General features: G+C 63.9%; 100 protein-coding genes and 1 tRNA gene (2 of these 101 running past the window's edge). 49 read left to right on the top strand and 52 right to left on the bottom strand.

The annotated features are described in order from the left end of the window. A protein-coding gene (locus M2427_RS20005) for a S9 family peptidase (RefSeq protein WP_280708283.1) crosses the window boundary here: on the bottom strand, positions 1–1,147 show its 5' portion. It extends 929 nt beyond the left edge of the window; 1,147 of the gene's 2,076 nt are visible here — the first part of the coding sequence; its start codon is at positions 1,145–1,147; the stop codon falls past the left edge of the window. A gap of 176 nt (positions 1,148–1,323) precedes the next feature. Between M2427_RS20005 and M2427_RS20000 the strand changes: the two genes are divergently transcribed. Both M2427_RS20000 and M2427_RS19995 read left to right on the top strand, forming a co-directional pair. Then, complete coding sequence (locus tag M2427_RS20000) at positions 1,324–2,760, top strand: MBOAT family protein (RefSeq protein ID WP_280708281.1); 1,437 nt, start codon at positions 1,324–1,326, stop codon at positions 2,758–2,760. A gap of 54 nt (positions 2,761–2,814) precedes the next feature. Beyond that, positions 2,815–3,870: a hypothetical protein gene (locus tag M2427_RS19995; protein ID WP_280708279.1), complete on the top strand. Its 1,056-nt coding sequence runs from the start codon at positions 2,815–2,817 to the stop codon at positions 3,868–3,870. Between the two features lie 50 nt (positions 3,871–3,920). Here M2427_RS19995 and M2427_RS19990 read toward each other — a convergent pair whose 3' ends face one another. From M2427_RS19990 to M2427_RS19980, 3 genes are all read right to left on the bottom strand, one after another. Continuing rightward, complete coding sequence (locus tag M2427_RS19990) at positions 3,921–5,108, bottom strand: aminotransferase class V-fold PLP-dependent enzyme (protein WP_280708278.1); 1,188 nt, start codon at positions 5,106–5,108, stop codon at positions 3,921–3,923. A 106-nt stretch (positions 5,109–5,214) separates the two neighbouring features. Beyond that, positions 5,215–5,940, bottom strand: a complete 726-nt coding sequence (locus tag M2427_RS19985) for a thermonuclease family protein (RefSeq protein WP_280708277.1) — start codon at positions 5,938–5,940, stop codon at positions 5,215–5,217. Between the two features lie 304 nt (positions 5,941–6,244). Beyond that, the gene (locus M2427_RS19980; RefSeq protein ID WP_280708276.1) at positions 6,245–7,972 is read right to left on the bottom strand and encodes a hypothetical protein; all 1,728 of its coding nucleotides are present in this window, start codon (positions 7,970–7,972) and stop codon (positions 6,245–6,247) included. A 410-nt stretch (positions 7,973–8,382) separates the two neighbouring features. On the opposite strand from M2427_RS19980, the gene M2427_RS19975 reads away from it, so the two are divergent. Then, positions 8,383–9,231, top strand: coding sequence for a caspase family protein (locus M2427_RS19975; RefSeq protein ID WP_280708275.1), 849 nt, complete (start codon positions 8,383–8,385; stop codon positions 9,229–9,231). A gap of 168 nt (positions 9,232–9,399) precedes the next feature. On the opposite strand, the gene M2427_RS19970 is transcribed toward M2427_RS19975, so the two are convergent. The 4 genes from M2427_RS19970 to M2427_RS19955 all read right to left on the bottom strand — a co-directional run bounded on the left by M2427_RS19970 (position 9,400) and on the right by M2427_RS19955 (position 12,245). Continuing rightward, the gene (locus M2427_RS19970; RefSeq protein ID WP_280708274.1) at positions 9,400–10,290 is read right to left on the bottom strand and encodes an HlyD family efflux transporter periplasmic adaptor subunit; all 891 of its coding nucleotides are present in this window, start codon (positions 10,288–10,290) and stop codon (positions 9,400–9,402) included. A gap of 328 nt (positions 10,291–10,618) precedes the next feature. Beyond that, positions 10,619–11,770 carry a beta-propeller fold lactonase family protein gene (locus M2427_RS19965; protein ID WP_280708273.1) on the bottom strand — a complete coding sequence of 384 codons (1,152 nt, stop codon included), beginning with the start codon at positions 11,768–11,770 and terminating at the stop codon, positions 10,619–10,621. A 134-nt stretch (positions 11,771–11,904) separates the two neighbouring features. Further along, on the bottom strand, positions 11,905–12,042 hold the full coding sequence (locus tag M2427_RS19960; protein WP_280708272.1) for a hypothetical protein: 138 nt from the start codon (positions 12,040–12,042) through the stop codon (positions 11,905–11,907). After that, positions 12,039–12,245, bottom strand: a complete 207-nt coding sequence (locus M2427_RS19955) for a hypothetical protein (protein ID WP_280708271.1) — start codon at positions 12,243–12,245, stop codon at positions 12,039–12,041. Before M2427_RS19955 ends, M2427_RS19960 begins: the two co-directional genes overlap by 4 nt. A 392-nt stretch (positions 12,246–12,637) precedes the next feature. Here M2427_RS19955 and M2427_RS19950 point away from each other — a divergent pair, with 392 nt between their 5' ends. Beyond that, positions 12,638–12,760 (top strand): hypothetical protein, encoded by a 123-nt coding sequence (locus M2427_RS19950; protein WP_280708270.1) that lies wholly within the window; start codon positions 12,638–12,640, stop codon positions 12,758–12,760. Positions 12,761–12,938: 178 nt separating this feature from the next. Continuing rightward, the gene (locus tag M2427_RS19945; RefSeq protein WP_280708269.1) at positions 12,939–15,038 is read left to right on the top strand and encodes a HAMP domain-containing methyl-accepting chemotaxis protein; all 2,100 of its coding nucleotides are present in this window, start codon (positions 12,939–12,941) and stop codon (positions 15,036–15,038) included. Between the two features lie 211 nt (positions 15,039–15,249). On the opposite strand, the gene M2427_RS19940 is transcribed toward M2427_RS19945, so the two are convergent. Next, on the bottom strand, positions 15,250–15,510 hold the full coding sequence (locus M2427_RS19940) for a hypothetical protein (protein ID WP_280708268.1): 261 nt from the start codon (positions 15,508–15,510) through the stop codon (positions 15,250–15,252). 477 nt (positions 15,511–15,987) lie between these two features. Here M2427_RS19940 and M2427_RS19935 point away from each other — a divergent pair, with 477 nt between their 5' ends. Then, entirely contained in the window at positions 15,988–16,974 is a 987-nt protein-coding gene (locus M2427_RS19935) for an ABC transporter substrate-binding protein (protein WP_280708267.1), read from the top strand. 36 nt (positions 16,975–17,010) lie between these two features. Here the strand turns inward: M2427_RS19935 and M2427_RS19930 are convergent, their stop codons facing one another. Together M2427_RS19930 and M2427_RS19925 are read right to left on the bottom strand one after the other, a co-directional pair. Continuing rightward, entirely contained in the window at positions 17,011–19,674 is a 2,664-nt protein-coding gene (locus tag M2427_RS19930; protein WP_280708266.1) for an EAL domain-containing protein, read from the bottom strand. Positions 19,675–19,822: 148 nt separating this feature from the next. Beyond that, positions 19,823–20,524 carry a hypothetical protein gene (locus tag M2427_RS19925; RefSeq protein ID WP_280708265.1) on the bottom strand — a complete coding sequence of 234 codons (702 nt, stop codon included), beginning with the start codon at positions 20,522–20,524 and terminating at the stop codon, positions 19,823–19,825. Positions 20,525–20,702: 178 nt separating this feature from the next. Between M2427_RS19925 and M2427_RS19920 the strand changes: the two genes are divergently transcribed. Together M2427_RS19920 and M2427_RS19915 are read left to right on the top strand one after the other, a co-directional pair. Next, positions 20,703–21,731, top strand: coding sequence for a LysM peptidoglycan-binding domain-containing protein (locus M2427_RS19920; protein ID WP_280708264.1), 1,029 nt, complete (start codon positions 20,703–20,705; stop codon positions 21,729–21,731). A gap of 272 nt (positions 21,732–22,003) precedes the next feature. Beyond that, the gene (locus M2427_RS19915; protein ID WP_280708263.1) at positions 22,004–23,272 is read left to right on the top strand and encodes a Spy/CpxP family protein refolding chaperone; all 1,269 of its coding nucleotides are present in this window, start codon (positions 22,004–22,006) and stop codon (positions 23,270–23,272) included. Here M2427_RS19915 and M2427_RS19910 read toward each other — a convergent pair whose 3' ends face one another. The 3 genes from M2427_RS19910 to M2427_RS19900 form a co-directional block, all read right to left on the bottom strand. Then, positions 23,273–24,100: a hypothetical protein gene (locus tag M2427_RS19910; RefSeq protein WP_280708262.1), complete on the bottom strand. Its 828-nt coding sequence runs from the start codon at positions 24,098–24,100 to the stop codon at positions 23,273–23,275. A 331-nt stretch (positions 24,101–24,431) separates the two neighbouring features. Continuing rightward, positions 24,432–26,879, bottom strand: coding sequence for an adenylate/guanylate cyclase domain-containing protein (locus M2427_RS19905; protein WP_280708260.1), 2,448 nt, complete (start codon positions 26,877–26,879; stop codon positions 24,432–24,434). A 177-nt stretch (positions 26,880–27,056) separates the two neighbouring features. After that, the gene (locus tag M2427_RS19900) at positions 27,057–29,168 is read right to left on the bottom strand and encodes an AsmA family protein (protein ID WP_280708259.1); all 2,112 of its coding nucleotides are present in this window, start codon (positions 29,166–29,168) and stop codon (positions 27,057–27,059) included. 235 nt (positions 29,169–29,403) lie between these two features. On the opposite strand from M2427_RS19900, the gene M2427_RS19895 reads away from it, so the two are divergent. Next, positions 29,404–30,078, top strand: coding sequence for a Crp/Fnr family transcriptional regulator (locus tag M2427_RS19895; RefSeq protein ID WP_280708258.1), 675 nt, complete (start codon positions 29,404–29,406; stop codon positions 30,076–30,078). Between the two features lie 59 nt (positions 30,079–30,137). Here the strand turns inward: M2427_RS19895 and M2427_RS19890 are convergent, their stop codons facing one another. The 4 genes from M2427_RS19890 to M2427_RS19875 form a co-directional block, all read right to left on the bottom strand. Next, the gene (locus M2427_RS19890) at positions 30,138–33,281 is read right to left on the bottom strand and encodes an efflux RND transporter permease subunit (RefSeq protein WP_280708257.1); all 3,144 of its coding nucleotides are present in this window, start codon (positions 33,279–33,281) and stop codon (positions 30,138–30,140) included. Continuing rightward, complete coding sequence (locus M2427_RS19885) at positions 33,281–34,210, bottom strand: efflux RND transporter periplasmic adaptor subunit (protein ID WP_280708256.1); 930 nt, start codon at positions 34,208–34,210, stop codon at positions 33,281–33,283. Before M2427_RS19885 ends, M2427_RS19890 begins: the two co-directional genes overlap by 1 nt. Before the next feature lie 142 nt (positions 34,211–34,352). Then, positions 34,353–35,024 (bottom strand): OmpA family protein, encoded by a 672-nt coding sequence (locus tag M2427_RS19880; protein WP_280708255.1) that lies wholly within the window; start codon positions 35,022–35,024, stop codon positions 34,353–34,355. Between the two features lie 144 nt (positions 35,025–35,168). After that, positions 35,169–36,695, bottom strand: a complete 1,527-nt coding sequence (locus M2427_RS19875) for a caspase family protein (protein WP_280708254.1) — start codon at positions 36,693–36,695, stop codon at positions 35,169–35,171. Positions 36,696–37,076: 381 nt separating this feature from the next. Here M2427_RS19875 and M2427_RS19870 point away from each other — a divergent pair, with 381 nt between their 5' ends. After that, positions 37,077–37,883 carry an N-acyl homoserine lactonase family protein gene (locus M2427_RS19870; protein ID WP_280708253.1) on the top strand — a complete coding sequence of 269 codons (807 nt, stop codon included), beginning with the start codon at positions 37,077–37,079 and terminating at the stop codon, positions 37,881–37,883. Between the two features lie 702 nt (positions 37,884–38,585). Here M2427_RS19870 and M2427_RS19865 read toward each other — a convergent pair. Then, positions 38,586–39,329 carry a methyltransferase domain-containing protein gene (locus tag M2427_RS19865; RefSeq protein WP_280708252.1) on the bottom strand — a complete coding sequence of 248 codons (744 nt, stop codon included), beginning with the start codon at positions 39,327–39,329 and terminating at the stop codon, positions 38,586–38,588. Positions 39,330–39,385: 56 nt separating this feature from the next. After that, the gene (locus M2427_RS19860) at positions 39,386–39,928 is read right to left on the bottom strand and encodes a MarR family transcriptional regulator (RefSeq protein WP_280708250.1); all 543 of its coding nucleotides are present in this window, start codon (positions 39,926–39,928) and stop codon (positions 39,386–39,388) included. 111 nt (positions 39,929–40,039) lie between these two features. Between M2427_RS19860 and M2427_RS19855 the strand changes: the two genes are divergently transcribed. From M2427_RS19855 to fahA, 5 genes are all read left to right on the top strand, one after another. Further along, a complete protein-coding gene (locus M2427_RS19855) occupies positions 40,040–41,656 on the top strand; it encodes an FAD-dependent oxidoreductase (protein ID WP_280708249.1) in 1,617 nt (538 codons plus the stop codon). Between the two features lie 8 nt (positions 41,657–41,664). Then, positions 41,665–41,889 carry a DUF2783 domain-containing protein gene (locus M2427_RS19850; RefSeq protein ID WP_280708248.1) on the top strand — a complete coding sequence of 75 codons (225 nt, stop codon included), beginning with the start codon at positions 41,665–41,667 and terminating at the stop codon, positions 41,887–41,889. A 35-nt stretch (positions 41,890–41,924) separates the two neighbouring features. Beyond that, complete coding sequence (locus M2427_RS19845; RefSeq protein WP_280708247.1) at positions 41,925–42,881, top strand: MBL fold metallo-hydrolase; 957 nt, start codon at positions 41,925–41,927, stop codon at positions 42,879–42,881. A gap of 2 nt (positions 42,882–42,883) precedes the next feature. Beyond that, positions 42,884–44,230 (top strand): homogentisate 1,2-dioxygenase, encoded by a 1,347-nt coding sequence (gene hmgA / locus M2427_RS19840; RefSeq protein WP_280708246.1) that lies wholly within the window; start codon positions 42,884–42,886, stop codon positions 44,228–44,230. A 147-nt stretch (positions 44,231–44,377) separates the two neighbouring features. Further along, positions 44,378–45,649, top strand: a complete 1,272-nt coding sequence (gene fahA, locus M2427_RS19835; protein WP_280708245.1) for a fumarylacetoacetase — start codon at positions 44,378–44,380, stop codon at positions 45,647–45,649. A 2-nt stretch (positions 45,650–45,651) separates the two neighbouring features. Here fahA and M2427_RS19830 read toward each other — a convergent pair whose 3' ends face one another. Further along, complete coding sequence (locus tag M2427_RS19830) at positions 45,652–45,963, bottom strand: DUF1272 domain-containing protein (protein WP_280708244.1); 312 nt, start codon at positions 45,961–45,963, stop codon at positions 45,652–45,654. 72 nt (positions 45,964–46,035) lie between these two features. Continuing rightward, a complete protein-coding gene (locus tag M2427_RS19825; RefSeq protein ID WP_280708243.1) occupies positions 46,036–46,515 on the bottom strand; it encodes an Lrp/AsnC family transcriptional regulator in 480 nt (159 codons plus the stop codon). A gap of 123 nt (positions 46,516–46,638) precedes the next feature. Between M2427_RS19825 and hppD the strand changes: the two genes are divergently transcribed. Continuing rightward, positions 46,639–47,757: a 4-hydroxyphenylpyruvate dioxygenase gene (gene hppD, locus M2427_RS19820; protein ID WP_280708242.1), complete on the top strand. Its 1,119-nt coding sequence runs from the start codon at positions 46,639–46,641 to the stop codon at positions 47,755–47,757. Between the two features lie 197 nt (positions 47,758–47,954). Here hppD and M2427_RS19815 read toward each other — a convergent pair whose 3' ends face one another. The 4 genes from M2427_RS19815 to M2427_RS19800 all read right to left on the bottom strand — a co-directional run bounded on the left by M2427_RS19815 (position 47,955) and on the right by M2427_RS19800 (position 52,997). Continuing rightward, entirely contained in the window at positions 47,955–49,064 is a 1,110-nt protein-coding gene (locus tag M2427_RS19815) for a CaiB/BaiF CoA-transferase family protein (protein ID WP_280708241.1), read from the bottom strand. A 205-nt stretch (positions 49,065–49,269) separates the two neighbouring features. Continuing rightward, positions 49,270–50,070 (bottom strand): xanthine dehydrogenase family protein subunit M, encoded by an 801-nt coding sequence (locus M2427_RS19810; RefSeq protein ID WP_280708240.1) that lies wholly within the window; start codon positions 50,068–50,070, stop codon positions 49,270–49,272. Positions 50,071–50,085: 15 nt separating this feature from the next. Next, complete coding sequence (locus tag M2427_RS19805) at positions 50,086–52,428, bottom strand: xanthine dehydrogenase family protein molybdopterin-binding subunit (protein ID WP_280708239.1); 2,343 nt, start codon at positions 52,426–52,428, stop codon at positions 50,086–50,088. An 83-nt stretch (positions 52,429–52,511) separates the two neighbouring features. Further along, on the bottom strand, positions 52,512–52,997 hold the full coding sequence (locus M2427_RS19800; protein ID WP_280708238.1) for a 2Fe-2S iron-sulfur cluster-binding protein: 486 nt from the start codon (positions 52,995–52,997) through the stop codon (positions 52,512–52,514). A gap of 579 nt (positions 52,998–53,576) precedes the next feature. Here M2427_RS19800 and M2427_RS19795 point away from each other — a divergent pair. The 5 genes from M2427_RS19795 to M2427_RS19775 all read left to right on the top strand — a co-directional run bounded on the left by M2427_RS19795 (position 53,577) and on the right by M2427_RS19775 (position 58,901). Continuing rightward, positions 53,577–54,026, top strand: coding sequence for a carbon monoxide dehydrogenase subunit G (locus M2427_RS19795; RefSeq protein WP_280708237.1), 450 nt, complete (start codon positions 53,577–53,579; stop codon positions 54,024–54,026). A gap of 246 nt (positions 54,027–54,272) precedes the next feature. Next, positions 54,273–55,988, top strand: coding sequence for a PQQ-dependent methanol/ethanol family dehydrogenase (locus tag M2427_RS19790; RefSeq protein ID WP_280708236.1), 1,716 nt, complete (start codon positions 54,273–54,275; stop codon positions 55,986–55,988). Positions 55,989–56,125: 137 nt separating this feature from the next. After that, complete coding sequence (locus M2427_RS19785; protein ID WP_280708235.1) at positions 56,126–57,310, top strand: transporter substrate-binding domain-containing protein; 1,185 nt, start codon at positions 56,126–56,128, stop codon at positions 57,308–57,310. A 123-nt stretch (positions 57,311–57,433) separates the two neighbouring features. Further along, a complete protein-coding gene (locus M2427_RS19780) occupies positions 57,434–58,120 on the top strand; it encodes a response regulator transcription factor (protein ID WP_280708234.1) in 687 nt (228 codons plus the stop codon). An 88-nt stretch (positions 58,121–58,208) separates the two neighbouring features. Further along, positions 58,209–58,901: a response regulator transcription factor gene (locus tag M2427_RS19775; RefSeq protein WP_280708233.1), complete on the top strand. Its 693-nt coding sequence runs from the start codon at positions 58,209–58,211 to the stop codon at positions 58,899–58,901. Positions 58,902–59,037: 136 nt separating this feature from the next. On the opposite strand, the gene M2427_RS19770 is transcribed toward M2427_RS19775, so the two are convergent. Then, positions 59,038–60,396 (bottom strand): hybrid sensor histidine kinase/response regulator, encoded by a 1,359-nt coding sequence (locus tag M2427_RS19770; RefSeq protein WP_280708232.1) that lies wholly within the window; start codon positions 60,394–60,396, stop codon positions 59,038–59,040. Next, positions 60,393–61,562, bottom strand: coding sequence for an FIST N-terminal domain-containing protein (locus M2427_RS19765; RefSeq protein WP_280708231.1), 1,170 nt, complete (start codon positions 61,560–61,562; stop codon positions 60,393–60,395). The genes M2427_RS19770 and M2427_RS19765 overlap by 4 nt, the downstream gene beginning before the upstream one ends. 248 nt (positions 61,563–61,810) lie before the next feature. On the opposite strand from M2427_RS19765, the gene M2427_RS19760 reads away from it, so the two are divergent. Continuing rightward, positions 61,811–63,850 (top strand): HAMP domain-containing methyl-accepting chemotaxis protein, encoded by a 2,040-nt coding sequence (locus M2427_RS19760; RefSeq protein WP_280708229.1) that lies wholly within the window; start codon positions 61,811–61,813, stop codon positions 63,848–63,850. Between the two features lie 145 nt (positions 63,851–63,995). Continuing rightward, entirely contained in the window at positions 63,996–66,029 is a 2,034-nt protein-coding gene (locus tag M2427_RS19755; RefSeq protein ID WP_280708226.1) for a HAMP domain-containing methyl-accepting chemotaxis protein, read from the top strand. Between the two features lie 3 nt (positions 66,030–66,032). On the opposite strand, the gene M2427_RS19750 is transcribed toward M2427_RS19755, so the two are convergent. Beyond that, positions 66,033–66,404 carry a DUF3175 domain-containing protein gene (locus tag M2427_RS19750; protein WP_280708224.1) on the bottom strand — a complete coding sequence of 124 codons (372 nt, stop codon included), beginning with the start codon at positions 66,402–66,404 and terminating at the stop codon, positions 66,033–66,035. Positions 66,405–66,535: 131 nt separating this feature from the next. Here M2427_RS19750 and M2427_RS19745 point away from each other — a divergent pair, with 131 nt between their 5' ends. From M2427_RS19745 to M2427_RS19735, 3 genes are all read left to right on the top strand, one after another. Further along, positions 66,536–68,023 (top strand): MFS transporter, encoded by a 1,488-nt coding sequence (locus tag M2427_RS19745; RefSeq protein ID WP_280708306.1) that lies wholly within the window; start codon positions 66,536–66,538, stop codon positions 68,021–68,023. Positions 68,024–68,026: 3 nt separating this feature from the next. Then, positions 68,027–68,848: a trehalose-phosphatase gene (gene otsB, locus M2427_RS19740; RefSeq protein WP_280708223.1), complete on the top strand. Its 822-nt coding sequence runs from the start codon at positions 68,027–68,029 to the stop codon at positions 68,846–68,848. Between the two features lie 236 nt (positions 68,849–69,084). Beyond that, positions 69,085–70,548, top strand: coding sequence for a trehalose-6-phosphate synthase (locus tag M2427_RS19735; protein ID WP_280708221.1), 1,464 nt, complete (start codon positions 69,085–69,087; stop codon positions 70,546–70,548). 32 nt (positions 70,549–70,580) lie between these two features. Here M2427_RS19735 and M2427_RS19730 read toward each other — a convergent pair whose 3' ends face one another. Then, positions 70,581–70,922 carry a hypothetical protein gene (locus M2427_RS19730; RefSeq protein ID WP_280708305.1) on the bottom strand — a complete coding sequence of 114 codons (342 nt, stop codon included), beginning with the start codon at positions 70,920–70,922 and terminating at the stop codon, positions 70,581–70,583. A 196-nt stretch (positions 70,923–71,118) separates the two neighbouring features. Between M2427_RS19730 and M2427_RS19725 the strand changes: the two genes are divergently transcribed. Further along, positions 71,119–71,208, top strand: a tRNA-Ser gene (locus M2427_RS19725). 39 nt (positions 71,209–71,247) lie between these two features. On the opposite strand, the gene M2427_RS19720 is transcribed toward M2427_RS19725, so the two are convergent. Continuing rightward, entirely contained in the window at positions 71,248–72,699 is a 1,452-nt protein-coding gene (locus tag M2427_RS19720; protein WP_280708303.1) for a M14 family metallocarboxypeptidase, read from the bottom strand. Positions 72,700–73,022: 323 nt separating this feature from the next. Further along, a complete protein-coding gene (locus M2427_RS19715) occupies positions 73,023–73,988 on the bottom strand; it encodes an SGNH/GDSL hydrolase family protein (protein WP_280708219.1) in 966 nt (321 codons plus the stop codon). Between the two features lie 293 nt (positions 73,989–74,281). Here M2427_RS19715 and M2427_RS19710 point away from each other — a divergent pair, with 293 nt between their 5' ends. The 8 genes from M2427_RS19710 to recQ all read left to right on the top strand — a co-directional run bounded on the left by M2427_RS19710 (position 74,282) and on the right by recQ (position 83,911). Beyond that, on the top strand, positions 74,282–74,701 hold the full coding sequence (locus M2427_RS19710; protein ID WP_280708218.1) for an SxtJ family membrane protein: 420 nt from the start codon (positions 74,282–74,284) through the stop codon (positions 74,699–74,701). 9 nt (positions 74,702–74,710) lie between these two features. Next, entirely contained in the window at positions 74,711–74,860 is a 150-nt protein-coding gene (locus M2427_RS19705) for a DUF5989 family protein (RefSeq protein ID WP_280708216.1), read from the top strand. Positions 74,861–74,869: 9 nt separating this feature from the next. Further along, positions 74,870–76,702, top strand: coding sequence for a carbamoyltransferase (locus M2427_RS19700; RefSeq protein WP_280708215.1), 1,833 nt, complete (start codon positions 74,870–74,872; stop codon positions 76,700–76,702). 226 nt (positions 76,703–76,928) lie between these two features. Then, a complete protein-coding gene (locus tag M2427_RS19695) occupies positions 76,929–78,485 on the top strand; it encodes an amidase (RefSeq protein WP_280708214.1) in 1,557 nt (518 codons plus the stop codon). A 277-nt stretch (positions 78,486–78,762) separates the two neighbouring features. Further along, positions 78,763–80,064, top strand: a complete 1,302-nt coding sequence (locus M2427_RS19690) for an O-acetylhomoserine aminocarboxypropyltransferase/cysteine synthase (protein WP_280708212.1) — start codon at positions 78,763–78,765, stop codon at positions 80,062–80,064. Between the two features lie 12 nt (positions 80,065–80,076). Next, the gene (locus tag M2427_RS19685; RefSeq protein ID WP_280708211.1) at positions 80,077–81,078 is read left to right on the top strand and encodes a homoserine O-succinyltransferase; all 1,002 of its coding nucleotides are present in this window, start codon (positions 80,077–80,079) and stop codon (positions 81,076–81,078) included. A gap of 104 nt (positions 81,079–81,182) precedes the next feature. Next, positions 81,183–81,926 (top strand): polysaccharide deacetylase family protein, encoded by a 744-nt coding sequence (locus M2427_RS19680; RefSeq protein WP_280708210.1) that lies wholly within the window; start codon positions 81,183–81,185, stop codon positions 81,924–81,926. A gap of 122 nt (positions 81,927–82,048) precedes the next feature. Continuing rightward, positions 82,049–83,911, top strand: coding sequence for a DNA helicase RecQ (gene recQ, locus M2427_RS19675; RefSeq protein ID WP_280708209.1), 1,863 nt, complete (start codon positions 82,049–82,051; stop codon positions 83,909–83,911). Between the two features lie 204 nt (positions 83,912–84,115). Here recQ and M2427_RS19670 read toward each other — a convergent pair whose 3' ends face one another. Further along, positions 84,116–85,132: a 1-aminocyclopropane-1-carboxylate deaminase gene (locus M2427_RS19670; RefSeq protein WP_280708208.1), complete on the bottom strand. Its 1,017-nt coding sequence runs from the start codon at positions 85,130–85,132 to the stop codon at positions 84,116–84,118. Between the two features lie 159 nt (positions 85,133–85,291). Here M2427_RS19670 and M2427_RS19665 point away from each other — a divergent pair, with 159 nt between their 5' ends. Further along, positions 85,292–85,756: an Lrp/AsnC ligand binding domain-containing protein gene (locus tag M2427_RS19665; RefSeq protein ID WP_148755822.1), complete on the top strand. Its 465-nt coding sequence runs from the start codon at positions 85,292–85,294 to the stop codon at positions 85,754–85,756. A 140-nt stretch (positions 85,757–85,896) separates the two neighbouring features. Beyond that, positions 85,897–86,457 carry a carboxymuconolactone decarboxylase family protein gene (locus M2427_RS19660; protein WP_280708205.1) on the top strand — a complete coding sequence of 187 codons (561 nt, stop codon included), beginning with the start codon at positions 85,897–85,899 and terminating at the stop codon, positions 86,455–86,457. Between the two features lie 6 nt (positions 86,458–86,463). Here M2427_RS19660 and M2427_RS19655 read toward each other — a convergent pair whose 3' ends face one another. Further along, positions 86,464–87,336: a hypothetical protein gene (locus M2427_RS19655; RefSeq protein ID WP_280708302.1), complete on the bottom strand. Its 873-nt coding sequence runs from the start codon at positions 87,334–87,336 to the stop codon at positions 86,464–86,466. 208 nt (positions 87,337–87,544) lie between these two features. On the opposite strand from M2427_RS19655, the gene M2427_RS19650 reads away from it, so the two are divergent. After that, the gene (locus tag M2427_RS19650) at positions 87,545–87,793 is read left to right on the top strand and encodes a hypothetical protein (protein ID WP_280708203.1); all 249 of its coding nucleotides are present in this window, start codon (positions 87,545–87,547) and stop codon (positions 87,791–87,793) included. Between the two features lie 9 nt (positions 87,794–87,802). Here M2427_RS19650 and M2427_RS19645 read toward each other — a convergent pair whose 3' ends face one another. Next, positions 87,803–88,738 (bottom strand): alpha/beta hydrolase, encoded by a 936-nt coding sequence (locus M2427_RS19645; protein WP_280708202.1) that lies wholly within the window; start codon positions 88,736–88,738, stop codon positions 87,803–87,805. 146 nt (positions 88,739–88,884) lie between these two features. On the opposite strand from M2427_RS19645, the gene M2427_RS19640 reads away from it, so the two are divergent. Further along, positions 88,885–89,772 (top strand): branched-chain amino acid aminotransferase, encoded by an 888-nt coding sequence (locus M2427_RS19640; protein WP_280708201.1) that lies wholly within the window; start codon positions 88,885–88,887, stop codon positions 89,770–89,772. A 16-nt stretch (positions 89,773–89,788) separates the two neighbouring features. Here the strand turns inward: M2427_RS19640 and M2427_RS19635 are convergent, their stop codons facing one another. Next, positions 89,789–90,409, bottom strand: a complete 621-nt coding sequence (locus M2427_RS19635) for a class I SAM-dependent methyltransferase (RefSeq protein ID WP_280708199.1) — start codon at positions 90,407–90,409, stop codon at positions 89,789–89,791. A gap of 64 nt (positions 90,410–90,473) precedes the next feature. After that, the gene (gene phaR / locus M2427_RS19630; RefSeq protein ID WP_280708198.1) at positions 90,474–91,070 is read right to left on the bottom strand and encodes a polyhydroxyalkanoate synthesis repressor PhaR; all 597 of its coding nucleotides are present in this window, start codon (positions 91,068–91,070) and stop codon (positions 90,474–90,476) included. Between the two features lie 292 nt (positions 91,071–91,362). Between phaR and M2427_RS19625 the strand changes: the two genes are divergently transcribed. The 3 genes from M2427_RS19625 to M2427_RS19615 all read left to right on the top strand — a co-directional run bounded on the left by M2427_RS19625 (position 91,363) and on the right by M2427_RS19615 (position 94,486). Then, on the top strand, positions 91,363–92,541 hold the full coding sequence (locus tag M2427_RS19625; RefSeq protein ID WP_280708197.1) for an acetyl-CoA C-acetyltransferase: 1,179 nt from the start codon (positions 91,363–91,365) through the stop codon (positions 92,539–92,541). A 248-nt stretch (positions 92,542–92,789) separates the two neighbouring features. Then, positions 92,790–93,515, top strand: coding sequence for an acetoacetyl-CoA reductase (gene phbB, locus M2427_RS19620; protein WP_280708196.1), 726 nt, complete (start codon positions 92,790–92,792; stop codon positions 93,513–93,515). Positions 93,516–93,616: 101 nt separating this feature from the next. Continuing rightward, a complete protein-coding gene (locus tag M2427_RS19615; protein WP_280708195.1) occupies positions 93,617–94,486 on the top strand; it encodes an EamA family transporter in 870 nt (289 codons plus the stop codon). A gap of 7 nt (positions 94,487–94,493) precedes the next feature. Here the strand turns inward: M2427_RS19615 and M2427_RS19610 are convergent, their stop codons facing one another. The 3 genes from M2427_RS19610 to gloB all read right to left on the bottom strand — a co-directional run bounded on the left by M2427_RS19610 (position 94,494) and on the right by gloB (position 96,555). Then, positions 94,494–95,177 carry a flavin reductase family protein gene (locus tag M2427_RS19610; protein WP_280708193.1) on the bottom strand — a complete coding sequence of 228 codons (684 nt, stop codon included), beginning with the start codon at positions 95,175–95,177 and terminating at the stop codon, positions 94,494–94,496. Between the two features lie 136 nt (positions 95,178–95,313). Next, on the bottom strand, positions 95,314–95,736 hold the full coding sequence (locus M2427_RS19605; protein WP_280708192.1) for a cupin domain-containing protein: 423 nt from the start codon (positions 95,734–95,736) through the stop codon (positions 95,314–95,316). Between the two features lie 51 nt (positions 95,737–95,787). Continuing rightward, a complete protein-coding gene (gene gloB / locus M2427_RS19600; RefSeq protein ID WP_280708191.1) occupies positions 95,788–96,555 on the bottom strand; it encodes a hydroxyacylglutathione hydrolase in 768 nt (255 codons plus the stop codon). A 108-nt stretch (positions 96,556–96,663) separates the two neighbouring features. Between gloB and M2427_RS19595 the strand changes: the two genes are divergently transcribed. Then, positions 96,664–97,410, top strand: a complete 747-nt coding sequence (locus M2427_RS19595; protein WP_280708190.1) for a methyltransferase domain-containing protein — start codon at positions 96,664–96,666, stop codon at positions 97,408–97,410. 61 nt (positions 97,411–97,471) lie between these two features. Here M2427_RS19595 and M2427_RS19590 read toward each other — a convergent pair whose 3' ends face one another. From M2427_RS19590 to M2427_RS19570, 5 genes are all read right to left on the bottom strand, one after another. Then, the gene (locus M2427_RS19590; RefSeq protein ID WP_280708189.1) at positions 97,472–98,263 is read right to left on the bottom strand and encodes a DUF4167 domain-containing protein; all 792 of its coding nucleotides are present in this window, start codon (positions 98,261–98,263) and stop codon (positions 97,472–97,474) included. A gap of 462 nt (positions 98,264–98,725) precedes the next feature. After that, a complete protein-coding gene (prmC, locus tag M2427_RS19585) occupies positions 98,726–99,607 on the bottom strand; it encodes a peptide chain release factor N(5)-glutamine methyltransferase (RefSeq protein ID WP_280708188.1) in 882 nt (293 codons plus the stop codon). Positions 99,608–99,614: 7 nt separating this feature from the next. Continuing rightward, on the bottom strand, positions 99,615–100,700 hold the full coding sequence (gene prfA, locus M2427_RS19580) for a peptide chain release factor 1 (protein WP_280708187.1): 1,086 nt from the start codon (positions 100,698–100,700) through the stop codon (positions 99,615–99,617). Positions 100,701–100,757: 57 nt separating this feature from the next. Further along, a complete protein-coding gene (ptsP, locus tag M2427_RS19575) occupies positions 100,758–103,025 on the bottom strand; it encodes a phosphoenolpyruvate--protein phosphotransferase (RefSeq protein WP_280708186.1) in 2,268 nt (755 codons plus the stop codon). A 268-nt stretch (positions 103,026–103,293) separates the two neighbouring features. Beyond that, positions 103,294–104,550 carry an aspartate kinase gene (locus M2427_RS19570; protein ID WP_280708185.1) on the bottom strand — a complete coding sequence of 419 codons (1,257 nt, stop codon included), beginning with the start codon at positions 104,548–104,550 and terminating at the stop codon, positions 103,294–103,296. A 162-nt stretch (positions 104,551–104,712) separates the two neighbouring features. Here M2427_RS19570 and M2427_RS19565 point away from each other — a divergent pair, with 162 nt between their 5' ends. From M2427_RS19565 to M2427_RS19550, 4 genes are all read left to right on the top strand, one after another. Then, positions 104,713–105,180, top strand: coding sequence for a PH domain-containing protein (locus M2427_RS19565; protein ID WP_280708184.1), 468 nt, complete (start codon positions 104,713–104,715; stop codon positions 105,178–105,180). A gap of 14 nt (positions 105,181–105,194) precedes the next feature. After that, a complete protein-coding gene (gene ubiG / locus M2427_RS19560; protein ID WP_280708182.1) occupies positions 105,195–105,968 on the top strand; it encodes a bifunctional 2-polyprenyl-6-hydroxyphenol methylase/3-demethylubiquinol 3-O-methyltransferase UbiG in 774 nt (257 codons plus the stop codon). 110 nt (positions 105,969–106,078) lie between these two features. Continuing rightward, positions 106,079–106,360 carry a GIY-YIG nuclease family protein gene (locus M2427_RS19555; RefSeq protein ID WP_280708181.1) on the top strand — a complete coding sequence of 94 codons (282 nt, stop codon included), beginning with the start codon at positions 106,079–106,081 and terminating at the stop codon, positions 106,358–106,360. A gap of 282 nt (positions 106,361–106,642) precedes the next feature. After that, on the top strand, positions 106,643–107,542 hold the full coding sequence (locus tag M2427_RS19550) for an EamA family transporter (protein WP_280708180.1): 900 nt from the start codon (positions 106,643–106,645) through the stop codon (positions 107,540–107,542). 13 nt (positions 107,543–107,555) lie between these two features. Here the strand turns inward: M2427_RS19550 and M2427_RS19545 are convergent, their stop codons facing one another. From M2427_RS19545 to M2427_RS19525, 5 genes are read right to left on the bottom strand one after another with little or no spacing between them, the layout of a single operon-like run. Continuing rightward, entirely contained in the window at positions 107,556–108,038 is a 483-nt protein-coding gene (locus M2427_RS19545) for a DUF1178 family protein (RefSeq protein ID WP_280708179.1), read from the bottom strand. After that, positions 108,035–108,925, bottom strand: a complete 891-nt coding sequence (locus tag M2427_RS19540; RefSeq protein ID WP_280708178.1) for a carbon-nitrogen hydrolase family protein — start codon at positions 108,923–108,925, stop codon at positions 108,035–108,037. Before M2427_RS19540 ends, M2427_RS19545 begins: the two co-directional genes overlap by 4 nt. Then, the gene (gene grxC, locus M2427_RS19535) at positions 108,922–109,197 is read right to left on the bottom strand and encodes a glutaredoxin 3 (protein ID WP_280708177.1); all 276 of its coding nucleotides are present in this window, start codon (positions 109,195–109,197) and stop codon (positions 108,922–108,924) included. The genes M2427_RS19540 and grxC overlap by 4 nt, the downstream gene beginning before the upstream one ends. A 47-nt stretch (positions 109,198–109,244) precedes the next feature. Then, positions 109,245–110,042, bottom strand: a complete 798-nt coding sequence (locus M2427_RS19530) for a ComF family protein (RefSeq protein ID WP_280708176.1) — start codon at positions 110,040–110,042, stop codon at positions 109,245–109,247. Positions 110,043–110,091: 49 nt separating this feature from the next. After that, positions 110,092–110,679: a macro domain-containing protein gene (locus M2427_RS19525; protein ID WP_280708175.1), complete on the bottom strand. Its 588-nt coding sequence runs from the start codon at positions 110,677–110,679 to the stop codon at positions 110,092–110,094. A 108-nt stretch (positions 110,680–110,787) separates the two neighbouring features. Here M2427_RS19525 and M2427_RS19520 point away from each other — a divergent pair, with 108 nt between their 5' ends. Further along, a complete protein-coding gene (locus M2427_RS19520; protein WP_280708174.1) occupies positions 110,788–111,624 on the top strand; it encodes a methyltransferase domain-containing protein in 837 nt (278 codons plus the stop codon). 165 nt (positions 111,625–111,789) lie between these two features. On the opposite strand, the gene M2427_RS19515 is transcribed toward M2427_RS19520, so the two are convergent. Further along, positions 111,790–112,200: a (deoxy)nucleoside triphosphate pyrophosphohydrolase gene (locus tag M2427_RS19515; protein WP_280708173.1), complete on the bottom strand. Its 411-nt coding sequence runs from the start codon at positions 112,198–112,200 to the stop codon at positions 111,790–111,792. 121 nt (positions 112,201–112,321) lie between these two features. Between M2427_RS19515 and M2427_RS19510 the strand changes: the two genes are divergently transcribed. Continuing rightward, positions 112,322–113,653 carry a pilus assembly protein gene (locus M2427_RS19510; RefSeq protein ID WP_280708172.1) on the top strand — a complete coding sequence of 444 codons (1,332 nt, stop codon included), beginning with the start codon at positions 112,322–112,324 and terminating at the stop codon, positions 113,651–113,653. Between the two features lie 3 nt (positions 113,654–113,656). On the opposite strand, the gene argJ is transcribed toward M2427_RS19510, so the two are convergent. Then, positions 113,657–114,029, bottom strand: partial view of a bifunctional glutamate N-acetyltransferase/amino-acid acetyltransferase ArgJ gene (gene argJ / locus M2427_RS19505; RefSeq protein WP_280708171.1) — the 3' end only. Its footprint extends 869 nt past the window's final position; 373 of the gene's 1,242 nt are visible here — the last part of the coding sequence; its start codon lies beyond the right edge, outside the window; its stop codon occupies positions 113,657–113,659.

Genomic DNA, 114,029 nt, shown 5'->3' with positions numbered 1-114,029 from the left:
AATTCGTGGTGTCGAATTCGTAGGAACCCATCGTGTCGAGCGAGTAGGCGGCCTCGTCGAAGGCGATCGCATGCTCCTCCCTGGTGGCCAGATCGCGGATCACGATCGACGGCAGCGCGTTGGCGCGCTCCAACCGCACCAGATGGCCGGCATAGAGATCGAGGTCGATGATGTAGATACCCGGGCGATAGGGAATCAGGTCGCGCCAGTTCTTCCGCTCGGGCGCGGCAAGTGGTGTGGTCACGATCTTGAAGTCGATGGCGTCGTCGGCATTGGTGAGGATGAATAGCTCGTCGCCGCGATCGGCGAGCGAATACTGCACGCCCTCTTCGCGAGCTGCGACGAGGCGCGGTGGAGCCTCGGGATTGGAAAGGTCGATCAGCCGCTGCTCTGACGTCTCGTGGTCGCCGCCGGCGATCACGCAGAAGCGGCCGCTGGTGCTTTCGTGCAGATGGGTGAACCAGCCTGAATCCTGCTCCTCATAGACCAGCGTATCGTCGGCCTGCCTGGTGCCGAGCCTGTGTCGCCACACCTGCATGGGGCGGTGATTGTCGTCGAGCTTCACATAGAAGAAGCTTTTGCAGTCCGCGGCCCAGACCACGCCGCCATCGGTCTCCTCGACGATATCGTCGAGATCCTGACCGCTCGCCCAGTCGCGGACGCGGATCGTGAAATATTCCGATCCCTTGGTGTCCGCGCTCCAGGCCTGCAGCTTGTGATCGTCCGAGTGGCGGCTGCCGCCGAACTTGAAATATTTGTGGTCTTTTGCCAGCGCGTCGCCGTCGAGCACGATATGCTCGACGCCGCCATCGCGCGGCATGCGGCCGAACAGTTCGTGCTGCCCGCCCTCCCGAAATCTGCGGAAATAGGCGAACGGCCCGTCCGGCGACGGCACGCTGGAATCGTCCTCCTTGATGCGTCCGCGCATCTCGCGCACCAGCGTCTTCTGCAAGGCGGCGGTGTGGCCGAGCAGGCTCTCGGTGTAGCCGTTCTCCTCATCCAGATATTTGCGGATGTCGGGGTCGAGCACTTTTGGGTCGCGCAGCACCTCCTGCCATTTTGCGTCCTTCAGCCAGGCATAGTCGTCGGTCACGGTGATGCCGTGGTGGGTGAAGGTGTGCGGCCGCCGCGGGGCCGTTGGAGCCAAAGAAAGTCTCTTTGTCGGTAACTCTGTCACGCGGTCCTCGTTCGGTCTGCAGTCCTATTTGCGGTCCTTTATATCGGTTTGTACATGTGGATTGCCAAGGTGCGGCAGGCAGTCGTCTCCCGCAGGGGTTGTCGAAATCCGCCTTGTGTGGTTAGGGTGCGCCCCGGAAAATATAAATGCTCTTCAACTCCTATCTGTTCATTTTCTTGTTTCTGCCCGTCGTCCTGCTCGGCTATTTTGCGCTCGGCCGGCGTGGCAGTGTCGCGCCCGTGGTGTGGCTGGCGCTCTGCTCGCTCGCCTTCTATTCTTTCAGCAACTGGCAGTTCGTTCCGCTTCTCGTCGCCTCGATCGCGTTCAATTATGTTGTCGGCCTGTTTCTAATTGTCCGAAAACTCGGTCCGCGCGCCCGCCGAGTGATACTGACTATCGGTGTCGTTGGCGATCTCGTTGTGCTCGGCATATTCAAATATGCAGGTTTCATCGTCGTAAACCTGAACGCAATCTTCGCCACCGGCATCTCGATCGCTATCCTCCTGCCGGTTGGTATCTCCTTCTACACGTTCACGCAGATCGCCTTCCTGGTCGATGCCTATCGCGGCAGTGTCGCGCGTTATGCGCTGCCGCATTATGCGCTGTTCGTGACATATTTTCCGCACCTGATCGCGGGTCCTATTCTGCACCACAAGGACATGCTTCCGCAGTTCGAACGGAGCGAGACCAAGCGCGCCAATCCGCACCTGATCCTCTGCGGCCTGATCATCTTCTCGATTGGCCTGTTCAAGAAAACCTGTCTCGCCGACGGAATACAGCCGCTGGTATCGCTCGCCTTCGACCCATCGACGCCGTCGTTCGATCAGGCCTGGATCGGTGCCCTTGCCTATACTTTCCAGCTCTATTTCGACTTCTCCGGCTATTCCGATATGGCGGTCGGAATTTCGCTGATGTTTGGCATCTTTCTACCGATCAATTTCAACTCTCCCTACAAGGCAAGAAGCATCATCGATTTCTGGCGTCGCTGGCACATGACGTTGTCGCAATTCCTGCGTGACTATCTCTATGTCCCGCTCGGCGGCAACCGTCGTGGGCCACTGCTTCGCTATGTCAATCTGATGGTCACCATGCTGCTTGGCGGCCTCTGGCACGGTGCAGCCTGGACGTTCGTCGCGTGGGGCGCGTTGCACGGCGCCTATCTCTGCATCAATCATGCGTGGAACCGTTTCGGCCCGAACATTTCGCCACGGCTTGCCCCGTTGGGCGATATTGTCGCGTTGCTCCTGACCTTTGTCGCAGTCGTTGTCGCCTGGGTGTTTTTCCGCGCCGATACCGTCGACTCAGCGCTGACTATCCTGACGAGGATGGCCGATCCCTCCCGCATCGTGTTCGGTCGCGGCGAGATCGCCGATTCGGGCATTATCGTGCTTTATGCGGCGCTGGCCTGGTTTGCGCCGAACACTCAGGAGATCATGGGCTACGACCACGCCCATCGCCGCGTGGGTGGGAGGTTGACGGTATGGCGGTTGCGGCCGCTGTTTCTCTATGCAACCGCTGCCGTGCTGGCATTCGGGATTCTGGGAATCCAGTCGCACAGCGAATTCATCTATTTCAGGTTCTGATCGTCCATGTCGGTCAGAAATCTCGTTCAATTTGTCTGCGCTGCCGTGGCCGTCATGCTGATGTCCGTAGGATGCAATTTCGTCGTCGATCCCCTGCAATTGTTCCGACCGGCGAATTTCTACAAGCCGATGTATTCCAACGACAGCCGCATGCAGAACGCTGGCCTGATCCGCAGCCAGACGTTCGACACGGTGTTCATGGGTACGTCGCTCGCGATCCATTTCCGGCAGAGCGACATCGATCGCATCGTCGGCGGGCGTTCGCTGAAATTGTCCATGACGGGGTCGACGTCGCACGAGCAGAGCTTTGTGCTTGCCGCGGCCCTGGCGCGGCATCCGAAGCGTGTTATCTGGGAGGTCGACGACTGGATCTTCCGCGACGCGCCGGAAGTTGATGCGGACATTTATCTGCCGGTCAATCTCTATCGTCGGAATCCGAGGGGTATTGCGGAGTACCTTTTCAACGGCGTCATAGCGCGGGAGTCGGCGTGGATGCTGGTGCGATCGACCCCGCTGCTAGCGCCGGTCGCGACGAGGGTCCCGACAGGCATTGTGTTCAAGTTCCCGATCCCGGATGTGGACGACATCAATGTGCTCGCGCCGACCTTTGACCTCGGGTCCTTCTACAACGCCACGCGCGCGATGGCCGCATTCGCGTCGATCACGAGTCCGGCCCGCCGCGTCCATCTCGCGGACGGTTATAATTTCGATGCGATGATGAAGAACTTTGAGCGCGACGCCATCGGCCTGATCCAGGCCAATCCGGAGGTACAGTTCGATATCTACCTCCCGCCCTATTCGATCTTGCAATTCGTCGCCATGCGCGATGCCTCCCCGGCGACGCTGAAGATCGTCTATGACTTCACGGCTTTCGTCACGCAGCGCCTGACGCAGCTACCCAATGTGCGTCTGCACGATTTCCGAGCGATCAAGGAAGTGACGCACGACTTAAGCAATTACGGCGACGTCATCCATCATTCGCCGGTGGTGGATGCGAAGGTGCTGGAGTGGCTCGCGAGCGGGGAATATCGGGTTGATCCGAACAAGCCGCTCGCCTCGCTGGATGCGCTGAAGGCGCAGGTCGAAGCGTATCGCGTGCCGCAACCGTAGCCAAACACTCCGCCGTCGTCCCGGCTTTCGCCGGGACGACAACTGAGAATTTACGCCCCGACCTGCTCGCCGAGATACGACACCGCCGCTTCGAGCCCGCCTTTGCCGTGCGGGATCTTCAGCGCGTTGAGGCCGACCTCGATGACGCCAAGCGTGCCAAGCAGCATCGGTGCGTTGACATGGCCCATATGGGCGATGCGGAAGGCCTGGCCCGAGAGATCGCCGATGCCGGTGCCGAGCACGACCCCGCACTTCTCCTTGCAGTAGCGTTGCAGCACCGCTGGATCGTGGCCGGTGGTCATGGTCACCGTGGTCACGGTGTTGGAGCGTTCATGCGGCTCGGCGACGTTGAAGCCGAGCACCTGGCCTTCCGTCCATGCACCGACGGCGCGGCGCGTGGCCTCGCCGAGCAGCGCGTGGCGGCGGAAGGCGTTCTCCAGCCCTTCCTCGTGAATGAGGTCGATCGCCTTGCGCAGCGCGAACAACAGATGCACCGGCGCGGTCCCGGCATATTTGCGATAATTCTCGGTGCCCTCGCGCTCGCTCCAGCTCCAATAGGGCGTCGACATGTTCGCCTTCTTGTGCACCTCCTGCGCGCGGGCGCTGGCGGCCACGAAGCCGAGACCGGGCGGTGTCATCAGGCCCTTCTGCGAGCCGCACATCGCGACGTCGACACCCCATTTGTCCATCTGGAACGGCATGCAGCCGAGCGAAGCGACAGTGTCGACCATGTACAGCGCGGGATGGCCGGCCGCCTTGATCGCCTTGCCGATCGCCTCGATGTCGTTCTGAACGCCCGAGGCGGTGTCGATCTGCACGACGACGACGGCCTTGATCTTGTGCTCGGTGTCGCGGCGCAGGCGCTCCTCGACCTCATGCGGCCGCACCGCGCGGCGCCAGTCGCCCTTGAGAACCTCGACCTCGGCGCCCATCAAGGCTGCCGCATTGCCCCAGCCGATCGCGAAGCGTCCGCTCTCCAGCACCAGCACCTTGTCACCGCGCGACAGCACGTTGCTCAGCGCCGCTTCCCAGGCGCCGTGGCCGTTGGCGATGTAGATGTAGGATTTGCCCTTGGTCGCAAACAGGCTCGAAATGTCGCGGAGCAGGCTTTCGGTGAGGTCGAGCATCTCCTTGGAGTAGATGTCGATCGCCGGACGATGCATCGCCTGCAGCACGGCGTCGGGCATCGTGGTGGGCCCGGGGATGGCCAGAAATTCCCGGCCCGCGCGAACGGTCATTGCTATCTTCCTTGTGTCGTGAAGACTGTCTGGTGGGTGACTGATTTGCTCTTCTACGCGGCCGGAGGCCTTGAGAAAAGCACGTAAAATGCAGGTCTGAGCGCCCCTAGCGTTTGGTCTCCCGGCAGCCGGCGGCCTCCGCCTCCTCGACCGAGCAGAACCAGCGGGTGCCCTTGCTGATCTTCATCTTGATCTGGGCGTACCAGCGGCTGGTTGGCTGGTGGTAGATGCACTCGCCGGATGAGTTGACGTTGCCCTTGATGGTGCAGTCCGGCGAGGGCGCGACCGGCCCCGAGGCCGAGGCGAGCAGCACCGAATGGGCGCCTTCCGGCGGCTTGGTGGCGCCCAGGATCGCGGTCTTCTTGTTGCGCACGCGCCAGTCCCAGGGCGCGATGAAGGCGCCCTGCCACATCCCGGCCTTGGCCTCGCGCGCGGCAGCTTCGTCCGCCTCGTAGTCCTTCGAGAGGCGAACATAGGCCAGCGCCCAGCCGCTGCGCACCAGCCATTTCTGGATGTCCTCGCCGCCGACCTCGCAGCGCGCCACGGTGCGGCCGCGCCGGTCGATCGAACGAGCATGGCAGAGCCAGGTCTTGCCCTCGGTGTATTTGGCGAGCTCGTCGCGCGCGGCGGCGCCGCAGGTCCAGCGCTCGCTCTTGGTGTTGAGGCAGAGCTGGTCGGCCGACGGCGCGTCGATGCCGCCGAGCCGGATCCGCGTGGTACCGATCACGACGGAATCACCATCGCGGACCTTCGCGGTGCCGGTGATATCGGCCGCCTGCGCCAGCGAGGGGATGGCGAGCAAAGACAGCGCAATCAGGAATTTTCGCAACATGCCGGTCCGCATTGTCTGGGAACACCTTGATAAGCCGCGCAATTGTGGTCGCCTTTGGGCCTTGCGGCCAGCCTATGCCTCACAGAGGACTTTCAACTTCCCGTCATTGGTCGAACACCGCTCGTGTCCCGGACGCGCTGCAGCGTGAAACGCTGCTGCGCAGAGTCGGGACCCAGAAAGCGACACGGAGCGCCCGGCGACATGGGCCCCGGCTCTGCAGCGCACCGCTGAAGAAGCGCTGCCATAGCGCGTCAAAGACGCGCGTAGACGCGCTGATGGCGTCCGGGGCACGCGTGCGACCATCTCACCCCCGCACCATCGCGCGCTTCGCCAGCGCCAGTCCCATCAGCACGAACGCCGACGTCACCTCCGGTCCGCCGACCAGAATCCGCGTCGGGGTCTTCATCTTGTTCCATTCATAGGCGCGGAACGGTCCGCGGCGGCCGCCTTCACCGACCGCGGCGACGATCACGTTCAGCGCCGGTGCGAAGGCGCGCGGATCGGCACCGAGATGGCCGAGCGCGATCAGGGCCAGCGCCGCATCGAACACGTTCATCTCCGCGGCCATCAGCTCGCCCTTGACATAGGAGAGCACGCGATGGCGGATGAAATCGAAATCGCCGTCGGGATCGATGGCGGCCTGCGCCGCCAGCGGCAGCGCCAGGAAGGCCGCGTAGCAGCGGCCGAAATAGGCGCTGTAGAGCTCCGGCAGATAATAGATGTGCGAGCGGGGATTGGCGAAGGCACCGCTCGCCGCCAGCCGCTTCTGGAAGCCGATGATCCGATGCACGGTGGCAAGCCGCGACGGCGTCTCCAGAATCTTCCAGCGCGCCAGATTGCGAAAGCTCACCTCGAGAATGTCGAGATTGAGCGTCGGATCGAGATCGTTGCCGTAGGGCCGCTCGCCCTTGAGGTTGTCGATCCAGGTCGCGACGCCGCCCTCGTAGTCGATATTGTCGTTCAGCGGCACCGTCACCCGCAGCTCGTTGACGCCGGCTTGCACCTGGTAGCCGGAATAGAAATCCAGGAGCGGCTGGTCGATGATCGGATCGGTGCAGCCGGCCTGCGTCGCAGCCGAGATCGAGCATGCGGTGGTGTCGCAGTCGGGCACGTAGACGCCGAAGCCGAGGTCCTGCTTGATCTGGGCGAAATAGCGCGAAAAGCGCGGATGCGGCGCGGGCGCGAGCGCGGTGATGACATTGAAGCGCGCACCGCCCGCGCCCTCGACTTCCTCGCGGCTGATGTTGACGCAGAAATCGACCATGTCGGCGATGGCGCGTTCGGCCGAGGTCTTGTCTGCAGGCGAAGCCAGCCCGGTCTCGACATAGCTGAGCAGCGCCTCGATGAAGAACGCATCGTAATAGGCCGAGCGATGGCGGATCTGCACCGGCTCCCACATCGGCTCGGCAATCCCGCGCCAGGGCGGATTGACCACGGCGCGCGCGGGCGAACGCGCGATGAAGACGCGGGCGAGATTGAACAGCAATGACGAGTTCTTGTAGCCGCGTGCATTCAGCCCCGTGAGCGCCATGATCAACTCGCGCCCGCGAAAATCGGGGTCGCCGATCAGGTTGAAGGCGGCGTAGGTCGGCAGGAAACCGTTTCTGTTGTAGGAGCCGAGCAGATGCTGCGCGCAGTCGCGGATCACGCCGTCGATCTGCGCCTGCGGCGGAGCCGAGCCGGTGAACATCGCCGGTGGCGGCTTGGGGTGGTCGAGTGCGATGGTGTCAACGAGATCGGCGACGGGCCCGCCGATCGCGGCCCAGTCGGGCTCGGCGTCGTCGCGGGCGCGCAACAGGGCCGCGCGCAGCCGGTTCAGCTTGGCTTCGTCCCGCAACTCGCTCAGGCCGGCACGTCGCAGCAGCATCCGCAGCGCGGGATTGCCGAGTGCGGTCTTGTAGAATTTCGCCAGATGCGGATCGCCGCTGGCAGGGCCCGACAAAACGGGGTCGCAGACGTCATAAAGGGAAGGGCCGTCTTTCTGGGCCGTCAGCGCCCGGCACGCGGCACCTGCGAAATAATGAAAGCTCATGAAATACCTGGTGGCGGGGGACTTTTGCGGAGGCCTGGCTGGGGACCCGCCCCCGCAAGTCTTTGAAAAAGCTACCCGGATTCGCGAGAAATACAAATGTGATGGACATCACAAAAAATCCCGGCATGAGGGCTGCGTGATCGACCCCCGGAAGGTTACGGAGTTGTGAAAAACCGGGGACTTAAGGCGGGCTAATTAACTAATATGTTCAGTAACTTAGATCAAATTTTGGTCGATCTATTGCGGGGCAGGCGATCTCGGGTTAAGGGTTTGTTTGGTGCGGTGCCGCAAATAACGCGCAATTCGGGGGCACTCCCCGGCCAATCCCTCAAACCTAAAGACGCCATCGCGCTACTCAACCAGTGTGCGCACGCTTGGCAGGTCTTTGGCACTGACAGGAATGAAGCGAGATGGATTTAAGGCAGCTCGACATGTCCCGACGTTCGATCGCGCTCGCCGCAGCCCTCATCGGCACGGTGTCGCTGGCGATTGGCGCCCATGCTGCGCTCAACATGCGTGCGCTCGACGCTGCCAAGGCCGTTTCGACCGACCAGGTCACGGGCTCGGTGAGCCAGACCTCGCGTCTCGCGCTCGTCATCGGCAATGGTCATTATCCCGACGCCAGCGCGCCGCTGACGCAGTCGATCAACGATGCGCGCGCGCTGTCGTCGTCGCTGCGCAAGAACGGTTTTGACGTCGACATGGTGGAGGACGCCAGCAAGGACGACATGGTCCGCGCCGTCAACCGCCTGAAGTCCCGCATCAAGCGCGACAGCGTCGTCATGCTGTTCTTCGGTGGCTATGGTGTGCAGGCCGGCCGCGAGAGCTACATGCTTCCGGTCGATGCCGTGATCTGGAAGGAAAGCGACGTCCGCCGTCAGGGCGTCTCGATCGAAGGCGTGCTCGAGATGATGAAGGAGCAGGGCGCCAAGGCCAAGCTCGTCGTCGTCGATGCGTCGCGCCGTAACCCTTACGAGCGCCGCTTCCGCTCCTATTCACACGGTCTCGCGCCGATCGGTACGCCCGACAACGCGCTGATCCTCTCCTCGGCTTCGCCTGGCAAGGTCGTTGACGACGGCAAGGGCGAGCATTCCACGCTGGTCGGCGAGCTCCTCAACCATCTCAATGCGCAGGGCACCGCCGAGAGCGTCTTCAACAAGACCCGCGTCGCCATCTCCCGCGCCAGCGAAGGCGACCAGGTCCCGACGGTGTCCTCGTCGCTGCTCGAGGATGTCAATTTCAGCGAAGCCGGCGGTTAGTTTTTCTTAGATCTTGCGAAGTCTCGTGCCCCGGACGCGGCGCATCATGCAATGATGCGACGCTGAGCCGGGGCCCATTCTTTTGAGCCTCTCGTTCGGTGAGAGATGGGTCCCGGCTCTGCGCAGCAGCGTTTCACGCTGCGGCGCGTCCGGGACACAGGTGGCCTGCTACTTCGCAGCTTCCGCGGCCATCACCGGGCGCACCGGATCGCCTTCGCGCAAGAGCGCGCCGGCGCGGGCGACGACGATATCGCCCTCGTTGAGGCCGTCGCGGACCTCGATATTGCCGCCCGACATCAACCCGATCTCGACACGCTTGGTCTCGACGCGATTGCGCCGGATCACCTGCACCACCGTTCCGGCGGATGAATATTGAACCGCGGTCAGCGGCACCGCGACGTTGCAGCTCTGCCCGGTCTTGATCAGTGCGCGACCGCTCGCGTTGATCAGCAGGCGCTTCTGCGAGGTCATGCCGATATAGACGAAGCCCTGCTGAATGTTCGCCTCGACGGTCGGACCGATGCGGCGCACCTTGGCGTCGATATCGCCGGCGCCGGGAATGCGGACCGTGACGGGCTGATTGACCGCGAGCTTTCGCACATCGTTGGTCGCGACCAGGCCGACGAGGTCATATTCGCTGCGCGCCACGATCGTGAACAGTGCCTCGCCCTTGGCTGAAGCGAAGTTGCCGATCTGCGCGGTCGATGTGGCGATGACGCCGGCGACGGGCGCGGTGACCTGCAGCGTGCCGCCTTCCGGTAGGGCCAGTCGCGCCATCACTTGGCCGGCCGTCGTGGTGTCACCGGCTTCGGCCAGCACTTCCGTGACCTTCAGCCCCGGGCGTTCGGGCCGCACCGAGGTCTCCTCGCGCGCGATGATGTTGCCGGTGGCTTCGACGATGTCCGAGAAGCAGGATTTTGCCGCCTTCAGCACCGTGACTGCCGGCCCCTTGGGCGCGGCGTCGTCATCGGCCGCGCGCAACGGCTGGGCGGAGAGCAGCGCCAGGCCCGCGAGGGCAATGAAGGTCTGGGAAAGGGAACGCGCAGGCAATGAACGCATCGGATATTCCGGTTGGCCGCAGGGATCCACGAGCCGTTTATCGATAGCAGAAGCGCTGGCGGCGGGCCATGGGCTGACCGGACGAGAAATGCCGCAGCAACGCCGGCGGCACAATGCCACCTGTTGGATTGGTCGCTGCAAGGGCGAAGAGGTTCGCGCTTACCCTCCCCTGGAGGGGGAGGGTCGGCTCACATGGAGCGCAGCGAAATGTGAGACGGGGTGGGGTGACGGTCCCTCCACATCCAACAGTGCCCGTGCGGAGAGATCACCCCACCCCGCTCGCGCTGCGCGCGATCGACCCTCCCCCTCCAGGGGAGGGTAAGAGGACTCAATTCAGCGTCAAGAACTCCACCCAGTTCGGCTTCTTGCCGGTGGGATAGGATTTCAGCTTGCTGAGCGCGCCGCTCGACTGGTCGATGGCGTAGACCGTCATGCCGTCGGACAGCTCGCCCACGGCCGCAAGATAACGGCCGGTCGGATCGATGTTGAAGCCGCGCGGCTGCTTTTCGGTCGGCACGCTGCCGATCGTGGTCAGCATGCCGCTCGACGCATCGACCTTGTAGCCGGTGAGCGTGTTGGTGGTGCGCTCGGAGGCGTAGAGGAAGCGGCCGTCCGGGGTGATGTGGATGTCGGCGGCCCAAGGCTTCTGGCTAGGCTCCTGTCCGTTAAAACCTTCCGGCAGCGCCGTGGTGCGCTGGATCTCGCTCCAGGCTCCGCTCCTGGCTTCGTAGCTGTACGCTGCGATTTCGGCGTTCAGTTCGTGGATGAGATAGACGAACTTGCCGTTGGGATGGAACACGAAGTGCCGCGGCCCGGATTTCTCCGGCGTCTTGAGAGGGGGATCGCTCGGCGTCAGCGAGCCGGCAGCGGCATCGAACGCAAAGCTCAGCACCTGGTCGGAACCGAGATTGGTCGCGAACACGTAGCGATTGTCGGGCGAGGGCAGGAAGGCGTGCGCGTTCAGCCCGGTCGGGATCACTTGCTTGGGCTCGCCGACGACGCCGTTCGCAGAAAGCGGATTCAGCGCGACCTTGTTGCCGCCATAGGAGGCGCTGAACAGCACCTTGCCATCGCGGTCGGTCGCGATATTCGCCATGCTGTCGGCAAGCGGTCCGTTGCCGATATGGCTGAGGAGGCCCGTCTTGGGATCGATCGCAAAGCTCACCGCCTGGAACGGCTGCGAGCGGACGCCGGCGATCAGCACTCGGTGGTCCGGCGTGATCGCGAGCGGTGTCGAGGAGCCGGGCTTGTCGACGCCGGTGAAGGCAGCGGTCTGCAGCGGCGTCATCTCGCCGTTGTCCGCGATCTTGAACACGCTGATGTCGTTGGAGTCGGCATTGCCGACATAGGCGAAGGTTTCGGCCATGCCGGCGCGGGCTCCCAGGACGAGGGCAAGAGTGGTGACAAGAGTGGTGAAGAGAGCGGTGGCGATCGCGGCGCGCGGCGATTTCGAGGTGATTTGGCGTGGCGGTCTGATCAAGGGCGTCCTCCTGCGGATGTGGCGTTTGTCGTTTTGCGGCAGAGGATAACGGCTCGCGTTCCCCGGCACCAAATTCCAGATGGGATTGATCGATGCCGAAATCGTATCGGTGACCGCGATCCGGCGGCGTGCCTCTAGCGCGAGGCGGTGCGGTCGCGCGACGACAGGCGGGGGCCGCCCGAATGATCGGGCGGTCCGAGCAGGGTCCAGACCGCAACCGCGACCAGGATGGAGGTCAGGATGGTCCGGGCGACGAGACGTCTGTGTCTCATGGCAGTGGCATCCCGGCCATGATGGCAAAGTCGCCGTCGCTCATGCCGGGGCCTGTGCCGGCGAAATAGATCGCGACACACGCGATGACGGCAAAGGCGAGATAGCCTGCAACAATCCAGCCGTCGTAATTGCGGACGGCCGATTGGGGCGAAAGCACATGCCCAGAAAGCATCTGCCGATGTCCATGTTCTGCAATATCCATGGTCCAAATCCGTCTGTTTGAAAATTGATGCGCCAAACCGCGCGGACGGGATTCTGCGCTGCAAAAAGGCGACTGCCGTATGAAGCCGTTCACAGCCGGGACACGATCACGGAGTTGCGAACGAGTGTCCCCGTCGTGGCAAAGCGCCACACCGGTTAAACCGATCGCAAGGTCTTTCCGACAAACTATGAGCGGCGCTGCGCTTCGCCTGCTCTCTCGCCGCGCCTGACCGTGGCCGGGAATCGTCAGAGGGATCGCCAGGGAAGGGATCGCCAGGGAACGGCAGTCTCCTCCCGCCGTTACCCCCCGGTCTCGCGGGCGGAGGACGCCAGAACGAAGGCTTGCAAACCGAAGGCTTGCAAACCGAGGCTGGCAAAATCGGAGGCTAGAAAGTGTTTTGGATTTATTGGGACACCGCCTGGTCGCTGGTCATCAGCGGCATCATGTTCGCCACCATTGTCACCCATCCCGACGCCGAGTTCGTCGAGATCCAGGCCACAAGACGGGTGAAATGAGACCGGCGAGATAACGCGGGACTCGAGGTCGCCACCCTTCATAGGTGCAAATGAGGCCTGATAGGTGCAAATGAGGCTTGGCTCGCGCGCGGCGCGGGCCAAATGCGTTTGGTGAACCAAATCTTAGGGTCGGCCCGGTATTTTTCGGCATCTTTTTCGAAAGGCCCGGCGCTCTCCTATGGCATTGTTCGGCAATCCTTCCATTCGTTCCGTTCTCGGCGCCATCATTGGCGTCCTCGGCCTGTTCCTTGTCGGGCAGCTCGCGACCGGGCTGTTTGGAGCGATCGAGCGCAGCAACTCCGCGCAAAAGGTCGAGCGCTACGCCGGCACCGACCAGCAACTCTTCACGGCTCTTCTCGGCTTCCGGATCGAGCGCGGCACCTTCCTGTCGGCGCTGGTTGCGGAAGAGCCGGCCAATGCGGCTGCCGACGACCGGATCGCCAGCAACCGGCAGTCGTCGGAAGCGGCCTACAAGATCGTGCTCGAACGCCTCGACGGCGTGTCCGATTCCCGCCTTGCCGGCCTGCTGGGCAAGTTCGTGGCACTCCATGATGCGCTGATGCCGCTGCGGACCAAGGCCGAAGGCCTGATCCATCAGCCGAAGGCGGCACGCGACACCAAGGCGGCCGACGACTTCCGGAAATCAGCGCAGGACTATCTCGACTCCATCCTCGCGCTGACCATCGAGCTCGAGAATGCGCTCAAGCTCACAGATCCCGTGGTCGATCATCTCCTCGGCGTGAAGCAGTCGGCCTGGGCCGCGCGCAATTTCGGCGGCCTCATCGCGATCCGTCTCGAGGCCGCGGCCGCCGCTGCCAAGCCCTGGAGCGCCCAAGACATTGTCGGGGCAGCCGAGGACGGCGGCCGCGCCAAGCAGGCCTGGAGCCAGGTGCAGGATGCGGCAAGCCGCGCTGACGCCCCGGCGAGCCTCACGGACGTGATCTCGCGGTCGAAGCAGGGCGACGCCGTCGCCATGGTCGAGCGTCAGCAGGGCCTCATCAAGGCGCTCAGCAACAACCAGACCATCGACATCAAGGGCGTCGAGCTTGCCAAGCTCAACACCGCCATCCTCAATTTCTACGTCGAGGCCGGCCAGGCCGCGCTGGCTGAAATGGTCTCCCGCGCCGGTCAGCAGATGACGGCCGCAAAATGGAGCCTGGTGTTCAACGGCGCGATGATGCTGGTCGCGCTCGCCATCACCGTGTTCGGTTTCGTTCTTGTTCAAAGCCGTGTCAGCACGCCGATCCGCAAGCTGACCCAGGCGATGCAGAAGCTCGCCGAGCACGATTATGCGATCGAGCTTGCAGGCATCGAGCGTGGCGACGAAATCGGCGACATGTCGCGTGCGGTATCCGTGTTCAAGGACAACATGATCGCGGGCGACCGTCTCGGCGAAGAAAAGGCCGCCGAACAGGCGAAGAAGGAGCGGCGCCAGTCTGCCGTCGACCGCCTGATCGGTGAGTTCGAAAAGACCGTCACGGAATCGCTGCACACGCTGGCTTCGGCCTCCGGCGAGCTCAACGCCACCGCGCAGTCGATGTCGTCGACCGCCGAGCAGGGCTCGTCACAGGCGGCCTCGGTTGCGAGCCTGTCGGGCGATGCCTCCTCCAACGTGCAGACGGTGGCGGCGGCGACGGAAGAGCTGTCGGCCTCGATCAGCGAGATCAGCCGCCAGGTCGCCGAATCCTCCAGCATCGCCGGCGCTGCCGCCAGCGAAGCCGATCGCACCAATACCGAGGTGCAGGCGCTGGCCGATGCGGCCCAGCGCATCGGCGATGTCGTGGCGCTGATCACGGGGATTGCCGAGCAGACCAATTTGCTCGCGCTCAACGCCACCATCGAGGCCGCGCGCGCCGGCGAAGCCGGTCGCGGCTTTGCGGTGGTTGCGTCTGAGGTCAAGAACCTCGCCACGCAGACCGCGAAGGCAACCGAAGAAATCACCGGCCAGGTCGCCGCGATCCAGGGCGCAACCAAGTCGTCGGTATCAGCAATCCAGTCGATCGGCACCACCATCCAGCGCGTCAACGAGATCGCAGCCGCGATCGCGGCGGCCGTCGAGGAGCAGGGCGCGGCGACGCGCGAGATCGCGCGCAACGTGCAGCAGGCTTCCCAGGGCACCAACGAAGTCTCGCGGCACATCAGCGGCGTGTCGCAGGCCGCCGGGCAGACCGGTGCCGCCGCCGGCGAGGTGCTGGACTCGGCGAAAATGCTGGCGCGCCTGTCGGACGATCTCAAGCGCGACGTCGACCGCTTCGTCGGCGATCTCCGCGCAGCGTAGTCAACGCTCCGGTCGCGTGCCCCGGACGCTGCGCAGCACCACAAGCGCGTTCACGCGCGTCTAGACGCGCTATGGTGATGCGCTGCAGGGCCGGGGCCCATGCCGAGGCATTCTGGATCCCGGTTCAGCAGCGCAGCGTTGCACGCTGCACTGCGCCCGGGACACGAGAGCCGCTCACCCCACCATCGCCGCGGCGATCTTCTGCAGAAGCTTATTGCAAGACCTTGGGCATCACGACGACGACATCGACCTGCTTGTTCAGCACCCGCGATGCAACGGCCGCGATGAGGGGCGAGTAGCTGTCCTCGATATCGGAGGCGACGTCCTCGTTCCTGGCGAAAGCGTAGAGCATCGTGCCCTCGATTTCGTCGAAGCGGATACCCGCGAAGACGTGATCGAACGTCTCGGCGCCGACAATGCCGGCCATCAGCGCCTGGATGGCGTGGTCCTGAACGCGTGTGAGCTTCATCATGCCGATGAGATATGGAAGCGCGGCGCAAATGCAAGGTGGCGGAGGGGCGATGTCAGCCGCTCGCGTTGATCAATTTCAGCGTAGCCAGCCCGTCGCGGAGCCGTATTCACCAGGGGACGGCGCATCGAGACACGCCAAACATTGCCCCTCCGGAGCGCGGAGAGCAGTTCACAAATGGCCTCGCGGACGGTAGGCTCCGCGCACTATTCTTTGAGGCGCCGCAAGCGGTGCCGCCGTTTTGGCTACGGACATTGCCGCGTGGCAGTATTGGAGCACAGATTCATTGCGGACCAGCTGCAGCGAACGCGCGCCGGCATCAGGACATATCGACGACATGGCGCGCTGCGCATATTGGTGGCAGCTGCCGCCGAAGATGTTTCGGCCCGGCTGGCTGCAAACCGCACCGTCCTCGAGCCCCGATCCCGCCGTCGCTGCTTGCGCTGTGCGACGACGTGATCGAGTGAGCCGGAGACATCGATGAAGCGACGAACATTCATCTCGCTCCTGGGTGTTGCCTTTGGCACTGCGCTGGTGCGGCCTGTTGCGACGCTCGCGCAGCAGACCAGGCCTGTTGTCGGTTATCTCGGCAGCGGCTCTGCGGAGGACCAGAAGAACCTGGTGGCAGCGGCCCTGCAGGGCCTGAAAGAGGCAGGCTTCGCGGCGGGTCAGAATGTCACGGTCGAGTTTCGCTGGGCCGACGGCCAATATGAGCGCCTGCCCGCACTTGCGGAGGAGTTGGTCAAGCTCCCGGTGTCGCTGATCATCGCCGCCGGCGGCAGTGATCCAGGTCGCGCCGCCAAGGCCGCGACGTCGACCATCCCGATCGTCTTCATTACTGCCGCCGACCCGGTCAAGGCCGGGCTCGTCACCAATCTCAATCGGGGCCAGGGCAATGTCACTGGCATCAGCATGATTGGTGCTTCGCTGGAAGCGAAGCGGCTCGAGCTGCTGCATGAAATGCTGCCCGAGGCCTCGATCGGCGTAATGATCAATCCGGGCTATCCCGCTGCCAGGGCGCAGGCCGAGGAGGTCGAGGAGGCCGTCAAGCGCCTCGGCCTCAAGGTCAGCGTGATCAACGCCAGCACGCCTGTCGAAGTGGATGCGGCCTTCGCCAAATTCGACGCGCAGAAGGTCGGCGCCGTGCTCGCCTGCAACGATCCGTTCTTTGGCTCCGACCGCCTGCAGATTGCCGCGCTCGCCTCGCATTACAAGCTGCCCGCGATGTCGTTCCGTCGCGAGTTCGCCGAAGCCGGAGGCCTCGTCAGCTACGGCGCGCAATTTGCCGAGGGCTACCGCCAGACCGGCATCTACGCCGGCAAGGTCCTTGCGGGCGCGAGGCCAGCCGATCTGCCGGTGATGCAACCGACCAAGTTTGAATTGGTGATCAACCTGAAGACGGCAAGGGCGATCGGGCTTGCCATCTCGGAGGCGTTTCTGCTGCGCGCCGACGAGATCATCGAATGACTTGCTGCGGTCTTCCAGGAGATGACGCTCGAACAATCAAGCCGCAGCCGCCTGCTTCGACAGCAATTGCTTCAGCTTCGCCGCCGGCACCGCCGGGCTGAACAGCCAGCCCTGCATCTGGCTGCAGCCGAGCTCGCGCAGCACTTCGCGCTGGGCTTCTGTCTCGACGCCTTCGGCCGTCGTCGCCATGTGACGGGCGGCGGCCATATGCACCACGGCCTGGACGATCGGCGAGGAATCCTCGGGTTCGCCGATGCCGCTGATGAAGCTGCGGTCGATCTTGATCTTGTCGAACGGGAAGCGGTGCAGGTAGCTCAGCGACGAATAGCCGGTGCCGAAATCGTCGAGCGCGATGCGCACGCCAAGCTCGCGCAGCTGCCGGAGGATGGTCAGCGCCTCCTCGTCGTCGCGGATCAGCACGGTTTCGGTGATCTCGAGCTCGAGCCTTTCTGGCGCGAGGCCGGACTCGGCGAGCGCCGCGGCGACCTTCAATGCCAGCGTCCTGGAGCGGAATTGCACCGGCGAGACGTTGACCGCGATATGGATATCGCCAGGCCACGAGGCGGCTTCCGTGCAGGCTTGCTTGAGCACCCATTCGCCGATCTCGCCGATCAGGCCGGTGTCTTCCGCGACCGGAATGAAGTCGGCGGGCGAGACCATGCCGCGCTCCGGATGACGCCACCTCAGCAGCGCCTCGCAGCCGGTGACGACATTGGCGGAGAGATCGACCAGCGGCTGGTAGTGCACCTCGAACTCGCCGCGGGCGAGCGCCTGGCGCAGATCGAGCTCGAGCTGGCGGCGCTGCCGCGCCTTGGCGTCGTAGTCGCTCACGAAGATGCGGAAGGTGCCGCGCCCCTCGGCCTTCGCCGCATACATCGCGAGATCGGCGCGCTTGAGCAAATCGTCGATGATGTCGCCGTGGTCGGGCGCGATCGCGATGCCGATGCTGGCATCGGTCGTGATCTCCTGGCCCTTGCAGTCGACCGGCATGCGCAGCGTCGTCAGGATCTGTTCGGCCAGCGCCGACAGCTCGGCCTGGTCTTGAGTGCCGGCCTTGACGATCGCGAATTCGTCGCCGCCGAGCCGCGCCACGAGATCGTTACCGCTGACGCAGGCGCGCAGGCGATTGGCGACCTGGCGCAGCAATTCGTCGCCGACCTCGTGGCCGAGCGAATCGTTGACGCCCTTGAACTCGTCGACGTCGATATAGAGGATCGCAAACGGCTTGCCGTGGCTGAGCTCCGCGACGCGGCGCTCCAGATGGCCGCGCATCAGCACGCGATTGGGCAGGTCGGTCAGCGCGTCGTAATGCGCCATATGCGCGATGCGCTCGTCGGCGCGGATGCGCTCGGTGACGTCGTCATGGGTGGCGAGCCAGCCGCCGGCCGCGCTGGGCTGGTTCTTGATCTCGATCAGGCGGCCATCGGACGTCTCGACGATCCTGCTCTGCGTCTGCCCGACCTGGCTCAGGACCTTGTCGCAATAGGCATCGACGTCGCCGTCGAACGAGCCGGTATCGGCGCGATGCTGGATCACGTCGCGGAAATAGGCGCCGGGTTTCACCACCGCGCTCGAGAGCCCGTACATGTCGATATAGCGGCGGTTGCAGACGATGAGCCGCTCGTCCTGGTCGAACATGAGAAGGCCCTGCGTCATCGTGTTCATCGCGGTGTCCAGCCGCTGCTTCTCCAGCGAGACGCGGTGGGTCACCTGGCGGAAGATCAGGAACAGCGTCAGCACGAGCAGGCCGATCGACAGCACGGCCACGGTGACGAAGAATTTTGTCTGTGTACGCCAGGTCGCGAGCGTCGCGTCCAGCGATTTGGTGGCGACCACGACCAGCGGTTCGCCGGTCAGCATGCGCGAGGCGACGATGCGGTCGTTGCCGTCCATCGGGCTCGCGAGCTGCGTCGTCACGAAGGGGCGCTCGAACACGGCCCTCTGCGCGGGCGAGCCGGCGCGATAGTTCTGCCCGATCATCGCCTCGACATGGGGAACGCGCGCGAGCAGCTGGCCGTTCTGGTGGTGCATCGCGATCGAGGATTCCTCGCCGAGCCCGACTGATACGAAGAAGGATTCGAGCTGCTCGGGCGTAATGGCCCGTGACACCACGCCGAGGAATTCGCCGTGCGCGCCGGACACGCGCCGGCTGAACACGATGGCTGGACCCTTGCCGAACCGGCCGGGCACGACCTCGATCTCTTCCTGCAACGCCGGATCGTTCTTGAGGCGGTTGAAATAGCCGCGATCGGACACCGAGATGTCGGCGACCGGCCACTGCCGGGACGAATTGATCAGGGTACCATTGGCATCGAAGACATTGGCGCCGGCGATGTCGGACCAGCCGCTCGCCTTGCTGCGCAGCACCTCGTGCATAGCGAGCGTGCCCATCTCGCTGCGGAACGCATCGGGGGAGTCGATTCCGTGGCTTTCGAGCTCGGCGATGATGCTCTTCTGCAGCACCGCGAAATCCTCGAACTCGCGGTCGAAATGGCGGGCAAGCAGGCGGACGGAGCTTTCCAGGCTTTCGCGGCCGCTCTCGATGGCGTTCTGCCGGAAGCGGTCGACGGTAAGTCCGGTGCCGATGGCGGTTGCGGCCATCAGCACGAAGCCGCCGACGATCAGCCACGTCAGCGGTGCGCCCCGCCACTGGCGAAGCAGCACGCGCAAGCGCGCGGTCCATCGGATTGATGCGCCCATCCCAGTCCTCCCTTGGGATGCAAGATGCCCCAAAACCGACAAGAGCCCGTTACCATTAAAGGTTAGGGAACTATGAATCGGAACAAAATCAGGGGGTTGGCGCGGCGTTGTGCGAGCGTGGAAAGTGATGCGGTTCGGGAGCCTGCTTTCACTCCCGCTTCACTTCCCATTTCAGCGCTTCGGCATTCCTCTTGGCCCACTCCGCCGGCACGTCGAATTTGCCGGTCTTCAGATCGTAACGGACTTGCCAGCCGCCCAGTCCCTTCATCACGGTGTTCTTCGGATGCTTGTCGAATTCGCCGCCGAGCAGGATCACGAGGTAACGGTTGTTGGGCCAGCCCATGCCGAGCGAGCGGTAGGCGTCTTCCGTGCCCTCCAGCAGATTGGCGGAGATGTGGAAGTCGAGCTTGGGAAACGTCTTGGTCTCCGGCCGGCCGTAGAAATAATTCCAGGCGAGATCGCTGAGCGATTTCTTCCCGGTGGCGCTGACGAAGGTGCCGTTCTCGGCGTGGTAGAGAAACAGGTCCTGCTCGCCGGACCCGGTCTTCTGCATCCGCACCAGCCATTGCGAGTCGGCGGTGAAACGGAAACCGGCGCCATAGCCCTGCTCCGGCTTCAGCTCGGTCATCTGGTCGCCGCGCCGCGCCCAGACCTGCCACTTGACGTCCCAATCGCCGGCATCCTTCATGTACTGCTCGAGCCTGGTGGCGCCGTCGGGCGAGGTGAAGGCGAGATCGGCATTGTCGGTGAGGACGAACCCGGGCGGCGGGCCGGAGGCGGCCAGCGCGGGGGCGGCGGCAAACATCAGGGCGAGCGCCAGCCATGGCGCGGCGCGGCAAAATCCGGTCATCGAGGAAATTCCCTGAAATATAGCTGCAAGGCGGCGTCGGTGATTGGACGCCGGAGGGGCCGCGCCGGTTCACCCTGTCGGGCGGTCATCCCATCGACCGTCTTGCTGCCGCAGCCAAAACGGCGCAGTTTGCCGGGGCTGATTTGCGACCCGAAATTCCGATCAAGGTTGAGGACTGATGATCACCGCAACCAAGGCCTTCATCGCGTTCTGTCTGCTTGCCGTGGTCGGCACCGTGCTGGTGATCGGCCCGAGCGAGCTGCGTCGCCTGCTGCCGGGCGGGGCGGGCACCGAGGTTGCAGTCGCCGCCAAGCCTGCTAGCCCCACAGCCAAGGCCGAACCCAAGGCCGAGCCCAAAGCAGAGCCGAAGCTCGCTGCGGTCGTGCCCTCACCGGCACCGGCCGAGGCATCAAAGCCGGGTGCGCTGGCCGAGACCCAGAAGCAAATCGCGGCGCTGGCCGATGTCGCGCCGGCCAAGCCGCAGCCTTCAGTTGCGGACACCGGCCCTCGCTTCGATGTTGCCCGCGTCGACGACCATGGCGAGGCCGCCGTGATCGCGGGGCAGGCCGCACCAGGTGCCAAGGTCGAGCTGCTGCGCGACGGCCAGCCGCTCGACAGCGTGGTCGCCGATGCGTCGGGCCAGTTCGTGATGACCCCACCCAAGCTTCCCGCCGGCAGCTATGAGCTGGCGCTGCGCGCCAAGGCGCCCGACGGAACCATCATGCAATCCAGCCGCACCATGCCGGTCACGGTCGCCGAGGCTGCGCCGCCGCCGGCGCGTGTCGCGGCGGTCGCCAAGCCTGACGTAAAGCCTGAAGCAAAGCCGCAAGAAACCAAACAAGAAACAAAACCCGACGACAAATCGGATGTCGTTGCGTCGTTGCCGCCGCGCCTCGCCGCGAACCCGGAGCGGTCGGCGGTTCGGCCCCGCATGATGGGCGCACCGAAACCCAAATCCATGGCGAGGGTTCCGACCGCCGCGACCGTCGCCGCTGCGTCGCCCGCGGACGTGCTCAACGCGACCACCCCGGCGGAAGCCGGCAGCCGCGTGGTCTCCCGCGGCGACAGCCTTTGGGCGCTGAGCCGTCTCGCCTATGGCGACGGCGCCCGCTACGCGGTGATCTTCAACGCCAACCGCGAGAAGATCAAAAATCCCAATCTGATCTATCCCGGCCAGACCGTTCTGGTGCCGCAAAACGCGCAGTGAGGTGGTCGTCATTCCGGGGCGTCGCGTAGCGACGAACTATGGTGCGCAGTTGCGCACCTGAGAATCCATCGTGCCACCATTGTCGCTGCCCTATGGATTCTCAGGTGCGCGATTGCGCACCATAGTTCGCGCCAAGGGCGCGCCCCGGAATGACGAGGGAGAGTGCGGAACATTTGGTTCCCTGGCGAGTCTTCTCCCTGCGACGTGATGCGCGCTTGGCGCTGGAGGAGGGCCAAGGAGTGGTCAGCTCGGTTGCCATATCGAGATCGCGGTTGGGACTAGCGCTCGTCGGCGCGATCCTTGTCGTTCTGGCAGTGCTACCGCCGAACCGGGCGGAAGCGCAGTTCGGAATACGCGGCGGGCCGCTCGGGGTTGCCCGTTTCGCCGTCGGCCACGTCATCGGGCTGGCGCGATTGCGTCACGGCCGCATGGCCGTGCGCGGAGGCCGCACCCGTGACGCCGCATTGAGGTCGCAGGATCCGCGCAGCAGCGAGCGCGGCCAACCCGCCAATCCCTACATCCTGCGTGCCGCGATGACGGCGCAGGCTGCGCTGTCGGGCTGGCATGGCGGTCGCCGTCCGCAGGGTTGGTGGCGTCATCCTGACGGCAGCTATGGCTGGATCGGTCCGGTGTTCTGGCCGTTCGCGCATGACGATCTCACCACGGCGATCATCTTCGGCGACACGACCAGCCTCTCGCTCTACGGCTATGGCGACATCTATGCCGCGATCTTCGCGCCCTATGCGGCGCCGGAGCTCGCCGCCTACACCGCGCCGCAAGGCCGAGCTCGAAGTCGAGTTGGACGACGGGTCCCGTCGGTGGAAGCGGTCTGCGACAGCAGTGACACCGGCGGCCTGCCGGTCGACCGCATCGCGGCCGCCGTGCAGCCGAATGAGATGCAGCGCACCGCGCTCGACGAACTCGGCGCCCCATGGACCGCGGCGCGCGACACCATCCGCGCCGCCTGCCCGGCGCAGGCTCCGATGACCGCCGCCGAGCGCCTCGGCGTGATGCAGGCAAGACTGGATGCGATGATCAAGGCCACGGACACGATCGCGCCGGCGCTCGCCAAATTCACAGGCCTTCTCGAGGACGAACAGAAAGCAAAGCTCGAGTCGCTGGCGAGGGAACGTCGTGCCGCACTTGCCTCAAGCCAGCACAAGGACGCGCAGGCGGCCTCCGCCTGCGATCCCAATGACGACCCCCGCTACGATTTGCAGGCCCAGCGTCAGTACGAGCAGCTCGTGCAGCAGCAATGGCCCGCCGCTGACATCGCCGCCACCCTCAAGCTCGACGACACCGGCCGCGCCCGTCTCGACGTGCTTCAGGACACCACGCTGCGCACCATGGAGACGCTGAGCCCGTGTGCGATCAAGCCAGAAGCAACCCCACAAGCCCGCCTCACCGCCGTGAAGACGCGGCTCGAGAGGATGCAGCAGGCGGTGGGTGGCGTCAGCGATGCGCTCGATGATTTCGAAGCGGATCTGAGCGACGCGCAGAAGGCGGGGTTCGAGGCGATGGGGCCGAAGCGGGCGATGTGATCACCCACACGCCCAATCAAACTTCATGTCCCTGAAGTCCAGCTGCGCATTGCCGCCACCAAAATTGTAGCCGCCGAAATATTCCTCGAACTCGATGTAGAACGGGCTCATCTCCGGCACGGCCTGGCAGGGCCGCATGGTGCCGCCGAGATGGTTGGGCGCGTGGTCCTTGGCCCAATCATGCAGGCGGAAATTGTCGCGGCCCGGCACGTCGCCGACATAGTAGTAATAGGGCTGATACCCGGTCGGCGCCCCGCGCTTCACATGCGCATCCTGCGGGCCCTTGCCGGCATTGGGATCATCAGCGCGGGCCGTCAGCACGATGGTACGGTTTTCAGTGAGATCGGCGCGCGGCGTGCTCTGCAGCAGCTTCTTCGCATAACCCGGCGCGGATTCATGGAACGCGCTGGCGCCGCCGACATCGAGCCAGCGCGGCCGCTCCGCGGTCGCAAGCGCAAGTGGCTCGGGCGGCGTCGCGAACGCGCCGTCATATTCGGCCTTGGTCAGAAGCAGCGCGGCATATTCGTAATCGAGAATGTCGGTCATGCGCGAGAGCCGCGGATGCGAGGCGCGCGCCGCCACGGCCTCGCGGATTTCGGGATCATCAGGCGCGCCGCCGTCATTGTGGTCGGGCGCGGTCGCAAAGAACGACACCGCGACGATGTCCTCGCCATGCACGCGATAATCGTCCGGAAGCAAAAGTGTGAATCCATGCATCAGCGGATAACCGGTGACGGGATCGAGCGGCCATTGCTCGCTCGCAATGCCCGGCGGCAGGCCAAACACCCAGCCATGGTCGCGCGCACGCTCGGCGGGACGGTCCAGCATCTGCAGATCATACGCACGCGATGGCAAGGCAAAAACCACAGGCCGTCTCCCATCCGAACTTCCCGCCTCGTCGTTGAGGCCTGGGGTTAGTCGCAGGGAGCAGTGATGTGGTTCGGGGCGACAGGACAGCCATCGGATCGACCGATCCGACAGGCAAAGACATCAGAGCTTGGTGAGAGATCAGGCACAAACGCCCGATGATGCCACCATACCAGTGTTTTGCCCGACGCCTCAAGGAGAATTTCGAAAAATCCGTATCGTCGCGAATCCCACTGCTGGTTCAGTGCCTTGGCTACTGTGCATGGGGTTGTTTTCGCGCTTCGGTTCGCGGCTACCCTCGCCGTCGCGCCGCCGCCGCATCCACCACGTTGTCCACCTCCTCGCGCCAGCTCAGAATCTCCATCGCCAGCACCGGGTGATTGAACCCCTTGAGCTGGAGATCGTCGAGCGCGCGGGCTTCGACCCATGGTTCGACCATGCCGTAGACGCGGCGGCTGACCACGATCTGGTTGGCGTGGGCCTCGCTGCAGAGGCGGGAGGCGAGGTTGGTGACGCTGCCGATCGCGGCATATTCCAGCCGCTGCTCGAAGCCGACCTGGCCGAGCGTGGCATAGCCGAGCGCGATGCCGATGCCGAAGCCGAGTGAGTGCCCGCGGTTGCGCCAGCGCTCGGTCAGGGGGCCGATCGTGTCGCGCATCTCCACCGCCATCTTCACGGCGCGCTTGGTGTGGTCCTCGAACTGGATCGGCGCGTTGAACAGGATCATCACGCCGTCGCCGGCATATTTGTCGAGCGTGCCCTCGTATTTGAAGATCAGCTTGCCGAGTGCGGCGTGATATTCGCGCAGCACGTTCATCGCCTCTTCCGGTTCGGTCGCCTCGGTGAAGGCGGTGAAGCCGCGCAGGTCGCAGAACACGACGGTGACCTCGCGGCGCTGGCTGGTCAGCAGCCCCTCGGGGCTGTCGGACGAGGCGATCAGCTGCGCCACCTGCGGCGCCAGGAAGCGCTCGAGCTTGCGGATGCGCTCGAGCTCGCCGAGCTGGGTCTCGACGCGCTCCTCCAGCGACTTGTTCCAGTCCTTCAGCTGCTCGGTCTGTTGCTGGAGCTTGTCGGCCTGGGCGCGCACGGTCTCGTTGGCCGTCTCCAGCGCGTGGCTCTTCTGGTCGACCTCGGTGAACAGGCGCGCATTGCGCATCGCCAGCACCGCCTGGTTGGCGAAGGTGCGCATCAATCCGATGAGGCTGTCCTCGAACGCGCCGCTGGCCCGGCGCAGCACCACCAGCGCGCCGAGCGTGCCTTGTTGGTCGACCAGCGGCACCACCAGCACCGCATGGAAGCCAGCCGCGATCGCGACGTCGCGCAGCGGCCACTCGGCGGCCTGGTCGAGATCGGCAACTGCGATCGGCTCGCCGCTGCTGGCGGCATGGCCCAGCACGGTCTCGCCCTCATTGATCGTGAGGTGAGGGCCGTCAGCCGATCTGTCGATGCCGTTGGCCTCGACCAGGTCGAAGCGGTGGTGTTCGACATCATAGCCATAGATCAAGACCGCATCGGCATGGCTGATCTCCAGCGCGCGCGCCGCGATCGTCGGCAGCACCGCGTTGAGGTCGAGCGATGAGGCGACCGCGCGGCCGACCTCTTCCAGCACCTTCAGCTCGTTGATCGACTGCGCGAGGTCGCGGGTGCGCTCCTCGACCTTGGTCTCGAGATCGGTGTAGGTCTCCTGCAGCTGGCCGGCCATGCGGTTGAACTGGTCGGCGAGCTCTTCCAGCTCGTCCGAGGTGTGCACGTCGATGCGGTGGCTGAAGTCGCCCTCGCCGAGCTTGTGGGCGCCGTTACGGAGTGCCGTGATCGGGATGATCATGCGGCGCGCCAGCAGCGTGCCGGCGAGAATCGCCACCATCAGGCCGACGCCGATCAGCAGCGCGACGCGCACCAGCTGGTCGCGGATCGGCGTCAAGGCCTGCGCGGTCGGCTGCTCGAACAGCACGCTCCAGCCGAGTTTTGGCACCGTGCTCTCGGCCGTCAGCACCGCATGGCCATTGAAGTCGGTGCCTGAGGTGTCGCCCTCGCCGCCGGGGGCGATGGCGGCTGCGACCTGCGGCAGCTTCGACAGATCCGTGCCGACGTCAGGACCCTTGGACGAGCTCGCGAGCACGCGGCCGCGCCCGTCGACCACATAGGCGAAGGCGGCCTTGCCGAGCTGGGAATCCGACAAATAGTCGGACAGGAAGCTGAGATCGATCTCGGCCACGGTGACCCCGGCATTGAAGCCGGAATGCGCCACCGAGATCGACATATACGGCGTCCGGTCGACGAACCAGGCCGGTGCATAGCTGACCCCGCGCGCGACCGCTTCGGTGAAGCGGATGTCACGGGCAAGGTCACTGTTGCTGCCTGTTGTGGTCGACTGGCGCGAGACGCGCAGCACCTCGCGGCCATCGCCGTTGAGCTGGTACAGCTGGGAGATGACCGCGACCTGCTGCAACAGCTGGCTGTAGTCGGCGCGACGCTTGTCGAGCGTGTCCCGGCTTGCCGTCGTCACCCAGCTGATCTGGCGCTCGAGCTCGGAGACGGATTGCTCGATCCGCCGGGCCGCGCCTTGCGCCTTGTCTCCGAGCCCGTCGGTCAGCTGGGTCTTGGTGGAGCGATAGGAGATCCAGGTCTCCATCGCGCCGTTGACGGCGAGCACGAACACGACGAGGCCGACGAGGGAGACGACGTATTTGGCGAACAGGCCCTCGCGCAGACTCCAGGTCTTGTCTTTCGCTCCTGCCATCCGGATCCTCTCGCGCCGCGACCGACGCCGGCGCTAAGGGGCCGCAGGGCCCCATGGCCCTTCTACCACATTTTGGGTCTTTGGACCGGCAAGGGAGGTGTCGAGGGACCGGTTTGGTAACCCGTCAGGGGACGCCGGGATGGCTGGCGGGGCGGTGAATTGTCGCGGGTGCACGCATCACCGGTTGAAGAGCTGCCGCATGACATCGTTCATCGGCTGGCTGTCCTGCTGCGCCTGAGGCGGGGCTTGAGGCGATTGATCCTGGGTCGGCGGGGCCGGCGATGCCTGCGGCGCGGGGGTGGTCGGCGCGCCGGGCAGGCTGCGGCTCCGGCCGGCGCTGTTTCCCGCGCCGCTCGACAGCCCCTGCTGGATCAGATTGCCGATGGCCTCGCCGAGCTGGCCACCGGGCATCGGCATGGTGTTCGGCAGCTGGATCTGCGGATTGGTGTTGCCCGCGGTGGTGTTGTTGCCGGCCGCGTTGTTGCCCTGAGTGGGGCTGCCGAGGCCAAAGCTGCCCAGGATGTCGCCGAGCTTGGCGCCGTCAGGACCGAACAGGCCCTTGCCCATCTCGCGCAGCTTGGCATAGGCGGCATCGGGATTGTCCATCATGCCGGCCATGTCAGGGTAGATCTGCGGCTGCGACCACGAGCCAGAGATCATCACGGGAATGCCGAAGCCGACCGGCTCGGAGGTGCGGCCCTGGCCTTCGGTGGTCATGACCAGCTTGGGCTCGACCCTGAAACCCATCATCTTGGTGTCGAGTGCGATGGTGCCGGCGCCGGTGATGCGCACCAGCGGTCCGATCAGATTGAAGTCGGTCGTCACCGCCTGGCCCTTGTCGATGCGGAACGAGGCGGAGAGCTGCGTCAGGTCGGTGGTTTGCTCCTTGTTCTGATCCTGGCTGGCGTTCTGGTTGGAGTTTTGGTTGGCGTTCTGGTTATCCTGCCAGCCCGACAGCTTGCTCGTCGTCAGCGAGCGGAGCATCTGCGCGATATTGATGCCGCGGATGGCGCCGTCCTGGAAGCTGACGAAGGCCGTGCCCTGCATGTTCGCCATCAGCGCGCGCTGGCTGCGTCCGGCGCTGCGCAGCGCGAGCTTGGCCTGCAGCTTGCCGTCGATCCGGTCGAAATCCGCAAGACCCTGCAACAGCGGCAGCGCGCGCACGCCGACGATGTCGGAATGCATCGCAAAGCTCGGCGCGCCAGATGTCGCATCCAGGATCACCTCGCCGGAGACCTGGCCGCCATAGGCGCCGAGATTGGCGGTGCCCGCCTTCAACACGCCGCCGGCGAGCTTGGCATCGATCGCCAGTGGCGCCAGGCGGGCCTGGCCGAAGATCGCTTCGGTCGCCGAGATCCGCACCTGCGCGTCGACATAATTGAGCCCGGAGACGTCGATCGGCGCATCGCTCCAGGGCTGCCCGGACGCATCTTGCGAGGATTGCGACTGGGGGATCGTCAGCCGCTGGAAGTCGAGATCGAGCTTGACCAAGGGCTTGCTGGCGATGTCGACCGAGGCCCAGCCATTGAAATTGCCATCGCCGAGCGTGCCGTTGATGCCGTTGATCATCACGACATCGCCGTTGAGGCGCATGTCGGCACGCCCGGTCAGCTGCGACTTCAGCACGTCAGGCATGTCGATGGCAAAATCCACCGGGGTTGCCTGCCGCTCGCTAGATGCCGGCGTCGTCGCCTTGATGTCGAATTTGGTCGGATGATCATAGACCCGCGCCGAGCCTGTCACCTTGACCGTGCGGTCGCGGCCGATGACGGCATCGGCATCGATGGCGCTGATGCGGCCTTCGATGCGGTCGCGGATGCGGGCGAAGGCGACTTCGCCATTGCTGATCTTGAAGCGGTCGATGGTCACGCCGTCCATGTCGGCCGCAAGCGGCTTCGACGTTGCAGACCCATCGGCATTGGGCAGGCGATCGCGCAGCAGCGGCTGGTACAGCACCGGATGGGTGACGACGATCTCGCGGATCTCGGGCCGGCCCGACCACGCGCTCGCCAGCGTCATGTCGATCTGCACGCGCTCGATCGTCACCTTGGTGATGCCGCTCCGATCCCTGGGGTTCTGCAGCGTGAGGTCGCTCAAGGTGATGTTCAGCGTCGGCCACAGGCTGATCTTCGCCGCGCCGTCGATGGTGAGGCGATAGCCGGTCGCGCTCTCCACGCGCGCGGCGATCTTCGACGTCAGGAAGCCCGAGGGGATCCCGATCACCAGCAGGAGCGCGACCACGATGATGACGGCCACCACCGCCGCGCCGGCGAATTTAACTGCTCTCATCTCGACTTTCCAACGACGGACGAGCGGTGCCGCACCCGGCAGATCGCCCGTCCCTTGGGCCTAAGTTTATCCCGGGACGGGAAGCCGCTCCAAGCCGCTAAAAATAGTCGGAGGGTGCTGCAAAATTATGTGACTTATGACACACTTCCCCGGCGCGGTTTTACGCGATGCTGACGTTCATGCTTCCAAACGATTTGCCCAGGAAATTCTCGAGTAGCTTCACAAGGACGTAGAAATGAGCAAGCAGGCCGAATTTGCGGTCATTCTGAAAATGAATGCCATGTTCGCCGATCTCGGGTCGGACGAACTCCAGCGGCTGTCCAACCTCTGCCACACCCAGCATCTGGCGAATGGCGAGCTGCTGTTCCAGAAGGGCGACCCTGGCGATGCGCTGTTCGGCGTGCGTCGGGGCCAGGTCCGGATCGAGACCGGCGCCTCCGACGGCAGCCGGCTGACCCTGAATTTCATGGGCCCAGGCGACCTGTTCGGCGAGGTTGCGGTGCTGGATGGCCAGAACCGCACCGCGGACGCGACCGCCGGCGAGGCCAGTGAATTATTCGTGCTGCGCCGCGAAGATTTCCTGGCTTTCCTCGAGCGCGAGCCGAAGGTTGCGATCAAGATCATCGCGCTGCTGTGCCAGCGTATCCGCTGGCAAAGCGAGCGCATGGAAGAGTCGATGCTGCAGCCGCTGCCGGTGCGGCTGGCAAGGCGCCTCTGCGCGCTTGCCGCCGATTTCGGTTCCGAGGTTCACATCTCGCAGGAACAGCTCGGCGTCTTCGTCGGCGCCGCTCGCGAGAGTGTCAACCGCCAGCTTCAGGCCTGGCGCAAGGAGGCGATCCTCGACCTCCAGCGCGGGCGCATCCTGCTCAGGAACATGACCAAGCTGACGGCAATCGCGCGGAACGAGTAGGATCCTGCTAACGCGGCGAGGAATTTCGCGCCGCTCGCGTCAGTCGGGTCGGCGGCGATTTACTCCGCCGCGGGATGCACGATGCTCTTCGGTGGCGGTAGCGCTTCAGTGGCCTCGTGATGGTCGCCCGTCTCTGCATCCGCGCTGTGCACGATCAGCCGCTTGCCGAAGCGCCAGATCAGTGCGCCGAGATCGTCCATCACCATGAACATCGCGGGCACGAACACCAGCGACAGGACGGTCGAGAAGATCAGGCCGCCGATCACCGCGAGCGCCATTGGCGAGCGGAATTCGCCGCCGGCGCCGACCGCGAGTGCGCTCGGCATCATGCCGGCGGCCATCGCGATCGTGGTCATCACGATCGGGCGGGCGCGTTTCATGCCGGCGTCGATCATCGCCTCGTCGCGCGGCTTTCCGGCGTTGATCGATTCGATGGCGAACTCCACCAGCATGATCGCGTTCTTGGTGACGATGCCCATCAGCATCAGGATGCCGATCCATACCGGCGTGGTGAGCTGCTTGCCGGTGACGAGCAGAGCCGCGATGGCGCCGCCGATCGACAGCGGCAGCGAGAACAGGATGGTAATCGGCTGCAGGAAGGTGCCGAACAGCAGTACCAGCACCGCATAGACCATCAACAGCCCTGCCTTCATCGCGGTTGCGAAGCCGTCGGACAATTCGTTCAGGCTCTCGGCGTCGCCCGACGGTGAGACCTTCACACCCTTCGGCAGGCTCTTCATGACCGGGAGTTCGTTGATCAGCTTGGTGGCATCACCGAGCGCGGTGGTGCCGACGGTGTCCGCGGCAACGGTCGCCTGCCGGTCGCGGTCGTAGCGGTTGATGCTTGTCGGGCCCTGATCGAGCTTGACGTCGGCGATGACGGACAGCGGAACGCCGCCCTTCTCGCCGTGTTCGCCCAGCGGCACCCGCAATTGCTCGAGCGTCTTCAGATTGCCGCGCGCGGCGTCCTCGAGCTGCACCCGGATCGGGACCAGCCGATCGCCGACGTCGAATTTGGCGAGCGCAGGTCCGACGTCGCCAATGGTGGCGACGCGGATGGTTTGCGACAGGCTTTCGGTCGAGACGCCGAGCCGCGCCGCGAGATCGGCGCGCGGTTCGATGCGCAGTTCGGGCCGCTCCAGCGACGTTTCCGAGATCACGTTGGCGATGGTCGGAATCCGCTTCATCTGCGTCGCAAGCTCGCTTGCGACGTTGTTGACGATATTGGCGTCGACGCCAGTCACAACAAGCGAAATGGGGCGCAGACCGTTCTCGTCCAGGAACCAGAAGCGCAGGTCGGGGATGTTCTCCAGCTCCTGGCTGATGGAGAATTCGAGTTCGCGCTGGGTGATCTTGCGATCGACCTTCGGCACGTAGTTGATGATCAGCGATGCGCGCCGGACTTCCTGGGTGCCGGGCGGAACACGGCCGCCGTCGACGAAGATACTCTTCACCTCCGACCGCTTGCGCAGCTGCGCCACGATGTCCTCGGTGACCTTTTCGGTGTAGGCGAGCTGGGTCCCGGGCGGCAGTTCGAGGGCGATCAGCGATCGTGCACTGTCCTGCGTCGGCAGGAAGCCCTGCGACAGCAGCGTGATGCTCCAGATCGAGGCCGCAAAGATCCCGAAGCCGATCAGCACCGTGAAGAAATAGTGCTTCACCGACCAGGCGACGACGCTGTGATAGCCCCGCAAGATGCGGCCCGGCGGCGGTTCTTCATGGGTGTGGTGCTTGAGGAAGTAGGCCGCCAGCACCGGTGTGACGAAACGTGCCGCCAGCAGCGAGAAGAACACCTGCACCGACACCGTGATGCCGAACTGCTTGAAGAACTGCCCGGCGATTCCGGACATGAAGCTCGCGGGCGCGAAGATCGCGATGATGGTCAGCGAGATCGCGATCACCGCGAGGCCGATTTCGTCGGCGGCTTCGAGGGCGGCACGGTAGGGCGATTTGCCCATGTTCATGTGCCGCACGATATTCTCGATCTCGACGATGGCATCGTCGACCAGGATACCTGTCGACAGCGTGATGGCGAGGAAGCTGACGAGGTTGAGCGAGAAGCCGAGGATGTCCATCGCCCAGAACGCCGGGAAGATCGAGAGCGGCAGCGAGATCGCGGCGATGATGGTGGCGCGCAGGTCGCGCAGGAACAACAGCACGATCACGACGGCGAGGATGGCGCCCTCGAACAAGGTCGATATCGCGGCCTCGTAGTTGCCCTTGGTGTACTCGACCGACGTGTCGATCAGCTTCAGGTCGACGTCGGGATAAGCCGCCTTGAGCGCATCGATGCGCTTCTGCACGGCGGCCGCGACGACGACGTCGCTGGCGCCCTTGGAGCGCTTGATGCCGAGCGCGACCACCGGCTCGCCGTTGAAGCGGGCGAAGGTGCGGCGGTCGGCGATGGTGTCGGTGACGGTGCCGAGATCGTCGAGCCGCACTTCACCACCTGCGAACAGCGGAATCATGGTGCCGGCGAGGTCGCTCAGCGTCTTGGCGCCCGCCAGCGTGCGGATCGCCTGGTCGTTCTTGCCGATCTCGGCGCGGCCGCCGGCGACGTCGACATTGGTGCCGCGCAGGCTCTGGCTGACATTGACAGTGGTCAATCCCATCGCCTGGAGACGGTCGGGATCGAGCGAGACCAGGATCTCGCGCTCGACACCGCCGATGCGCTCGACCTGGGCAACGCCGCGAACGCCTTGCATGGCGCGCTTGACCACATCGTCGACGAAATAGGACAGCTGCTCCGGCGTCTTGCCGGGCGAGATCGCGGCATAGGTGACGATCGGCAGGCCGATGACGTCGACACGCTGGATCAGCGGCTCGGTGACGTTCTGCGGCAGGTTCGAGCGCACGCGCGTCACCGCGTCCTTGACGTCGTTGAGGGCGCGGTCGGTGTTGGTCGACAGCGCGAACTGGATCGTGGTCATCGACAGGCCGTCGGTGATCGACGAGGTGATGTGCCACACGCCTTCGACGCCGGACACGGCGTCTTCGATCGTCTTGGTGACCTGGGATTCAAGCTCGGCCGGCGCCGCGCCGAACTGCGACACCGCGACCGAGATCACGGGAATGTCGGCCGAGGGCAGCCGCGTGACGGCGAGCTTGGTGAAGGAAGCCCAGCCGAGCAGCAGCAGGATGAACGAAAAGACGACAGACGGCAGCGGATGACGGATCGACCATGCTGAGATATTGAGTGCCATCAGCGTCCCCGCTTGCGATCGAGTTCATCGGCGAACATGGTTTTGATCTGGTCGCCGTCATGCAACGACGAGCCGGCGTCGGCGACAACGATTTCGCCGACATCGACGCCTTCCAGAATTTCCGTCTGGCTGTCGGAGGTCAGGCCGACGCGCACCCTGCGTGTCTCGACGGTGTTGCCTTTGACCACCTGCACGGTGAGATGGTCGATTGCGGTCTTGGGAACCGCGACGCCGCAGCTTCGCTTGGCGTCGATGGACGCGCGGGCGAACATGCCTGATTTCAATGAGGGATTGTTGGTGACGCTGATGCGGACGCGGCCGAGCTGCGTGGCGCGGTCGATCTCGGGCGACACCAGGCGGACCCGGCCGATCAAATCGGCGGCGTCATCCCGGCTGATCCGCACCGTCGCGCCGGGGCTGAGCTTCGGCATGTGCACGCCGGGAACCTGCGCGTCCAGCTCGATCTCATTGTTGACGGCGATGCGGAACATCGGCCCTGCCTGCGGCGAGGCCGGCGCGCCGACGATGGTGCGGACTTCCGTAATGAGACCCGCCGCGGGTGCCTTCAGCGAGATCGGACCCTGCGGGCCCGGCCGTTGCGGCTGGCCCGGCATCTGCGGCGGCGCCGACAGGCGCGCCAGCTCCTGGTTGTCGGTGACGAGGGCGCCCTCGGTGGCGAAGAGATCGGTGACCTTCGATCCTTCCTGGTCGGCCACGACCACGGCCTCGCGCCGCGGCACGAAGAAGCCGGTCACGCGCACCAGGTCGGAGAAGCAGGCATTGGTCGACTTCGCCACGATGACGAGCGCCTCGCCCGGCGTCTCTTTCTCTTCGGGATGGCTCCGATGCTCGAACCAGTAATAGCCGACGCCGAGCACCAGGATGAACGCCACGGTTCCTGCAGGCTTGATATATTCGGAGATGTTCATCGCCGGATCATCCTGGCCTGGCTGGAGGTTGCTGGGAGCGATTGCCTGAAACGAAGCGGCGTCCCGCAGGGCTGCGAGACGCGCGCCGGGATCGAGACTTTACACCACATCACGACGTGTCACCGCAAAGGATTCGTCGCGGTCACTTCGATGCGGTGGCCTTGTTTTCCATATTGACGACCTGCACGCGGCGGTTCACCTCCGCCAACGGCTGGCTCGGATCCTTCAGCTTGCTCTTGCCGTAGCCGACGGTGACGAGGTCGGTGGCGGCGATGCTGTATTTCTCGACGAGGTAGCGCTTGATCGAATCGGCGCGGCGTTCCGACAGGTCCTGATTGTAGCTGTCGCCACCAGCGGCGTCGGTGTGGCCGGCGACCACGAAGGTCGAGCCCTTCAGTTCAGGGCTGGTCAGCGCACGGCCGAGCGCCTGCACCGACGGCAGCGACTTGGTGCTGATATCGGCCGAGTTGTAGTCGAAGGTAATTTCGAGATCGATATTCGGCTTGTCCTTGACTGCGGAGGCGAGCTCCTCGCGCTCGGTCGACGAGAGCGAGCGGGTCGCGCGACCGCGGACGGTCTGGATCAGCTTGGTTTCCGCCGGGTTCGGCGCCGGATCGGCCTGCGGGGTGATCGAGAGGCCGCGGGTCAGAGGCTTTTTCGGCGTCGGCGCCAGCGCGCGGACGATCTCGTCCTCGGTGACGTTTTTGTTGTTGCTATCGTCGCCGGCGAAAGCGGGCGGCACTGTTAGCGACAGGGCGGCGCCGATGGCGATGACGGAGAGGATTGCGGTCAGTCCCTTTGCAGCCAATCTCATTGTCAGTCCCTCCTGCGCGAAGCCCGCGCGGTTCCAAAATCCTGGCAACAGGCCCCCCGGCAAGGCCGCTTGCGGCATCCGTTTGATTAGTCTCGCTGCGCCGCCAGGGGTTCGAGCCGCCGCCCGCCTCAAATCAAAAAAATATCAACGCACTCCGTAACTTGCGAATTCCTGCACGATGTTCGGATCCATCGCCTTGGCATTGGCGATATCAAGCGCGCCCTCCTGGGCCGAGCCGTTGCGCTGCTTGGCCACGCCGCGGCCGTAGAGCGATGAGGTCAGGCGCGGGTTGATCCTCAGCGCTGCGTCGAAATCGACGATGGCGTTCTTCACCGCCCCCGATTTGAGGTTCACCAGCCCGCGGCTATCCAGCGCATCGACGAAATTCGGCCGCAGCCGCAGCGCCTCGTTGCAATCCTTCAGCGCGCCCTGGAGGTCACCGACCACGGTCCGGGTCCAGCAGCGATTGTTCAGGGCCTCGACGTCCTTCGCGTTGATCCGGAGCGTGTCGTCGAAATCCTTGATGGCGAGGCCGTAGGCGCCCTTGCTGGCATAGACTTGGCCGCGCCGGTACAGCGCATTCACGTCGTCAGGGTTGGCGGCAATCTTGGCGGTCAGGCCCTTGATGGTGGGATCTTCCGCCAGCACGGCGGCGCTCGGGCCGCTATCGACGCTCGGCGCCGGAGCGATCTCGGTCGGCTTGACCGGAGGAGGCGGTGGAGGCAACGCCGCGTCCACCTGCGGCTTCGGTGACGGAGGCGCGGGCGGCGGCGTCGGCGGATTGTTCGCAACCACCGGCGGAGGGGCCGGCGGCGCGGGAGGAGCCGGCGGAGCCGGAGGCGGGTTGTTGGCGACCGGAGGGGGCGAAGGCACGGGAGGCTGCGGCGGCGGTGTCGTCGCGGTCGGGCGCGATCCGCTTGCACCCGGAATGAACGAGAAATCCTCGGCGAGCGAGGACGAGATCCAAGGCACTTGCTCGCCGCGCGAGGCGCGGGTGACGCCCATCTTGGTGCGGTTCAGCGTTTCCTCCGCCATCAGGTCGGGGACGCGGATTTCCTTGAGCAGTTCCTGCACGAACAGGCTGTGGTCGCCGCCGGCATCCGACACCACCGACGCCAGCGCCGCCGAATACATCACCAGCGTGCCGTTCGGCGCGATCACCGGGGTCAGGCCGGCCGAGAAGCTGCGGAACCGGCGTTCGAACGGGTTGCGCCTGGAGGCGTCGATCAGTGCGATCTTGACGCCGGCGCCGCGGGTGTTGAGCTCGCCCAGGATGGCCTCGATGCTGAAACCATCACGGCGGACGTCGGACTCGGTCCAGATCTGCGCATCGACGGGGATCATGTAGCTCTGGCGCGCCGATTGGATGCCGAACCCGCTATAGAAGATCAGCGCGACCGAGCCTGGTTTGATCTTGCCGTAGAGCTTGTCGAAGGCACGGCGCATGGCGTCGCCGGTCAGGTTCTCGCCAACCTCGACCGCAAAGCCGTCGCGCTTGAGCTCGTCGGCGATGTCGCGGGCGTCGTTGATCGGCTCCTTCAGAGGGCTGTCGGCATCGGGGTATTTGGCATTGCCGATGACCAGTGCAAAGCGGTCGCCGGCCGCATGCGACGGGGCGGTCGGGACAAGCGCGACAAGCAATGGCAGAAGAAAAAGGAAGCGAATTTTCATAATGAGCGCGGTCCAGCCAAAAAGGCGCCGTTCCAGCTTGCGCCGCGGCGACCTTAACTTACGCAAAGTGCATTATCAAACCGGCGAATGAGGGCGTCAACCGCTTGGAGATTCGGCACTATCGCGACAATTGACCGCGACACGATGGCCGGCTGTGAGGGGAATAATTCGGCAGTCACGGTCCTACTCGGCACATTGTCGTTCAGGAGCTCCGGCGGCCCCATGTTAGGCCGGGATCTGAGACAACGATGTGATTGGTCTCACATTGTGGCCGCGTCCGCCGCAACCTGCGATGTTTGACCTTTGCGGCGGCCGATGGCTTGGTGGGTCCGACGGTCCGACCAGAAAAGCAAAAGCAGGGATCAAGACCAGGATCAAGTCATGGGAAATGCCTACGAAATCTACGCCTTGCGCTATGCGACGATGTCGCCGCGCACCCCCAGCATGAATTTTCTTGCGCCCGACCCGCATGACAGGGCGGCGCAGGACCTCGACTACTTCGTTTGGCTGATCCGCGGGCAGGGTCGCGATATTCTGGTCGATACCGGCTTCAATGCCGAGGAGGCAGGCTTGCGCGCGCGCAAGCTGACGCTCAATCCGGTTGACGCGCTGGAGCGCTTTGGCGTCGCCGCGCCAGCCATCCGCGACATTATCGTGACGCATCTGCATTACGACCACGCCGGCAATCTCGATCGCTTCCCGAGCGCGCGCTTCCATCTCCAGGAGCGCGAGATGGCCTACGCGACGGGCCGCTGCATGTGCAACGGACTGCTGCGACATCCATTCTCGGTCGAGCACGTCACCCAGATGGTGCGCCACGTCTATGGCGAGCGCGTCACCTTCTATTCGGGCGATGGCGAGGTGGCGCCCGGCGTGACCGTGCATCGCGTCGGCGGCCATTCCGACGGCTTGCAAGTGGTCAAGGTCGAGACGGCGCGCGGGCCGGTGGTGCTGGCATCAGACGCCGCGCATTACTACGCCAATCTGCAGCGCAGGAGCCCATTCCCGATCGTCTACAATGTCGGTGACATGGCAGTGGGCTGGGAGACGATCGAACGTCTCGCCGGGCATCCTGACCGGTTTATTCCAGGTCACGATCCGATCGTGACCGAGATCTATCCGCGGGCGAGCGACAAGGTCGACGCCTGGGCCTTGCATCTGCCGCCGACGCGGTCGTTTGCGAAGTGACGGCGAAGGGGGCGAGAACTGTCGTCTCACCGTTTGGGTGGAGAGGCAGTTAAGGGCCAATGAGCGATATCGGAGATCGAAAGAGACCGCCAACTGAGGCGGTCTCAGGTTACCGAGTGTATCGTGCAAGACTGCCAACTAGCAGGGTGGCCTCAATTGCACGTATCAATTGGATACCGGTTAGAACCGCCAATACCGACGAAGTATTTCTCGCCAGCCTTGCAACGCGCTTTGCATTTTGGGATTTCTGCCCGACAGACGGCGATAGCCGGGCCCTGCCTTGCCGCATCTGGAACGTTCGCTTTTGCCCAACCAACACACTCTGCTCCTTGTTCGGTGCATGAGCGGGCCGACGCGGTCTCAATAGAAACGAGGCTCAATGCCCCGATTAAAAGGCACATGGCAAATCGCATTCAATCCCCCCTGAAAAGTCAAAATTTTAATCAATGAGAAACCCGCCCACAAGGCGGCGCGCGGTAGATTCGCCGATACTGACTTGCCTCTCTACATCGCCCGGTTCGCGGGCTCGATCGCTATCGTCGCACGATTATATGCGTTCGAGAACTCCACCAAGATCACGGTTAGCGCCAAGGTCAGTTTTACTCAGGATCAAAATCTCCCGTTTGAGTCTCAACCGGCGACTTCCGGTCTGAGCTCCTCTTCGGACGTGTTCAGCCTTCGAGACGGACGGCGGGCGTGATGTCAACGAGTGCCGGCAGGATCCCTGCAAGCAACGATATCGCCGGGAGATTTTCGCGCCGCTGGCTCCGGCGGAGAGAATATCGCCAGATATCCTGTGTCTCCTGCGAGCTGATATGCGGCGACCTCGCGATAGCCGACGGCGGTCAGTTCGCAGCGCAACAGCTCGATCGGCGTGCCGTGCTTCGACGTCGGAAGCTCGAGATCGACAATCCCGACCCGCGCGCCCTGCTTCAAGGCAGGCGCGAGATTGTAGAGGAAGGCATAGGGCTGGGCGATCTCGTGATACATGTGCACGAGGATTGCGGCATCCAGCGAGGAAGCGGGCAGGCGCGGGTCGTGTGGTTCGCCGAGCGCGAATTGCACGTTCGTCAACTTCAGAAGTTCTGTTCGCTTTGCGAGCTCGACGAGGTAGTCCCGCGTGACGTCCTGGGCAATGACGGAGCCGGCGGCTCCGACGAGGCGCGAGAGCCTGACCGTGTGGTAGCCGCTGCCCGCTCCGATGTCGCCGACCGTCATGCCTGGTTTCAGTTCGAGAGCACGTGCGATCTGACCGGCCTCGTTGAGGGCGTCGCGGCGCTCTTCGGCGGCGCGGCGTGCGCTGACGATCCGTGCAACAGGGCGCTGGGGTGCGGGAAACTCGCTCGCAGCTATTCCGGGGGGAGCCAGATAGCCGATGTCAGCAGCGTAGGCGCGCGTTGCGCCAAATGCCACGAGGAGCGCCGCGATATAAGCCAGTGCCTTCACGAGCCCACCAAGCGTTCTCAACCGGTCGAAGCGTCTGCGCCTCCATGGGTACAGCCTTAATACGCCTGCTTGGCATCCGCCTCTTCGCTGGTCTGGATCAGGTCGAGACTTTCCTCGATCTTGCCGAGCAGGGCGGAGAGCTGCTTGCGCTCTTGTGCGGAGAGGCACGCCAAAATCTCGTCTTCCCGCCGCAGCAATTGCGGGAACAGCTCCTCGTAGAGCGCGCGGCCCTTTTCCGTCAGCTGCAGGCGGAATTCACGGCGGTCGGCTTCGTTCTCGACCCGCTCGATCAGGCCGTCATGCAGCAACGTGGTCACCGCGCGGCTGATCGTTGATTTGTGCGTGCGGGTGCATTGCGAGATGAACTGCGCGCTGCACGCATCGTTGCGGAAGCCGAGTGTCGCGATGACGCGCCAGGCCGGAATGTCGAGGCCATGCCGCCCCTGATACTCGACCGCGAGCGCGGAACTGACCTCCGCCGCGAGCCGGTTGAGCCGGAACGGCACGAATTTGAACAGATCGAGCCGCGCCTTCGGCCACGATGAAGCTTTATCGGCTCCGCGTGTCTTCAGCGCGATGTCGCTGGATGTCCTCGCCAAGGAGAGCGCTCCGAATTCCAGTTGACGGCCGGCCGGCTCCGGTCCAAAATAGTTGCACGTGAGACTATCTAGCAGATCAGTCCTCTTCTGACCAGAGCCGAGGTTCGTGTAATGGCGCCGGCCAATACCCCTCACGCGAAGACCCAGTTCGGCTACCGCCGTCACCCCGATCAGGACCGCCCCGGCTCGAGCCCGGCGGAGCACCCGGTCGTGATCGTCGGTGCGGGCCCCGTCGGGTTGTCGCTGGCGATCGATCTCGCCCAGCGCGGCCAGCGCGTCGTCCTTCTGGACGATGCCGACCGCATCGGCGAGGGCTCGCGTGCGATCTGCTTCTCCAAGCGCTCGCTGGAATATTGGGACCGGCTCGGCGTCGGCGACCGCATGGTCGACAAGGGCGTGGTGTGGAGTGTCGGCCGCATCTTTCACGGCGAGTCCCAGCTCTACCAGTTCAATCTGCTCCCGGAGGACGGGCACAAGCGGCCGGCCTTCATCAATCTCCAGCAATATTACGCCGAAGCCTATCTGGTCGACCGCATCAGCGATCTGCCCGCGATCGACCTGCGCTGGCGCAACAAGGTGATCGCGGTCGAGCAGCGCAACGAATCCGCTGTGTTGATGATCGAAACACCCGATGGCGCCTATCGCCTGCACGCGCAATATGTCGTCGCCTGCGATGGCGCGCGCTCCTCGCTGCGGCAGATGGTCGGCGCCGAGTTCGCGGGGCAGGTGTTCGAGGATCAGTTCCTGATCGCCGACGTCAAGATGACGGCGGAATTCCCGACCGAGCGCTGGTTCTGGTTCGATCCGCCCTTTCATCCCGGGCGCTCGGCGCTCCTGCACAAGCAGCCGGACGACGTCTGGCGCATCGATCTCCAGCTCAATCGCTATGCTGATCCGGTCGTCGAGAAGAAGCCGGAAAACGTGCGGCCGCGCATCGCGCGCATGCTTGGTCACGACAAGTTCGAGTTCGAGTGGATTTCGCTCTACAAATTCCAGTGCCGGCGGATGGACCGCTTCATCCATGGCCGCGTGATCTTTGCCGGCGATTCGGCGCATCAGGTCTCGCCCTTTGGCGCGCGCGGCGCCAATTCGGGACTCGAGGACGCCGAAAATCTCGCCTGGAAGCTCGATCGCGTGCTGCTCGGCACCTCGCCCGCGAGCCTGCTCGAGAGCTACCATGTCGAGCGCAGCCTCGCCGCCGACGAGAACATCCGCGAATCCACCCGCTCGACCGATTTCATGGCGCCGAACTCGCACCAGGAGGCGCGGCTGCGCAAGGCGGTGCTGTCGCTCGCCAAGGAGACCGAGTTCGGCAAACGCATGGTCAATGGCGGCCGGCTCTCGGTGCCGTGCAGCTATGACTCGCCGCTATCATCGCGCGATGCGGATGCTTGGCGCGGCGGGCCATCGCCGGGCTGTTCCATGCTCGATGCGCCGGTGGGTGAAAAGGCCTATCTCACGGATGCTTTTCGCAAGGGCGGAACGGATTTCACCTTGCTGTCGTTCAGCAATGGCGCAGCGATCGAGGCGCCCGACGGCGTCAAGGATATCCGCGTTGGCGGCGAACGCGGGCTTGCCGATCCCCAGGGCCTCGTCGCGAAACGCTACGACGCCGAGCCAGGCACCGCCTATCTGCTGAGACCGGATGGCTATGTTGCCGCACGTTTCCGCCATCCGACACGCGCGGCAATTGCGGCCGCGCTGTCGCGGGCCGCAGGTCTGAATTGAGGTTTGAGATGCCACTCTCCACCAGCTCCAACTTCGCGCGGCCAGACGACGCCTTTCGCGCCATCGTCGAGGCGCATCGTGGCCTCACCGAGGAGCAGAGCGCCGATTTCGACGCGGCGCTGGTGCTGATCCTCGCCAACCATATCGGCGACATCGACGTGCTGCGGGAGGCGCTCGTGTTGGCGAAGCGCAGGATGATCGACGGACACCAGCAACAGCAGCAACAACAATAACCCGGAACTCAAAGCAAAGACCTAAGGATGAATTGATGGCGAAGAACTTCGCATCCACCGGCGATCTCTCCGAGAAGAAGATCACCTTCTCCGAGATCGGCACCGATCTCTACGCCTTCACCGCGGAGGGCGACCCCAACACGGCTGTTATCGTCGGCGACGATAGTTGCCTCGTGTTCGACGCGCAGGCCACGCCGGCCATGGCCAACAAGGTGATCGAGCGCGTCAAGACCGTCACCGACAAGCCGATCAAATATGTCGTACTGTCGCATTATCACGCCGTGCGCGTGCTCGGCGCCTCCGCCTACAAGGCGCAGGGCATTGTTGCCTCGCAGGAAACCTATCGCCTGATCGAGGAGCGCGGCCAGCAGGATTGGGATTCCGAATATGGCCGTTTCCCGCGGCTGTTCCAGGACGCGGCGAGCATTCCCGGGCTGACTTGGCCGACGCTGACCTTCGAAGGCGAGATGTCGATCTATCTCGGCAAGCGCGAGGTGCGGCTGATGCAGTTAGGGGCCGGCCATACCTCCGGCGACATCGTCGCCTGGGTGCCGGACGCTGAAGTCATGTTCTCCGGCGATCTCATCGAATATCACTCGGCCTGCTATTGCGGCGATGCGCATTTGCGCGAATGGCCGATGACGCTGAACGAGATCCGTAACTTCAATCCCAAGGCGATCGCGCCCGGCCGCGGCGATGCGTTGAAGGGCACCGCCACGGTTCGCGAAGCCATCGCGATGACGCGCGACTTCGTCACCTCGCTCTATGGTGCTGCCGAGATCTCGGTTGCCAAGGGCCGCAGCTTAAAGGAATCGATGGCGGCGACGCGCGAGGTGATGGATCCGAAATTCCACAGCTTCGCCATCTACGAGCACTGCCTGCCGTTCAACGTGTCGCGCGCCTATGACGAAGCGTCGGGGATCGACGATCCCGTGATCTGGACCGACAAGCGCGACCAGGAAATGTGGGCCGCCCTGCAAGGAGGAGGATAGTCATGAACATCAATACCTCGCCTGATCAGATCATCCGAAGCTCCGCCCAGGTGACGCCGGGTTACATGTCCGGCTTCGGCAACAGCTTCGAGACCGAGGCACTGCCCGGTGCGCTGCCGATCGGGCGCAACTCGCCGCAGCGCTGCGCCTATGGCCTCTATGCCGAGCAGCTTTCCGGCTCGCCGTTCACCGCGCCGCGCGGCACCAATGAGCGCTCCTGGCTCTATCGCATCCGCCCCTCGGTGAAGCACTCCGGCCGCTTCGAGAAGGTCGATGCCGGGTTGTGGCGCTCGGCGCCGTGCCACGAATACGATTTGCCGATCGCGCAGCTGCGCTGGGATCCGACGCCGCTGCCGAAGGAGGAGGTCACCTTCGTCCAGGGCGTGCAGACGATGACGACGGCCGGTGACGTCAATACGCAGGCCGGCATGGCCGCGCATGTCTACCTCATCACCAAGTCGATGGTGGACCAGCACTTCTACAATGCCGACGGTGAGCTGATGTTCGTGCTTCAGCAGGGAAATTTGCGCCTCGTCACCGAGTTCGGCCGCATCGATGCCGAGCCCGGCGAGATCGTGGTGATCCCGCGTGGCGTCAAGTTCCGCGTCGAGATTCCGAATGGGCCGGCGCGCGGTTATCTCTGCGAGAACTATGGTGGCGCCTTCACGCTGCCGGAGCGCGGCCCGATCGGTGCCAATTGCCTCGCCAATGCACGCGACTTCCTCACGCCGGTGGCGAACTACGAGGACAAGGACACGCCGACCGAGCTGTTCGTGAAATGGGGCGGCTCGCTGTTCAAGACCACTTTGCCGCATTCGCCAATCGACGTCGTCGCCTGGCACGGCAATTATGCGCCGTACAAATACGATCTGCGCACGTTCTCTCCCGTAGGTGCGATCGGGTTCGATCATCCTGATCCCTCGATCTTCACGGTGCTGACCTCGCCGTCGGAGACGGCGGGCACGGCGAATATCGATTTCGTGATCTTCCCCGAGCGCTGGATGGTCGCCGACAATACCTTCCGTCCGCCCTGGTATCACATGAACATCATGAGTGAGTTCATGGGCCTGATCTACGGTGTCTACGACGCCAAGCCGCAGGGCTTTGTGCCGGGCGGTATGAGCCTGCACAATTGCATGCTGCCGCACGGCCCCGATCGCGACGCCTTCGAGCACGCCAGCAATGGCGAATTGAAGCCGGTGAAGCTGACCGGAACGATGGCCTTCATGTTCGAGACCCGCTACCCGCAGCGCGTCACAGCGCATGCCGCAAACGCGTCGACGCTCCAGGACGATTACGCGGATTGCTGGAAGGGCCTGGAGAAGCGGTTCGACCCGAACAGGCCGTAATGATTTCGTCATTCCGGGATGCGCCGAAGGCGCAGGCCCGGAATCCATTGCACCACCGGTTACGTGGATGAATGGATTCCGGGCTCGCGCTACGCGCGCCCCGGAATGACGGTGGAGAAACCGTCGAGTTATCCGGCAGGAAACCCAATGCCTCACCCCAACGACCCCAGCCTCCGCTCCTTTATCGCCGTCGATCCCACCTCCGACTTTCCGATCCAGAACCTGCCCTATGGCGTGTTCTCGACCCCTGGCAATCCGACGCAGCGCGTCGGCGTCGCGATCGGCGATTACGTGCTCGATCTCTGGGAGCTGGAGCAGGACTCGCGGCTCGATGTCGGCCCGCTCGGTGTGTTCTCCGGCCCCTCGCTGAATGCCTTCATGGCGCTCGGACCAAAGGTCTGGAGCAGGACCCGGGCGCGGATCAGCGAACTGTTGCGCCACGATCATCCGGAATTGCGCGACAACGAGGAGCTGCGCAGCCAAACGCTGGTGCCGATGCGGGATGCAAAGCTGCATCTGCCATTCGCGGTCTCCGGCTACACCGACTTCTATTCCTCGAAGGAGCACGCCACCAATGTCGGCGTGATGTTCCGCGGCAAGGACAATGCGCTGCAGCCGAACTGGCTGCACATGCCGATCGCCTATAACGGCCGCGCCTCGACGGTCGTCGTGTCAGGCACCAAGGTGAAACGGCCGCGTGGGCAGCTGAAGCCGCCGAATGTCGAGGTGCCGAGCTTCGGACCCTGCAAGCGGCTCGATTTCGAGCTCGAAATGGGTGTCGTCATCGGCCAGCCCTCGCCGATGGGCGGCATGCTGACCGAGCAACAGGCCGAGGACATGATTTTTGGTTTCGTGCTGCTCAACGACTGGAGCGCGCGCGATATCCAGCAATGGGAATATGTGCCGCTCGGGCCGTTCCTCGCAAAAGCTTTCGCGACCTCGATCAGCCCGTGGGTCGTGACGCGCGAGGCGCTGGAGCCGTTCCGCCTCGACGGGCCGGTGCAGGAGCCGGTGCCGCTCGATTATCTCAAGCAGGCCAAGCCGCAGAACTACGATCTGGAGCTCGATGTCTCCCTGCGCGCCACCGGCGCCAACGCGCCGGCCGGCATCAGCCGCACCAATTTCAAATACATGTACTGGTCCTCGGTGCAGCAGCTGATGCACCACGCGTCCTCCGGCTGCGCCATGAATGTCGGCGACCTCCTCGGCAGCGGCACCATCTCCGGCCCGGAAAAGAACCAGCGCGGCAGCCTTTTGGAGATCAGCTGGAACGGCACCGAGCCGGTGGAATTGCCCGGCGGCGTCAAGCGCTCATTCCTGGAGGACGGCGACAGCCTCGTGATGCGCGGCTGGTGCCAGGGCAACGGCTACCGCGTCGGCTTCGGCGAGGTCGAGGGGACGATTGTGGCGGCGGAGTGAGCCTACCGCCGCTCCGGCGGCACGTCGCGCACCCGCGCGCAATGCGCGGCAACGTCGTCGAGGCTATACTTCAGATGCACCCGCTTGTCTGACGGCGCCTGCTTGGTCGTGCAAACACCCGGCCGCCATTCCTGCGTCGGTCTGATCGGGCGCGGCGCGAAGCCGCCGCCGCAGTTCGGGCAGACGTTGGAGAGCTTTGTCTCGACGCATTCCGCACAGAACGTGCATTCATAAGAGCAGATCCGCGCATCCGTTGCGTCGGGCGGCAGGTCGCGGTCGCAATATTCGCAGTTCGGTCGAAGCTGCAGGGCCATGGCGAATCTCCCGGATTGGCCGCGATCATTGCAGGTCGCGGCAACAGCGCGAATGGCGTAGTTCCCTCGATTTCAGCCAACCTTCAAATCCTTCAGCGGCAGCTTCGAACTCTCCTTCAGCCGGTCCAGCACGATGGATGAGCGCACATGCGCCACGCTCTGATGCGGCATCAGGACGTCGTTGACGAGATTGGAGAGGCCTTTGAGGTCGCGCAGCACCGCTTTCAGCACGTAGTCGGCATCGCCCGTCAGGGAATAGGCTTCCTGGATCTCGTCGATGCGGTTCACCAGCGTTCGAAACCGCTTGGAATTATCAGGCGAATGCGTCGCGAGCCCGACCTGGATGAAGGCGATTACGCCGAAGCCGAGCGTCTCGCTGGAGAGGTCGGCGTGATAGCCCGCGATCACCTTCTCTTCCTCTAGCCGCATCCGCCGCCGCGAGCATTGCGAGGCCGAGAGCCCGGCAAGCTCGGCAAGCTCCTGGTTGGTCAGGCGGCCGTCGTCCTGGAGCGCGCCGAGGATCTTGAGGTCGAAGGCATCTACCTGAAGCATGCGTCTTTTGTCCAATTCGTGCACAGATCATGCATAGGATAGCGAAATCGCGGCCCGTTTGCACGCTCATTGCACGCCCCATGAAGGATAGTTCGTCCCAGCAGCAATCTGGGAGAACCGTCAATGGGTCCGTTTCCGCACGATGCACCGCCGGCCGCCATCAGCGCCGACAATCCGATGGGCACCGACGGGTTCGAGTTCGTCGAGTACGCGCACCCCAATCCGCAGGAGCTGCACGATCTGTTCAAGCTGATGGGCTATGCGCCCGTCGCGCGCCACAAGAGCAAGAACATCACGGTCTATCGCCAGGGCGACATCAACTATCTCGTCAACGAGGAGCCCGGCACCCACGGCACCGACTTCGTCGCCGCCCACGGTCCCTGCGCGCCGTCGATGGCCTTTCGCGTCGTCGACGCGAAAGCGGCCTATGACCGCGCGATTGCGCTCGGCGCCGAGCCCGCGGACGCCTCATCCGCGCAGAAGGCGCTGGATGTGCCCGCGATCAAGGGCATCGGCGGCAGCCTGCTCTATTTCGTCGATCGCTATGGCGCCAAGGGCTCGGCCTATGATGCCGAATTCGATTGGCTGGGCGAGCGCGATCCGCGCCCCGCTGGTGCCGGCCTGTTCTATCTCGACCATCTCACCCATAACGTCCATCGTGGGCGCATGGACGTGTGGACCGGCTTCTACGAAGAGCTGTTCAACTTCCGTCAGATCCGTTTCTTCGACATCGAGGGCCGCGCCTCCGGCCTGTTCTCGCGCGCGCTGACCAGCCCGGATGGCAAGATCCGGATTCCGATCAACGAGGACGCCGGCGATTCCGGTCAGATCGAGGAATATCTGACGATCTATCGCGGCGAGGGTATCCAGCACATCGCCTGCGGCTGCCGCGACATCCACGGCACCATCGAGGGCCTGCGCGCCGCCGGCCTGCCCTTCATGCCGTCGCCGCCCGCGACCTATTTCGAGAAGGTCGATGCGCGCCTGCCCAAGCATGGCGAGGACGTCGCGCGTCTCCGGAAGAACGGCATCCTGATCGACGGTGAAGGCGTGGTCGATGGCGGCCAGACCAAGGTGCTGCTGCAGATCTTCTCGGCCAACGCGATCGGCCCGATCTTCTTCGAGTTCATCCAGCGCAAGGGGGACGACGGCTTTGGCGAGGGCAATTTCAAGGCGCTGTTCGAATCGATCGAGGAAGACCAGATCCGCCGCGGCGTGCTGAAGGTGGGGAACGCGGCGTAGGGGCGCCGATGTTGGGTACACTGCGGCATCAAACACAGTCGTCGTCCTGGCGAAAGCCAGGACCCATTACCCCAGGGAGTGGTTGTAAAGCGTACTGGTAACTCCGAGTTTTCGTCAAATTACGTTCGGTGGCTATGGGTCCTGGCTTTCGCCAGGACGACGACGGAGTGTGATGTGACAGCGGAGGTCTTGCCGCCCTAGCGCCCCGCCCACGCCTTCGTCACCGCCGCAATCTCCGCGCCTTCCGGCTCCCTCACCGCTGACGGCGTTCGCGAAAAGCGCGGCGCCGGCGCCGGCTGCTTCACGCCGTGGCGCTCGATGAAGACGTTGCGGGCAACCATGTGCGGATGCTCGGTGGCTTCCGACATGGTCAGCACCGGCGCGAAGCAAATGTCGGTGCCTTCCATGATCTTGCACCAGTCCTCGCGCGTCTTGCTCTTGAACACGGACTTGAGCTTCTCCTTCAGCACGGGCCAGGCCTTGGGGTCCATCTGCGCGTCGAAATCGGCATCGGTGAGGCCGGCGCGCTCGCGCAGCAGCGCGTAGAACTGCGGTTCGATCGAGCCGATCGAAACGAAGTGTCCGCAGGCGCATTCATAGACGCCGTAGAAATGCGCGCCGCCGTCGAGGAAGTTGCGGTTGCGACCTTCGGTCCAGCGTCCCAGCGTTTTCATGTCGAAGAAGAACGACATCAGCGATGCCGCGCCGTCGCACATCGCGGCATCGACCACCTGGCCTTTGCCGGACCTCGAGGCATCCAGCAGCGCTGCGAGCACGCCGACGACGAGATAGAGCGCGCCGCCACCGAAATCGCCGACCAGGTTGAGCGGCGGCACCGGCGCTTCATTGGTGCCGATCGCGGCGAGCGCACCGGTGATCGAGATGTAGTTGATGTCATGGCCGGCGGCATTCGCCAGCGGACCTTCCTGGCCCCAGCCCGTCATGCGGCCATAGACCAGCTTCGGATTGCGCGCGAGCACCACGTCAGGGCCGAGCCCGAGCCGTTCCATCACGCCGGGACGAAAGCCCTCGACCAGCGCGTCGGCGCCGGCGAGCAGGTCGAGCACCTGCGCGATCGCGGCCTTGTCCTTGAGGTCGAGCTCGATCACCTTGCGGCCGCGTCCCGCGACCGACTTCATGCTCTTCTTTGCGCCGATGCGATCGAGCGTGACGACGTCGGCACCCATGTCGGCCAGCATCATGCAGGCGAACGGGCCGGGGCCGATGCCGGCGAATTCGACGACACGGAATCCGGACAGCGGACCGGAAGCGCGGACGGATGTGTTCTGAGCTGGTTTATCGAGCACGTGTTGTTTCCTCGGGTCGCGGGCGAATGCCGATCGTTCGGCAATCGCCACGGACGTTCCTCTCTGGGGCGAGTTAATTGGCTGATTAACTCTTCCCGCCTTCATGTCGGCGAGGCAAGCGCTTTTCATGCATGGGCGCATCAAAAAAGCGGCGCGCATTGCTGCGCGCCGCGGAAGATTTGTGTTGAGTCGCTAGGGCAGATGATCAGCCCGCGGCAGTCACCGCGCGTTGCGCCATCACCTTGACGAGATTGGCGCGGTACTCCGCCGTGCCGTGGATATCGGCCAGCAAGCCGCTTGCCGGAATGCTGACGCTGTCGATCGCCGACGGCGACCAGTTTGCCTTCAGCGCGGCCTCGATTGCGCCAACGCGCATCACGCCGCTCTGCGAAGCGCCGGTCGCGGCGACACGAATCTCGCCCGACTTCGTCTGCGCGACGAAGACGGCGGTCAGCGCGAAGCGCGAGGCCGGGTGCCGCATCTTGGCGTAGCCCGCTTTTGCCGGCACCGGGAACGACACGGCGGTGATGATCTCGCCGTCTTCAAGCGCCGTCGTGAACAGGCCCTTGAAGAAATCGTCAGCCGCGATCGCCCGCTTGTTGGTCTTCACGGTGGCGCCGAGCGCGAGCAGCGCGGCCGGATAGTCCGCGGCAGGATCGTTGTTGGCGATCGAGCCGCCGATCGTGCCGCGATAGCGCACCGCGGGATCGCCGATCAGCGACGCCAGATAGGCGAGCGCAGGGATCGCCTTCTTGGCGGCATCGCTGGTCGCCACATCATAATGCGGCGTGGCGGCCTTGATGGTCACGGTGTCGCCGGAGACCTCGACGCCGATCAGCTCCTTGATCTTGGCGAGATCGATCACGTCCGAGGGGCTCGCGAGGCGTTGCTTCATCACCGGCAGCAACGTCTGGCCGCCGGAGAGGAATTTTGCCTCGCTGCTCTTGCCGAACAGGCTGGCGGCTTCGTCGACCGAGGAAGCGCGATGATAGGTTGTCTGGTACATCTTCGTTCCTCCCTCTCAAGCCGAATGGATCGTGCGCCACACCCGGTCAGGGGTTGCGGGCATTTCCAGATTGTTCTTGCCGATCGCATCCGTGATCGCATTGATCACGGCCGCAGAGGCGCCGATCGCGCCGGCCTCACCGCAACCCTTGATGCCGAGCGGATTGCCCGGGCACAGCGTCGTGGTGTGGGAGAGGTTGAAGGAGGGCACATCGTCGGCGCGCGGCATGGCGTAGTCCATGAACGAAGCCGTCACCGGCTGGCCGTTGCCGTCGTAGATCGCGTGCTCGAGCAGCGCCTGTCCGATGCCTTGAACCAGGCCGCCATGGACCTGCCCCTCGACGATCATCGGGTTGATCAGCCGGCCGAAATCGTCGGCCGCGACGAAGTTGACGAAGGAGGTCTTGCCGGTGCCAGGGTCGACCTCGAGCTCGCAGATATAGGTGCCCGCCGGGAAGGTGAAGTTGGTCGGGTCGTAGAAGGCACTTTCCTTCAGGCCCGGCTCCATCCCGTCAGGCAGATTGTGCGCGGTGTAGGCCGCGAGCGCCACCATCGGCAGCGCAATCGCCTTGTCGGTGCCCGTTACCTTGAACTCGCCGTTCTCGATGACGATGTCGGCTTCCGAGGCTTCGAGAGCATGCGCGGCGATCTTCTTGGCCTTGGCTTCCATCTTCTCCATGGCCTTCAGGATCGCGGTGAGACCGACGGCCGCGGAGCGCGAGCCATAGGTGCCCATGCCGAACTGCACCTTGTCGGTGTCGCCATGGACGATCGAGACCTGGCTGATCGGAATGCCGAGGCGCTCGGCGACGAGCTGGCAGAACGTGGTCTCGTGACCCTGGCCGTGGCTGTGCGAGCCGGTCAGGATCTCGATCGTGCCGACCGGGTTGACGCGCACTTCAGCGGATTCCCAGAGGCCGACGCCGGCACCCAGGCTGCCGACGGCTTTCGACGGCGCGATGCCGCAGGCCTCGATGTAGCAGGACACGCCGATGCCGCGCAGCTTGCCTTGCGCCTTTGCCTGCGCCTTGCGCGCGGCGAAGCCCGCATAGTCGATCGCCTTCATCGCCGCGTCGAGCGAGGCGTTAAAGTCGCCGACGTCATAGGCCATGATCACGGGCGTCTGGTGCGGGAACTGGGTGATGAAGTTGTTCCTGCGCAGTGCGGCCGGATCGACCTTGAGCTGCCGCGCCGCCGTCTCCATCATCCGCTCGACCAGATAGCTCGCTTCGGGGCGGCCCGCGCCGCGATAGGCGTCGACCGGCGTGGTGTTGGTGTAGACGCCGATCACCTCGGCATGGATCTGCGGGATGTTGTACTGGCCCGACAACAGCGTCGCGTAGAGATAGGTCGGCACGGCCGACGAGAACAGCGACATGTAGGCGCCGAAATTGGCGTAGGTCTTCACCTTCAGGCCGGTGATCTTGTTGTTGGCGTCGAACGCCATCTCGGCATGGGTGACGTGGTCGCGGCCATGTGCGTCCGTGAGGAACGCCTCGGTGCGGTCGCTGGTCCACTTCACAGGGCGGCCGGTCCTCTTCGAGGACCAGAGCGCCACCATCTCTTCCGGATAGATGTAGATCTTCGAGCCGAAGCCACCACCGACGTCTGGGGCGATGACGCGCAGCTTGTGCTCTGGGGCGATGTTGTAGAACGCCGACAGCACGAGCCGTGCCACATGCGGGTTCTGCGACGTCGTGTAGAGCGTGAAATGCTCTTCCGCCGTGTCGTAATTGGCGATCGCCGAGCGCGGCTCCATCGGGTTCGGCGCCAGGCGGTTGTTGGTGAGGTCCATCTTCACCACGTTGGCGGCCTTGGCGAAAGCAGCATCCGTCGCGCCCTCGTCGCCGATCACCCAGTCATAGACCTGGTTGCCGGGGGCCTCGGGATGAAGCTGCGGCGCGCCAGCCTTGATGGCGGCATGGACGTCGGCGACGACAGGGAGTTCCTCGTAGTCGACGACCACGGCTTCGGCGGCGTCGCGCGCCAGATTCTTGCTTTCGGCGATCACGACCGCGACGGCCTGACCGACGAAGCGCACCGTATCCGGCGCCATGGCCGGCCATGCGCCCATCTTCATCGGGCTGCCGTCCTTGGAGGTGATGGCCCAGCCGCAGATGAGATTGCCGACCTTGTCGTCGACCAGCTGCTGTCCGGTGAGCACCGCGACCACGCCCGGGATCTTCAGCGCGGCGGACGAATCGATCTTCTTCACCTTGGCATGCGCGTGCGGGCTGCGGATGAAATGGGCAAAAGTCATGCCCTGCAATTTGATGTCGTCAACGTACCGGCCCTTGCCGGTAATGAAACGCTTGTCTTCCTTGCGCACGACGCGCGCGCCGATGCCTTCAACACCCATGTCTGGTCCTCCCGACCGGAATTGTCTTGACCGCGCTTTCCCTCGAAAGCTGCAGCGGTTGTTCTTCTATCGAGGCGCGCCGCTTACTCGGCCGCCTGCGAGACCTTCATGCGTCCGGCTGCGTCCAGCACGGATTTGACGATGTTGTGATAGCCGGTGCAGCGGCAGATATTGCCTTCAAGCTCCTGACGGACGGTAGCTTCGTCGAGCTGGCCACCATGGCGGTGCACGATGTCGATCGCCGACATGATCATGCCCGGCGTGCAATAGCCGCACTGCAGGCCGTGATTGTCGCGGAAGGCGGCCTGCATCGGATGCAGCTCGTCGCCCTTGGCGATGCCTTCGATGGTGGTGACGCTGGCGCCGTCGGCCTGGCCGGCCAGCATCGTGCAGGACTTCACCGCCCTGCCGTCCATATGCACGACACAGGCGCCGCACTGGCTGGTGTCGCAGCCGACATGGGTTCCGGTGAGGTTGAGATGATCGCGCAAGACATGGACCAGCAGCGTGCGGTCCTCGACATCGACAGCAACGGCCTTGCCGTTCACCGTCAGTTTGACTGTAGACACGTGTGTACCTCCCGAATGTTTGTAGTTATTCCAATTAGAGACAGCGCGAACGGAACTTTGCAACTGGGATTTTGGTCGGCCTTCGTCATCGAAAGGTCATTGTGACGGCTGTCGCACACGCGCGATTCGGTCACAATGCTCCGTGCTGCCGCCAGCGCGTGACGCGGCCCTGCAAGAAGCTTTCGAGAACGATGTTCGCTTCGTCGGTGGCGGCCGTGCTCAACCGCATCGCGCGTCGGGCTTCTCGCGCGTCGTTTCTCCCTTGCTGCCTTGTTCGTTGTGCGAATAGGAGCACGCGCCCAGGCCGATGTAATCGCGATCTTGGTAGTAGGCGGTCGCGATCTAAGTCATTGATTTTGTTCGCTGCGATGCAGCGAACTGCCGCTGGCTGGGGACGTAGAGCGAAACGTCGAAGTCGCAACCCTCGGACGTCATTCCGGGGCCCGCGCCAAGAGGCGCGCCCCGGAATGACGTTGAGTGAGACATCAGAAGACGCAGCCCTAGTACTTCCTGGCGATTGATCGCGGCGGCGCGCGCCTCTAGTCGAGCTGGACAAGCAACAGCAAAGGGGTGGACACGATGCAGATGAACGACAGTCAGCGCATCGCGGCGTCGAAGGCGATGGTATGGGCCGCGCTCAACGATCCCGAGATTCTCAAACGCTGCATCCCCGGCTGCCAATCGCTCGAGATGGCATCTCCGACAGAGATGGTTGCGACCGTGGTGCTGAAGGTCGGACCGGTGAAGGCGACATTCAGTGGCAAGGTCACACTTGCCGATCTCGACGCGCCCAACAGCTATCGCATCATCGGCGAAGGCGCAGGCGGCGTCGCGGGCTTTGCCAAGGGCGGCGCGAAGGTCAGGCTCGAGGAAGAATCGCCTGATGTAACCATCCTGCACTACGAGGCCGAGGCGCAGATTGGCGGCAAGCTCGCGCAGCTCGGCGCACGGCTGATCGATTCGACCTCGCGCAAACTCGCTGCGAACTTCTTCGAAAGTTTTGCGGCATTGGTAGCGCCATCAACGTGACGGGCGCGTGTGTTTGCGGAAATTCGATAGTGCATGTCGAGCTACAAAATAGGGGAAAGACGCGAATTTCGACAACGAGATGTATGGCGGACGTCGCCATTGATTTGCACTACTACCTTCCGCCCATACTCAGCGCGAAACGACGATGTTGTAATTCCCGACGATGGTTCGCAGCAAACTGCGTATCACGAGCGCGCCGCGCTCGAGCGCCCAACGTGGTGCAGACAACAACATCGGAGGGAATACATGACCTTTGGAACCAAGGGCTTCTTGGCTGGCATTTCGATGATTGCGATGCTGGCCGCCGCCTCATCAGGCGTTCGCGCCAACGACTCCCTGATCAAGGCGCAATCGGATGCCAACCAGTGGGCCGTCGCCGGCCACGACTACGGCAACACGCGCTTCAGCCCGCTCAACCAGATCAACACCGAGAACGCCGGCAAGCTGACGCTCGCTTATTCGTTCTCGCTCGCCTCGCTGCGTTCGAACGAATCCTCACCGATCGTCGTCGGCAACACGCTCTACGTTTCGAGCTCGTGGGGGCCGAAATACGTCTACGCGCTCGATGCAGCCACGGGGCAGCGCAAATGGACCTTCGAGCCCGATATTCCCGATGACGTGCTGCAATTCGCCTGCTGCGACGTGAATAGCCGCGGCGTCTCCTATGCCGACGGCAAGATCTTCGTCGGCCGCCTCGACGGCAAGCTGACGGCGCTGGATGCGGCGACCGGCAAGACGCTGTGGACGTCGAAAGTGGTCGACTACAAGCAGGGCTCGGTCATCACCTCGCCGCCGCTCGTCGTGCGCGACAAGGTCATCACCGGATTTGGCGGCGGCGAATACGGCGTGCGCGGTTCGCTGCAGGCCTTCGATATCAATACCGGCAAGCAGGTCTGGCAGACCTTCACTGTTCCCTCGCCGGAAGAGCCCGGCGGCGACAGCTGGAAAGGCGACACCGCCCAGCATGGTGGCGGCGCGGCCTGGCTGGTCGGCTCCTACGATCCGAAGAGCGACACAGTCTATTGGGGCACCAGCAATCCCGGCCCCTGGAACACCGCAGTGCGTTCGACCGGCGACGGCAATTTCGGCAAGCTGACCAACCTCTACACGGCTTCGACGCTCGCGCTCGATCCCAACACCGGCAAGATCAAGTGGCACATCCAGACCACGCCGGCCGACGCCTGGGACTATGACGGCGTCAACGAAGCCGTGCTCGCCGACCTGAAGATCGGCGGCAGCACCGTTCCGACGCTGATGAAGGCGGATCGCAACGGCTATTTCTTCGTCGCCAATCGCGAGACCGGCAAGGTTCTCTCGGCGGAGAAGTACGTGTTCTCCAACTGGGCCAAGAAGTGGGACGTCAACACCATGCGTGCGGAAGAGGATCCGGACAAGCGTCCGGGCCCGAACCATCCGGCCAAGGACATCTGCCCGAACCTGATCGGCGGCAAGAACTGGCAGCCGATGTCCTTCAATCCGCAGACGGGCCTCGTCTACATCCCCTCCAACAATGTCTGCATGGACTGGTCGGTCTCGGACGTGTCCTACAAGCGCGGCGTGTTCTATCTCGGCGCCGAATTTCCGACCAAGGAAGGCCCCGGCGGCTTCCTGGGCGAACTCATGGCCTGGGATCCGGTCGCCCAGAAGAAGGTCTGGTCGATCAAGGAAGACCTGCCGTTCAACGGCGGCACGCTGACCACGGGCGGTGGCCTGGTGTTTGCCGGCAACATTCACGGCGACTTCCGCGCCATCGATGCGAAGTCAGGCGCAGTGCTCTGGAGCAAGAATCTCGGCTCCGGGATCGGCGCGGGGCCTGTGACCTACCAGGTCGACGGCAAGCAATATGTCGCCATCGTCGTCGGTCGCACGGCTGCGCTGCCCGCGTTCCTGGGCGAGGTGGGCAAGAAGATGACGGCCGCTGCGCCCGAGGGCGGTTCCCTCTTCGTGTTCTCCGTCCAGTGATCCTCGCGCGCGTATCCCAGAGGTGACGGGATACGCGCGCGCTTTTTCAGGACAATGGTTGCGGCATCGGCTGATGCCTCTTGCCGCAACGCCTGGTTCAACAGGGCTCCGACCCACCAAAGCCATGGGAGACGAGGGTGCGTCCGAATTTTTCCGGCATCGGCACGAGCCGCAATCGCGCCATCTCAGGCCTGCTCGCATGTGTCGCTGCAACGCTGATCACTCCGGTCTCGCCGTTGCACGCAGACGAGGCGCAGCCGTTCCGTCTCTGTGCCGATCCGACCAATCTGCCGTTCTCGAGCGATAGTCCGGCGCAGCCGGGCTTCTATGTCGAGATCGGTCAGGCGCTGGCGCATGCGCTCGGCCGGCCGATCGCCTATGACTGGTACAAATCCTATTTCGGTAAGCGCACGGTGCGCGTCACGCTGCTCGGCAAGCAATGCGATGCCATGATCGGACTGCCGCGCTCCGAGGATTTCATGGGCCCGGCCGTGATCTTCTCCAACTCGTTCGCGAAGGAAGGCTATGCCCTGGTGGCGGCGAAGGGGCAGGTGATCGGCGGCGTCGATGGGCTCAAAGGCAAGCGGGTTGCGGTGCAGTTCGCCAGCACGCCACAAAACCTGCTCGCAAGCCGGGACGACATCCAGAAGGTGACGGTGCTGTCGCCGGAAGAAGGCATGCAGGCGCTTGATCAGGGCAAGGCCGATGTCGCCTTCATCTGGGGACCCGTCGCCGGCTGGCTGAACAAGACCAGCTACAACGATCGCTATCAGATTCAGCTGACCGAGGGTGAGGGCCTGTCATGGGATGCCGCCATCGGCTTTGCGAAGACATCCACTGAGCTTCGCGATCGCGTCGACGCCGTCCTGCCGCAGCTTCAAACGACTATCGGCGAGCTCGCGGTGAAGTATGGCTTGCCGGCGGGACAGCCGGTGCGCTTCGGCGCGGCCACAGTGCCGTCGGGAACGACGACGGGAACCGGAACCGGCGCCGGCGTGACTGAGGTCGCAAACGTGGTGGCGACCGAGACCAAGGGTGACGCGGCTGCTCCGAGCGGCGAAGCCGTCGGCGCGGGCAAGGAGATCTTCAACGGCACCTGTGCGCATTGCCACGGTCCCGACGCCATCCAGAGCGAGCGGAAAATCGACCTCCGGCTGTTGCGCCACCGCTACGGCGACGACGTCCGCAATGTGTTCTGGAAAACCGTGCATGAAGGCCGGCCGTCCAAGGGCATGCCGGCCTGGCAGGAGGTCTTCACCGACGAGCAGTTCGACAGCATCTATTCCTTCCTGCTGACGGTCCAGACAGAATCGAACGACTGAACGTCCCTGACCTTACGGGAGTGCGCAGATGTGCTAGCGTCCATTCATCGTCCTCCCGACGCCGGACCGACTCGGGGCGGATGCTCTGCTGCCGCTCATGCGGTCGATTTCCTGGAAGGCGCCATGGCCAGCTTCCTGATCATCGATGATCATCCGCTGTTTCGCGAGGCGCTCGGCAATGCCGTGCGGCTGGCGTTGCCCGAGGCTCGAATTCTCGAGGCGATGTCGATCGAGGATGCCATGCATACCCTCGCGGCCGAGCAGGGAATTGACCTTGCGTTGCTGGACCTCTCGCTGCCCGATGCGACAGGATTCTCGGGTTTCCTTCGTCTGCGCGAGGCCTATCCGCGCCTGCCCGTCGCCATCGTGTCCAGCGAGGAGGACCAGCGCGTGGTTGGCGAGGCGCTGGCGCTGGGAGCCGCCGGCTATCTGCCCAAGTCGACGTCGAAGCGTGAGCTGGCCCAATCGATCGAAGGCGTGTTGAGCGGATCGGTGTCGGTGCCGAAGGATTTTGTCGGCGCGCCGCAGCGGCGCCGGACTGAGGCCAGCAAGGCCATCGAGGTCAAGCTGCGCGAACTGACACCGCAGCAGCTTCGCGTGCTCGACCTGTTGCGTCGCGGCTATCCGAACCGGCAGATCGCCCAGGAGCTGCAGCTCGCGGAGTCGACAGTGAAGGCGCACATCACCGAGATCCTGCGCAAGCTCGGTCTGTTCAGCCGCAACAAGGCGGTCATCGAAATCGGCAAGATGGATCTGCCGGATCCGCGCAGCCGGCCCAATGCGCGCCCCGATCGCGGAAGGTCCTCGTGATGGGCAGTGTCGTTCTTGAGCTGGATCAAGCCGGTGTGACCTGGCTGGGACATTCTCACAATCCGATATTCACGGTGGCTCAGGCGCGATGCGATTTCTGATTGTCGAAGACCATCCGTTGTTTCGCGAGGCGCTCGAAGGCGCGCTCCAGATGGTCGAGCCTGCGGCCGAGATTTTCCAGGCGGTTTCGATCGACGGAGCGCTCGAGCAGGTCGCGGCGACCCCGGAGTTCGACCTCATCCTGCTCGATCTGTCGATGCCGGGCACGACAGGTCTTTCGGGCGTCATCCGCATTCGCAAGACGTTTCCCAGGATTCCTGTCGTGATCGTGTCCGCGCATCAGGATCCGCAGATCATTTCCGCTGCATTGTCGCTCGGCGTTGCCGGCTACATCCTCAAATCTTCCTCCAAGCAGGATCTTGCGCAGTCGATCGGCGAGGTGCTGCGCGGCGCGGTCTGTGTTCCCACCGCCTATCGCGCGACGCGTCCGCAACGCGCCGGCGGCCCCGCGCAGGATCTCATCAAGCGCCTGCACGATCTGACGCCGCAGCAATTGCGCGTGCTCGAAATGCTCAAGCGCGGTCTGCAGAACAAGCAGATCGCCTACGAGCTCAAGATTTCAGAGACGACGGTGAAGGTCCATGTCTCCGACATCCTGCGCAAGCTCAACGTGCTGAGCCGCACCAAGGCCATCGTCGAAATGTCCCTCATCGATTTCGCGACGCTGGCCGCGGAGGGCGGCACGGCGAGGCACGAGCGTGCCCGGCCGGATCAGCCGTGACGCGATTCTAGGCCGTCTCGTCGCGTTGGTGGGGAGCAAAATCGTAGATAATTTCTTCAATGAATCAAATCATTGGAGGCGGTTAGTATAATACCGGTACTGTGCATGGGGTTGTTTTACGTGTTTGCGCGTGCAGCTAGCTCAACAGGAACGACAGCAGCGCACGCATCTCGGCCGGCTTGATCGGCTTCTTCAGGATTTCGAGCCCGCACAGGCTCGCTTCCTTCGCGGCCTTTTCGGAATAGTCGGCGGTGATGATCATGGCCGGCACCGCCATGTCCAGCTTCTGCCTGATATCAGCGACCACCGACAGCCCGCTTTCGCAATGGTCGAGGTGAAGGTCTGCGATGACTGCATCCGGCGCACCACCGAGCTCGCTGAGGCGCAGCAATGCGTCCGCGCCCGACCGCGTGGTGGCGACATCGCAGCCCCAGCCTTCGAGCAAGGCCGCCATCGCCTCCGAGCCCGACGGATCGTTTTCGATCAGAAGGATCTTGGCGCCTTCGAGCCCGCCATAATGCTGCTCCGCGAGCTTGACGGCATGGGCCTCGTCGCTGACCTCGGCGCGATCGGCCGGCTCCATCTCGAGGGTGAAGGTCGACCCCTGGCCGATCTGCGATGACAGGCGTACCTCGTGCCCGAGCACGGTTGCGAAGCGGCGCACGATGGAGAGGCCGAGCCCGAACCCGGCCTGGTCGGTTGCGCTGGCATCGCCGCGCTGGAACTCGCGGAAGATCGCCTCCTGTTGCGTCTGCGGAATTCCCGGCCCGGTATCGGACACCTCGACATAGACCCGATCGGCGCGACGGCCGCAATCCATGGTGACACTGCCAGCCCGCGTATAACGGATCGCATTTGCGATCAGGTTCTGCAGGATCCGGCGCAGCATCATCGCATCCGACGACACCGCCAGCTCCGTGGTGCAGATGCGCAGAGCCAGACCCTGCCGCGCGGCGATCGGCTCGAATTCGTTGCGCAGCTGCGCGAACAGAGGCGCCAGCGCCAGAGGGCGCACGTCGGGCTTGAGCGCGCCGGCGTCGAGCTTGGCGATCTCCAGCAGCGAGCGCAGCAGATCTTCCAGCGTCAGCAGCGAGCGGTCGACCTGATCGATCAGGAGGCCGGCCTCCTGCGATTCCATCATCTCCGTCAGCGCCGACAAGGTCAGGCGCGCCGCGTTCAAGGGCTGCAGCAGGTCGTGGGTGACCGAAATCAACACCGAGGATTTCAGTGAGCTCGCCGCCTCCGCCTGCTGCTTGGCCCGATACAGGCCTTCGTTGGCGCGTTCGATCGAATGCAGCGCCTCACGCAGCTGATACGTCCGGTCGCGAACCTGGTGGTCCAGCGCGATGGCGGTTTCGAACAATGAAAAGGCGTTGAGCTGCTGGTCCATCGAGCGCTCGACGCGGGACATCAGCGCGGCATTGATCTTCTTCAGCTTCGCGGCCTCGCGCCGCAGCTGCTCGACCGTCTCAGGATCCTGCCAGGTCTCGGTCACGCCTGCCGCCTGCCGATGGCGACGCCTGTGAACGTCTGGTTCACATGCATCGAGCCGAATTGTTCGCCGTAGGTATGGAAACCGACGACCCGGTTCTCTCGATAGAGTTCGGACATGTCACGGGCGAGCTGATGCTGCTCGGCATCCAGCCGGCGCAGCAGGCACTCGAAGCCGATATAGAGAGACACCTCGCCGATCTGGTCCTGCGTTTGCGCAAAGACGTCCTGCGTCGAGCCGACCAGACTTCGCGAGGTCGCAGCGGTGAGCACCATGCCCTCGTCGATGGCGCAAAAGAAATGCAGTGAGCCGTCGGGCTCGACGCGCTGGATCGACCGCGCGTAGTAGGAGCCACCGACGCGCACCAGCACCGGATGGGATGCAAACGAGAAAGGGTCGAGCTTGGCGTCATCCATGATCCCGACCATCCGGGAATATTCCTCGGCGGCGGGCTCGGCGTTCAGCTCCTTCACCGTGCGGCTCTCGATGTCGGCTTCAGTGACCACCATCTTCTGCGGCATCGGCTCGAAATTATCGCATTTGAAGACCCTGAAGGGCAGTGACGTGTTCAGAAGGATCAGCAGGGCGGCATTGGTGTAGGCGTTGCCTTCGAAGAATACCCAGGTCTTCTCGAAGCGCAGTCCGTCGCCTGCCGACCCCCCGACAACAGGGATGTCATCGAGCGAGGCGTAGATCGCGGACATCACCGCCTCTTCCCGGCGGCAGAGCCCGTCGATCAGGACCAGGCCGAACGAATTGCCTCGGTCCACCTGCGGGGTCACGCGCAGGAGCTCGTGGCGCAACTCGCCGCCGATCCGCCGGCCGTCCTCGACCCGGAAGCTATCGAGATTGAGGATCGGCCGGACCACGGCGGAAAAATCAGTGCGGCTGAACGCCAGGACCACCACGCTGTTTTCGTCCCAGCCGTCGGGTGCGAGCTCGCCCGCGGTCGTGCAGCCGCAGACCGGGGTCGAGTCGAATTGCCGGGTGAATTCGGTAATGAACTGGTGCGGGTCGTAGTGGGGTGAGAGGAAGACCAGGATCAGCGCCAAGTCGTCCGAAGGCAGCTGCGCCAAAAGCTCGGCTACAGCTCCATCGACGGTCGCAGCCTTTGATTTCGCAACGGCAACGCCGGATGCGTCGCCAAACCGAAAGTCGGCTTGCCCCACTCCGTTTCTCCCTCGAGGCTCAGCCCGGTCTCGCGCCGAGTGCCTGACAAGTGTCCAGACAGTAAGGCGTTTTCGGCCGTGCCGCAACACGGCGACCGGATAGGGCGGGCCTGGTCAGGCCGAAAGGGTTAGCTCCGACGGTATGCCGAATTTACCGCCCCTTATTGTTTCTGCCCTAGTTTTGCGCATCCGGGTTAGGAGGCGGGGCGCCTCCGGATCGCGGTTGAATAGCATAAATGGGGGTTGGAATGTCCGGGCGTACCGCGTCGCCGTCGAAGCGCAGCATGTTTCCGACCCTCCGGTTCCGCGCCAAGATCATCCTCGGCTTTGCCGCCGTGCTGGTGATCTCCGCCGGCAGCATGGCGTTCGCCTATTTCGGCTTCGAGCGGGTCTCATCGGGCGTGGGCTCTTATCGGAGCAGCGTCTCGGAGGCCGATCTCGCCCGCAATATCGATCGCGAGCTGCTCGGCTACCGATCCGCCGTCAAATATTTCGTCGTCACCGGCAAGGAAGACGACGCCAAGGTGGCGCTCGACGCCGAGGCCAGCCTGAAGAACGCCATCGACCAGGCCGTCAAGAGCGCCAAGACGCCGGCGCGGCAGGACAGCCTCGACAAGCTGGCCAAGGAGTTTTCGAACTTCTCTGCGACCTTCGCCAAGGTCCTCCAGGCCAAGCGCGACAGTGTGCTGCTGGTGCAGAACCAGCTCTCGCGCCAGGCCAATCTCCTGAAATACAAGCTCGATGATATCGGCAACAATGCCTCCGATTCCGAGGCGCAAGCGATCGAGTTCGGCACCAAGCAGGTCAACGCCCAGTTTCAGACCGCCAGCGCAGCGGCGACCAATTTCGTGCTGACGTCCGATCAGGCGATCGCAACCAGCGCGCTGGCGCGGCTGAAATTCGTCGAGAACTCGCTGGGCGCGGTCTATTCCATGGACGACAAGATCGTCGCCGGCCTGAAGGATGCCAAGACTATTCTCGTTGCCTATCGCGAAGCGCTGGAGAAGCTGATCGCCAATGCCAAGCTGGTCGACGATCTCGTCACCGAGATGAGCGGCTCGGCGGGTGCGATCCTTCGCGGCGCCTCGGCCATGAAGGCGGATCTGGTCGCCGAGCAGCAGCGCCTTGAAGCGGAATCTGAAGCGACGATCGGGAAGACCGAGCAATTGGTGCTGATGCTCGCCGTCGGCGGTACCTTGCTCGGTGCGGTCCTCGCCTTCCTGCTCGGCACCGGCATCTCGCGGCCGATGATTGCGATGTGCAAGGCGATGCGTGAGCTCGCCTCGGGCAATTTCGACGTCGTGCTGCCCGGCCTTGGCCGCAAGGACGAGATCGGCGAGATGGCCGGCGCGGTCGAGGAGTTCAAGGTCCAGGCGGTGGCCAAGGCGGAGCGTGATGCCGCCGCCAGCGAAGCCCAGAGCAAGGAGCAGGCAGCAAGCCGCCGCGCCGAGCTGATCCGCTTTGCCGATGATTTCGAGAGCGCCGTCGGCGCCATCGTGTCGAACGTGTCGGCCTCCGCCGTCCAGCTCGAATCCTCGGCGTCCACACTGACCCGCACCGCCGAGACCACGCAGACCCTGTCGAGCCAGGTCGCCGGCGTCTCCGAGCAGGCTTCCAACAACATGCAGTCGGTCGCAACTGCGACCGAAGAGCTGTCGGCCTCGGTCGAGGAGATCGGCCGCCAGGTCAGAGATTCCAGCCGCATTGCCGAAGCCGCCGTGGTGCAGGCCAGGGAAACCGACGGCCGCATCGGCAAGCTCTCGCATGCCGCCCAACAGATCGGCGAGGTGGTCAAGCTGATCACCGCGATCGCCGAACAGACCAATCTTCTGGCATTGAATGCCACCATCGAAGCGGCGCGTGCCGGTGAAGCAGGCCGCGGCTTTGCCGTGGTCGCGAGCGAAGTGAAGTCGCTGGCGAGCCAGACGGCGAAGGCCACCGACGAGATCTCCTCGCACATCGCGGGCATGCAGGGCGCCACCGCCGAGTCAGTCGCCGCGATCAAGGAGATCGGCGCGACCATCGGCAAGATCTCATCGATCTCGACCTCCATCGCCAGCGCGGTGGAAGAGCAGGGCGCCGCCACCCAGGAGATCGCCCGCAGCGTCCAGAACGTGGCCCAGGGCACCCAGACCGCCGCGACCGACATCGGTCAGGTCAATCGCGGCGCCGCTGAAACCGGTTCAGCCTCGGAAGAGGTGCTGAACTCGGCGAAGACTTTGTCGAGCGAAAGCACGCGCCTGCGCGCCGAGCTCGACCGCTTCATGGCGAATATCCGGGCGGCGTAGCGCCGAGCCCCGCGTCACCTAACCGCAAGTTGCGCCGCAGCAAATTTACCGCGGCTTATCCTTTGCCATTTACCGTGCATTCGAGTCGGGGAGCGGGCTGCTGCCCGGCCGCGCCTGGTTTTCGGCGAATGGAGTGGGGTGGGGGATGTCTGTCAAGTCGAAGCCGAGCTCATCGAAGCTCTTCACCTTGCGTTTTCGCGCAAAGATCATCCTCGGTTTCGTGGCGGTGCTCGCCATCCTCGCCGTCAGCATGGCCTTTGCCTACTTCGGCTTCGAGCGAATCGCGAGCGCGGTCGCCTCTTATCGCACCAGCGTGGCGGAAGCCGACCTGGCGCGGACGATCGATCGCGAATTGATCAGCTATCAGGGCCTGACCCGTGCCTACACGCTGACCGGCATGGCGGATGACGAAACGGCAGCCAAAGCGGCCGAAGAGAAGTTGAAGGCGGCGATTGCGAAGTCGATGTCGGCCACGTCGGGTGCGGCGCGCCGCGAGCAGGTCGGCAAGCTCGAGACCGAATTCCAGCGCTTCGCAAAGATTTTCGGCGAGATCATCACGCTGACCCGCGAGAACAACAAAATCGCAGCAGATGAGCTCAACAGCGTCGGCAACAAGATCCGTTTCAAGTTCGACGATCTTGCCGATACCGCTGCGCTGGCGGGCCTGAGCTCGGTCCAGAGCACGGCCAAGGACATCACTTCGCAATACCTCGCGGTCTCAACCTCGGTCAGCGCCTTCGTCGCCAAGCCGGAGCCGAAGACTGCTGATGGCGTCATTGCCCGCATCAAGTTCCTGGAGACGCTGCTGGTCTCGATCTATGCCGCCGACCAGAAGATCACCGACCGCGTCACCGAGATCGGTAATCTGCTGAAGCAATACCGCGCATCCTTCGCAAAGCTGTCCGAGAACGTGAAGGTCATCGCCAAGGCGAACGCCGAGATGACCAAGACGGCGGCGTCCATCCTCCAGCTTTCGGGCGAATTGCGGTCGGACCTGTCGGCCGATCAGCAACGCATCGAGGCGGGCGCCAATACGACGATCGGGGAAACCGAGCAGCTGATGTTGATGCTGGCGCTGGGTGGTCTTGCCATCGGCGCCGTGCTGGCGCTGATGCTCGGCAATGGCATTTCGCGGCCGATGATCGCGATGTGCAAGGCGATGCGTGAGCTCGCCTCGGGCAATTTCGATGTCGTGCTGCCCGGCCTTGGCCGCAAGGACGAGATCGGCGAGATGGCCGGCGCGGTCGAGGAGTTCAAGGTGCAGGCCGTGGCCAAGGCGGAGCGCGATGCCGCCGCCAGCGAAGCCCAGAGCAAGGAGCAGGCAGCAAGCCGCCGCGGCGAGCTGATCCGCTTTGCCGACGATTTCGAGAGCGCCGTTGGCGCCATCGTCTCCAACGTCTCGGCCTCCGCCGTCCAGCTCGAGTCCTCGGCATCCACGCTGACCCGCACCGCCGAGACCACGCAGGCGCTGTCGAGCCAGGTCGCCGGCGTCTCCGAGCAGGCTTCCAGCAACATGCAGTCGGTCGCAACTGCGACCGAAGAGCTGTCGGCCTCGGTCGAGGAGATCGGCCGCCAGGTTAGAGATTCCAGCCGTATCGCCGAGGCCGCCGTGGTGCAGGCCAGGGAAACCGACGGCCGCATCGGCAAGCTCTCGCATGCCGCGCAGCAGATCGGCGAGGTGGTCAAGCTGATCACCGCGATCGCCGAACAGACCAATCTTCTGGCACTGAATGCCACCATCGAAGCGGCGCGTGCCGGTGAAGCAGGCCGCGGCTTTGCCGTGGTCGCGAGCGAAGTGAAGTCGCTGGCGAGCCAGACGGCGAAAGCAACCGACGAGATTTCGTCGCAGATCGCGGGCATGCAGGGCGCCACCGCCGAGTCAGTCGCCGCGATCAAGGAGATCGGCGCGACCATCGGTAAGATCTCGTCGATCTCGACCTCCATCGCCAGCGCGGTGGAAGAGCAGGGCGCCGCCACCCAGGAGATCGCCCGCAGCGTCCAGAACGTGGCCCAGGGCACCCAGACCGCCGCGACCGACATCGGTCAGGTCAATCGCGGCGCCGCTGAAACCGGTTCAGCCTCGGAAGAGGTGCTGAATTCGGCGAAGACGCTGTCGAGCGAAAGCACGCGCCTGCGTGCCGAGCTCGACCGCTTCATGGCGAACATCAGGGCGGCGTAGGAATCACTCCCTCCCAAACGCCCGTCTCAGCTCCACCTTCGCTTTCTCCAGTCGTTCGCGCTGTGTCTTCGGCAAGGTCTTGCCGGCGCGATTGATATAGAACGTCAGCATCGACAGCGCAGAGCGATAGGCGCCGGTCTTGCGGCGCGCGCTGTGCTCGGCGGATCGCTTCAAAGAGGCTGCGATTCGCTTCGGGCTCGTAAGGGTGAACACGCCACGCTTGAGGTCGAGCGCGTCGCTCTCTTTTGTCACGCGCTGCGACCAGCGTTTTGACGTCGCGCGCTTGGTGCTCTTGCGCGTGATGCCGCGACCCGGGCGGTTTTTCTTGCGTGGCGATGCTTTGCGCGAATGTGTCGTCTTTCTGACATGACTCATGCGTCGACTCCTTGGCGGTTCCGGCGGAAACGATCGGCATTCGGTGCCGTTCCTAACGGAACCTGCGCTTGCCGCAGGCGTTGTCGCAGGTGGCAGGCGGAAGGCCGCACCCCCACGACCCCAGCATCGCGATGGAATTGCAGCAGAGCCCAACGCTGAACTATGGACCTGCGATCTCGACGGCGGTCGCGACCGATCGCATCGTCGAGACCAGCATTCCTGCGCGGCTCGACTCCTTGCCGTGGAGTGGTTTTCACACCCGCGTGGTGCTGGCGCTCGGAATCACCTGGATCCTCGACGGGCTTGAGGTGACGCTCGCCGGCGCCCTCTCGGGCGCGCTGAAGCAGAGCCCGACGCTAAACTTCTCCAATCTCGATCTCGGTGTCGCCAACTCGGCTTACCTCGCCGGTGCCGTGCTCGGCGCGCTCGGCTTCGGCTGGCTGACCGATCGCATCGGCCGCAAGAAACTATTCTTCATCACGCTTGCGCTCTATCTTTCTGCGACGGCCGCCACCGCGCTGTCGTGGGACATTGCAAGCTACGCGCTGTTCCGCGCACTGACCGGAGCCGGTATCGGCGGCGAATACACGGCGATCAACTCGACCATCCAGGAGCTGGTGCCGGCACGCTATCGCGGCTGGACTGATCTGATCATCAACGGCAGCTTCTGGATCGGCGCGGCGATGGGCGCAGTCGCGGCCATCGTGCTGCTCGATCCCGCGGTGATTGGCCCCGATCTCGGCTGGCGTTTCGCCTATCTCATCGGGGCGACCGTCGGCCTCGTCGTGCTGTTGATGCGAATGTGGATCCCGGAAAGTCCGCGCTGGTTGATGATCCATGGCCGCCCCGATCGGGCCGCCGAAATCGTCGACGACATCGAACGTACCGTGATTGGGCACGACCAGGATGCAAGCGATGGACGCTTTCCAAGGATGCGGCTCAAGATGCGCGATCACACCCCGATCCGCGAAGTCGTGCACACGCTGTTCTCCGCCTATCGGCAGCGTGCGCTGGTCGGCCTGGTGCTGATGGTCGCGCAGGCTTTCTTCTACAACGCGATCTTCTTCACCTTCGCGCTGGTGCTGACCGACTTCTACGGCATCAGGGCTGATCGCGTCGGCTGGTACCTGCTACCGTTTGCGGCTGGCAACTTCCTCGGGCCGCTACTGCTCGGCCGTCTGTTCGACACGCTCGGCCGCCGCGCCATGATCATGTTCACCTATGGTGTCTCGGGCCTGCTGCTAGCGCTGTCTGGCTATCTGTTCTCGATCGGCGCGCTGAGCGCGCAGGGACAGACCATTGCCTGGATGGTGATCTTCTTTTTTGCCTCGCCCGCCGCCAGCGCGGCCTATCTGACGGTCAGCGAAACCTTTCCGCTTGAAGTTCGCGCGCTGGCGATCGCAGTGTTCTACGCGGTGGGCACCGGCATCGGCGGCGTCGTCGGCCCGGCGTTGTTCGGCGCGCTGATCGATACGGGGTCGCGCGCCAGCGTGTTCGCCGGCTATTTGCTGGGGGCATTCTTGATGATCGCGGCTGCGATCGTGGCATGGCGCTACGCCGTCTCCGCGGAGCGCAAATCGCTCGAACAAATCGCGCGGCCGCTCGCTTCCATGGAGTAGACTATGACATCTGAACTCGCTGATCCGGAAGAGAAGCGCGCCATGCCGGAAGATGAAGCGCCCGATGCGGTGCCTGTGCCCCATGCACTCGTCCCGCATCTCGACGAGACCGCGATCCTGCTCGACATCGACGGCACGCTGCTCGACCTGATGCCGACGCCACGCGAGGTCTGGGTGCCGCCCGGCCTGTCTGAGACGCTGAAACTACTGACGGAGCGTACCTCGGGCGCGCTGGCCATGGTCAGCGGACGGTCGCTCAACGACATCGACCTGATCTTCGCGCCCGACGTGTTTCGCGCGGTCGCCGGTCACGGCGCGGAGATGCGGCTGTCGGTGGACAACGAGGCGGATGACGTGCATGCACCGCCGATGGACAAGGAGCTGAAGCGGCGCCTCGCGGCGATCGCGAAGCTCAGCCCCGGCATCCTGCTCGAGGACAAGGGCTATTCATTGGCGCTGCATTATCGCCTCGCGCCGCATGCGGAGAAAGCGATCTATGAAGCCGTTTCGCTGATCCGCGCCGATCTGCCCAACGCGCCGATCGAGGTGTTGCCTGGAAAGTTCGTCTGCGAGATCAAGCATTCCGGCTTCACCAAGGCAACCGGTGTGCGCGAGCTGATGAAGCGCGAGCCATTCCGCGGACGCCGACCGATCTTCATCGGCGATGACGTGACTGATGAGAGTGTATTCGCCATCATGCCCGACATGAATGGGCTGTCTTTCTCAGTCGGTCGTCGCGCCATCGGCGTCAACGGTCATTTCGATGCGCCAAAAGATGTGCGCGCGTTCCTTGCGCGCCTGCTCGACGACACACGGCTGGAATAAGGCTCGGACATCTCTGCGCCATATTATCGCTCGTGATCGTCTCGTCGCATGCGTTATTCGTGCCGCGCAACGTCGCCGAAAATCCATCTTTGCTGAGCGAAATCGCCGGGTTCCCTCGTGGGAAACTGGTTCCGACGCGCGCGCCCGATTTTGGTTTCAATCCGAAGAAATGATGACAGGAACCATATTGATGAACGGCAGTTAAACGGGGTGGAATGAACAGGAGGGGACGACCTGTGAACTTGATCGTCGTTTCAAATCGAGTTGCGCGCGGCAAACCGAACGAGCCGATGACGGGCGGCCTTGCGGCGGCATTGCTTCCCGTTGTCGAGCATTCGGGTGCGATCTGGGTGGGATCCTCCGGCCGCGTGCGGGATGGTCACCAGAAGGAACCGTTCGCCGAGATCGAAGCTCTGGGCTCCGGCGCAATTGCGACGCTGGATCTGCCGGCGGCGCATTACGGCGGCTACTATGAAGGCTTTGCCAATTCGGCGCTGTGGCCGGCGCTGCACTCCCGCAGCGATCTGATCCGCGTGTCGCGCGAAGACTATGTCAGCTATCGCGAGGTCAACGCGTTCATGGCGCGTGCCTTGATGCGCTTTCGCAAACCGCAGACCGGGTTCTGGGTGCAGGATTATCATTTCCTCGCGCTCGGCGCGGAGTTGCGCGATCTGGGCGTCGATGATCCCATCGGCTTCTTCCTGCATACGCCGTGGCCGGTCGCCGCGGTGATGCAGGGCGTGCCCAATCATCGTGAGCTGATCACGGCGATGCTTGCTTATGATCTGCTTGGTTTCCAGACCGAGGCGGATTGCCAGAATTTTCTCGGCTATGCCGGCGGCGAGCTCGGCCTCATCATCGAGGATGGTGTCGTGCTCTCGCAGCATGGGCGCACGCGCTGTGAGGTGTTTCCCATCGGGATCGATGCGGAGAAGTTTGCAGCCTATGCCGCGAAGTCGGCCGCGCATCCGGACGTCTCACGTTTGCGCCGCAGCCTCAACGGCGAGCGGCTTGCGATCGGGGTCGACCGGCTCGACTATTCCAAGGGGCTGGTCAACCGCATCAGCGCGTTCGACCGGCTCTGGACCGAGCAGCCGCAGTTCGCACGCAGCATTTCGCTGCTGCAGATCGCCAATCCGTCGCGAGGTGGCATCGAGGCTTATGGCAATCTCCAGAACGAGGTCGCGCGCCTCGTCACCGACGTCAACGGCCGTCACGGCGAGGTCGATTGGACGCCGATCCGCTATCTCAACAAGGGTTTTAGCCAGGCGGTGCTTGCAGGCCTCTATCGTACTGCGCAGGTCGGCGTGGTGACGCCGCTGCATGACGGCATGAATCTTGTCGCCAAGGAATATGTCGCAGCTCAGAACCCGGCCGATCCCGGCGTGCTGGTGCTCTCGAAATTCGCGGGCGCAGCCAACGAGCTCGATACCGCGCTGCTAGTCAATCCGCACGACATCGACGGCATGGCGCGTGCGATCGCGGTCGCCGCTGCGATGCCGCTCACCGAGCGCAAGATGCGATGGGACGCAATGATGAAGACATTGCGCGGCCACACCATCCAGCAATGGTCGTCGGATTTCGTAGCCGAGCTCGAGAAGTGCCGCACCGAGAAAGTCGCAGTTGCGCCGCTTGCAGTACAGCCGCCGCAGGCGCTGCGCTGGCTCAAATCGGCGATCTCAGGCGTGCGGTTGATTTGAGAGGCTCGCAAGAGGAGCTCGAACAGCGAGCCTCAATAGCAATACGAAACGCCATCCAGGATCGCGCATTGCCGCTTGTTCGGCGCGTTGGGATCATCCATCGGCACCATGCCCTTGCCCTGGCCGACGAACACGCCGGGCCCGACATGCACCGAGCTCTTGTTGCCGATGATCACGCTCTGATGCGGCGTCGAGCTCGAGCGCGTCCCGTCCGGCCAGAGGATGGCATCGCCCGAAAGCACCCCGCGCCGGCCATCATCGCAGGTCACATCGACGCCCTGGCGGCTGCAGGCCTGGGCCTGAGCGGGCGCCGTAAAGCCAGCACCAAGGGTCGAAATCATGCTGAGTGCGGCGAGGGTCCTGCGGATGATCATGGCGTCCCCGGTCATGTTTGGCGTCTTCTAGTGAATCGTCGCTCCAAACCCGCGACGGGTTCAGCTTGAAACGGGTTCCCAGCAGTCCCGCAACACCGTATATTCCTATTTAAATACAACAGGTTGCGGAAAATTCACCCGATTTACCTGCGATCTCTTGCAAAATCACCGGCGCCCCTTCAAGAGAGGGCGCTCCGGAGAGATGGCCGAGTGGCTTAAGGCGCACGCTTGGAAAGCGTGTGTGCGGGAAACCGTACCGTGGGTTCGAATCCCACTCTCTCCGCCATAGCGCAGAGTTCCGCCTCGCTGGTGGGCCGACGCGGCCCTAGTCCTGCCGACAAACCGATGAATCGCCGTCGCCCAGAGGAGCGAGCCGAAGGCCTTTGACGGAGTTCACCCTCAGCAAAGGCGGGCTTGATGCATCCCCCCACGACATCAGGGCGCCTGAGAGGCTTCCGGGCGAATCCGGCTCGAGCGAGGCCGCAATCAAACTGGCCGCAGGCTGAGACATCGTCACAAAGACCGTTCCCGCTGGGATCGAGCGTTGCATTGGAACGAGCCTGACCTGCAAGGCTTGCTTGGGATTGATCTTGTCGATGAAGTCCTCGTTGTCGGTCGCAGCGCCTGCACCTGTCACGGCATAGGCCTGCGAGTCCACATTCGCATCCTGCGTCAGGCGACAGATCGCCACATGATTGAGCCTCAGCCTGTCAGCAATGACATCCGTGCGATCAAGTATCGCATAGCCGGCGGGACGTGCCCGCGTCTCCGTTGGCTCGATCTGGCGCGAGTCCAGAAACGTCACCGTCACAACCTTCTCCTCGCCGCTTTGCGGATCGCGCAGCGGGAGCGGCAGTTGCGTCTGCTTCAAGCGATGCGCCACCACGAAATCGTCTGAAGCTGCGGCAGTGCTCCGGCGAGCCTGAGCGAGGGCTTGTTGCAAGCGGTCGGCATTGTCATGGGTCGTGCGGAGAACCGAACGGGCGATGACATAGTGGCTGGCGACGCGCCGCTCGAAATCCTCCATGCCGATGCCGACGCCTCGCGTTTCAATGAGAAAGGAGACGGAGTTCATCAGGCCGAACGTGTTGCGAGCGATCCCGGGCGCATTGCCGCCCATCGCCACTGTCTTGTCTGCCCCGTTATAGCTGGTGGTGTGGTACAGAATATTGGTCAGCCCATAGGCTTGCATCGCCTGATCGATCGACGGCTTGAACAGGTCCTTCGCCAAAGCGACGATGTTCGACGGCACGCCGGGATGGGTTGCATACAGGATCATGGCGTCACTTAGCTGCACCCCGCCAAATTTCTCGACCCAGCGACGGGCGACCGAAAACTCGTGATGATCGAAAACGACATCGGGCGGAAGTCGCAGCATCGCGCGATGAATGGCGACATTCTCCGGCGTGCTCAGCAGGACATGGTCGCGATTGGGGTCGACCTGGTTGGCGGTGGCTCGCTGGAAATTTGCGGCGCCATCGGGATTGGCGCGCGGCACGATTGCGACCGTCACGCGATCGAGCAGCGGCGTCAGCTCTCCATTCGCAAGAGCTGCCGTCAACGCAAGCATGGCTTCGCCGCCGGCAGGTTCATTGCCGTGCTGCTGGCCGATGAACCAAACCACCGGCCGGTCGAGCTTCTGCAATAGCTCGGGATCGGTGAAGCCCTCCTTCGACAGCAGCACCAGCGGAATATCGCGCCCCTGTTGCGACGAGCCGATCATCGATACGGCCGCATGCGATGAGCGCGCGCTGAGGTCGGCGAGGAAGGCGAGCATTTCCTCTTGCGAGGTCAACTGGCTGCGGCCCGGTGCGAGGGCCGGCGCTTTCATCGGGACAGGGATGTCAGGATAATGCTGTTTCAACGCTTCGGACTGATGAAAGGCCGCGATGTCTTCAGCGCGCGCGCGGCCGTCTGCATGAACGAAGCATCCCCAGACCAGGGCCGCACCCAGGCTCAGGTAAAATCGCGCTGTTCTCAAACTGAGGTCTCCCTCTCGCGGAAATGTTGACCCGAGCCGCCCGCGCGCACCGCGAGACAAGTTACGTCGGCCGACTGCGAATGCACAACTCGTTTCACGTCGGCCAGGCACGACGAAGGTCAGTTTCGTCCTCCTGCAGCCTGGCTGGATTGAGAGGCCTGCTCGCCCAGAAATCTCTCCAGCAACTGGCTGACGAACCGATTGCCCTCAGGAGTGAAATGCGCCCCGTGCTCGGCGCCATAGGACTGTGCGCCGTCCAGGGTCACGAACGGGATCCGGCGCTGCTGCAAATAGGAGATGAGCTGATCGTCCTTGTGCTGCAGGGCGACAAGCAGCCTGGCGCCGTTGCTCGCAATGAAATCGTCGATCGCACCGACCAGTCTGTCGGTGGGGTCGGGGACGAAGAGCTGAGGTGCGTGGAGTTCGACATAGGCGAACGAGGCCAGACGCGCCAGCCGCAAATGACGCGGCAGCCATTCATCGCGGATCAGCAGTTTGAGTGATTTGGGCACCGGCTGCCCCCTGGCAATCAGTGTCCCGTCAGCCGACGTCTCGAAATAGGGCTTGCGATAGCCGCCGTACCGGACATTCGTTCCATTGTCGAGGCGGTCGTTGTCGGTGCAAAACACCAGCACGACAATGGCGGGCTTGATTGTAGGCCAGAGTCGTTTCAGCCAGATCAGCTCCTGATCCGTCCCATATCCGGAGACACCTGCATTGACGATCGAGAGGCGCGGCAGCCGCTCCCTCAACAGATCAGTGAAGCGTTCATTGGCCTCGGCATCGACGCCCCACACGAACGAGTCGCCAAGGAACAGGACGATTTGCCTGCCATCGGGGCGATACTCGATGTCGCGCAGGCCGAGGCTGTTGTGTCTGGCATGGATCGTTCGCGCGGTCGTGACGACGGCTTCGGAATTGGGAACCGGGATCCAGCCGAGTTCGGCATCGTAGTCGTAGGACAGTGAGCGCTCACTCACGTCCTGGCGGAGCACGCGGAAGTCGGCAAGCCGGAGCGCGGCTTCGACCGCGAGTAGTGACAGGAGGATGACGACGAGTGTCGAGCCGAGTGATTTGAGATTCAAGGCCGCTCCGCCGCGTGACAAGGTGCGCTGGGGTATAGATCACACCGACAACGATCTGCACTCGCTCAGGGATTAGCACCCTGTGAGTACTATCTCACCTCCTTTTAGCGGCGGTCGTCGCCGAAGGTCAAAGCCTGGCGTCCTTCGCCGTGCTTATTGTGGTGCAGCAAAAGCAGTCCCCGGTCTGAATCCGGTCCTCCATCGCCTTGAGTTTTGAGGCCTTGGACGGATAAACTGGCAGCGGCCAATGCCAGGCAAAGAGCTTTGGCCAGACGGTGCGCGGAGGGGGACCGATGCAGTTTTTGGAATCGTCCGACGACGAGATCGTCGCTGGACCGAGCAATCGCAATTTCGGTTTCACGATGGCGTCGGTATTCGCGCTGATTGGCCTCATTGGTCTCTACAAGCATTCGTCGCACGCGCCGTTCTGGATCGGCGCTGCCCTGGTTTTCGCGGGCGTGACGCTCTGGCGGCCGGGGACGCTCGGGGTCGCGAATCGCGCCTGGTTGAAGCTCGGCCTTCTGATGTATCGCGTGGTCAATCCGGTCATCATGGCGATCCTGTTCTTCGGCGTGATCCTGCCGATCGGATGGATCATGCGATTGTCCGGCAAGGATTTTCTCCGGCTCGCGCGCGATCGGGCGCTGCCGACCTATTGGCTTCCCCGTTCCGATCCGAGACCCGCGTCCGAATCGATGCGCCAGCAATTTTAGGCACGCCACATGTCATTCCTCCGGGAGTTGTTTGCGTTCATTCGAGCCCGCCGCAAATTCTGGCTGATTCCGATTTTCGCGGTGATGCTTGTTCTGGGCGGAATGTTGGTGCTGACCAAGGGATCGGCCCTGGCGCCCTTTATTTATACGCTGTTCTGAGCAGTCGAAATGCGAATCCTGGGAATCTCGGCCTTCTACCATGACAGCGCCGCGGCGCTCGTGGTTGACGGCAAGATCGTCGCGGCGGCGCAAGAAGAGCGATTCACGCGCAAGAAGCACGATCCCAATTTTCCCGCCTCCGCAATTCGCTACTGCCTTGCGGAAGTTGGCATCGGCGCAAGCGCGCTCGATCATGTCGTGTTTTACGAAAAGCCATTTCTGAAATTCGAGCGCCTGCTCGAGACCTATCTTGCCTTTGCGCCGCGCGGCTTTCAGTCATTCCGGACGGCGATTCCGGTCTGGCTCAAGGAAAAGCTGTTTCAGAAGAGCGTGCTCCGCAATCACCTCCGCAAGATCGATGACGCGGTGGATTGGGAGGCAATGCTTCTGTTTGCCGATCATCATCAGAGCCATGCGGCCTCGGCGTTCTTCGCCTCTCCCTTCGCTGAGTCCGCGATCCTGACGCTCGACGGCGTCGGTGAGTGGACGACGACGTCGGCCGGCTTCGGCCGCGACAACACGCTCGATTTGCGGCGCGAGATCAACTTCCCGCATTCGATCGGGCTGCTCTATTCCGCCTTCACCTATTACACCGGCTTCAAGGTCAATTCCGGCGAGTACAAGGTGATGGGGCTCGCGCCCTATGGCGAGCCGAAATATGCCGACCTGATCCTCGACCATCTCGTCGATCTCAAGGACGACGGCAGCTTCAGGCTCGACCTCGGCTATTTCGACTATTGTACCGGTCTCACCATGACCAATGGCCGTTTCGACGACCTGTTCGGCGGCAGGCCGCGCGATCCGTCGGAGCTGCTGGAGCAGCGTCACATGGATCTGGCGGCATCCGTCCAGCATGTGACCGAGGAGATTGTGCTGCGTCTCACCCGCAGCCTGGCGCGCGAGGGTCGCTCGAAAAATCTTTGCCTTGCGGGTGGCGTCGCGCTCAACTGCGTCGCCAACGGCAAGATATTGCGTGATGGACATTTCGAAAAGATCTGGATCCAGCCGGCCGCGGGCGATGCCGGAGGCGCGGTTGGCGCTGCGCTGGCGGCCTATCATCAGTTCGCAGGCAAGCCCCGGATCTCAGCGTCGGGGGACGGCATGGCTGGGAGCTATCTCGGGCCGGCCTTCTCACCGTCCGAGATAGGACATCGGCTGCGCGCAGTCGGCGCCGTCTTCGCTGAGCTCGACGATGCCGCCGTCATTCGCGACACCGTTGAGGCGCTGGTTGCGGAGAAGGCGGTCGGATGGTTCCAGGGGCGCATGGAGTTCGGCCCTCGCGCGCTGGGGGCGCGCTCCATTCTCGGTGATCCCCGCTCGCCCACCATGCAGAGCTCGCTCAATCTGCGCGTCAAGTTTCGCGAAAGCTTTCGGCCGTTCGCGCCAGCGGTGCTGCGCGAGGATGTCGCCGACTGGTTCGAGCTCGATGAGGACAGCCCCTATATGCTGATCGTCGCGGATGTCCTGCCCCGGTGCCGGCTGGCCGCCGATCCCGGAGCCGAAAAGCTGTTCGGCATCGAGCGGCTCAATGTTCCTCGATCCGAGATTCCGGCCGTGACGCATGTCGACTATTCGGCGCGCGTCCAGACCGTGCATGCCGACACAAACAAGCGATTTCACGATCTTCTCACCGCTTTCAAGGCCGCGACGGGTTGCCCGGTACTGGTCAATACCAGCTTCAATGTGCGCGGCGAGCCGATCGTGTGCACACCGGAAGATGCCTTCCGCTGCTTCATGGGCAGCGACATCGAGGTGCTGGTGATCGGCAATTGCTTCCTGAAGAAGGAGGACCAGTCGCCGTCTCTGAAGCTCGACTACAAGAACCGATTCGAACTCGACTGATGCGTCCTCCCTGCCGTCTCGACGAAGTCAGCGCGGTCATGCCGCCCTATCCCTATTATCCCTATCGGATCCAGGAGGCATTTGCGCGACCGAACCCACCGCCCGTGTGAGGGCATCGGTCCCCTGACAATTCGCCGCATTGGCGCCAATGCGCCATGCAGAAACGCCGCTGTACAGGCCTCGAAGCCGTCCGTAACCTCCGCGCCGCAATTTCAGGAGATGCGACGTGGCGAAGACGACGGCGACCAAGAAGAAAAGTGCTCAAAGGAAAGCGGCGAAGACCGCGAGCAAGACGGCACCCGTCCGCAAGGCGGCGTCGGCAAAGCTGGTCAAGAGAGCAGTCAAGAAGACCGCGGCCCGTCGTCCCAAGGGACCGGCCTGGCAATGGTCAGCCGTGGACACCGCAGCTGCGATTCGTTCCGGCGCTATCTCAGCGGTCGAGACTGTGGAGTCACATCTGGAGCGGATGCATGCCGTCAATCCCAGGCTGAATGCTGTCGTGGTCGATCTCGGCGAGGAGGCCCTGAAGGCCGCGCATGCCGCGGACAAGCAGCGCGCCAAGGGCGGCGAGCTTGGCCTGCTACACGGCGTGCCCGTGACCATCAAGGAGAACGTCGACTACGAGGGACGGCCGAATTTCAACGGCGTTCCCGCCAACAAGGACCTCATCGCGCCATCGGATTCGCCTGTCGTCCGCAACCTGAAGAAGGCTGGTGCGATCGTCATCGGCCTCACCAACACGCCGGAATTCTCGTTCCGCGGCTTCACCGACAATCCGCTGCACGGGCTGACACTCAATCCCTGGAATCCCGATATCACTTGCGGGGGTTCATCGGGCGGCGCGGGTTCGGCGGTTGCTGCCGGCATCGGCACCATCGCGCATGGCAACGATATCGGCGGGTCGCTGCGCTGGCCGGCGCATTGCAACGGCGTTGCGACGATCAAGCCGACGCAGGGCCGCATCCCCGCCTTCAACGCAAGCGCGACGGCGGAGCGGCCGATGCTGGCGCATCTGATGTCGGCGCAGGGACCTCTTGCCCGCCACGTCGGCGACGTCCGACTGGCGTTGGAAGTCATGAGCCAGCGCGATCCGCGCGATCCCTGGTGGGTGCCGGCGCCGTTGATCGGGCCGAAGCCGAAGGGGCCGATCAAGGTCGCGCTGGCAAAAATCCCCGGTGATATGAGGGTCGATCCGTCGGTCAGCGCGGCGCTGCGCCAGGCCGCCGATCATCTGGAGCGTTCGGGCTATCGCGTCAGCGAGGTCGAGGTGCCCGACATCAACGGCGTCTGGCAGACCTGGTGCGACATCATCACCAACGAGACCGTGGTGATGCAGGAGGCCGGCATGCTGAAGGTCACGTCGGAAGACTTCCACAAGGCGTGGAACGGCATGAAGATCAAGGCCAATGTGCTCGATCTACCCGCCTGGATGCGCGCCACCGCTGCGCGCAGTGGTCATATTCGCGCCTGGCAAATGTTCTTCGAGGAGTATCCGGTGGTGGTGACACCGACCACGGTGAAGCCGACGCCGGGTCCGCGCGACGACACCGTCAGCGCCGAGCGCGTGCAGGAGATCTTCTGGGGCGAGATCCGCTTCATCTCGGCGATCAACGTGCTGGGCCTGCCCGGCGCAGTGGTTCCGGTGGCCGTGCACGACGGCAAGCCGATCGGCGTGCAGCTCATCGCCGGTCGCTACCGCGAGGATCTTGCGCTGGATGCCGCTGCCGCGATCGAGAAGCGCGCGGGCGTGCTGACCCATCGGCTCTGGGAAACGATGACCTGATTTGGCGTTCGAGGCTTCGTGCGTCGGCGCGAAGCCTGTTACGCTATCCTGCCGTCGAAACAGGCGCGCTGGCTTCACGGAGACGCCAGCGCAGTAGTTAATACAAATTGACTTAAACTTTAGCCAATTCGCCAACAGACATTAGGGTTACTTCCTCGATGTCTAAGCGAATTATTGTCCGCTTTACCACCCGCCTCTAACAGAGGAAGGGCGGGACAACGCACATGCCTCATACAGGCCAATAAGTGCGGGCCGCGTCCCACGCGGAGGTGGTACGATGCGCAACGAGACGATTGCTATTCACGCCGGCTACGAGCCCGAGGCCACCACGCACGCGGTCGCCGTGCCGATCTACCAGACCGCAGCCTACGCCTTCGACAGCGCCGACCATGGTGCCGCGCTGTTCAATCTCGAGGCCGAAGGTTTTCGCTACAGCCGTATCGCCAATCCGACCAGCGCCGTGCTGGAAAAGCGCATCGCCCAGCTCGAGGGTGGCGTCGGCGCGCTCGCGGTCGCGACCGGGCAGGCCGCGCTGCATTTCGCTTTCGTCAATGTCGCCGATCACGGCGGCAACATCGTCTCCGTGCCGCAGCTCTACGGCACCACGCACACGTTGCTCTCCCACATCCTGCCGCGGCAGGGCATCATCGGCCGCTTCGCCGAGAGCGACGCGCCTGACGCGATCGCCAGGCTGATCGACGAGAACACCCGCGCCGTGTTCGCCGAGACCATCGGCAATCCCGCCGGCAATGTCTGCGACATCGAGGCGCTGGCCAAGATCGCACATGCGCATGGCGTGCCACTGATCGTCGACAACACGGTCGCAACCCCGATCCTGCTCAAGCCGTTCGACTACGGCGCCGACATCGCCGTGCATTCGCTGACCAAGTTCCTGGGCGGCCACGGCACCACGCTCGGCGGCGCCATCGTCGATTCCGGAAACTTCCCTTGGGCCACGCATGCCGACCGCTTCCCGGCCTACAACAAGCCGGACGCCTCCTATCACGGCCTGGTCTACGCCGAGCGCTTCGGCAAGACGGCCTATATCGAGCGTGCGCGCAGTGTCTATCAGCGCACCATGGGCTCGGTGCTGTCGCCGTTCAACGCGTTCCTGCTGCTCCAGGGCATCGAGACGGTCGCGCTGCGTATGGAGCGCCACTGCGAGAACGCCCGCAAGGTCGCCGAATTCCTGCGCAACGATCCGCGCGTGGCCTGGGTCAATTACACCGGCTTCCCGGACAGCCCCTATTTTCCGCTGGTCCAGAAATATCTCGACGGCAACGCCTCCTCGCTGTTCACCTTCGGCATCAAGGGCGGCATGGAGGCCGGCAAGGCCTTCTATGACGCGCTGAAGTTGATCACACGCCTCGTCAACATTGGCGACGCCAAGTCGCTGGCCTGTCACCCGGCCTCGACCACGCACCGGCAGATGTCGGCAGAGCAGCAGCGCGCAGCCGGTGTGCTGCCGGAGACGATCCGCCTCTCGATCGGCATCGAGCATGCCTCAGACATCATCGAGGACATCGACCAAGCGCTGGAAAAGGCCTGTCCGGCCTCGCGTCTCCAGGCCGCGGAGTAGACAACCAATCCGATGAGCGTCTTGATCGCCAGGGATCAAGGTATCGCGAGTCCGGCGCTGGTGCCGGCCGAAGGCGATCTTGCGCGCGATCACGGCGGCGCTGAACTGACCATTGGGCTGATCAACAACATGCCGGATACGGCGCTGAAGGCGACCGAACGGCAGTTCATGAAGCTGCTCCAGGCCGCCGCAGGGCCGCGTCGCATCCGCTTCCATTGCTTCTCGCTGCCGTCGGTCAAACGCTCGCCGGAAGCGAAGTGGCATGTCGAGAGCGAATATTCCGATCTCTCCGATCTCAAGCGCCAGAAGTTCGACGGGCTGATCGTGACCGGCGCCGAGCCCGTCGCGCCCGAGCTCGACCAGGAACCGTATTGGCGGGATCTCACCGAGCTGATCGACTGGGCCCGGACCAACACGCGCTCGACGATCTGGTCATGCCTTGCCGCGCATGCGGCGGTGCTCCATCTCGATCGCGTCGAACGGCAGCCCCTGCCATCCAAATGCCATGGCATCTTCGATTGCGCGGCAGTGACCACCGACCCGCTGACCCGAGATGCGCCGGCGCCCCTCAAGGTCTCGCATTCGCGCCTGAACGAAGTCACGGAGAGCGATCTGACGCAGGCCGGCTATCAGGTGCTGACCTTGTCGGCCCGGGCCGGCGTCGATGTCTTTGTTCGGCAATATAACAGCCGCTTCGTGTTTTTCCAGGGCCACCCCGAGTATGACGCGCTGTCGCTGCAACGGGAGTATCTGCGTGACATCGGGCGCTTCCTCGCGCGCGAGCGGGAGGTCTATCCGGCGCTCCCGGTGAGCTATTTTGACGCAGCGACGGAAGAAAAGCTGGTGCGATTCGAAAAGCGGGCGAGGCATCAGCGCCATCCGGCGTTGACCAACGAGTTGCCTGCACTCACCTTGCGCACTGACATTGCGGCCGGCAGCGCCGCGCCGGCGCTTTTCCGCAATTGGCTGCAATATCTCGGCGCGGATACGGATGCGTCGCTGCTCGCGCGTTAACCAGAGCTGTTGGTTCCGCGTTAGGATTACCCGGGCGTTAAGCTTGCCTCGGACCGCGCGCAAATGTTTCAGTGCGGAAATATGGAATTACAGGGAATGCACGCGTGCTGTCGGCTCTCAACGGACGATTGAGCAATCGGCTGGCCCGGCATTTCCGCGCCGCGCCGCACCGCTTGCCGGCGCATGCGCCGATGGTGAGCTTCACCTTCGACGACGCGCCTGACAGCGCCGCGGGCGAGGGCGCCTCGCTGCTGGAAGCGCATGGCGGGCGCGGCACGTTCTATCTCGCCGGCAGTCTGATCGATCAGCCCGGGGATCATTGGCACGGTCTATCGAACGATGCGATCATTCGGCTGCATCGCGGCGGCCACGAGATCGGCTGCCATACCTTCTCGCATTTGCGAGCGATCGATCTCGACGAGGTCGCGATGACGCGCGAGATCGAGCGGAACCGCAGCCATTTCCGTGGCATCGATTCCTCGATCCGGCTCGAGAATTTCGCCTATCCCTATGGCTTGGCGTCGGTCTGGCGAAAACCACAGCTCGCCCGGAATTTCCGCTCGGCGCGGGGTATCCTTCCCGGCGTCAACAGCGAAATCATCGATTTGCAGTTCCTGCGCGCCTCGCCGCTGGTCAATTGCGAGATCGATACGGATGGTGTCGACCATTATTTCGACGAGGCAGTCGCAAGCGGCGGCTGGCTGATCTTCTACGGCCATGACGTCGTCGATGCGCCGAGCCCTTACGGCTGCACGCCGGCCCTGTTGCGCCACGCGCTGAAGGCGGCGGAAAAGCGCAACATGCCGATCGTCACGGTTGCCGAGGCATTGCGCAGGATCGGGGCGTAGCTTTTCACTTCTCCCGGCAAGAACGGGGAGAGGGAGCGTCGCTCGCGTCAAATCGTCTTGCAACGCCCGCGCGGTCATGCGACTGGCGTTGTGACGAATCTCGAAAAGCCCCCGACACGCCCATGTCCGCATCCACCGCTCCGCTGCCCGCGCCGGCCGAAGGCCGCGATGCGCTGTCGGTGTTGCATTCGGTGTTCGGCCTGCCGGGCTTTCGCGGGGCGCAGGGCGAAATCATCCGGCACGTCACCGGCGGCGGCAATTGCCTGGTGCTGATGCCGACCGGCGGCGGCAAGTCGCTGTGCTATCAATTGCCGTCGCTGTTGCGCGAAGGTTGCGGCATCGTGGTCTCGCCGCTGATCGCGCTGATGCGCGATCAGGTCGCCGGCCTGATCGAAGCGGGCGTCAACGCAGCGGCGCTGAACTCGTCGCTGTCGTTCCAGGAAGCCTCCGAGATCGAGCGGCGCTTGATCGCAGGTGATCTCGATCTGCTCTATGTCGCGCCCGAACGCCTGGTCACGCCGCGCTGCCTGTCGATGCTGGCGCAGGCGAAGGTCGCGCTGTTTGCGATCGACGAAGCCCATTGCGTCTCGCAATGGGGCCACGACTTCCGGCCTGAATATGTCGGCCTCTCCATCATCGCCGAGCGCTTCCCGGACGTGCCGCGCATCGCGCTGACTGCGACCGCCGACGAGCTGACGCGGAAGGAGATCGTCCAGCGGCTCCAACTGACCGACAGCCCGCAATTCGTCTCCAGCTTCGACCGGCCCAACATCCGCTACGAGATCGTCGACAAGCGCAACGCAGTGTCGCAGCTCAAGGAGTTCATCCGGGAACGCCATGCCGGTGATGCCGGCGTGGTCTATTGCCTGTCGCGCAACCGTGTCGAGGAGGTCGCCGCCGCGCTCGCAGAGGCCGGCATCGCGGCGCTGCCTTATCATGCGGGTCTGGACAGCAGCGTGCGTTCGCGCAACCAGGACCGTTTCCTCAACGAGGACGGCATCGTCATCGTCGCGACCATTGCGTTTGGGATGGGCATCGACAAGCCCGACGTGCGCTTCGTCGCCCATCTCGACCTGCCCAAGAGCATCGAGGCCTATTACCAGGAGACCGGTCGCGCGGGCCGCGACGGCAAGCCGTCAGCGGCCTGGATGGCCTATGGTCTCTCCGACATCGTGCAGCAGCGCCGCATGATCGATGAGTCCAGTGGTTCTGACGACTTCAAGCGCGTGTCGATCGGCAAGCTCGATGCGCTGGTTGGCCTCGCCGAGACGGCGCAGTGCCGGCGCAAGCAGCTGCTCGCCTATTTCGGCGAGACCCTGCATGGCGAGAGCTGCGGCAATTGCGACAATTGTCTCACGCCGCCGAAAATGCGCGAGGGCAGGGTCCTGGCGCAGAAGCTGTTGTCCTGCGTCTATCGCACCGGGCAACGCTTTGGCGCGATGCATCTGATCGACGTGCTGATCGGTCGCCTGACCGAGAAGGTGACGCAGTTCGGCCACGACAAGCTGTCGGTGTTCGGTATCGGCCGCGAGCTCAACGAAAAGCAGTGGCGCACCGTGCTCCGGCAACTGGTGGCAATGGGGCATTTGCAGGCCGACAGCGAGGCCTTCGGCGGGTTGAAGCTGACCGACTCCGCGCGTGGCGTCCTGCGCGGCGAGACGGAGGTGTGGCTGCGCGAGGAGGCGCCCACCACGCGCGTGCGCGCCAGCCGCGCAAAATCCCGCCGCGGCGATCTTGCGCCGGCGGCCAGCGCACCGCAGGGCGATGTCGATCCCGAATTGCGCGCGCGCCTGCGGTCCTGGCGTTCGGAAGTGGCGCGCGAGCGCGGTGTGCCGGCCTATGTCGTGCTGCACGATGCCACCATCGACGGCATCGTCCGGGCCTGGCCGACCACGCTAGACGAACTGCGCAATGTCCCCGGCATCGGTGACAAGAAGCTCGAGCATTACGGCGAGGAGTTGTTGCAGATCGTGAAGACGCGGTAGCTTGCAACGCAACGGTCGTTGGCGAGCCCAAATCCCTCCACACGTCATCCCGGACAAGCGAAGCGCAGATCCGGGATCCATACGCGGCAGCAATCGCTTGACGAAGACAGGCAATGACCGTCTCGTCCCACAACCACTGCTGCGGCGTATGGGTCCCGGCCTTCGCCGGGACGACAGCTGAGGACAGGCTCGAGCCGCGCTACCTCAACCGTTCCGGAACGCGTAACCGTACCCGTTCAACGCCGGTGCGCCGCCGAGATGGGCATAGAGAATCTTTGCGCCCTTCTCGAAATGGTTCTTCTGCACGAGGTCGATCAGGCCCTGCATCGATTTGCCTTCATAGACGGGGTCGGTGATCATCGCCTCCAACCGTGCGGTGAGGCGGATCGCCTCCTTGGTCTCTTCCGACGGCACGCCATAGGCGGGATAGGCGTAGTCCTCGATCAGCACGACGTCGTCCGCAACGATGTCCTCGCCGAGGTCGACCAGCTTTGCCGTGTTCTGCGCGATCGAGAGCACCTGCGCTTTGGTCTGCGCCGGCGTGAAGGACGCGTCGATGCCGATCACCTTGCGGGCGCGGCCATCGGCGGCGAAGCCGACCAGCATGCCGCCATGGGTCGAGCCGGTGACGGTGCAGACGATGACGTAGTCGAACTTGAAACCGAGCGCGGCCTCTTGCTGACGCACCTCTTCGGCGAAACCGACATAGCCGAGCCCGCCATATTTGTGCACGGAGGCGCCCGCCGGGATCGCATAGGGCTTGCCGCCGGCAGCCTTCACGTCCTCGATCGCCTGCTCCCAGCTCTTGCGGATGCCGATGTCGAAGCCGTCGTCGACCAGGCGCACGTCGGCGCCCATGATGCGCGAGAGCATGATGTTGCCGACACGGTCGTAGACGGCGTCCTCGTGCGGCACCCAGGCTTCCTGCACCAGGCGGCACTTCATGCCGATCTTGGCCGCGACGGCGGCGATCATGCGGGTGTGGTTGGACTGCACGCCGCCGATCGAGACCAGCGTGTCGGCGTTCGAGGCGATGGCATCAGGGATGATGTATTCGAGCTTGCGCAGCTTGTTGCCGCCATAGGCGAGGCCGGAATTGCAGTCCTCGCGCTTGGCGTAGATCTCGACATTGCCGCCGAGATGCTTCGACAGCCGCTCCAGCTTCTCGATGGGGGTCGGGCCGAAGGTGAGCGGATAGCGGGCGAATTTATCCAGGTTCATAAGAGCATCCCTGTTGGCGTTGTGTCTGGGATGTGGCTAGCATTGCGCTGTAAAAAGGTGCTCTCGAATATTGCGCCCATATTGCGCGATATCTTGCAAGACATGCAGTTTTTGCCGATAATTCTTCCGATAATTGTTATTTTAGAGAAAGATTCTTCCATGTCTGCGCGGCTCGATCGTATCGACCTCAAGATGTTGAGATTGCTGCAGAATAACGGCCGGCTCAGCAATGCCGAGCTGGCCGAAACGGTCGCGATCAGCCCAGCCACCTGCCACCGCCGCACCCAGCGCCTGTTCGAGGACGGCTTTATCGCCGCTGTCCGGGCCATGGTGGCGCCGAAGAAGGTGGCGAAGGGCACGCTGGTGATGGTCGGCGTCGTGCTCGACCGCTCGACCCCGGAGAGCTTTGCCACCTTCGAGCAGGCGATCGCCAGGCTGAAATTCGTGCTCGACTGCCACCTCGTCGCCGGCGACTTCGACTACTTCCTCAAGATCCGCGTCGGCGACATGGAGGATTTCAACCGCATCCATGGCGAGCAGCTGATCGCGCTGCCGGGTGTGCGGCAGACCCGCACTTTCTTCGTGATGAAAGAGGTCGTCGACAACGCGCCGCTGGAGTTCTGATCCACAGCGTTTTCTAGAGCCTTTGAACTATAAGAACTCGTTCCGCCACTTGCGAAATTGCACGATCGTCACGGCAACTTCACTTGCCTTGCGCGTGTACGCGGGTGACGGTCATCTCTTCTCAATGAGGAGACCCTGCCGTGCGCCTTCCCATTCTCGATCCGAAAGAGCTCAGCGACGAACAGAAGCCGCTCTATGCCGACATGCAGGCCGGCATCAAGGACCACTTCAAGGGCTTCGTGAACATGCGCGACGACGGCGCGCTGCTCGGCCCCTGGAATCCCTGGATCCGTGAACCGCGCTTCGGCAAGCCGGTGTGGGAGCTGGTCAAGGCGATCGCGTCGAACCCGTTGTTGCCGGCACCGGTGCGCGAGGTCGCGATCCTCGTCACCGGTTCGCATTTCCGCTCCGGCTACGAGCTCTATGCCCATGTGCTGGTCGCCGAGCAGCGCGGCCTCTCCGACGAGAAGCTCGCGACCATTGTCGCCGGGCAACGGCCCGTCGATCTCACAAAACAGGAAGCAGTTGCCTACGACATGGCGTCTGCACTTGTGAGCGGCGGCGTGCTGCCCGAGCTGACCTATCGGGCTGCGGTCAAGGAATTCGGCGAGCATGGCGCGGCCGAGCTGTCCTATCTCGTCGGCGTTTACTGCATGGTCTCGGTCACGCTCAACACGTTCGACGTGCCGGTGCCGGAGTAGAAGCTGCTAGTTGCGCACGGCGTAGAGCGGCGTGCGCAGCGTCACCTGATATGACGGCTTCGGCATCCACGCGATCTGCGCGGTGACGCCGAACAGGCGGTTGTCGTTGTCGTCCATGCGGTCGAGGTCGAGGCGCAGGATCGGCTGGGTGAAGGAGTCCGCGAGCGTCCGGCCCGCGATCTGCGCGCCGCCGAACGACTGTGCGCCCAGGCGTCCCGTGAACTTCCAGTTGCTCGGCCATTGGTAATAGCCGCCGGCGTAGAGGATCGTGTTCGGCTTGATCCGGGCGAGCTGGCTGGCGATGTCGGTGTGAGTGTATTGCACGCCGACAAGCCAGCCGCGCGTCTCGTCCTCGTCCAGCGCGTAGTCGAACTCCAGGACGTGGTTGAACGAAGTCGTCATACCCTGTTCGTTCGGCACCGATTGGGTCAAGGTCGATTGCAGCGTGATGGTCGGAATCCTGCCGCCATTCTGCTGGTAGAGGTCCGCCTGCACGCCGATGTTCCAGCTGGTGATGTCGAAGGACGACCAGCCGCCGCCGACATCCGTCGTCGAGCCTGACACGCCGCCATAGAGCGACACGCGATCGCTGACGTCGACGGTCAGCGGCAGGTCGACGGCAATCGATTTCGCGGTCGGCAAGCCGTTCGGCAACGTCACGCCACGTCGCGTCGCAAGCGCTTCGAACGCGGCTGATAGTGACGTACCGCCAAAGCCGAGCCCGAGCGTGCCTGCGGGAATCGTCGCGTAGGTCGTGCGAAGATCGAGATAGATGTTCGGGACATCAGGCTTTGCTGGTGCGCCTTCCTCGTCGTCGGCGGCGAAGGCCGCACCCGCCGACATCGTCAGGCAAAGCAATCCCTTCGCGACAGCGCGCAAGGCTGAGCGGGACGATTGGCTGCGATGGGACACGTGACAATCCGACGCGTTGATGGCGGAGCCGTTGTTAGATGGAACGTGATCGTTCCCGTGGTCAAGCGCTATCCGCAAGCGATGGACGACGCGGAAGTGTCCGGTTACCTTGCCGTGGTAGCACTGACACACTCGCCGGCCAGAGTGCAGGCCTGACAATGGAAGGACGACAGTCATGATCACGTCACGCCGCATCCTCCTCGCCGGACTGGCTGGACTCGCTGTGGCCCCGACTGCCGCGGCCACCGCTGTCCCGACGCCCGCTCCCGATGGCACCACGGTCGCCGAAGAGCGCTTTGCGCGGATGATCGCGGCCGCGCATGCGCCCGACCTCACCTGTGCGCAGCAGGCCGAAATTTATGCGGATGCGCATTGGCCCGATTATATCGTGGCGGCCAGGGCCGTGCTCGACGCGCGAGCTTGATCTGCGCTCTTATTTCTTGACCGCTCGCCGCACCTGTTCGCCGATCTGCGACAGCACAAGCTGTGCCTGCGGCAGGATCGCGCCCATAGCGTGGAAATTGTGAACCATGCCGTCGTGGCAGACGTGCTCGACCGCGACGCCCGCGGCGAGCAGCTTGCGTGCATAGGCATTGCCTTCGTCGCGCATCGGGTCGAACTCGGCGGTATGGATGATCGCGGTTGGCAGGCCTGAGAGCCGCGTCGCGCGCAGCGGCGAGATGCGGGGATCCGCGGCATCCAGCCCCTGGGGCAAATAGTCTGCGAGATCAGCCTCGATGGTGCCGCGGTCGATCAGGTGTCCCTCTGCGAAGGCCTCGCGTGAAGGCGAAGTTTCCTCGAAATCCAGCACCGGGCAGATCAGGCATTGTGCGACAATGGAGAGACCTGCGCTCTGCGTGGCCTCCTGGCACACGATCGCCGCCAATGTGGCGCCGGCGGAATCGCCGCCGACCACCAGACGCTCGACGTCGATGCCGAGTGACGATGCTTCGCGCGCGACCCATTCGGTGGCTGCGATCGCGTCGTCGACGGCGGCAGGATATTTGTGCTCGGGAGCGAGCCGGTAGTCGATCGAGACGAGACGGCAGCCGGTCGCATGCGCGAGCGCAGCGGCAATGCGGTCATGGGTCGCAATGCTTCCGGCCACGAGCCCGCCGCCGTGAAAGAAGACGAAGCCCGGCGCGTGCTCGGTGGCCGATGCGGGCGAATAGAGGCGATAGGACAGCCCTCCGCCGGGGCCGGGTAGCGTGCCGTCGGAGGCCGTTACGCCGGGCGCCTCGGCGCGCGCGAATTGCATCAGCTTCGCCAGCGATTGCCGTCGTGCCTCGACGCTCGGCCGGCTCCGCGCCTGCGGCGCAGCCGCAGCCATCATGGTCAACAGGCGCTTTGCGAGGGGATCGAGCGGCATGTGAAACTCCGTGGCGTGCCGACACTATAGCTGGTTTTGGCACGGCGTTGTCTTACCTCGGATGAGGAGGGTTGGTGCTTTGCCGCAGCAAATCGTTTAGAAATTGGGACAATAGTGCCCGGATATTTTTCGAGGGGAAGCCTCACATGGCCGAGATCAAGAAGCCGATCGACTATTCGCCCAGTTGGACCTTCTTCGAGGGCAAATGGCACGACGGTAACGTGCCGATCATGGGACCGCGCACGCATGCGGCCTGGCTCGGCTCGGTGGTGTTCGACGGTGCGCGCGCATTCGAAGGCGTCGCGCCCGATCTCGACCGCCACGTCGCCCGCGCGAATCAATCCGCGATCAATTTCGGCCTGAAGCCGGTGGTCGATGCCGGAACCTGGATGACGCTCGTCAAGGAAGGCATTGCGCGTTTCGCGCCGAATGCGGAACTCTATATCCGCCCGATGTATTGGGCGCAGAACGGTGCCGGCGGCGGCGTGCTGTTCGACCCCGAAACCACCGATTGGTGCCTGTGCATCTACGAAGCGCCGATGCCGAAGCCAACAGGCAACGCCATCACGCTGTCGCCGTTCCGCAGGCCGACCGCGGAATGCGCGCCGGTCGAGGCCAAGGCCGCCTGTCTCTATCCGAACAATTCGCGCGCGCTCGCGGAAGCGGCCTCGCGCGGCTTCCAGAGCGCGCTGATGCTCGACATGCTCGGCAATGTTGCCGAGTTCGGCAATTCCAACGTGTTCATGGCCAAAGACGGCGTCGTCTTCACGCCGGTGCCGAACGGGACCTTCCTCAACGGCATCACGCGCCAGCGCGTCATTAGCCTGCTTCGCGCCGACGGCGTCACCGTGGTCGAGAAGACGCTGCGCTATCAGGATTTCCTCGCCGCCGACGAGATCTTCTCAACGGGCAATTTCGCCAAGGTCGCGCCTGTGATCCGCATCGACCAGCGCGAGCTGAAGCCGGGCCCGCTCTACACGAAAGCGCGCAAGCTTTATTGGGACTTTGCGCATGCGGTGAAGCTGGCGGCGTAGGCCGCCGCACACTCCGTCATTGCGAGTGCCGCCGAAACCGGCTGAACTGAAACGCCTGCGTCGAATGCCAGGGCGTGTGGTGGACCTCGCTCCGCGTCTCGACCAGTTCGAATTCAGGCCCGAGCTCCGCTGCAAGGCTCGCGCTGTCGTGCCGTTGCACCGGAAGGCCGCTGCATTTCTCCGGACCGTCAGGCGCGAACGTCGCGATGATCACGTGCCCGCCCGGCGCAACCGCCGACCGCAGGCGTTCGACGTAGGCCGCCCTGTCGCGCGGATCCGTCAGGAAGTGAAACGCCGCGCGATCGTGCCAGACATCGTAGCTCTCTGCTGGCTCCCACGTGGTGGCGTCGGCGACGATCCAGTCGACGGTGGACGCAGCCGCTCCGATCCGCCTCTTCGTCGCCGCGAGTGCGTTGGCGGAGAGGTCCAGGACGGTGAGATGCCGGTATCCGTCCTGGAGCAGTGCATCGACCAGCCGCGACGCACCGCCGCCAATGTCAATAATGGCTGCGTGATGATCCGGATTGGCCGCGCGAATCATCGCGAGCGAGGTCGCCGGGCTGTCCTGAAACCAGCTGACCTCGGCCTCGCCCTTGGTGGCGTAGACATTTTGCCAGTGTGTAGCGCGATCAGACATCACGGCTTCGGCCTTGGCCGGGAGGGCTGCGCCGAAATGGCGATGCCGCGATCTTCGGAAGGACCTACTCGTCCTTCTTCGACATGCGCTCGAGGCGCTCCTGCATGTCCTTCATCTGCTGGCGCAGGTCTTCGATGTTGCTGTCCGTCGCCGCCGGGGCGTTGGCATCGGGCTCCGGCTCCGTGGTGGCCGCCGGGCGGCCAGCGGTGGGCGCAAACGGCTTGAACATCGAGAAGGTCTGCTGGAACAGCTCCATGTTGCGGCGGACCTGCTCTTCCAGCGGCGCGAAGGGCGTGCCGGAGAGCGTATTGGCGATTTGCTTGCGGAACTTCTCCTGCTCCTGGGTCAGCGTCGCGATCGACTGCTCCAGATATTTCGGCACCACCATCTGCATGCTGTCGCCGTAGAAGCGGATCAGCTGGCGCAGGAAGGTGGTGGGCAGCAGATTCTGGCCGGCCTTGTTCTCCTGCTCGAAGATGATCTGGGCGAGCACGGAGCGGGTGATGTCGTCGCCGGTCTTGGCGTCGTAGACCAGGAAGTCTTCGCCATCCTTGACCATGGCGGCGAGGTCTTCCAGCGTGACATAGGTGCTCGTTCCGGTGTTGTAGAGCCGGCGGTTCGCGTATTTCTTGATCGTGGTGGGTTGGTCTGATTTCGCCATGGGCTCTCACTTGCAAACGCTGAGAACGGGAGCCCGGCGGGCTATGCCGCAGGGCGGGAAGAGTACGCAACGCAACAAAGTAAGCATTTTCAACGGGGGCACGCTACCGTTTTGTGCGGCACGGTTAATTGCACAGCAAAAACTTGCTTGCGAAAGCGCCAGGAACGCTATTTTGAATGCGGTGCGGCATTGACATGCCTCAACGACGTTAACAGGATGCCGGACGAGACTGACGGGCCCTTTCCTGCGCCCGCCCGCCCCCTCTTAGAACCTCAAGCCCCAGGAGATGCCCATGTCAGACGATGTCGTCATCGTCAGCGCCGCCCGCACCCCGGTCGGAAGCTTCAACGGAGCCTTCGCGACCCTTCCCGCTCACGACCTCGGCGCCGTCGCCATCAAGGCCGCGCTGGAGCGCGGTGGCATCGAGCCCGGCCGGGTCTCGGAAGTCATCATGGGTCAGATCCTGACCGCGGCTCAGGGCCAGAATCCCGCCCGCCAGGCTTCGATCATGGCCGGCATTCCCGTGGAGAGCCCGGCCTGGGGCGTCAACCAGCTTTGCGGCTCGGGCCTGCGTACCGTGGCGCTCGGCTATCAGGCGCTGCTCAACGGCGATTCCGAGATCGTCGTCGCCGGCGGCCAGGAATCGATGAGCATGGCTCCGCACGCCCAGTACCTGCGTGGCGGCGTCAAGATGGGCGCGGTCGAGTTCATCGACACCATGATCAAGGACGGCCTGTGGGATGCCTTCAACGGCTACCACATGGGCAATACCGCCGAGAACGTCGCAAAGCAGTGGCAGATCACCCGCGCCCAGCAGGACGAGTTCGCTGTCCACTCGCAGCAGAAGGCCGAGGCCGCGCAGAAGGCCGGCAAGTTCAACGACGAGATCGTCCCCGTCACCATCAAGACCCGCAAGGGCGACGTGGTCGTCAGCGCCGACGAATATCCGCGTCACGGTGCGACGCTCGACGCGATGGCCAAGCTCAAGCCTGCCTTCGAGAAGGACGGCACGGTCACCGCAGGCTCGGCCTCCGGCATCAATGACGGCGCTGCCGCCGTGGTTCTGATGACCGCCAAGCAAGCCGCCAAGGAAGGCAAGAAGCCGCTCGCGCGAATCGTGTCCTGGGCGCAGGCGGGCGTCGATCCGAAGATCATGGGCTCGGGCCCGATCCCGGCCTCGCGCGCCGCGCTGAAGAAGGCCGGCTGGAGCGTCGGCGATCTCGACCTGATCGAGGCCAACGAAGCTTTTGCGGCGCAGGCCTGCGCCGTCAACAAGGATCTTGGCTGGGATACGTCCAAGGTCAACGTCAATGGCGGCGCGATCGCGATCGGTCATCCGGTCGGTGCGTCCGGTGCGCGTGTGCTGGTGACGCTGCTGCACGAAATGCAGAAGCGTGATTCGAAGAAGGGCCTTGCGACGCTGTGCATCGGCGGCGGCATGGGTATCGCGATGTGTCTGGCGCGCGACTGACGGTGACGCTCGACTGACTTGGACTTTGTGCGTGCACCGCACACATCAGTGAGTGCGTTGCACGCGATTAAAAAGGCAGCGGTTGCAAATCAAATATTCTTCGCAACCGCGCAAGCCTCGACTAAATACAAACGCCCGGCTCAACGCCGGGCGTTTTGTTCTTGATGTCCGTCAAACCAGCCGCATAATCCACCGTTAAAAAACCATCACTCAGAAACGTCCGATGAGTCCAAGGGAAGGAATACGATATGGCACGAGTTGCATTGGTGACGGGTGGTACTCGGGGCATTGGAGCTGCGATCAGCAAGGCGCTGAAGGCGGCCGGCTACAAGGTTGCGGCGAGTTATGCGGGCAATGATGCCGCGGCGGAGAAGTTCAAGGCCGAGACCGGTATCGCTGTCTACAAATGGGACGTCAGCAGCTTCGATGCCTGCGCCGACGGCGTGAAGAAGGTCGAGGCCGAGCTCGGTCCGATCGAGGTGCTCGTCAACAATGCCGGCATCACCCGCGACACCGCCTTCCACAAGATGACGCTCGAGCAGTGGAACGCCGTCATCAACACCAATCTCGGCTCGTTGTTCAACATGACGCGCCAGGTGATCGAGGGCATGCGCGCGCGCAAATTCGGCCGCATCATCTCGATCTCGTCGATCAACGGCCAGAAGGGGCAGTTCGGCCAGGTCAACTATTCCGCAGCGAAGGCCGGCGACATCGGTTTCACCAAGGCGCTCGCGCTCGAGAACGCCAAGGGCGGCATCACCGTCAACGCGATCTGCCCGGGCTACATCAACACCGAAATGGTGCAGGCGGTGCCGAAGGACGTCCTGGAGAAGAACGTGATCCCGCAGATTCCTGTCGCTCGCCTCGGCGAGCCCGAGGAAATCGCGCGCGCGGTCGTGTTCCTGGCAGCCGACGAAGCCGGCTTCATCACGGGATCGACCATGACCATCAACGGCGGCCAATATCAGGCCTGATACGACCTCAAGCCAGTAGCGCCAGCCGCGACAAGGCGATAGTGAAGACGCAAATGCCCGGCCTCGTGCCGGGCATCAGCGTCCTCAGAGCCTTGTGATCCATGACCCCGCGCACCGCCACACTGATCGGATTGACCGCGATCCTGATGTGGTCGCTGTTGTCAGTGATGACGGTGGCAACCGGAAAGATCCCGGCGTTCCAGCTTGCCGCCATGACCTTTGCGATCGGCGGTCTCGTCGGCCTGCTGACCTGGATCGGCCGAAGCGATGCCGCGAAGAGCCTGCGTCAGCCGCTGGTCGTGTGGGTCGTCGGCGTCGGCGGCTTGTTCGGCTATCACGCGCTGTATTTCCTTGCGCTGCGTTTTGCGCCGCCAGCCGAAGCCGGTCTTCTCAATTACATGTGGCCGCTGCTGATCGTGCTGTTCTCGTCCTTCCTGCCGGGCGAACGGCTCGCCGTGCATCACATCGTCGGCGCGGTGCTCGGTCTCGTCGGCACCGTGTTGCTGTTCGCCGGTAATACCACCGGCTTCGCACCGGGCGCGGTGCCGGGATTGATCGCGGCCTTCATCGCCGCCTTTGTCTGGGCGACCTATTCGGTGCTGTCGCGGCGCTTGAAGGCCGTGCCGACCGATGCGGTTGCCGGCTTCTGCCTCGCCACGTCTGCGCTCGCTGCGCTGATGCATGGCCTGCTCGAAACCACCGTGTGGCCGGCGACCGCGTTGCAATGGCTTGCCGTGATCGGGCTCGGCATCGGCCCGGTCGGTGCGGCCTTCTACGCCTGGGACATCGGCATGAAGCGCGGCGACATCCGCGTTCTCGGCGCCGCCTCCTACGCGACGCCGCTGCTCTCGACCGGCTTCCTCATCGCCGCCGGCTTTGCAAAGGCCAGCGCCAACATCGCCATTGCCGCGATCCTGATCGCCGGCGGCGGCCTGATCGCGGCAAAGGACATGGTGCTGCGGAAGCGGTGAGGGCGCCTCAAAGCGCCGGCTGCCAGCCGGGCGGCCGGTACATCGCTTCCGGGATCTGTCCGAGCTCGGAGCGCTGCAGCCGTTGCGGCGTCAAGGCATAGAACTCCTGGAAGCTCATGATCAGCGGTCGCCATTTGTCGGGATCGATACGGTTCGGCTTGGCGTCCATCATGATATCGGGATGCGCATGGACGCGGGTGATGCGGACTTCGATTGCGGTGAGGTTGCCGCGCCAAACCGCATCGTCCTGGGCCATCTCATGCACATAGGCCACCTTGGCTTCCATCTGCACCGGGCATTCGGCGGCGCGCGGGGCGCTGACCGTTTCGCTCGCCAATGCCGTCAGGCCGCTGATGCCGAACTTGTCGTGCTCATGCCGATAGCCGCGATACAGTTTGCCTGATGGCACAGGATCCGAGCCCGTGGTGCGGGCGAGGCGATCGACCGCGGCAACAAGATGAGCCGATGGCAGATTGAGGACGCATTCGCCGGTGCGAATCATGTTTTCGGTGGTTTTCGAGCTTGAGCCGAGCCCGAGCATGCAGCGCCATCCAACCCACCATGCCGAGGACATCGGCGCGAGATTGTGAGAGCCGTCCTCGTTGGTCGATCCGATCAGAACGACTGGTGTTCCGAAATACAAAATGGCGGGGTCGATCTGGACGGCAGCGGGGCCGAGTGTTCCGTGCATCGTGCGCTCCTCTTGATTGGAAGCGCAGTCGTAGTGGGACGAACTGATCGAACCCACCCGATTCCAGATAGGCAGAGCGTTCTCGAGCGAAGTGGATACCGGTTCGCGTGAAGAAAACGCGTCAGGAAGAGATTCTCTAAGGCTCCCAACCCTTCGGCGCGAGCTCGAACTTTGCGAACTCGAATGCGGGTGCCACCGTGCAGCCGACGAGCGTCCACTCGCCGGTGGTCTCGGCCATCTGCCAGGCGTCCGCCGGCACGATCGCCTGCGGCCGCTCGCCGCTGACAAGGTCAGTGCCGAGCCGTACTTCATGCTGTGAGCAGCCTTCATGGGCGATGCGCAGCGTCAGCGGGCTGCCGGCGTAAAAGTGCCAGGTCTCGACTGCATCGATGCGATGCCAGTGCGAATGCTCGCCGCGCGCGAGCAGGAAATAAATGAGGGTCGAACGCGACCGGCCATTGGCGTCGGTCGTCTGGTCGCGAAAGGTTTCGCGATAGTGGCCGCCCTCGGGATGCGGGCGGAGTTCGAGGCGCGCAATGATTTCAGCTGCAGTCGGCATCGATCCCCGTCAGGACTTATACTTCGGGATTTGTTCTCTAGGATTTATTCTCTAGGACTTATTCTTGCGCTCGCGCAGCTCGCCGAACACTGCGGCGGCATCCGCACCCTTCATGTGTAGCCTGGCTGCGACCGCCGGTTCATCAGCGCGCAGGAACACGTTTGCTCGCTTCTCATCACCTAGCAGTGAGGGAATGGTCGGCTTGTTCTCCGCCCGCAGCCTGGCAACCTCCGCCGCGCGCGCCTGCAGCGCCGCGTTGTCCGGATCCACCGTGAGCGCGAATTTGACGTTGGACGCGGTGTACTCGTGACCGCAATAGAGCTTGAAGTCGTCGGGCAGCGCCCGCAGCTTCAACAGCGAGTCCCACATCATCGGGTAAGTGCCCTCGAACACGCGGCCGCAGCCGATCGAGAACAGCGTATCGGCGGCGAACAGCGTCTTCTCGGTGTCGAACACGTAGGAGACGTGGTCGAGCGTGTGGCCGGGCGTTTCCAGCACGCGCCCCAGCAGAGTGCCGACCTTGACCACGTCGCCATTGGCGACGCGCAGATCGACATTGGCGATCTTGGTCGTCTTGTCATGCGGTGCGACGACGCGGCAATTGAATTTCTGCTTGAGCTCGGCGACCCCGCCGACATGATCGCCATGATGATGGGTGATCAGGATGTCGGTGAGCTGCCAGCCCTCGCGCTCCAGCGCCTTGATGATGGGGCCGGCTTCCGGGGCGTCGATCGACGCGGTTGCCTTGGTTTCCACATCGTGGATCAGATAACCGAAATTGTCGTTTAAACAGGTGAAAGTACGAATTTCGGCGGCCATGACATCTCCATCGCGCTCAGCCCCGCCAGACAAATATGGCGTTAACGTTGCGCAGGCAATGCAATATTCCGCGCGCGGCAGCCGCCTTGTGCATGTTACATTGCCGTCATGACCATCGATGTCGTTGACCTCAGAGAGTTCTATTCCCGTCGCCTCGGGATTGTGGCGCGGCAGATGATCAATCGCGGCATCCACGAGCGCTGGCCGAACGCCGAGGGCCAGCGCGTGCTCGGCATCGGCTATCCGACGCCCTATCTCGGGCTGTTCCGCGAGGACGCGGAGCGCTGCATCGCCTTCATGCCGGCGGCCCAGGGCGTATTGAAATGGCCGACCGGGCGCCCCGCGCTGGCCGCCTTGGTCGACGAGTTCTCGCTGCCGCTTCCGGATGCTGCGGTCGACCGCATCCTGCTGGTCCATGCGCTCGAAATGTCGGACGATCCTGCGGCGCTGCTGCGCGAGGTCTGGCGGGTGCTGTCGCCCTCGGGGCGCGTCATCGCGGTGATTCCGAACAGGCGCGGCGTCTGGACGCGCAGCGACAACACGCCGTTCGGCCATGGCCGTCCCTATTCGCGCTCGCAGATCACGGACCTCTTGCGCCAGACCTGGTTCACGCCGACCGGCTGGGGCGAAGCGCTGTTCATGCCGCCTTATGCCGGCCGCTGGGTGCTGAAATCGGCGCAGATGTGGGAGCGCGCCGGAGCTGCGCTGTCGCTGCCATTTGCCGGTGTCCACATCGTCGAAGCAACCAAGCAGGTCTATCGGGCGATCCCCGCCAAACGCGAACGTGCCCGGCTGATTCCGTCGCTGGCAAAGCCCGTGCTGGTGCCGTCGTCGACGACGGCGACGCGGAGCTGAAAACAAATCGTCCCGGCAAAGCCGGGACGACTGCAGTGAAGATCAGGAATCTTGGTGCGCCTTACTCGCCGGGGGCGAGATCGTCGCTGGTCGCGGCCGGAGCTGCCTCGCGCTCGGGGCGCGGGCCGTTATGCGGCCGGCGCCGGCGCCGCGGATAGCGCTCGCCACCGCCGCCATTGCCACCCTCGAAACCGCCAGGGGCGCTGTTTGCCTGTGGCTGTGCGCCGGTGATGAAGGACGGCAGGCGATCGACGTTGCCGGCATCGGCGACGACGGGCTGCGGCTGGTTCGGCGGCTGTGGCTGGTGCTGCTGATATTGAGGTTGCGGACGATGTTCGCGCTCGCGATGCTCGCGCGGCTGCTGCTGATCGCGCACATAAGGCTGCTGGTTATCGCGGTTGTCACGCTGCTGGTAGTCACGCTGGTGATCGCGCTGGCCGTCGCGGTCGCGCACGAAGGGCTGCTGCTGCGGCTGCGGGACGAATCCCGGCTCCTGGCCGAAATTCGAGAAATTCTCGCCGTCGTCCTCGCTGTCGTCGCTGCTGGTGCTGATGGGCTCGTCGCCACGCGGCTGCTGGTTCTGGCGGAACTGTTCCTGGGCCGCCGCGATCAGGCGGAAATAATGCTCGGCATGCTGGTAGTAGTTTTCGGCGGCGACCGGGTCGCCCGAGGAGCGCGCGTCACGCGCAAGCTGGAGGTATTTCTCGGCGATATGGGAGGCGGTGCCGCGGATCTTGATATCGGGGCCGTTCGATTCGTAGACCCGGGTCATCGGGTTCTGGCCGCGGCGGTTATTGTTGTTGTTATTGTTATTGCGGTTGCGCATCCGCTGCTTGTTCTGACCGTTTCTCATGTCCTGCCTTTAATTCCAGCCCTAAAGGTTGCACGCATTACTGATTGCAGAGAGTGACCCGATGGCAGCGGCTCGCATGCCTCGCGCGCACCGCGCGCAAGAGCGGATCAGACCCTGCCGATGTTCGTCGACCGTCGCGTTCAACAAAGACGCGTTCCCCACCCGCCAGCATTCAGTGCCAGCGAACCCATTCATATTGCCTGCCGAAACAAGCCCAGCTGTGTCGCGTAAGTCTTCAAGCGCAATATCTGGCTTTCGTTCACTTGCGGTCGGAGAGCAGCGCAGCACCTCTGGCCATCGCGCTCAACAGGACCTGCGGCTAGGAACCTATAATCAGTAAAGCTCTCGCCCGAGAGCCCGGCTTTCACCCGTAGGTCTACGGGGCCGGCACCGATGTGTTGACCGGAACGTAGTCGTTCCCACGGGATATTCCAAGAGGTTTTTTCGAACCCAATCGGGCTTTTATGGGGGCATTTTTCGGGCGGAGACGGCCCGCTGGATGCCTGCCAGGTCGGCCTTGGGGGGCCTGTCGATGGATAACGCGGCAGCCGTCATCAAGGTTTCAATCGTCCGTGCCTGGCCCTGTCCGGCCTCGACGATCAGGGCCCCGCCGGGCACGAGCCGTTCGCTCGCCTGAGGGATCAGGGAGCGATAGGCGTCGTATCCGTCATTGCCGCCGTCGAGCGCCAGATGCGGGTCGTGCTCGCGCACTTCGATGCTCAGTTTCGGAATTTCTCCTGCAGGAATGTAGGGCGGGTTCGACACGATCAGGTCGAACGGGCCCGACAGCGCCGACGCATAGGAGCAGGCGACGAAGGCCGCACGGTCGGCAAGGCCGAGCGCGGCGGCATTGCTTCTCGCGGTGCGGAGCGCGGTGAGGCTGAGATCGGTGCCGACGCCAAAGGCCTCGGGAATCTCGTGCAATAGCGCGAGCAGGATTGCACCAGATCCGGTGCCGATATCGGCGATGCGCGGCGGATGAGACAGGCTCTGCTCGCGAAACAGTTCAAGTGCACGCTCGACCACGGTCTCGGTATCGGGCCGCGGGACCAGGGTTGCTTCCGACAAGCGAAACGGCAGGCCCCAGAATTCGCGGGTGCCGAGAATGCGCGCCACCGGCTCGCCGTCGATGCGCCGCTGCGCGTAGCTCGCGAGCTGCGACGCCTCGGCCTCCGTCAAGTGACGCGCGGCCTGCGCGATCAGGCCGGTCAAATCGAGATTGAGCACTGCGCCGAGCAGGACACGCGCGTCGAGCTCTGCTTCACCGAGCCCCGCCGATCTCAGCTGTGCAGCGAACGCGCGCCGCGCGCTCTCGATCGATTGACCTTTGAAGGGATTGCTCACGCGCCGGTCACGCCGCCGCGCCTTGCGCGGCGAGCTGTGCGGCCTGGTGCTCGGTGGTCAGCGCATCGATCAGTTCGCCGAGCGCTTCGCCCGCGATCACCTGCGGCAGCTTGTAGAGCGTCAGGTTGATGCGGTGATCGGTGACGCGCCCTTGCGGGAAATTATAGGTGCGGATGCGCTCGCTGCGGTCGCCGGAGCCGACCTTTTCCTTGCGCTCGGCCGAGCGCGCGGCGTCGACACGCTGCCGCTCGGCGTCGTAGATGCGTGAGCGCAGGATGTTCATGGCGGACGCACGGTTCTTGTGCTGCGAGCGGCTGTCCTGCATCATCACCACGATGCCGGTCGGAATGTGGGTGATGCGGATCGCCGATTCCGTCTTGTTGACGTGCTGGCCGCCGGCGCCTTGCGCGCGCATGGTCTCGATGCGCAGATCATCGTTCTTGATCTCCACGTCGACATCCTCGACCTCGGGCAGCACCGCGACGGTCGCGGCCGACGTGTGAATACGTCCCTGCGTCTCGGTGTCGGGCACGCGCTGAACGCGATGCACGCCGGATTCGAACTTCAGCTTCGAAAACGCGCCGCGGCCCTGCACCTCCGCGATGATCTCCTTGAAGCCGCCGACGGTGCCTTCGCTGGCCGAGATCACCTCGACCTTCCAGCCCTGCAAGGCGGCGAAGCGCTCGTACATCCGGAACAGGTCGCCGGCGAACAGCGAGGCCTCGTCGCCGCCGGTGCCGGCGCGGATTTCCAGCACCACGTTGCGGTCGTCCATGGCGTCCTTGGGCAGCAGCGCGACGCGGATCTTCTGGACGAGATCCTCGATCTTCGGGTTGAGCTCGTCGCGCTCGGCTTCCGCCATGCTGCGCATCTCGGCATCGGTCGCGGGATCGGCGATCAGTGCCTCGGTGTCGGCCAGTTCCTTCACGGCCGCACGATAAGTTTTCACCGCGTCGATCAGCGGGGTGATCTCGGCGAGCTCGCGCGTGACCTGCACATAGCGTTCGGAAGAGAGTTGTCCCAGCGATTCAGCTTCGAGCGAAGCGTGATGCGCGAGCAGGACGTCCAGTTTGGCTTCGGGGAGTGACGACATGGGTTCAGTCTCAAATAGCGGAGGGAAGCGAGGTGGCGGAGAGGGGCGACAGGCCCGCTACAACGCCAGGCCCTCGGCTTCGGCAAACTCCGTCAGCTTCTGCCGGATCGAGACGCTGCCCGCGGGTGCGTCCAGCAGCGGCCCAAGCATCGCTGCGGCCTTCTTGACGTCGAGGTCGATCACCATCGCCTTGACCGGGCCGAGCGCGGTCGCCGACAGCGACAGCGAGCGGTAACCCATCGCGAGCAGCGCCAGCGCGCCGATCGGCTTCGAGGCCATTTCGCCGCAGAGCGACAGCGATTTCTGTGCGGCCTGCGATTTCTGCGCGATATCCCGCAGTGCGCGCAGGATCGGCGTCGACATGGTGTCGAAGCGCTCGGAGACCTTGGCATTGCCGCGGTCGACCGCGAACAGGAACTGGAACAGATCGTTGGAGCCGACCGAGATGAAGTCGACCTTCTTCAACAGCTCGTCCATCTGATAAAGCAGCGCGGGCACTTCGACCATGGTGCCGATGTCGATGCGCTCCGGCAGCGTGTGGCCGTGCTGGCGCAAATATGTCAGCTCGCGCTCGACCAGCGCCTTCGCCGAATCGAACTCGGCGACCTCCGAGATCATCGGGAACATGATGCGCAGCGCGCGGCCACCGCCGGCGCGGAGCAGCGCGCGGATCTGGCCGCGCAACAAGCCAGGACGGTCGAGCCCGAGCCGGATCGCGCGCCAGCCGAGCGCGGGATTCTCCTCGATCACCGTCTCCATATAGGGCAGCGCCTTGTCGCCGCCGATGTCGAGGGTGCGGAAGGTGACGGGCTTGCTGCCTGCGGCATCGAGCACCGCCCGGTAGAGTGCGAGCTGGTCGCTGGTGCGCGGCAGGCTCTGGCCGACCATGAATTGCAGCTCAGTGCGGAACAGGCCGATGCCGGCGCTGCCGGTGTCGTCGATATGGGGCAGGTCGATGGCGAGGCCCGCGTTGATCAGGAGCTCGACCTTCTCGCCGTCCTTGGTGACGCAGGGCCGGTCACGCAGCGCCAGATACTGCGCCTGGCGGCGGGCGCGGAAACGCACCCGCTCGGCGTAGGCAGCCTCGACTTCCTGCGACGGGCGCACATAGATCGCGCCAGACGTGCCATCGACGATGATGGCATCGCCTGGATCTGCGATGCCAGGCGCGTTCGGCACCTCGCCGACGGCGGGAATGCCGAGCGCGCGCGCCACGATCGATACGTGGGAGTTGGCGGTGCCTTCCTCCAGCACGATGCCGCGCAGGCGCTTGCGGTCGTAGTCGAGCAGCGCCGCAGGACCCATCGCGCGCGCGATGACGATGGCATTGTCGGGCAATTGTTCGCGTGAAGGCGCGTGATCCTGGCCGACCAACTGCCGCATCAGGCGGTAGCCGAGGTCTTCCAGGTCATGCAGGCGGTCGCGCAGGTATGGATCGGTGGAGCGCAGCATGCGTGCGCGGGTGTCGGACTGCACGCGCTCGACGGCGGCTTCCGCGGTGAGGCCCGTCGCCACCGCCTCGTGTAGCTTGTGCGACCAGCCCTGGTCGTTGGCGAACATGCGGTAGGCTTCGAGCACGTCGCGGTGCTCGCCTCCTTCCGCGACATCGCCGCGCTCCAGCATGCGGTCGAGATCCGAGCGCAGCTTGGCGAGCGCGGTGTCGAGCCGCTTGATTTCCTTCGGCAGGTCCTCGGCGATGTAGTCCTTGATGACGACACGCGGCTCGTGCAGCACGACATGGCCGAGCGCGATGCCCTCCGAGAGGATCGCGCCGGCCTTCTGCGTCGAGTGGCGCGCGGCGGGTTCCTGGCCAGGCTGGGCCAGCGCTGACAATTCGCCTGACGCGATCAGCTCCGCGAGCACCATGGCGGTGGTTTGCAGCGCCTCGAGCTCTTCCTCGACATAAGTGCGCTTGGCGCGGTTCTGCACCACCAGCACGCCCAGCGTGTTGCCGGCGCGCAGGATCGGCACGCCAAGGAACGAGTGGTAGATCTCTTCACCCGTCTCCGGGCGGAAGGAGAAGGCCGGATGGCTCTGGGCGTCGTTCAAATTGAGCGGCGTCGCCTCGCTGGCGACGAGGCCGACCAGGCCCTCATGGGCGCTGAGCACGGTGTGGTGCACCGCCTCGCGGTTGAGGCCTTCGGTGGCGTAGAGCTCGAGCGTGTTGTCGATGCGCAGCACATAGACCGAGCACACCTCGGCCACCATGTTGGCGGCGATCAGCACCACGATCTTGTCCAGCCGCTCCTGGGCCGAGACCTGCTCCGCCATGGTTTCGCGGAGCCGTCTCAACAAGACGCGGGGACCTCCCGACGCGCTCCGCATGAACCGTCAATCTCCTCCGTCTGCCGGGCCCGGCGATATTGGCCGGCGGCTGGCCTAAAATTCCAGAAAAACAATCAAATTGTCTGTCCGGCGCAGGTGCAAACGACGGCTTGCACCGAATCAGCGGCCTGAACTGGGATACAGTCTGCGGCAGCCCACCCTGTTCGCCGTATAGCGAATTGAGGCTTGTTTTGCCAAGCAAAACGCCTGCCAAACGCGAAGGTGTGTACACCTTCGCGTTTGCTGCGACCGCTAAGAGAAAATTAGTCTAACCTTGATCGAGGCCGTAGAGCGTGTGCAGGGTGCGCACGGCAAGCTCGGTATAGGCGGTGTCGATCAACACCGAGAACTTGATCTCGGAGGTTGTAATGGCCCGAATGTTGATATTCCGTCCGGCGAGGGCCGAAAACGCCTGCGCGGCGACGCCGGCATGGCTGCGCATTCCGCTGCCGATCACCGAGATCTTGGCGACGTCGGTAGCGGTATCAAGCCTGAGATAACCGATCTTGGCCTTGGCGGCGGTAATCGTGTCCTTGGCCCTGACGTAGTCGGCGGCCGGCACCGTGAAGGTGAGGTCGGTGGTCTTGCCGTCTTCCGACACGTTCTGAACGATCATGTCGACATTGATATTGGCATCCGCGAGCGGGCCGAAGATCGACGCGGCTACGCCGGGCTTGTCCTCGATCTGGCGCACCGAGATCTGGGCCTCGTCCTTCGAAAAGGCGATACCGGTGACGACGTGGTTTTCCATGATCTCCTCCTCGCCGCAGATCAGCGTGCCGGGCGGCTGGTTGGCATGCGGGTCGATATCCTCGGGCTTGTCGAAGCTCGATCGGACGAAGATCGGCATGTTGTGAACCATGCCGAGTTCCACCGAACGAACCTGGAGCACCTTGGCGCCCTGGGAGGCCAGTTCCAGCATGTCTTCGAACGCGATCTTGTCGAGCCGCTTGGCCTTCGGCACAATTCGCGGGTCGGTGGTGTAGACGCCGTCGACGTCGGTGTAGATGTCGCAGCGATCGGCCTTGACGGCGGCGGCAACTGCCACGGCCGAGGTATCGGAGCCGCCGCGGCCAAGGGTGGTGATGCGGTTGGTCTTGGGGTCGATGCCCTGGAAGCCGGCGATAACAGCGACCTCCTTGCGATCCTTGAATCGGGAGATGATCTCGCTGCCGTCGATGCCCTCGATCCGGGCCGAAGCATGGGCATCGCTGGTCTTGATCGGGATCTGCCAGCCCTGCCACGAGCGGGCCTGGATGCCCATGCTCTGCAGCACGATCGCCAGCAGGCCCGAGGTCACCTGTTCGCCGGAGGCCACGACGGCGTCATATTCGCGCGCATCGTGCATCGGCGAGGCCTCGGTGCACCAGGCCACCAGCTCGTTGGTCTTGCCCGACATCGCCGAGACGACCACAGCCACTTCATGGCCGGCGTCCACCTCACGCTTCACATGGCGTGCGACGTTGCGGATACGTTCGATATTGGCGACGGATGTGCCGCCGAATTTCATCACGAGGCGGCTCATGACGACGCGTGCATTCCCTCTTGAGGATCAGTATGGTGGCCGGCAAATGGACGAGGCCCTGCGGACACCGACCGGGCGTATACATAGCGACGGGGCCGGGGGCAAGCGGGTTCCTGCGGGGGCAGGCTTCAGGTCCAGCCGGGGTATGGGTTAACCGAGATCATGGCGCGTTACATCGACGAAATCCTGCAACCGGGCGAGCGGGTGCTGTATTCGACCAATGCGCACTGGATCTTCTACTTCCCGGCCATTCTGGCCTGGATCGTGGCCCTGGTCCTGTTCGCAGCCTCCCGCCGGAGCGATGTCTACAGCGTGGAGATGCTGAGCCTGTTCGGCTCCGGCCTGGTAGCGCTGGCCGCTTTGTATTGGACGGTGAGGGGCTGGTTCCATCGCCTCACCACCGAGACCGACGTCACCAACCTGAGGGTCGTGCACAAAGTCGGCTTCATCAAGCGCCGGACTTTCGAGATGGCGCTGGACAAGGTCGAGAGCGTGGACGTCGACCAGACCATCCTTGGACGTATTCTCAATTATGGCGACGTGACCATCAACGGCGTCGGCGAAGGTCGCGAAACCATCCGCACCATCGCCTCGCCGCTCGCCTTCCGTAGCTCGATCACCACGCGGTAGGACTGCGCGTAACCATGAGCATGCAACAAGATAGTTCCGCAACTGCCACCCCGCCGGCGGGCTCGACCGTCGACGCCGCCGAGATCGCGAAATTCTCCAAGCTTTCGGCCGAGTGGTGGGACCCGAAGGGCAAGATGGCGCCGCTGCACCGGATCAATCCGCTGCGGCTCGGCTATATCCGCGACGCCGCCTGCCGCAAGTTCGAGCGCAATGTGCGCAGCCTCAACTGCCTCGGCGGCTTGCGCGTCCTCGACATCGGCTGCGGTGCCGGCCTGTTGTGCGAGCCGCTGTCGCGCCTTGGCGCGCAGGTGATCGGCGTCGATCCCTCGGCCAGCAATATCGCTGCCGCAAAGTTGCATGCTGACAAGAGCCATCTGTCGATCGACTATCGTTGCACCACGGTGGAGGAAATCGACCCGCGCGAGCGTTTCGACATCGTGCTGGCGATGGAAGTGGTCGAGCATGTCGTCGACGTCGGCGTCTTCTTGAAGCGCTGCGCCTCGATGCTGAAGCCGAACGGGCTGATGGTCGTGTCCACGCTCAACCGCAATTGGAAGAGCTTTGCGCTCGCCATCGTCGGCGCCGAATACGTCCTGCGCTGGCTGCCGCGCGGCACCCACGAGTGGAACAAGTTCGTCACCCCCGACGAACTGACAAAACACCTCCTCGACAACCGCCTCGTCATCACCGAGCAGACCGGCGTCGTCTACTCCCCCTTCGCCGACAAATGGACGCTCTCGTCCGATATGGATGTGAACTACATGGTGGTGGCGGAAGGGATGGTGTGAGGTGGCGTGAGGGAGGTGCGAGCTCGTGCCCCTCGGTCGGTGTCGTCCCTGCGAACGCAGGGACCCATAACCACAGGCCTCAGTCGTTAGCCAAGACAGGCGTTCCGAGCATGTACTGCGTCTACATCCTCGCCAGCAGCCGTCACGGAACACTCTATATCGGGATTACCAACTCGCTCCAGAAACGCTTCGAAGAGCACCGGAGCGGCAAGGGCTCGGAATTCGTCAAGCGCTACGGCGTGTACCGGCTCGTCTATACCGAAGCTTTCGAGCGAGCGGACGAGGCGATCGCCCGCGAAAAGCAACTGAAGCGCTGGAAGCGCGACTGGAAAATCGAGCTGATCGAGCGCGATAATCTGGAATGGCGCGATCTAAGCGATCTGCTGGTTTAATGGGTTTGTCGTCTGAGACGGCTGGGTCTGTGCCACACCCTCAGTGTCGTCCCTGCGAACGCAGGGACCCATACCGCGGAATCTCTCGGTGGAGGACGGTCTCAGATGCGCGGGTTGGTAGCCTTCGCAAAACTGCTCCCTGGGGTTATGGGTGCCTGCGTTCGCAGGGACGACGGCGGAGTTTGTTGCGAGAGCATCGCTCCTATGACGTCAGTGTGATTGACCTGCTGCCGTGCGCTCGGCAGTTTGCGTCGAGACACCCCTAACGCTTCTCACCCCCCCATGTTCACCATCGCCAGCCTTTGGATTCCCTTCACCGTCATCGCTGCGCTCGGCCAGGTCGCGCGCAATGCGATGCAGCGGTCGCTTACGAAGCCGCTGGGGACCTGGGGTGCGACCAATATCCGCTTCCTGTTCGGCTTCCCGTTCTCGCTGCTGTTTCTGGCGGTGGTGCTGGTTGCGACCGGCGATCGCATCGGCATGCCGCCATCCGTGTTCTGGCCGTGGCTGCTGCTGGGTGCGCTGAGCCAGATCGTCGCCACCGGCCTGATGCTGCTCGCGATGAATGACCGCTCCTTCGTGGTGACGACGGCGTATCTCAAGACCGAAGCGATCCAGACTGCGATCTTCGGCTTCGTCTTCCTCGGCGATCACCTGACCTGGCTGAAGGTGCTGGCGATCGTGATCGCCACTGTCGGCGTCGTCATCACCGCGCTGCGGCCCGGCGGCGAGAAGAGTTTTGCCGAGTTGAAGCCGACCATCACCGGCCTCGTTGCGGCGGCAGCCTTCGCGCTTTCCGCGGTCGGCTTTCGCGGCGCGATCATCAACGTTCCCGACGTCTCTTTCGTGACGGCGGCCTCGTTCACGCTGGTGCTCGGCCTATTTGTGCAGACGCTGATCCTGACGATCTATCTGCTCTGGCGCGCGCCACAAGTGCTGCAGTCGATCCTGGGATTGTGGAAGCCGTCGCTGCTCGCAGGCTTCATGGGCGCGTTCGCGTCGCAGTTCTGGTTCCTGGCGTTCGCGCTGACGGCCGCCGCCAATGTCCGCACGCTCGCGCTGATCGAGGTGCTGTTCGCGCAAGCGGTGGCGTATTACTCGTTCAAGCAGCCGATCGCATCGCGTGAGATCATCGGAATCGTGCTGATCGTGATTGGTGTGGTGCTGCTGGTGGGCTTCTGACGCGTTTTGCGCGTCAGTTGCGGTCTTCCGGCAGGGTCGGCAGCGGCGACACTTCTATGCCTTCGTCGATCAGCGACTTTGCTTCGTCCGGCGAGGCCTCGCCGTAGATCGGGCGGTGCTCCTTGTCGCCGTAATGCATCGCACGGGCTTCGTTCGCAAAGCGTTCGCCGACATTGTCGGCGTTCTTGACGATGTGGTCGCGCAGCTCTTTCAGCTTGGCGCGCAGCTCGCGCTCCTGCGCCATCATCAGCGAGGTCGGTCCTGATGGCGTAGCCTCGGGCGCAGTTGTTGTGGCCGGCTCCGGCGGCGGCGTCGCCTGGCCGCGGCCCTTCTTGCCGACGATGCGCGGCGCCATGATCGCCTTGTCGACCTTGGCCGAGCCGCAGATCGGGCAGGTCACGAGCTTGCGCTTCACCTGCGAATCATAGGCCGACGAGCTCTGGAACCAGCTCTCGAACTGATGGTCGCGGTCGCAATGGAGCGCGTAGCGGATCATGCCGATCCTCGCACCAGATGCAGATGGTCCGGCCCGGCCTTGGGGTCGGAGACGCCGAAGCGGCGGCCGTGCTGGAGCGAGGGGATCGCGCGACGCGCGGTCTCGACCTTGGCCGGATCGATCTTGGCCATGATGATGCCGGGCTCGACATCGCCCTCGGCGAGGATCTCGCCCCAGGGATCGATGATCAGCGAGTGGCCATAGGTCTCGCGCTTGTTCTCGTGGGTGCCGGCCTGTGCTGCGGCGAAGATGAAGCAGCCGGTCTCGATCGCGCGCGAGCGCAGCAGGATGTGCCAGTGCGCTTCGCCGGTCTTGCGGGTGAAGGCCGACGGCACCGTGATGAAAGACGCGCCGCTCTCGGCCAGCGCGCGGTAGAGCGCGGGGAAGCGCACGTCGTAGCAGATCGTGAGGCCGACGCGGCCCCAGGGCAGGTCGGAGATCACGGCGGTCTCGCCCGGCTGGTAATTGGCGGATTCGCGATAGCTCTCGCCGTCCGGCAGCTCAATGTCGAACATGTGGATCTTGTCATAGCTCGCGAGCAAATTGCCCTCGGGCCCGATCAGGAAGGAGCGGTTGACCGCCTTCTCGGCCGAGAAGCGCAGCGCCAGCGAGCCGACATGGATGTGGATCTTCAGCTCGGCCGCAAGCGCGCGATAGGCCTTGAGCGAGGCGTCGTCCTCTTCGCTCTGCAGGTGCTCGAACAGCGCCTTGCGGTTCAGCTGCATCATGTTGCTGACTTCGGGCGTCTGCACGTAGTCGGCGCCCTTGGCCGCCGCCTGCCGGATCAGCTTCGTTGCCTGCGCGAGGCTCGGCTCGGGCATCAAGCCGGTGCGCATCTGCACCATGGCGGCGGTGAAGGTTTTGCCCTCAGCTTGATTCTGGCTCATGATACCGCCTTGACGCTTTCGAGCAGGCCGTCGAGCCTGCCCTCGCGGTCGAGCGCGTAGAGGTCGTCGCAGCCGCCGATATGGGTGCCGCCGATCCAGATCTGCGGGAAGGTCGAGCCTTCGCCGGCGCGGTCGTACATCTCCCCGCGCCACGCCGGGTTCTGGGCCACGTCGAATTCCGTGAAGGTCGCCTTCTTGCGGGTCAGCAGCGACCTGGCAGCGGAACAATAGCCGCATCCCGGCCTGGTGTAGATCTCGACAGCAGCGGTCATGGCGTCCAGCGCTCTCATGTCATGAATTTGTTGAATTATATGGGAGTTTACCTGATTTCGACAACCCGGGCAAAGACCAGCACGTCGACCTGGGCCGCCTTGGCGCGCAGCAGAGCGCGTGCGCAGGCATCCAGTGTCGCACCTGACGTCAGGACGTCGTCGACAAGGATGATGCGCCGGCCCTGGATTTCGGCCTGACGGTCGGGGGATACCTGGAATGCGCCCTGTACATTGGTGGCGCGCTGGGCCCGCGACAGGCCGATCTGCTGCTCGGTGGCGCGCACCCGGTGCAGCACCTCAGCCTTCACCTTCACCCCGCTCTGCCGTGAGATGATCTGCGCCAGTGCAGCCGATTGGTTGTAGCGCCGCCGCCAGGCGCGGCGCCAATGCAGGGGCACCGGCACCAGCATGTCGGCGCCTTTGAGCAACTCGCCGCCTGCCCGCGCCATCCAACGGCCCATGGCGGGCGCGAGATCCGTGCGGTCCTGGTACTTCAGCGCATGCACCAGCGTGCGTGCGACATCGTCGTAACGCACCGCTGCGCGGGCCCGCTGATACGCTGGCGGGCTCGCGATCGCCTCCATCGACAGCATGTCGGGGCCGGGATCGTAAACGAAGGGAATGCCGAGCCGCGGACAATAGGGCCGCTCGATGAACGACAACTTTGCCCAGCACGCCGCACACACGCCCTCGCCATCAACAGGTTCGCGGCAGGACACGCAAAGCGTCGGCAACGCAATGTCGAGCGCGAGCCTTGCCACATGCGTGAGCATGTGGCGGCCGGCAGTCCACGCGGCACGGAGCGGTGCGGCGAGGGAACGGGTGGGTGCGGCGTCGGCGTCCATGGGGGGAGGCTAGCGTTCTGCCCAGCGGTGCTCAAGTGTCAAGGGGCCGTCACGAAAGCAGTTCGTGGTGCTCTCTTAGGATGGCGCGGGCGCTTCGTCGCTCTGAGGCGGGTGCGAGGATCGAGTCGTAGGCAAGCCGCATCTGGCGGGCGGCCCGCACAGGAGGCATTGCGCCTACGCCCGTTCCTAGACCCGGGACGAGGAGGGACTGAATCGTCTCACCGTCGCCGGCATTGTACGACAGGACGGCAATGAGAGCTGCCCGAAATGCGAGGTACACATTGACGGTCTGATCGATGCGCGCCGGGACCCGCATCGTGGGCGCACTCACCAGATACGGGAAGCGTTCGTGGTCAGTGGCGAGCACGATCGCCTGGCCGACTGGCAGCTCTCCATAATGCTGCTCTGCCAATATGGCTTGGAGATTGGTCTGGAGATCCCAACCGAAATAGCGCGAGTAAAGCAGGTCGATGCCGCCATCCATGTGCCCAAAGCTGTTAGCCGGGCTCAGGATTGCATCGGCCTGTTGCGCAAAGATGTCGCCAAGCGAAACTTCGACGTCTGCCACGTCGGTAAATGCAGTTCGCCACGCTTCGACAACGTCTGCGTTGATATCGCGAAGATAAATGCTGAACACGACCCAAGCCTCGGTGAGGCCTGACCATACGATGGCGCGCCCGGTTGCGCCACCTGCGTTGCCGTTGGGCGGGTTGCCAGACTGGCCGTCATCGGCGTAACCAGCGGCATGGCTCAGACCCCGCAGACCCCACCAGTCTTGTTCGATCGCGCATTGCTGCACGCAAGGCAGGGCCGCGCGCAGGCGCTGGGCGAGGTGACCTTCCTGCTCGACCGGGTCGCGGAGGACATGTCCGACCGGTTGGCTGCGGTGATGCGCGAGTTTCAGGCGCCGGCTGATCTGTGGACGCCTGGGGAGGGGCTCGCTGGGCTGCGTGCGACCCAACACATCGCGCTCGATGCGACGGGTGCGGAGAAACTGCCCCTTGCGCCCGATAGTCTCGATCTCGTCGTCTCGGCGCTGGCGCTGCAATTCGTCAACGATCTGCCGGGCGTGTTCGCGCAAATCCGCCGCGCGTTGAAGCCGGATGGATTGTTGCTCGCCGCGATGATCGGCGGCGATAGCCTGACCGAGTTGCGGCAGGCTTTTGCCGCGGCGGAGGCCGAATGCGAGGGCGGCGTGTCGCCGCGCGTCGCGCCATTTGCTGATTTGCGCGACATCGGGGCGCTGCTGCAGCGGGCCGGCTTTGCGCTGCCGGTCACCGACGTCGATCGTGTCGTGGTGCGCTATTCCAGCGCGTTCGCGCTGATGCAGGATCTTCGTCGTATGGGCGCGACCAATGTGCTGATCGAGCGGCGGCGTGCGCCAAGCCGGCGCGCGACGCTGCTGCGCATGGCTGAAATCTATGCCGAGCGTTTTGCCGATGTGGATGGGCGCATCCGCGCGACCTTCGACATCATCTGGCTCTCAGGCTGGGCGCCGCATGCGAGCCAGCAGCAGCCGCTGAAGCCGGGTTCGGCCAAGGCGAGCCTGGCCGAGGCGGTGAAGAAGGCCGGGAAGGAGTAACCTGTGTCCCGGACGCGCAGCAGCGTTCTTACGCTGCTGCGCAGAGCCGGGACCCAGCTCTGCGGCAGGCATGGGCCCCGGCTCTGCAGCGCACCGCAAGAGCGCTGCCATAGCGCGTCGAAGACGCGCGTAGACGCGCTGATGGCGTCCGGGGCACGGTCTGCCTCACATCAGCAAATCGATCAAATGCGGGATCAGCGGAATGTCCGCCGGGGGCATCGGATAGTCGCGCAGCTTGTTGGCACGGACCCAGGCCAGCGTCTGGCCTTCGCGGGCTTCGACCATCCCTTCCCAGCGCCGGCAGATGTAGAGCGGCATCAACAGATGAAAGGTCTCGTAGCCGTAGCTGGCAAAGGTCAGCGGCGCCAGGCACGGCTCGGCGACGGTGATGCCGAGCTCCTCGTTGAGCTCGCGGATCAGGCTCTGCTCCGGCCGCTCGCCGGGCTCCAGTTTACCACCGGGAAACTCCCAGAGGCCGGCGAGCGTCTTGCCCGGGGGGCGTTGCGCGATCAGGACGCGCTTGTCGGCGTCGACCAGCGCGCACGCCACCACCAGTGTCAGTTTGAGATCGGCCATGCCTGATGTCGCTCGCTGAAGATCTTTACGGTTCGTTAACCCCATGCGGGTCCGCGCTCTAAGTCATACTTAATCGACCGCTCGTAGAATGGGAACTCTTTGAACATTCCGGGCTCGAGCCATGCACGTTGCGCTTCGCACTCTCATCCGCCGGTTCGTCCGCGACACCAGGGGCAATATCGCGGTGATCTTCGCGATTTCCTGCGTGCCGCTGATCACCGCGGTCGGCTGCACGATCGATTACTCCCGCGCGACACAGACCCGGACCAAGCTGCAGGCCGCGGCTGACGCGGCCAGCGTCGGCGCGATCGCCAAGGCCTCGCCGGCCTTCCTGGCTGCGGGCTCGATGACATCGGACGGCCCGATTGCCGTCGGCGTGACCGATGCCCAGAATATCTTCGATGCCAACCGCTACAATTTGACCGGCTATACGCTGAACAGCGTGACACCGACCGTGGTCAAAAGCGGCTCGACCGTCACGTCCACGGTCACCTTCAGCGCCACTATAAACACCATGTTTCTCGGCCTGATCGGCAGGAGCTCGCTGACGGTAACAGGCACGTCGACCTCGACCGTCAACATGCCGCTCTACGTCGACTTCTATCTGCTGCTGGACAATTCGCCGTCGATGGGCGTAGCGGCGACGCCGACTGACGTCAGCACCATGGTCAACCACACGTCGGACAAATGCGCCTTCGCCTGTCACGACTACAATGATCCGAACAATTACTACAATCTTGCCAAGACGCTCGGCGTGACCACGCGGATCGACGTGCTCCGCAGCGCGACGCAGTCGCTGATGGATACGGCCAGCGCCACTGAAACCTACTCGAACCAGTTCCGCATGGCGATCTACGATTTCGGCGCGTCGTCGCAGACCATCGGCCTGCGCGCGCTGTTTTCGCTGTCAGCGAGCCTGTCGAGCGCCAAGACGGCGGCAGGCTCCATCGATCTGATGGGTGTTTATGGCAACAACGATGCCTATACCGCCGACAAGGACAGCCAGTTCAGCACGGTGTTTCCGGCGATCAACACCGCGATCAGCTCGCCTGGCGCCGGCACGTCGGCGGCGCCGATGAAATATCTGTTCTTCGTTTCGGACGGTGTTGCCGACGAGTACAACACTGGCTGCTCCAAGCCGACGGTGAGCGGCGGCCGCTGCCAGTCGCCGATCGATGTCTCGCTCTGCACCACGATCAAGAATCGCGGCATCAAGATCGCGGTGCTCTACACCACCTATCTGCAACTGCCGACCAACTCCTGGTACATGACCTATATCGATCCCTTCAATCAGGGACCGTTCGGCCCGTCGCCGAACAGCCAGATCGCACAGAACATGCAGAGCTGCGCCTCGCCCGGGCTCTATTTCGAGGTGAGCCCGACGCAAGGCATTTCGGATGCGATGAACGCGCTGTTCAAGAAGGCCGTCGCCGACGCGCGCATTGCGGGGTGAGGCTTACGATCTGTAATCGCCGTTGATCGCGACATATTCCTTGGTGAGGTCGCAGGTCAGCACGCGGTCGCGGCCCTTGCCGAGGCCGAGCGAGACCTTGATTGCGATCTCCGGAGCCTTCATCGCTTCCGACACCTGCGTCTCGTCATAGGAGGGATCGCGTGCGCCGCTCTTGGCGACGCGGATGCCGTTGAAGGAGATCGACAGCTTGTCGCGATCGGCCGGCTCGCCGGCCTTGCCGACCGCCATCACCACGCGTCCCCAATTGGCGTCCTCGCCGGCGATCGCGGTCTTTACCAGCGGCGAATTCGCAATCGACATCGCGATCTTGCGTGCGGAGGCCTTGGTCTTGGCGCCCTCGACGGTGATCTCGACC

Origin of the sequence: Bradyrhizobium sp. BR13661 (assembly GCF_029892425.1) — a bacterium.
GTDB lineage: Bacteria > Pseudomonadota > Alphaproteobacteria > Rhizobiales > Xanthobacteraceae > Bradyrhizobium.
Note: the sequence above shows the minus strand (reverse complement) of the source record. Positions and strands in the feature narration are given on the sequence as shown.

What these genes read in the sequence shown, in the direction of transcription:
- M2427_RS19940 (WP_280708268.1), bottom strand. Translation starts at nt 15,510, where the DNA reads ATGATGAAGCTCACACGCGTTCAGGACCACGCCATCCAGGCGCTGATG.
- M2427_RS19885 (WP_280708256.1), bottom strand. Translation starts at nt 34,210, where the DNA reads ATGAACATCTCCGAATATATCAAGCCTGCAGGAACCGTGGCGTTCATC.
- otsB (WP_280708223.1), top strand. Translation starts at nt 68,027, where the DNA reads ATGACATCTGAACTCGCTGATCCGGAAGAGAAGCGCGCCATGCCGGAA.
- M2427_RS19790 (WP_280708236.1), top strand. Translation starts at nt 54,273, where the DNA reads ATGACCTTTGGAACCAAGGGCTTCTTGGCTGGCATTTCGATGATTGCG.
- M2427_RS19745 (WP_280708306.1), top strand. Translation starts at nt 66,536, where the DNA reads ATGGAATTGCAGCAGAGCCCAACGCTGAACTATGGACCTGCGATCTCG.
- M2427_RS19980 (WP_280708276.1), bottom strand. Translation starts at nt 7,972, where the DNA reads ATGAGCTTTCATTATTTCGCAGGTGCCGCGTGCCGGGCGCTGACGGCC.
- M2427_RS19895 (WP_280708258.1), top strand. Translation starts at nt 29,404, where the DNA reads ATGAGCAAGCAGGCCGAATTTGCGGTCATTCTGAAAATGAATGCCATG.
- ubiG (WP_280708182.1), top strand. Translation starts at nt 105,195, where the DNA reads ATGAGCATGCAACAAGATAGTTCCGCAACTGCCACCCCGCCGGCGGGC.
- M2427_RS19905 (WP_280708260.1), bottom strand. Translation starts at nt 26,879, where the DNA reads ATGGCAGGAGCGAAAGACAAGACCTGGAGTCTGCGCGAGGGCCTGTTC.
- M2427_RS19705 (WP_280708216.1), top strand. Translation starts at nt 74,711, where the DNA reads ATGTCATTCCTCCGGGAGTTGTTTGCGTTCATTCGAGCCCGCCGCAAA.
- M2427_RS19920 (WP_280708264.1), top strand. Translation starts at nt 20,703, where the DNA reads ATGATCACCGCAACCAAGGCCTTCATCGCGTTCTGTCTGCTTGCCGTG.
- M2427_RS19540 (WP_280708178.1), bottom strand. Translation starts at nt 108,925, where the DNA reads ATGAGCCAGAATCAAGCTGAGGGCAAAACCTTCACCGCCGCCATGGTG.
- M2427_RS19565 (WP_280708184.1), top strand. Translation starts at nt 104,713, where the DNA reads ATGGCGCGTTACATCGACGAAATCCTGCAACCGGGCGAGCGGGTGCTG.
- M2427_RS19570 (WP_280708185.1), bottom strand. Translation starts at nt 104,550, where the DNA reads ATGAGCCGCCTCGTGATGAAATTCGGCGGCACATCCGTCGCCAATATC.
- M2427_RS19925 (WP_280708265.1), bottom strand. Translation starts at nt 20,524, where the DNA reads ATGACCGGATTTTGCCGCGCCGCGCCATGGCTGGCGCTCGCCCTGATG.
- M2427_RS19555 (WP_280708181.1), top strand. Translation starts at nt 106,079, where the DNA reads ATGTACTGCGTCTACATCCTCGCCAGCAGCCGTCACGGAACACTCTAT.
- prfA (WP_280708187.1), bottom strand. Translation starts at nt 100,700, where the DNA reads ATGTCGTCACTCCCCGAAGCCAAACTGGACGTCCTGCTCGCGCATCAC.
- M2427_RS20000 (WP_280708281.1), top strand. Translation starts at nt 1,324, where the DNA reads ATGCTCTTCAACTCCTATCTGTTCATTTTCTTGTTTCTGCCCGTCGTC.
- M2427_RS19670 (WP_280708208.1), bottom strand. Translation starts at nt 85,132, where the DNA reads ATGAACCTGGATAAATTCGCCCGCTATCCGCTCACCTTCGGCCCGACC.
- M2427_RS19685 (WP_280708211.1), top strand. Translation starts at nt 80,077, where the DNA reads ATGAGCGTCTTGATCGCCAGGGATCAAGGTATCGCGAGTCCGGCGCTG.
- M2427_RS19850 (WP_280708248.1), top strand. Translation starts at nt 41,665, where the DNA reads ATGCCACTCTCCACCAGCTCCAACTTCGCGCGGCCAGACGACGCCTTT.
- M2427_RS19955 (WP_280708271.1), bottom strand. Translation starts at nt 12,245, where the DNA reads ATGGATATTGCAGAACATGGACATCGGCAGATGCTTTCTGGGCATGTG.
- M2427_RS19545 (WP_280708179.1), bottom strand. Translation starts at nt 108,038, where the DNA reads ATGATCCGCTACGCGCTCCATTGCGACCGCGACCATCAGTTCGAGAGC.
- M2427_RS19700 (WP_280708215.1), top strand. Translation starts at nt 74,870, where the DNA reads ATGCGAATCCTGGGAATCTCGGCCTTCTACCATGACAGCGCCGCGGCG.
- M2427_RS19810 (WP_280708240.1), bottom strand. Translation starts at nt 50,070, where the DNA reads ATGTACCAGACAACCTATCATCGCGCTTCCTCGGTCGACGAAGCCGCC.
- M2427_RS19515 (WP_280708173.1), bottom strand. Translation starts at nt 112,200, where the DNA reads ATGGCCGATCTCAAACTGACACTGGTGGTGGCGTGCGCGCTGGTCGAC.
- recQ (WP_280708209.1), top strand. Translation starts at nt 82,049, where the DNA reads ATGTCCGCATCCACCGCTCCGCTGCCCGCGCCGGCCGAAGGCCGCGAT.
- M2427_RS19830 (WP_280708244.1), bottom strand. Translation starts at nt 45,963, where the DNA reads ATGGCCCTGCAGCTTCGACCGAACTGCGAATATTGCGACCGCGACCTG.
- M2427_RS19615 (WP_280708195.1), top strand. Translation starts at nt 93,617, where the DNA reads ATGACCCCGCGCACCGCCACACTGATCGGATTGACCGCGATCCTGATG.
- M2427_RS19530 (WP_280708176.1), bottom strand. Translation starts at nt 110,042, where the DNA reads ATGGACGCCGACGCCGCACCCACCCGTTCCCTCGCCGCACCGCTCCGT.
- M2427_RS19605 (WP_280708192.1), bottom strand. Translation starts at nt 95,736, where the DNA reads ATGCCGACTGCAGCTGAAATCATTGCGCGCCTCGAACTCCGCCCGCAT.
- fahA (WP_280708245.1), top strand. Translation starts at nt 44,378, where the DNA reads ATGCCTCACCCCAACGACCCCAGCCTCCGCTCCTTTATCGCCGTCGAT.
- M2427_RS19970 (WP_280708274.1), bottom strand. Translation starts at nt 10,290, where the DNA reads ATGCGTTCATTGCCTGCGCGTTCCCTTTCCCAGACCTTCATTGCCCTC.
- hppD (WP_280708242.1), top strand. Translation starts at nt 46,639, where the DNA reads ATGGGTCCGTTTCCGCACGATGCACCGCCGGCCGCCATCAGCGCCGAC.
- M2427_RS19635 (WP_280708199.1), bottom strand. Translation starts at nt 90,409, where the DNA reads ATGTCTGATCGCGCTACACACTGGCAAAATGTCTACGCCACCAAGGGC.
- M2427_RS19720 (WP_280708303.1), bottom strand. Translation starts at nt 72,699, where the DNA reads ATGCTCGCCTTCCTCGCCGACCTCAGCGCGCGCTCATCGCATGCGGCC.
- M2427_RS19730 (WP_280708305.1), bottom strand. Translation starts at nt 70,922, where the DNA reads ATGATCATCCGCAGGACCCTCGCCGCACTCAGCATGATTTCGACCCTT.
- M2427_RS19890 (WP_280708257.1), bottom strand. Translation starts at nt 33,281, where the DNA reads ATGGCACTCAATATCTCAGCATGGTCGATCCGTCATCCGCTGCCGTCT.
- M2427_RS19710 (WP_280708218.1), top strand. Translation starts at nt 74,282, where the DNA reads ATGCAGTTTTTGGAATCGTCCGACGACGAGATCGTCGCTGGACCGAGC.
- grxC (WP_280708177.1), bottom strand. Translation starts at nt 109,197, where the DNA reads ATGACCGCTGCTGTCGAGATCTACACCAGGCCGGGATGCGGCTATTGT.
- M2427_RS19990 (WP_280708278.1), bottom strand. Translation starts at nt 5,108, where the DNA reads ATGACCGTTCGCGCGGGCCGGGAATTTCTGGCCATCCCCGGGCCCACC.
- M2427_RS19760 (WP_280708229.1), top strand. Translation starts at nt 61,811, where the DNA reads ATGTCCGGGCGTACCGCGTCGCCGTCGAAGCGCAGCATGTTTCCGACC.
- M2427_RS19690 (WP_280708212.1), top strand. Translation starts at nt 78,763, where the DNA reads ATGCGCAACGAGACGATTGCTATTCACGCCGGCTACGAGCCCGAGGCC.
- M2427_RS19775 (WP_280708233.1), top strand. Translation starts at nt 58,209, where the DNA reads ATGCGATTTCTGATTGTCGAAGACCATCCGTTGTTTCGCGAGGCGCTC.
- M2427_RS19935 (WP_280708267.1), top strand. Translation starts at nt 15,988, where the DNA reads ATGAAGCGACGAACATTCATCTCGCTCCTGGGTGTTGCCTTTGGCACT.
- M2427_RS19875 (WP_280708254.1), bottom strand. Translation starts at nt 36,695, where the DNA reads ATGAAAATTCGCTTCCTTTTTCTTCTGCCATTGCTTGTCGCGCTTGTC.
- M2427_RS19665 (WP_148755822.1), top strand. Translation starts at nt 85,292, where the DNA reads ATGTCTGCGCGGCTCGATCGTATCGACCTCAAGATGTTGAGATTGCTG.
- M2427_RS19985 (WP_280708277.1), bottom strand. Translation starts at nt 5,940, where the DNA reads ATGTTGCGAAAATTCCTGATTGCGCTGTCTTTGCTCGCCATCCCCTCG.
- M2427_RS19805 (WP_280708239.1), bottom strand. Translation starts at nt 52,428, where the DNA reads ATGGGTGTTGAAGGCATCGGCGCGCGCGTCGTGCGCAAGGAAGACAAG.
- M2427_RS19610 (WP_280708193.1), bottom strand. Translation starts at nt 95,177, where the DNA reads ATGCACGGAACACTCGGCCCCGCTGCCGTCCAGATCGACCCCGCCATT.
- M2427_RS19590 (WP_280708189.1), bottom strand. Translation starts at nt 98,263, where the DNA reads ATGAGAAACGGTCAGAACAAGCAGCGGATGCGCAACCGCAATAACAAT.
- phaR (WP_280708198.1), bottom strand. Translation starts at nt 91,070, where the DNA reads ATGGCGAAATCAGACCAACCCACCACGATCAAGAAATACGCGAACCGC.
- hmgA (WP_280708246.1), top strand. Translation starts at nt 42,884, where the DNA reads ATGAACATCAATACCTCGCCTGATCAGATCATCCGAAGCTCCGCCCAG.
- M2427_RS19995 (WP_280708279.1), top strand. Translation starts at nt 2,815, where the DNA reads ATGCTGATGTCCGTAGGATGCAATTTCGTCGTCGATCCCCTGCAATTG.
- M2427_RS19640 (WP_280708201.1), top strand. Translation starts at nt 88,885, where the DNA reads ATGGCCGAGATCAAGAAGCCGATCGACTATTCGCCCAGTTGGACCTTC.
- M2427_RS19795 (WP_280708237.1), top strand. Translation starts at nt 53,577, where the DNA reads ATGCAGATGAACGACAGTCAGCGCATCGCGGCGTCGAAGGCGATGGTA.
- M2427_RS19845 (WP_280708247.1), top strand. Translation starts at nt 41,925, where the DNA reads ATGGCGAAGAACTTCGCATCCACCGGCGATCTCTCCGAGAAGAAGATC.
- M2427_RS19645 (WP_280708202.1), bottom strand. Translation starts at nt 88,738, where the DNA reads ATGCCGCTCGATCCCCTCGCAAAGCGCCTGTTGACCATGATGGCTGCG.
- M2427_RS19755 (WP_280708226.1), top strand. Translation starts at nt 63,996, where the DNA reads ATGTCTGTCAAGTCGAAGCCGAGCTCATCGAAGCTCTTCACCTTGCGT.
- M2427_RS19960 (WP_280708272.1), bottom strand. Translation starts at nt 12,042, where the DNA reads ATGAGACACAGACGTCTCGTCGCCCGGACCATCCTGACCTCCATCCTG.
- M2427_RS19880 (WP_280708255.1), bottom strand. Translation starts at nt 35,024, where the DNA reads ATGAGATTGGCTGCAAAGGGACTGACCGCAATCCTCTCCGTCATCGCC.
- M2427_RS19975 (WP_280708275.1), top strand. Translation starts at nt 8,383, where the DNA reads ATGGATTTAAGGCAGCTCGACATGTCCCGACGTTCGATCGCGCTCGCC.
- M2427_RS19550 (WP_280708180.1), top strand. Translation starts at nt 106,643, where the DNA reads ATGTTCACCATCGCCAGCCTTTGGATTCCCTTCACCGTCATCGCTGCG.
- ptsP (WP_280708186.1), bottom strand. Translation starts at nt 103,025, where the DNA reads ATGCGGAGCGCGTCGGGAGGTCCCCGCGTCTTGTTGAGACGGCTCCGC.
- M2427_RS19780 (WP_280708234.1), top strand. Translation starts at nt 57,434, where the DNA reads ATGGCCAGCTTCCTGATCATCGATGATCATCCGCTGTTTCGCGAGGCG.
- M2427_RS19595 (WP_280708190.1), top strand. Translation starts at nt 96,664, where the DNA reads ATGACCATCGATGTCGTTGACCTCAGAGAGTTCTATTCCCGTCGCCTC.
- M2427_RS19910 (WP_280708262.1), bottom strand. Translation starts at nt 24,100, where the DNA reads ATGCTGGACCGTCCCGCCGAGCGTGCGCGCGACCATGGCTGGGTGTTT.
- M2427_RS19510 (WP_280708172.1), top strand. Translation starts at nt 112,322, where the DNA reads ATGCACGTTGCGCTTCGCACTCTCATCCGCCGGTTCGTCCGCGACACC.
- gloB (WP_280708191.1), bottom strand. Translation starts at nt 96,555, where the DNA reads ATGGCCGCCGAAATTCGTACTTTCACCTGTTTAAACGACAATTTCGGT.
- M2427_RS19900 (WP_280708259.1), bottom strand. Translation starts at nt 29,168, where the DNA reads ATGAGAGCAGTTAAATTCGCCGGCGCGGCGGTGGTGGCCGTCATCATC.
- M2427_RS19825 (WP_280708243.1), bottom strand. Translation starts at nt 46,515, where the DNA reads ATGCTTCAGGTAGATGCCTTCGACCTCAAGATCCTCGGCGCGCTCCAG.
- M2427_RS19930 (WP_280708266.1), bottom strand. Translation starts at nt 19,674, where the DNA reads ATGGGCGCATCAATCCGATGGACCGCGCGCTTGCGCGTGCTGCTTCGC.
- M2427_RS19945 (WP_280708269.1), top strand. Translation starts at nt 12,939, where the DNA reads ATGGCATTGTTCGGCAATCCTTCCATTCGTTCCGTTCTCGGCGCCATC.
- M2427_RS19870 (WP_280708253.1), top strand. Translation starts at nt 37,077, where the DNA reads ATGGGAAATGCCTACGAAATCTACGCCTTGCGCTATGCGACGATGTCG.
- phbB (WP_280708196.1), top strand. Translation starts at nt 92,790, where the DNA reads ATGGCACGAGTTGCATTGGTGACGGGTGGTACTCGGGGCATTGGAGCT.
- M2427_RS19520 (WP_280708174.1), top strand. Translation starts at nt 110,788, where the DNA reads ATGGCTCAGACCCCGCAGACCCCACCAGTCTTGTTCGATCGCGCATTG.
- M2427_RS19750 (WP_280708224.1), bottom strand. Translation starts at nt 66,404, where the DNA reads ATGAGTCATGTCAGAAAGACGACACATTCGCGCAAAGCATCGCCACGC.
- M2427_RS19625 (WP_280708197.1), top strand. Translation starts at nt 91,363, where the DNA reads ATGTCAGACGATGTCGTCATCGTCAGCGCCGCCCGCACCCCGGTCGGA.
- M2427_RS19855 (WP_280708249.1), top strand. Translation starts at nt 40,040, where the DNA reads ATGGCGCCGGCCAATACCCCTCACGCGAAGACCCAGTTCGGCTACCGC.
- M2427_RS19650 (WP_280708203.1), top strand. Translation starts at nt 87,545, where the DNA reads ATGATCACGTCACGCCGCATCCTCCTCGCCGGACTGGCTGGACTCGCT.